Origin of the sequence: Pseudomonas sp. UW4, from assembly GCF_000316175.1 — a bacterium.
Classification (GTDB): domain Bacteria; phylum Pseudomonadota; class Gammaproteobacteria; order Pseudomonadales; family Pseudomonadaceae; genus Aquipseudomonas; species Aquipseudomonas laurylsulfatiphila.
This window is the reverse complement of record NC_019670.1, coordinates 1,371,721-1,484,174: the sequence shown is the minus strand read 5'-3', so window position 1 is coordinate 1,484,174 and position 112,454 is coordinate 1,371,721. Positions and strand designations below refer to the sequence as shown.

108 protein-coding genes, 1 tRNA gene, 3 pseudogenes and 1 riboswitch (2 of these 113 only partly in view) are annotated in these 112,454 nt (G+C 60.3%); of the genes and pseudogenes, 51 read left to right on the top strand and 61 right to left on the bottom strand.

The window, feature by feature from the left end:
* Both PPUTUW4_RS06485 and PPUTUW4_RS06480 read left to right on the top strand, forming a co-directional pair.
* Positions 1-847 carry the 3' portion of a tripartite tricarboxylate transporter permease gene (locus tag PPUTUW4_RS06485; RefSeq protein WP_008050724.1) on the top strand. The gene continues 668 nt to the left of window position 1, outside the view, so the window shows 847 of its 1,515 coding nt (coding positions 669-1,515); its start codon lies beyond the left edge, outside the window; it ends in the stop codon at positions 845-847.
* A complete protein-coding gene (locus tag PPUTUW4_RS06480) occupies positions 840-1,874 on the top strand; it encodes an AbrB family transcriptional regulator (protein ID WP_015093904.1) in 1,035 nt (344 codons plus the stop codon). The genes PPUTUW4_RS06485 and PPUTUW4_RS06480 overlap by 8 nt, the downstream gene beginning before the upstream one ends.
* Positions 1,875-1,974: 100 nt before the next feature.
* Here PPUTUW4_RS06480 and ung read toward each other — a convergent pair whose 3' ends face one another.
* Complete coding sequence (gene ung / locus PPUTUW4_RS06475) at positions 1,975-2,667, bottom strand: uracil-DNA glycosylase (protein ID WP_008050720.1); 693 nt, start codon at positions 2,665-2,667, stop codon at positions 1,975-1,977.
* Positions 2,668-2,799: 132 nt separating this feature from the next.
* Here ung and PPUTUW4_RS06470 point away from each other — a divergent pair, with 132 nt between their 5' ends.
* Positions 2,800-3,912 carry an enoyl-CoA hydratase/isomerase family protein gene (locus PPUTUW4_RS06470; RefSeq protein ID WP_015093903.1) on the top strand — a complete coding sequence of 371 codons (1,113 nt, stop codon included), beginning with the start codon at positions 2,800-2,802 and terminating at the stop codon, positions 3,910-3,912.
* A gap of 99 nt (positions 3,913-4,011) precedes the next feature.
* On the opposite strand, the gene PPUTUW4_RS06465 is transcribed toward PPUTUW4_RS06470, so the two are convergent.
* Both PPUTUW4_RS06465 and PPUTUW4_RS27820 read right to left on the bottom strand, forming a co-directional pair.
* The gene (locus tag PPUTUW4_RS06465; RefSeq protein WP_015093902.1) at positions 4,012-4,479 is read right to left on the bottom strand and encodes a hypothetical protein; all 468 of its coding nucleotides are present in this window, start codon (positions 4,477-4,479) and stop codon (positions 4,012-4,014) included.
* 167 nt (positions 4,480-4,646) lie between these two features.
* Complete coding sequence (locus tag PPUTUW4_RS27820) at positions 4,647-4,910, bottom strand: hypothetical protein (protein ID WP_083884538.1); 264 nt, start codon at positions 4,908-4,910, stop codon at positions 4,647-4,649.
* 283 nt (positions 4,911-5,193) lie between these two features.
* Positions 5,194-5,294: riboswitch (guanidine-I (ykkC/yxkD leader) on the top strand.
* A gap of 60 nt (positions 5,295-5,354) precedes the next feature.
* Here PPUTUW4_RS27820 and PPUTUW4_RS06460 point away from each other — a divergent pair.
* The 14 genes from PPUTUW4_RS06460 to PPUTUW4_RS06395 all read left to right on the top strand — a co-directional run bounded on the left by PPUTUW4_RS06460 (position 5,355) and on the right by PPUTUW4_RS06395 (position 22,524).
* Positions 5,355-6,422: a putative urea ABC transporter substrate-binding protein gene (locus PPUTUW4_RS06460; RefSeq protein WP_015093900.1), complete on the top strand. Its 1,068-nt coding sequence runs from the start codon at positions 5,355-5,357 to the stop codon at positions 6,420-6,422.
* Positions 6,423-6,437: 15 nt separating this feature from the next.
* Positions 6,438-7,253: an ABC transporter permease gene (locus tag PPUTUW4_RS06455; protein WP_015093899.1), complete on the top strand. Its 816-nt coding sequence runs from the start codon at positions 6,438-6,440 to the stop codon at positions 7,251-7,253.
* On the top strand, positions 7,250-8,038 hold the full coding sequence (locus PPUTUW4_RS06450; RefSeq protein WP_015093898.1) for an ABC transporter ATP-binding protein: 789 nt from the start codon (positions 7,250-7,252) through the stop codon (positions 8,036-8,038). The genes PPUTUW4_RS06455 and PPUTUW4_RS06450 overlap by 4 nt, the downstream gene beginning before the upstream one ends.
* Positions 8,039-8,051: 13 nt before the next feature.
* Positions 8,052-8,777 (top strand): urea amidolyase associated protein UAAP1, encoded by a 726-nt coding sequence (locus PPUTUW4_RS06445; protein ID WP_015093897.1) that lies wholly within the window; start codon positions 8,052-8,054, stop codon positions 8,775-8,777.
* Positions 8,778-8,788: 11 nt separating this feature from the next.
* The gene (locus tag PPUTUW4_RS06440; RefSeq protein ID WP_015093896.1) at positions 8,789-9,442 is read left to right on the top strand and encodes an urea amidolyase associated protein UAAP2; all 654 of its coding nucleotides are present in this window, start codon (positions 8,789-8,791) and stop codon (positions 9,440-9,442) included.
* Between the two features lie 316 nt (positions 9,443-9,758).
* The gene (gene uca, locus PPUTUW4_RS06435) at positions 9,759-13,391 is read left to right on the top strand and encodes an urea carboxylase (protein WP_015093895.1); all 3,633 of its coding nucleotides are present in this window, start codon (positions 9,759-9,761) and stop codon (positions 13,389-13,391) included.
* A gap of 25 nt (positions 13,392-13,416) precedes the next feature.
* Positions 13,417-15,195 carry an allophanate hydrolase gene (gene atzF / locus PPUTUW4_RS06430; RefSeq protein ID WP_015093894.1) on the top strand — a complete coding sequence of 593 codons (1,779 nt, stop codon included), beginning with the start codon at positions 13,417-13,419 and terminating at the stop codon, positions 15,193-15,195.
* A gap of 211 nt (positions 15,196-15,406) precedes the next feature.
* Positions 15,407-16,900, top strand: coding sequence for a sensor domain-containing diguanylate cyclase (locus tag PPUTUW4_RS06425; RefSeq protein ID WP_015093893.1), 1,494 nt, complete (start codon positions 15,407-15,409; stop codon positions 16,898-16,900).
* Complete coding sequence (locus PPUTUW4_RS06420; RefSeq protein WP_015093892.1) at positions 16,887-17,105, top strand: cysteine-rich CWC family protein; 219 nt, start codon at positions 16,887-16,889, stop codon at positions 17,103-17,105. The genes PPUTUW4_RS06425 and PPUTUW4_RS06420 overlap by 14 nt, the downstream gene beginning before the upstream one ends.
* A 34-nt stretch (positions 17,106-17,139) precedes the next feature.
* A complete protein-coding gene (locus PPUTUW4_RS06415; protein WP_015093891.1) occupies positions 17,140-17,832 on the top strand; it encodes a pseudouridine synthase in 693 nt (230 codons plus the stop codon).
* A gap of 312 nt (positions 17,833-18,144) precedes the next feature.
* A complete protein-coding gene (locus tag PPUTUW4_RS06410) occupies positions 18,145-19,029 on the top strand; it encodes an alpha/beta hydrolase (protein WP_007979844.1) in 885 nt (294 codons plus the stop codon).
* Positions 19,030-19,209: 180 nt separating this feature from the next.
* Positions 19,210-19,283, top strand: a tRNA-Gly gene (locus tag PPUTUW4_RS06405).
* Positions 19,284-19,441: 158 nt separating this feature from the next.
* Complete coding sequence (locus PPUTUW4_RS06400; protein ID WP_015093890.1) at positions 19,442-20,464, top strand: IS110 family transposase; 1,023 nt, start codon at positions 19,442-19,444, stop codon at positions 20,462-20,464.
* Positions 20,465-21,003: 539 nt separating this feature from the next.
* A complete protein-coding gene (locus PPUTUW4_RS06395) occupies positions 21,004-22,524 on the top strand; it encodes a Fic family protein (protein ID WP_015093889.1) in 1,521 nt (506 codons plus the stop codon).
* A 373-nt stretch (positions 22,525-22,897) separates the two neighbouring features.
* Here PPUTUW4_RS06395 and PPUTUW4_RS30475 read toward each other — a convergent pair whose 3' ends face one another.
* Positions 22,898-23,071 (bottom strand): hypothetical protein, encoded by a 174-nt coding sequence (locus tag PPUTUW4_RS30475; RefSeq protein ID WP_265102324.1) that lies wholly within the window; start codon positions 23,069-23,071, stop codon positions 22,898-22,900.
* A gap of 36 nt (positions 23,072-23,107) precedes the next feature.
* Positions 23,108-23,191 (bottom strand): annotated as a pseudogene (locus PPUTUW4_RS30470) (zeta toxin family protein); the annotation flags it as partial.
* On the opposite strand from PPUTUW4_RS30470, the pseudogene PPUTUW4_RS06385 reads away from it, so the two are divergent.
* A pseudogene (locus PPUTUW4_RS06385) lies at positions 23,191-23,799 on the top strand (class I SAM-dependent methyltransferase); the annotation flags it as partial. The pseudogenes PPUTUW4_RS30470 and PPUTUW4_RS06385 overlap by 1 nt on opposite strands.
* 408 nt (positions 23,800-24,207) lie before the next feature.
* Here the strand turns inward: PPUTUW4_RS06385 and tam are convergent.
* From tam to PPUTUW4_RS28940, 6 genes are all read right to left on the bottom strand, one after another.
* Positions 24,208-24,978, bottom strand: a complete 771-nt coding sequence (gene tam, locus PPUTUW4_RS06380) for a trans-aconitate 2-methyltransferase (protein ID WP_015093888.1) — start codon at positions 24,976-24,978, stop codon at positions 24,208-24,210.
* Positions 24,979-25,182: 204 nt separating this feature from the next.
* Positions 25,183-25,686, bottom strand: a complete 504-nt coding sequence (locus tag PPUTUW4_RS06375) for a DUF4142 domain-containing protein (RefSeq protein WP_015093887.1) — start codon at positions 25,684-25,686, stop codon at positions 25,183-25,185.
* A gap of 73 nt (positions 25,687-25,759) precedes the next feature.
* Positions 25,760-25,918 (bottom strand): KGG domain-containing protein, encoded by a 159-nt coding sequence (locus PPUTUW4_RS27810; RefSeq protein WP_007976786.1) that lies wholly within the window; start codon positions 25,916-25,918, stop codon positions 25,760-25,762.
* A 118-nt stretch (positions 25,919-26,036) separates the two neighbouring features.
* A complete protein-coding gene (locus PPUTUW4_RS06370; RefSeq protein WP_015093886.1) occupies positions 26,037-27,383 on the bottom strand; it encodes a GGDEF domain-containing protein in 1,347 nt (448 codons plus the stop codon).
* Positions 27,384-27,454: 71 nt separating this feature from the next.
* A complete protein-coding gene (locus tag PPUTUW4_RS06365) occupies positions 27,455-28,093 on the bottom strand; it encodes a LysE family translocator (RefSeq protein WP_015093885.1) in 639 nt (212 codons plus the stop codon).
* 64 nt (positions 28,094-28,157) lie between these two features.
* Positions 28,158-28,337, bottom strand: a complete 180-nt coding sequence (locus tag PPUTUW4_RS28940) for a hypothetical protein (protein ID WP_144443068.1) — start codon at positions 28,335-28,337, stop codon at positions 28,158-28,160.
* Between PPUTUW4_RS28940 and PPUTUW4_RS06360 the strand changes: the two genes are divergently transcribed.
* Positions 28,337-29,356, top strand: a complete 1,020-nt coding sequence (locus tag PPUTUW4_RS06360) for a DUF4917 family protein (RefSeq protein WP_015093884.1) — start codon at positions 28,337-28,339, stop codon at positions 29,354-29,356. The genes PPUTUW4_RS28940 and PPUTUW4_RS06360 overlap by 1 nt on opposite strands.
* Before the next feature lie 95 nt (positions 29,357-29,451).
* Here PPUTUW4_RS06360 and PPUTUW4_RS06355 read toward each other — a convergent pair whose 3' ends face one another.
* A complete protein-coding gene (locus PPUTUW4_RS06355; protein WP_015093883.1) occupies positions 29,452-29,994 on the bottom strand; it encodes an XRE family transcriptional regulator in 543 nt (180 codons plus the stop codon).
* Between the two features lie 159 nt (positions 29,995-30,153).
* On the opposite strand from PPUTUW4_RS06355, the gene PPUTUW4_RS06350 reads away from it, so the two are divergent.
* Together PPUTUW4_RS06350 and PPUTUW4_RS06345 are read left to right on the top strand one after the other, a co-directional pair.
* Positions 30,154-30,936: an aldolase gene (locus PPUTUW4_RS06350; RefSeq protein ID WP_015093882.1), complete on the top strand. Its 783-nt coding sequence runs from the start codon at positions 30,154-30,156 to the stop codon at positions 30,934-30,936.
* A gap of 29 nt (positions 30,937-30,965) precedes the next feature.
* Positions 30,966-31,853, top strand: coding sequence for a dihydrodipicolinate synthase family protein (locus PPUTUW4_RS06345; RefSeq protein WP_015093881.1), 888 nt, complete (start codon positions 30,966-30,968; stop codon positions 31,851-31,853).
* Between the two features lie 139 nt (positions 31,854-31,992).
* On the opposite strand, the gene PPUTUW4_RS06340 is transcribed toward PPUTUW4_RS06345, so the two are convergent.
* The 3 genes from PPUTUW4_RS06340 to PPUTUW4_RS06330 all read right to left on the bottom strand — a co-directional run bounded on the left by PPUTUW4_RS06340 (position 31,993) and on the right by PPUTUW4_RS06330 (position 33,403).
* Positions 31,993-32,337, bottom strand: coding sequence for a YegP family protein (locus tag PPUTUW4_RS06340; protein WP_015093880.1), 345 nt, complete (start codon positions 32,335-32,337; stop codon positions 31,993-31,995).
* Positions 32,338-32,501: 164 nt separating this feature from the next.
* The gene (locus tag PPUTUW4_RS06335) at positions 32,502-32,807 is read right to left on the bottom strand and encodes a ribbon-helix-helix domain-containing protein (protein WP_015093879.1); all 306 of its coding nucleotides are present in this window, start codon (positions 32,805-32,807) and stop codon (positions 32,502-32,504) included.
* Positions 32,808-32,821: 14 nt separating this feature from the next.
* Complete coding sequence (locus PPUTUW4_RS06330; protein ID WP_015093878.1) at positions 32,822-33,403, bottom strand: DJ-1/PfpI family protein; 582 nt, start codon at positions 33,401-33,403, stop codon at positions 32,822-32,824.
* 295 nt (positions 33,404-33,698) lie between these two features.
* Here PPUTUW4_RS06330 and PPUTUW4_RS06325 point away from each other — a divergent pair, with 295 nt between their 5' ends.
* Positions 33,699-34,673 (top strand): DMT family transporter, encoded by a 975-nt coding sequence (locus PPUTUW4_RS06325; protein WP_015093877.1) that lies wholly within the window; start codon positions 33,699-33,701, stop codon positions 34,671-34,673.
* On the opposite strand, the gene PPUTUW4_RS06320 is transcribed toward PPUTUW4_RS06325, so the two are convergent.
* The 3 genes from PPUTUW4_RS06320 to PPUTUW4_RS06310 all read right to left on the bottom strand — a co-directional run bounded on the left by PPUTUW4_RS06320 (position 34,664) and on the right by PPUTUW4_RS06310 (position 36,653).
* A complete protein-coding gene (locus PPUTUW4_RS06320) occupies positions 34,664-35,878 on the bottom strand; it encodes an SAM-dependent methyltransferase (protein ID WP_015093876.1) in 1,215 nt (404 codons plus the stop codon). The genes PPUTUW4_RS06325 and PPUTUW4_RS06320 overlap by 10 nt on opposite strands.
* Before the next feature lie 131 nt (positions 35,879-36,009).
* Positions 36,010-36,372: a hypothetical protein gene (locus PPUTUW4_RS06315; RefSeq protein ID WP_015093875.1), complete on the bottom strand. Its 363-nt coding sequence runs from the start codon at positions 36,370-36,372 to the stop codon at positions 36,010-36,012.
* A gap of 2 nt (positions 36,373-36,374) precedes the next feature.
* Positions 36,375-36,653, bottom strand: coding sequence for an ogr/Delta-like zinc finger family protein (locus PPUTUW4_RS06310; RefSeq protein ID WP_015093874.1), 279 nt, complete (start codon positions 36,651-36,653; stop codon positions 36,375-36,377).
* Between the two features lie 299 nt (positions 36,654-36,952).
* Between PPUTUW4_RS06310 and PPUTUW4_RS27805 the strand changes: the two genes are divergently transcribed.
* Complete coding sequence (locus PPUTUW4_RS27805; RefSeq protein WP_144443067.1) at positions 36,953-37,378, top strand: helix-turn-helix domain-containing protein; 426 nt, start codon at positions 36,953-36,955, stop codon at positions 37,376-37,378.
* 68 nt (positions 37,379-37,446) lie between these two features.
* Here the strand turns inward: PPUTUW4_RS27805 and PPUTUW4_RS06300 are convergent, their stop codons facing one another.
* The 5 genes from PPUTUW4_RS06300 to PPUTUW4_RS06280 form a co-directional block, all read right to left on the bottom strand.
* Complete coding sequence (locus PPUTUW4_RS06300; RefSeq protein WP_015093872.1) at positions 37,447-37,803, bottom strand: putative holin; 357 nt, start codon at positions 37,801-37,803, stop codon at positions 37,447-37,449.
* Positions 37,790-38,092, bottom strand: coding sequence for a helix-turn-helix domain-containing protein (locus tag PPUTUW4_RS06295; protein WP_015093871.1), 303 nt, complete (start codon positions 38,090-38,092; stop codon positions 37,790-37,792). Before PPUTUW4_RS06295 ends, PPUTUW4_RS06300 begins: the two co-directional genes overlap by 14 nt.
* A gap of 129 nt (positions 38,093-38,221) precedes the next feature.
* Entirely contained in the window at positions 38,222-38,839 is a 618-nt protein-coding gene (locus tag PPUTUW4_RS06290; protein ID WP_015093870.1) for a TPM domain-containing protein, read from the bottom strand.
* A 28-nt stretch (positions 38,840-38,867) separates the two neighbouring features.
* A complete protein-coding gene (locus tag PPUTUW4_RS06285) occupies positions 38,868-39,623 on the bottom strand; it encodes a TPM domain-containing protein (RefSeq protein WP_015093869.1) in 756 nt (251 codons plus the stop codon).
* Between the two features lie 35 nt (positions 39,624-39,658).
* Entirely contained in the window at positions 39,659-40,264 is a 606-nt protein-coding gene (locus PPUTUW4_RS06280) for a LemA family protein (RefSeq protein ID WP_007976733.1), read from the bottom strand.
* Positions 40,265-40,526: 262 nt separating this feature from the next.
* On the opposite strand from PPUTUW4_RS06280, the gene bglX reads away from it, so the two are divergent.
* Positions 40,527-42,818 (top strand): beta-glucosidase BglX, encoded by a 2,292-nt coding sequence (gene bglX, locus PPUTUW4_RS06275; protein ID WP_015093868.1) that lies wholly within the window; start codon positions 40,527-40,529, stop codon positions 42,816-42,818.
* Between the two features lie 140 nt (positions 42,819-42,958).
* On the opposite strand, the gene PPUTUW4_RS06270 is transcribed toward bglX, so the two are convergent.
* The 5 genes from PPUTUW4_RS06270 to PPUTUW4_RS06250 all read right to left on the bottom strand — a co-directional run bounded on the left by PPUTUW4_RS06270 (position 42,959) and on the right by PPUTUW4_RS06250 (position 47,420).
* Positions 42,959-44,116 carry a phosphatidylserine/phosphatidylglycerophosphate/cardiolipin synthase family protein gene (locus PPUTUW4_RS06270; protein WP_015093867.1) on the bottom strand — a complete coding sequence of 386 codons (1,158 nt, stop codon included), beginning with the start codon at positions 44,114-44,116 and terminating at the stop codon, positions 42,959-42,961.
* 1 nt (position 44,117) lies between these two features.
* A complete protein-coding gene (locus PPUTUW4_RS06265; RefSeq protein WP_015093866.1) occupies positions 44,118-44,708 on the bottom strand; it encodes a YceI family protein in 591 nt (196 codons plus the stop codon).
* Between the two features lie 254 nt (positions 44,709-44,962).
* A complete protein-coding gene (locus PPUTUW4_RS06260) occupies positions 44,963-45,286 on the bottom strand; it encodes a hypothetical protein (RefSeq protein ID WP_015093865.1) in 324 nt (107 codons plus the stop codon).
* Positions 45,283-46,377, bottom strand: coding sequence for a serine hydrolase (locus PPUTUW4_RS06255; RefSeq protein WP_015093864.1), 1,095 nt, complete (start codon positions 46,375-46,377; stop codon positions 45,283-45,285). The genes PPUTUW4_RS06260 and PPUTUW4_RS06255 overlap by 4 nt, the downstream gene beginning before the upstream one ends.
* A 155-nt stretch (positions 46,378-46,532) precedes the next feature.
* Positions 46,533-47,420 (bottom strand): acyl-CoA dehydrogenase family protein, encoded by an 888-nt coding sequence (locus tag PPUTUW4_RS06250; protein WP_015093863.1) that lies wholly within the window; start codon positions 47,418-47,420, stop codon positions 46,533-46,535.
* A gap of 155 nt (positions 47,421-47,575) precedes the next feature.
* On the opposite strand from PPUTUW4_RS06250, the gene olsB reads away from it, so the two are divergent.
* Entirely contained in the window at positions 47,576-48,331 is a 756-nt protein-coding gene (gene olsB / locus PPUTUW4_RS06245) for an L-ornithine N(alpha)-acyltransferase (RefSeq protein WP_015093862.1), read from the top strand.
* On the top strand, positions 48,331-49,122 hold the full coding sequence (locus PPUTUW4_RS06240) for a lysophospholipid acyltransferase family protein (protein WP_015093861.1): 792 nt from the start codon (positions 48,331-48,333) through the stop codon (positions 49,120-49,122). The genes olsB and PPUTUW4_RS06240 overlap by 1 nt, the downstream gene beginning before the upstream one ends.
* Positions 49,123-49,245: 123 nt before the next feature.
* Here PPUTUW4_RS06240 and PPUTUW4_RS06235 read toward each other — a convergent pair whose 3' ends face one another.
* Positions 49,246-49,824 (bottom strand): ACP phosphodiesterase, encoded by a 579-nt coding sequence (locus PPUTUW4_RS06235; protein WP_015093860.1) that lies wholly within the window; start codon positions 49,822-49,824, stop codon positions 49,246-49,248.
* A gap of 170 nt (positions 49,825-49,994) precedes the next feature.
* On the opposite strand from PPUTUW4_RS06235, the gene PPUTUW4_RS06230 reads away from it, so the two are divergent.
* The 4 genes from PPUTUW4_RS06230 (at position 49,995) to PPUTUW4_RS06215 (ending at position 53,434) form a co-directional block, all read left to right on the top strand.
* Positions 49,995-50,297 carry a metalloregulator ArsR/SmtB family transcription factor gene (locus PPUTUW4_RS06230; RefSeq protein ID WP_007983055.1) on the top strand — a complete coding sequence of 101 codons (303 nt, stop codon included), beginning with the start codon at positions 49,995-49,997 and terminating at the stop codon, positions 50,295-50,297.
* A gap of 94 nt (positions 50,298-50,391) precedes the next feature.
* Positions 50,392-51,558 carry an MFS transporter gene (locus PPUTUW4_RS06225; RefSeq protein ID WP_007976713.1) on the top strand — a complete coding sequence of 389 codons (1,167 nt, stop codon included), beginning with the start codon at positions 50,392-50,394 and terminating at the stop codon, positions 51,556-51,558.
* A gap of 30 nt (positions 51,559-51,588) precedes the next feature.
* Positions 51,589-52,638 (top strand): alkene reductase, encoded by a 1,050-nt coding sequence (locus PPUTUW4_RS06220; RefSeq protein ID WP_015093859.1) that lies wholly within the window; start codon positions 51,589-51,591, stop codon positions 52,636-52,638.
* A 265-nt stretch (positions 52,639-52,903) separates the two neighbouring features.
* Positions 52,904-53,434, top strand: a complete 531-nt coding sequence (locus PPUTUW4_RS06215; RefSeq protein WP_015093858.1) for a hypothetical protein — start codon at positions 52,904-52,906, stop codon at positions 53,432-53,434.
* 309 nt (positions 53,435-53,743) lie between these two features.
* Here the strand turns inward: PPUTUW4_RS06215 and emhR are convergent, their stop codons facing one another.
* A complete protein-coding gene (gene emhR, locus PPUTUW4_RS06210; RefSeq protein WP_015093857.1) occupies positions 53,744-54,376 on the bottom strand; it encodes an efflux system transcriptional repressor EmhR in 633 nt (210 codons plus the stop codon).
* 277 nt (positions 54,377-54,653) lie between these two features.
* Between emhR and emhA the strand changes: the two genes are divergently transcribed.
* From emhA to emhC, 3 genes are read left to right on the top strand one after another with little or no spacing between them, the layout of a single operon-like run.
* Complete coding sequence (gene emhA, locus PPUTUW4_RS06205; protein ID WP_015093856.1) at positions 54,654-55,811, top strand: efflux RND transporter periplasmic adaptor subunit EmhA; 1,158 nt, start codon at positions 54,654-54,656, stop codon at positions 55,809-55,811.
* Positions 55,812-55,814: 3 nt separating this feature from the next.
* Positions 55,815-58,976, top strand: a complete 3,162-nt coding sequence (gene emhB / locus PPUTUW4_RS06200) for an efflux RND transporter permease subunit EmhB (protein WP_015093855.1) — start codon at positions 55,815-55,817, stop codon at positions 58,974-58,976.
* Positions 58,976-60,436, top strand: a complete 1,461-nt coding sequence (gene emhC, locus PPUTUW4_RS06195) for an efflux RND transporter outer membrane subunit EmhC (RefSeq protein ID WP_015093854.1) — start codon at positions 58,976-58,978, stop codon at positions 60,434-60,436. Before emhB ends, emhC begins: the two co-directional genes overlap by 1 nt.
* 147 nt (positions 60,437-60,583) lie before the next feature.
* Here the strand turns inward: emhC and PPUTUW4_RS06190 are convergent, their stop codons facing one another.
* Positions 60,584-61,069 (bottom strand): hypothetical protein, encoded by a 486-nt coding sequence (locus PPUTUW4_RS06190; protein WP_015093853.1) that lies wholly within the window; start codon positions 61,067-61,069, stop codon positions 60,584-60,586.
* A 390-nt stretch (positions 61,070-61,459) separates the two neighbouring features.
* On the opposite strand from PPUTUW4_RS06190, the gene PPUTUW4_RS06185 reads away from it, so the two are divergent.
* Positions 61,460-62,719 carry an OprD family porin gene (locus tag PPUTUW4_RS06185; protein ID WP_015093852.1) on the top strand — a complete coding sequence of 420 codons (1,260 nt, stop codon included), beginning with the start codon at positions 61,460-61,462 and terminating at the stop codon, positions 62,717-62,719.
* A 123-nt stretch (positions 62,720-62,842) separates the two neighbouring features.
* On the opposite strand, the gene pcaC is transcribed toward PPUTUW4_RS06185, so the two are convergent.
* The 11 genes and pseudogenes from pcaC to pcaR all read right to left on the bottom strand — a co-directional run bounded on the left by pcaC (position 62,843) and on the right by pcaR (position 72,446).
* Entirely contained in the window at positions 62,843-63,235 is a 393-nt protein-coding gene (gene pcaC / locus PPUTUW4_RS06180; RefSeq protein ID WP_007976697.1) for a 4-carboxymuconolactone decarboxylase, read from the bottom strand.
* 10 nt (positions 63,236-63,245) lie between these two features.
* On the bottom strand, positions 63,246-64,037 hold the full coding sequence (gene pcaD / locus PPUTUW4_RS06175; RefSeq protein WP_015093851.1) for a 3-oxoadipate enol-lactonase: 792 nt from the start codon (positions 64,035-64,037) through the stop codon (positions 63,246-63,248).
* A 12-nt stretch (positions 64,038-64,049) separates the two neighbouring features.
* Positions 64,050-65,414, bottom strand: a complete 1,365-nt coding sequence (locus PPUTUW4_RS06170) for a 3-carboxy-cis,cis-muconate cycloisomerase (RefSeq protein WP_015093850.1) — start codon at positions 65,412-65,414, stop codon at positions 64,050-64,052.
* An 84-nt stretch (positions 65,415-65,498) separates the two neighbouring features.
* Positions 65,499-65,585: pseudogene (locus tag PPUTUW4_RS30120) on the bottom strand (hypothetical protein); the annotation flags it as partial.
* Positions 65,586-65,714: 129 nt separating this feature from the next.
* A complete protein-coding gene (pcaG, locus tag PPUTUW4_RS06165) occupies positions 65,715-66,281 on the bottom strand; it encodes a protocatechuate 3,4-dioxygenase subunit alpha (RefSeq protein WP_015093849.1) in 567 nt (188 codons plus the stop codon).
* Position 66,282: 1 nt separating this feature from the next.
* Positions 66,283-66,987 carry a protocatechuate 3,4-dioxygenase subunit beta gene (gene pcaH / locus PPUTUW4_RS06160; protein WP_007976686.1) on the bottom strand — a complete coding sequence of 235 codons (705 nt, stop codon included), beginning with the start codon at positions 66,985-66,987 and terminating at the stop codon, positions 66,283-66,285.
* Between the two features lie 37 nt (positions 66,988-67,024).
* Positions 67,025-68,230 (bottom strand): 3-oxoadipyl-CoA thiolase, encoded by a 1,206-nt coding sequence (pcaF, locus tag PPUTUW4_RS06155; RefSeq protein ID WP_177325094.1) that lies wholly within the window; start codon positions 68,228-68,230, stop codon positions 67,025-67,027.
* Positions 68,227-69,006 carry a CoA-transferase subunit beta gene (locus PPUTUW4_RS06150; RefSeq protein WP_015093847.1) on the bottom strand — a complete coding sequence of 260 codons (780 nt, stop codon included), beginning with the start codon at positions 69,004-69,006 and terminating at the stop codon, positions 68,227-68,229. The genes pcaF and PPUTUW4_RS06150 overlap by 4 nt, the downstream gene beginning before the upstream one ends.
* Positions 69,006-69,863 (bottom strand): CoA transferase subunit A, encoded by an 858-nt coding sequence (locus tag PPUTUW4_RS06145; RefSeq protein ID WP_007976681.1) that lies wholly within the window; start codon positions 69,861-69,863, stop codon positions 69,006-69,008. The genes PPUTUW4_RS06150 and PPUTUW4_RS06145 overlap by 1 nt, the downstream gene beginning before the upstream one ends.
* A gap of 269 nt (positions 69,864-70,132) precedes the next feature.
* On the bottom strand, positions 70,133-71,479 hold the full coding sequence (locus tag PPUTUW4_RS06140; RefSeq protein WP_015093846.1) for an MFS transporter: 1,347 nt from the start codon (positions 71,477-71,479) through the stop codon (positions 70,133-70,135).
* A gap of 124 nt (positions 71,480-71,603) precedes the next feature.
* The gene (gene pcaR / locus PPUTUW4_RS06135) at positions 71,604-72,446 is read right to left on the bottom strand and encodes a pca regulon transcriptional regulator PcaR (protein ID WP_007986334.1); all 843 of its coding nucleotides are present in this window, start codon (positions 72,444-72,446) and stop codon (positions 71,604-71,606) included.
* Between the two features lie 688 nt (positions 72,447-73,134).
* Between pcaR and PPUTUW4_RS06130 the strand changes: the two genes are divergently transcribed.
* On the top strand, positions 73,135-73,335 hold the full coding sequence (locus PPUTUW4_RS06130) for a hypothetical protein (protein ID WP_007976673.1): 201 nt from the start codon (positions 73,135-73,137) through the stop codon (positions 73,333-73,335).
* A 378-nt stretch (positions 73,336-73,713) separates the two neighbouring features.
* Positions 73,714-75,189: an inorganic phosphate transporter gene (locus tag PPUTUW4_RS06125; protein ID WP_015093845.1), complete on the top strand. Its 1,476-nt coding sequence runs from the start codon at positions 73,714-73,716 to the stop codon at positions 75,187-75,189.
* 269 nt (positions 75,190-75,458) lie between these two features.
* Here PPUTUW4_RS06125 and ccoM read toward each other — a convergent pair whose 3' ends face one another.
* The 3 genes from ccoM to PPUTUW4_RS06115 all read right to left on the bottom strand — a co-directional run bounded on the left by ccoM (position 75,459) and on the right by PPUTUW4_RS06115 (position 76,331).
* Positions 75,459-75,569: a cytochrome c oxidase subunit CcoM gene (ccoM, locus tag PPUTUW4_RS30595; RefSeq protein WP_007976669.1), complete on the bottom strand. Its 111-nt coding sequence runs from the start codon at positions 75,567-75,569 to the stop codon at positions 75,459-75,461.
* Between the two features lie 146 nt (positions 75,570-75,715).
* Entirely contained in the window at positions 75,716-75,889 is a 174-nt protein-coding gene (locus PPUTUW4_RS30010) for a hypothetical protein (RefSeq protein WP_015093844.1), read from the bottom strand.
* Positions 75,890-75,989: 100 nt separating this feature from the next.
* Positions 75,990-76,331 carry a hypothetical protein gene (locus tag PPUTUW4_RS06115; RefSeq protein WP_008054180.1) on the bottom strand — a complete coding sequence of 114 codons (342 nt, stop codon included), beginning with the start codon at positions 76,329-76,331 and terminating at the stop codon, positions 75,990-75,992.
* Between the two features lie 218 nt (positions 76,332-76,549).
* On the opposite strand from PPUTUW4_RS06115, the gene rapA reads away from it, so the two are divergent.
* Complete coding sequence (gene rapA / locus PPUTUW4_RS06110) at positions 76,550-79,396, top strand: RNA polymerase-associated protein RapA (RefSeq protein WP_015093843.1); 2,847 nt, start codon at positions 76,550-76,552, stop codon at positions 79,394-79,396.
* Positions 79,397-79,565: 169 nt separating this feature from the next.
* Here the strand turns inward: rapA and PPUTUW4_RS06105 are convergent, their stop codons facing one another.
* The gene (locus tag PPUTUW4_RS06105; protein ID WP_015093842.1) at positions 79,566-80,915 is read right to left on the bottom strand and encodes an MFS transporter; all 1,350 of its coding nucleotides are present in this window, start codon (positions 80,913-80,915) and stop codon (positions 79,566-79,568) included.
* 268 nt (positions 80,916-81,183) lie between these two features.
* Between PPUTUW4_RS06105 and PPUTUW4_RS06100 the strand changes: the two genes are divergently transcribed.
* Positions 81,184-81,549: a YkgJ family cysteine cluster protein gene (locus PPUTUW4_RS06100; RefSeq protein ID WP_015093841.1), complete on the top strand. Its 366-nt coding sequence runs from the start codon at positions 81,184-81,186 to the stop codon at positions 81,547-81,549.
* Positions 81,550-81,695: 146 nt separating this feature from the next.
* Positions 81,696-83,912 carry a bifunctional diguanylate cyclase/phosphodiesterase gene (locus PPUTUW4_RS06095; RefSeq protein ID WP_015093840.1) on the top strand — a complete coding sequence of 739 codons (2,217 nt, stop codon included), beginning with the start codon at positions 81,696-81,698 and terminating at the stop codon, positions 83,910-83,912.
* On the opposite strand, the gene PPUTUW4_RS06090 is transcribed toward PPUTUW4_RS06095, so the two are convergent.
* Complete coding sequence (locus tag PPUTUW4_RS06090; RefSeq protein WP_015093839.1) at positions 83,869-84,765, bottom strand: NAD(P)-dependent oxidoreductase; 897 nt, start codon at positions 84,763-84,765, stop codon at positions 83,869-83,871. The two genes, PPUTUW4_RS06095 and PPUTUW4_RS06090, sit on opposite strands and share 44 nt — an antisense overlap.
* Before the next feature lie 196 nt (positions 84,766-84,961).
* Between PPUTUW4_RS06090 and PPUTUW4_RS06085 the strand changes: the two genes are divergently transcribed.
* On the top strand, positions 84,962-87,160 hold the full coding sequence (locus tag PPUTUW4_RS06085) for a hypothetical protein (RefSeq protein WP_015093838.1): 2,199 nt from the start codon (positions 84,962-84,964) through the stop codon (positions 87,158-87,160).
* A 274-nt stretch (positions 87,161-87,434) separates the two neighbouring features.
* On the opposite strand, the gene PPUTUW4_RS06080 is transcribed toward PPUTUW4_RS06085, so the two are convergent.
* Entirely contained in the window at positions 87,435-87,740 is a 306-nt protein-coding gene (locus PPUTUW4_RS06080) for a DUF2288 domain-containing protein (protein WP_015093837.1), read from the bottom strand.
* 350 nt (positions 87,741-88,090) lie between these two features.
* Here PPUTUW4_RS06080 and PPUTUW4_RS06075 point away from each other — a divergent pair, with 350 nt between their 5' ends.
* From PPUTUW4_RS06075 to PPUTUW4_RS06055, 5 genes are all read left to right on the top strand, one after another.
* On the top strand, positions 88,091-89,218 hold the full coding sequence (locus PPUTUW4_RS06075) for a branched-chain amino acid ABC transporter substrate-binding protein (protein WP_015093836.1): 1,128 nt from the start codon (positions 88,091-88,093) through the stop codon (positions 89,216-89,218).
* 233 nt (positions 89,219-89,451) lie between these two features.
* Positions 89,452-90,375, top strand: coding sequence for a high-affinity branched-chain amino acid ABC transporter permease LivH (gene livH, locus PPUTUW4_RS06070; RefSeq protein WP_007976647.1), 924 nt, complete (start codon positions 89,452-89,454; stop codon positions 90,373-90,375).
* The gene (locus tag PPUTUW4_RS06065; RefSeq protein WP_015093835.1) at positions 90,372-91,628 is read left to right on the top strand and encodes a high-affinity branched-chain amino acid ABC transporter permease LivM; all 1,257 of its coding nucleotides are present in this window, start codon (positions 90,372-90,374) and stop codon (positions 91,626-91,628) included. The genes livH and PPUTUW4_RS06065 overlap by 4 nt, the downstream gene beginning before the upstream one ends.
* Positions 91,625-92,392 (top strand): high-affinity branched-chain amino acid ABC transporter ATP-binding protein LivG, encoded by a 768-nt coding sequence (livG, locus tag PPUTUW4_RS06060; protein ID WP_007976644.1) that lies wholly within the window; start codon positions 91,625-91,627, stop codon positions 92,390-92,392. The genes PPUTUW4_RS06065 and livG overlap by 4 nt, the downstream gene beginning before the upstream one ends.
* On the top strand, positions 92,393-93,094 hold the full coding sequence (locus PPUTUW4_RS06055; protein ID WP_015093834.1) for an ABC transporter ATP-binding protein: 702 nt from the start codon (positions 92,393-92,395) through the stop codon (positions 93,092-93,094).
* Positions 93,095-93,287: 193 nt separating this feature from the next.
* On the opposite strand, the gene PPUTUW4_RS06050 is transcribed toward PPUTUW4_RS06055, so the two are convergent.
* Positions 93,288-94,196 (bottom strand): LysR family transcriptional regulator, encoded by a 909-nt coding sequence (locus PPUTUW4_RS06050; protein ID WP_015093833.1) that lies wholly within the window; start codon positions 94,194-94,196, stop codon positions 93,288-93,290.
* Positions 94,197-94,301: 105 nt separating this feature from the next.
* On the opposite strand from PPUTUW4_RS06050, the gene PPUTUW4_RS06045 reads away from it, so the two are divergent.
* On the top strand, positions 94,302-94,901 hold the full coding sequence (locus PPUTUW4_RS06045; RefSeq protein WP_015093832.1) for a short chain dehydrogenase: 600 nt from the start codon (positions 94,302-94,304) through the stop codon (positions 94,899-94,901).
* Between the two features lie 12 nt (positions 94,902-94,913).
* Here PPUTUW4_RS06045 and PPUTUW4_RS06040 read toward each other — a convergent pair whose 3' ends face one another.
* Entirely contained in the window at positions 94,914-95,270 is a 357-nt protein-coding gene (locus PPUTUW4_RS06040; RefSeq protein ID WP_015093831.1) for a hypothetical protein, read from the bottom strand.
* A gap of 173 nt (positions 95,271-95,443) precedes the next feature.
* On the opposite strand from PPUTUW4_RS06040, the gene PPUTUW4_RS06035 reads away from it, so the two are divergent.
* Positions 95,444-96,112: a lipoprotein gene (locus tag PPUTUW4_RS06035; RefSeq protein WP_015093830.1), complete on the top strand. Its 669-nt coding sequence runs from the start codon at positions 95,444-95,446 to the stop codon at positions 96,110-96,112.
* Between the two features lie 95 nt (positions 96,113-96,207).
* Positions 96,208-97,821, top strand: coding sequence for an NAD(P)/FAD-dependent oxidoreductase (locus PPUTUW4_RS06030; protein ID WP_015093829.1), 1,614 nt, complete (start codon positions 96,208-96,210; stop codon positions 97,819-97,821).
* 117 nt (positions 97,822-97,938) lie between these two features.
* Here the strand turns inward: PPUTUW4_RS06030 and PPUTUW4_RS06025 are convergent, their stop codons facing one another.
* Complete coding sequence (locus PPUTUW4_RS06025) at positions 97,939-99,036, bottom strand: PLP-dependent cysteine synthase family protein (protein ID WP_177325110.1); 1,098 nt, start codon at positions 99,034-99,036, stop codon at positions 97,939-97,941.
* 246 nt (positions 99,037-99,282) lie between these two features.
* On the opposite strand from PPUTUW4_RS06025, the gene nhaA reads away from it, so the two are divergent.
* The gene (gene nhaA / locus PPUTUW4_RS06020; RefSeq protein WP_015093827.1) at positions 99,283-100,470 is read left to right on the top strand and encodes a Na+/H+ antiporter NhaA; all 1,188 of its coding nucleotides are present in this window, start codon (positions 99,283-99,285) and stop codon (positions 100,468-100,470) included.
* Between the two features lie 66 nt (positions 100,471-100,536).
* On the opposite strand, the gene PPUTUW4_RS06015 is transcribed toward nhaA, so the two are convergent.
* Positions 100,537-101,001: a glycine zipper 2TM domain-containing protein gene (locus PPUTUW4_RS06015; protein WP_007971612.1), complete on the bottom strand. Its 465-nt coding sequence runs from the start codon at positions 100,999-101,001 to the stop codon at positions 100,537-100,539.
* 164 nt (positions 101,002-101,165) lie between these two features.
* On the opposite strand from PPUTUW4_RS06015, the gene PPUTUW4_RS06010 reads away from it, so the two are divergent.
* Positions 101,166-101,402 carry a hypothetical protein gene (locus PPUTUW4_RS06010; RefSeq protein ID WP_015093826.1) on the top strand — a complete coding sequence of 79 codons (237 nt, stop codon included), beginning with the start codon at positions 101,166-101,168 and terminating at the stop codon, positions 101,400-101,402.
* Between the two features lie 5 nt (positions 101,403-101,407).
* Here PPUTUW4_RS06010 and pdxH read toward each other — a convergent pair whose 3' ends face one another.
* The 5 genes from pdxH to dinG all read right to left on the bottom strand — a co-directional run bounded on the left by pdxH (position 101,408) and on the right by dinG (position 109,298).
* Positions 101,408-102,055, bottom strand: coding sequence for a pyridoxamine 5'-phosphate oxidase (gene pdxH / locus PPUTUW4_RS06005; protein ID WP_015093825.1), 648 nt, complete (start codon positions 102,053-102,055; stop codon positions 101,408-101,410).
* A 24-nt stretch (positions 102,056-102,079) separates the two neighbouring features.
* Positions 102,080-103,087 carry an OmpA family protein gene (locus PPUTUW4_RS06000; protein WP_015093824.1) on the bottom strand — a complete coding sequence of 336 codons (1,008 nt, stop codon included), beginning with the start codon at positions 103,085-103,087 and terminating at the stop codon, positions 102,080-102,082.
* A gap of 113 nt (positions 103,088-103,200) precedes the next feature.
* Positions 103,201-104,346 (bottom strand): serine hydrolase domain-containing protein, encoded by a 1,146-nt coding sequence (locus PPUTUW4_RS05995; protein WP_015093823.1) that lies wholly within the window; start codon positions 104,344-104,346, stop codon positions 103,201-103,203.
* Between the two features lie 219 nt (positions 104,347-104,565).
* Positions 104,566-107,058 (bottom strand): beta-galactosidase, encoded by a 2,493-nt coding sequence (locus tag PPUTUW4_RS05990; protein WP_015093822.1) that lies wholly within the window; start codon positions 107,056-107,058, stop codon positions 104,566-104,568.
* A 95-nt stretch (positions 107,059-107,153) separates the two neighbouring features.
* The gene (dinG, locus tag PPUTUW4_RS05985; protein WP_007971623.1) at positions 107,154-109,298 is read right to left on the bottom strand and encodes an ATP-dependent DNA helicase DinG; all 2,145 of its coding nucleotides are present in this window, start codon (positions 109,296-109,298) and stop codon (positions 107,154-107,156) included.
* Positions 109,299-109,397: 99 nt separating this feature from the next.
* Between dinG and PPUTUW4_RS05980 the strand changes: the two genes are divergently transcribed.
* Positions 109,398-109,862, top strand: coding sequence for a CopD family protein (locus tag PPUTUW4_RS05980; protein WP_015093821.1), 465 nt, complete (start codon positions 109,398-109,400; stop codon positions 109,860-109,862).
* Positions 109,863-110,096: 234 nt separating this feature from the next.
* Here the strand turns inward: PPUTUW4_RS05980 and PPUTUW4_RS05975 are convergent, their stop codons facing one another.
* The 4 genes from PPUTUW4_RS05975 to PPUTUW4_RS05960 form a co-directional block, all read right to left on the bottom strand.
* The gene (locus PPUTUW4_RS05975; RefSeq protein WP_015093820.1) at positions 110,097-110,855 is read right to left on the bottom strand and encodes a collagen-like protein; all 759 of its coding nucleotides are present in this window, start codon (positions 110,853-110,855) and stop codon (positions 110,097-110,099) included.
* Entirely contained in the window at positions 110,848-111,126 is a 279-nt protein-coding gene (locus PPUTUW4_RS05970) for a DUF1145 domain-containing protein (protein WP_015093819.1), read from the bottom strand. The genes PPUTUW4_RS05975 and PPUTUW4_RS05970 overlap by 8 nt, the downstream gene beginning before the upstream one ends.
* 148 nt (positions 111,127-111,274) lie before the next feature.
* A complete protein-coding gene (locus PPUTUW4_RS05965; RefSeq protein ID WP_015093818.1) occupies positions 111,275-111,982 on the bottom strand; it encodes an OmpA family protein in 708 nt (235 codons plus the stop codon).
* Positions 111,983-112,073: 91 nt separating this feature from the next.
* A protein-coding gene (locus PPUTUW4_RS05960) for an OmpA family protein (RefSeq protein ID WP_015093817.1) crosses the window boundary here: on the bottom strand, positions 112,074-112,454 show its 3' portion. It continues 309 nt past the right edge of the window; only the last 381 of its 690 coding nucleotides appear in the window; its start codon lies off the right edge, out of view; its stop codon occupies positions 112,074-112,076.

Below are 112,454 nucleotides of genomic sequence, written 5' to 3'. Positions count from 1 at the left end.
GCTGCTGGAAAAAACCCACCGTGGCCAGGAAGCCTTCCAGGCCACCGGCCGGATGCTGTTCAACTTCAAGGAAGCCGCTTCGGTGTTCTGGGTGAACATGCGTTGCGGTGTGCTCGGTTTCATCATGGGCGTGTTGCCGGGTGCGGGCGCAACACTGGCCAGCGCCGTGGCCTACATGACCGAGAAACGTATCGCTGGCCCAAGCGGAAAATTCGGACAAGGCGACAAGCGTGGCCTGGCTGCACCGGAAACCGCCATTGGCGCAGAAGCGTGCGGTGCACTGGTGCCGATGCTGACCCTTGGCGTTCCCGGCTCGGGCACCACGGCCGTGATGATCGGCGCGTTGTCGCTGTACAACATCACGCCAGGCCCACTGCTGTTTCAACAGCAACCGGACATCGTCTGGGGCCTGATCGCTTCGTTGTTCATCGCCAACATCATGCTGGTGATCCTCAACATTCCGATGATCCGGATCTTCACCAAAATCCTTGCCGTACCGAACTGGGCGCTGGTGCCGATGATCGCAATCATCACCGCCATTGGCGTGTACGCCGTGCATGCCACGACCTTCGACCTGTTCCTGATGATCGGCATCGGCATCTTCGGTTACATCCTGCGCAAGCTGGACTTCCCGTTGTCCCCGGTTTTGCTGGGTTTCATCCTCGGTGGCTTGATGGAACAGAACCTGCGTCGGGCGCTGTCGATTTCCAACGGTTCGCTGGATATTCTCTGGTCGAGCGGTATCACCGTCGGTGTCTGGGGGTTGATCGTGGTCATGTTGCTGGTGCCCATTGTGCGTATCTGGCGTAAACGTTCGGTTACCCGGCGCGTTATCGCCGATGTCTGATCGAACACCTTTCAAAGCCTGGTGGGGAACCCCGCTGGTCGGCCTGCTGGGCGGTTACCTCGCCAGCCAGGTCGGCTGGCCTTTGCCGTGGATGGTCGGCTCGTTGCTGGCGATCATCCTCGTGCGCTGCCTGACCCCCTGGCAACTGGCCGAAATCCCTGGCGGTCGCAAGTGCGGCCAGTGGATCGTCGGCATCGGTATCGGTCTGCACTTCACCCCGCTGGTGATGGAGCAGGTGCTCAGTCATTTCGGTCTGATCTTCTTCGGTGCGTTGGTCACCAGCCTGTCCGCAGTGGTCGCCGTGTGGCTGATGCGCCGCACCGGTGAAGATCGCGCCACCGCGTTCTTTTCCAGCATGCCCGGCGGTTCCGGGGAGATGGTCAACCTCGGCGCGCGCAATGGTGCGGTGCTCAGCCGTGTCGCGGCGGGGCAAAGTTTGCGGGTGTTGGTGGTGGTGCTGTGCGTACCGGCGGCCTTCAAGTATTTGCTGGGTGACGGTGCGCCGATTTCCCACGCGGGCAGTATCGATTGGCGCTGGCTGGCGGTGCTGTTTCCTGCTGGCGCATTGGCGGCGTGGATCTGGGAACGCCTGCGTCAACCCAACCCCTGGCTGTTCGGGCCTTTGCTGGTCAGTGCGGCGGTCAGCATCGGCTGGGATCTGCACATCGGCTTGCCCAACGGCGGCAGCCAGATCGGCCAGTGGTTGATCGGCAGCGGTCTGGGCTGTCACTTCAACCGGCAGTTTTTCCGGCGTGCGCCATCGTTCATGGGCCGCACCTTGATCGGCACGGTGCTGTCCATGCTGATTGCGACTGCCGCAGCACTGGGCTTGAGTGCGCTGACCCACCTGGATCTGCGCTCACTGACATTGGGCATGATGCCGGGCGGTATTGCCGAGATGAGCCTGACGGCGGAGACCCTGCAATTGTCGGTGCCGCTGGTGACGGCGATGCAGGTGATGAGGTTGTTGTTTGTATTGTTTCTGGCGGAGCCGTTGTTCAAGTACTGGAATCGCAATCTGGAGTAAGACCGAGTCGACTTCATCGCGAGCAGGCTCGCTCCCACAGGGTTCGCGTGATCCCTGTGGGAGCGAGCCTGCTCGCGAAGGGGCCAGCCCCGTCAACACATCAAACCGGCGGCAACCGCCACTCGATCGGCGTCTCGCCATTCTGCTCCAGAAACTTGTTGGTCCGGCTGAAATGCCCGCAACCGAGGAAGCCGCGATAGGCGGACAGCGGTGACGGGTGCACCGAGGTCAGCACCAGGTGCTTGGTCGCATCGATCAGCTTCTGCTTGCTCTGGGCATGGGCGCCCCACAGCATGAACACCAGGTGCGGCTGCTGCTGGCTGACCACTTCAATGACCCGATCGGTGAAAAACTGCCAGCCCTTGTCCTTGTGGGCATTGGCGTTGGCGCGTTCGACGGTCATGGTGGTGTTGAGCATCAGCACGCCCTGATCGGCCCAGCTCTGCAGGTAGCCATGGTTGGGGATGTCGATGTTCAGGTCGCGCTTGAGCTCTTTATAGATGTTCACCAGCGACGGTGGCGCCGGTACGCCAGGTTGCACCGAGAAGCACAAACCGTGGGCCTGGCCCGGGCCGTGATAGGGATCCTGACCGAGGATCACCACCTTGACCTTGTCCAGCGGCGTGGAATTGAGCGCGTTGAAAATCATCGGCCCCGGCGGATAGATCTCCTTGCCGGCCGCCCGTTCCTGTTGCAGGAAGTTTCGCAACTCTGCCATGTAAGGCTGGTCGAATTCGGCACGCAGTGCCTCCTTCCAGCCCGGTTCGAGTTTGATACGGTCGTCAGCAGTCATGGTTACATCCGGCAAAAACAATGGGGCGAACCCTAGGAAAGCTCACCACGCTTGTCAATTGATCTGATACAGATCCGGCACTTTCCCACACAGCGATCATACTTAACCCTCAAATTCCCGATCGAGGTCACGATGAATCTGCACTTCGAAGAACTCACCGGCACCGACGGCGCACGCATCGGCATCGCCAGTCTGGATGCCGAAAAGTCCCTGAACGCCCTGTCCCTGCCCATGATCAACGCCCTGCGCGACCGCATGGAAGCCTGGGCCAAGGACCCGCAGATCGTCTGCGTCCTGTTGCGCGGCAATGGCGCCAAGGCCTTTTGCGCCGGCGGTGAAGTGCGCAGCCTGGTGCAAGCCTGTCGCGTCCATACGGGTGAAGTACCGCCACTGGCTGCGCAGTTTTTTGCGGCGGAGTATCGCCTGGACTTCAAACTGCACACCTACCCCAAGCCGTTGATCTGCTGGGGGCACGGCTATGTGCTTGGCGGCGGCATGGGACTGTTGCAAGGAGCGAGCACCCGTATCGTCACGCCGAGCAGCCGCCTGGCCATGCCGGAGATCAGCATCGGCCTGTACCCGGATGTTGGCGCCAGCTGGTTCCTGTCGCGCCTGCCCGGCAAGCTCGGGTTGTTCCTGGGCCTGACCGGCGCGCACATGAACGGCCGCGATGCCATCGATCTGGACCTGGCGGATCGTTTTATGCTCGATGAGCAGCAGCCGAAGTTGATCGAAGGCCTGCTGCAACTGAACTGGCAGGAACAGACACCCATGCAGCTCAACAGCCTGCTCAAGGCCTTGCAGCAGGAAGCCGTGGCGCAGATGCCCGAAGCCCAGTGGCTGCCACGTCGTCGTCAGATCGACGAGCTACTGGATGTCAGCGATGTGCGTTGCGCCTGGAAGGCCATCAGCGCCCTGCGCGACCACAGCGACCTGTTGCTCAGCCGTGCGGCCAGGACCCTGAGTGAAGGCGCGCCGCTGACCGCGCATCTGGTATGGGAACAGATCATCCGGGCCCGGCACCTGTCGCTGGCCGAAGTCTTCCAGATGGAATACACCCTGAGCCTCAACTGCTGCCGTCATCCGGAATTCAGTGAAGGCGTGCGTGCGCGGTTGATCGACAAGGACCAGAAGCCGCACTGGCACTGGCCGGACATCAACAACGTGCCGGATGCGGTGGTCGAGGCGCATTTTCACAAGGCCTGGGAAGGTCGGCATCCGCTGGCGGATTTGTCCGAATACTGAACAAACTGTGGGAGCGAGCCTGCTCGCGAAGACGGAGTGCCTGACACACCGCCATCGCGAGCAGGCTCGCTCCCACAGGTTTGACATTTGACTGACAGATTAGCGGTGGCCGCCCCGCCCGTTGCGATAGCCGCGACCGTTACCGCGATAGTCGTTGTTCCAGTTCCCGCGGTTACGGCCGTCCCAGCCATGGTTCTGATGCGTGCGGTAGTCGCCCCGCGACGGCTGATAATAACGAGTGGCCGACTGGGAATGGCGCGACGATTGATGCATCCGCGGCTGCGAGTAATAGCGCGACGGTTGATATATCCGCGGCTGTGAGTAATAGCGCGGTGTCGGCTGGTAATACCGCGCTGGAGGCACGTAGTACCGGGGCGGCGGTGTGTAGTAACCGCCACCATTGGAGTAGTAGGAACTCCCTGCGGCGTAATAGGTTGGCGATGGCGAGGTATAGACCTCGGAACTGTAGTAACTGCCTCCTTCATCGTAGTAAGGCACGCACCCACCAAGGGACAATCCCAACACTGCTAGCAGTAGAATTCGGCGCAGCTTTTTTTGACAGAGCATGGCGGCCTCCTGGACCGCGGATGAGCCACACCAGCGACGCTGGCAGGCGACAGTCAAATGTTCGGTGACTGTCGAAAGATCAGACACCGGATTCGGAATCTGGTGCGTCACTGAAACAAGTAGAAACATCTGCCCGATGAAAGGTTTTTCATCCATTCACGCCCTGATCAACGGTGTCCACCACGATGTCCACCGCCATGGTATCCACCGCCATGATGTCCACCACCGTGACCACGGTAGTAACCATTCCCGCCGTAGTAATAGGCGCGATAACCACCGTAATAGCGCGGACCGTAGTAACCGTAGTAATAGGGCGAGTAATAGCCGGGGTAGTAATAAGATCCCCCGTAGTAATCGGCAGGACCGTCGTAGTAGTAGCAGCCAGACAATCCGAGACCGAGCACTGCTCCCAACAACAATCGACGTAACATGGCGGCCTCCGTAAAGACCTGTGACAGCAGTCGGCACACACCGGCTGACACCTGTTTGGACTGGCAATCCCCTGCCAAGTGCGATGTCGCACCCACCTTCTGATCAGCGGCGGACAGGTTCCAATGCGGTGCACCCGCGCACCATCACAAGGCAGTACGCCTTTCCAATCAACACCGTCGACCTCCCCGTCGCCCGAGCTAGAGCGCTCGGGCCAACTTGGCACGCCTCTCGCTTTAACAACCCCGTGCAGGAGTCACTACAGGTTCGCGGCACCACAATTTGCAAATGGCTGACTAGGGTTCCGGCTCGCAATCGCGAGTGACTGGTCCGAGAGTTGGCGACCTCCAGTTGAGGTTACACGGCGGGACAAAAGCCCGGGAGACAAGCCACCGTTAGCGGTGCCGCTGCCGTCCTGTCCGTCCTTGATCAACTGGAGAACCACCATGTCCCAGCTTCGTTTACCCGCCCTGCTCGCCGCTGCGTTCGCAGCCCTCGTGAGCTTCTCGTCCCAGGCTGCCCAGAAAGACCACTTCAGCGTGTGCTGGACCATCTACGCCGGCTGGATGCCGTGGGAGTACGCCGGCAGCCAGGGCATCGTCGACAAATGGGCGAAGAAGTACGGCATCCAGATCGATGTGGTGCAGCTCAATGACTATGTCGAATCGATCAACCAGTACACCGCCGGCCAGTTCGACGGCTGCACCATGACCAACATGGACGCGCTGACCATTCCGGCCGCCGGCGGCGTCGACAGCACCGCGCTGATCGTCAGCGATTTCTCCAACGGCAACGACGGCATCGTGCTCAAGGGCGAAGGCAAGACAGTCGCCGACCTCAAGGGCATGGACGTCAACCTGGTGGAGCTCTCGGTCTCCCATTACCTGCTGGCCCGCGCGCTGGATTCGGTGGACCTCACCGAGAAAGACCTGAAAGTGGTCAATACCTCCGACGCCGATATCTCGGCCGCCTTCAACACCGAACAGGTCAACGCCGTCACCACCTGGAACCCGATGCTCTCGGACATCAAGGCCAAGCCCGCGGTGACCGAAGTGTTCAATTCGAGCCAGATCCCCGGCGAAATCATGGACATGATGGTGGTCAACAGCGCCACCCTCAAAGACAACCCGGCCCTGGGCAAGGCACTGACCGGTGCCTGGTTTGAAGTGGTCGAGTTGATGAACGCGAAAAACGCCGCCGGCAAAGCCGCGCTGGAACACATGGCCAAGGCCTCGGGCACTGACCTGGCGGGTTTCCAGGCGCAACTGGACACCACCCGATTGTTCGCCACGCCCAAGGAAGCCCTGGCGTTCAGCACCAGCAAGCAACTGCCGGAAACCATGCGCAAAGTCGCCGAGTTCTCCTTCCAGCACGGCTTGCTGGGTGAGGGCGCCAAGGACACCAGCGCTGTCGGCATGGCCTTCGCCAACGGCGTGACCAGCGGCGACAAAGGCAACCTCAAGCTGCGTTTCGACCCGAGCTACGTGCAGATGGCCGCCGACGCCAAGCTGTAATCAGGAGAACCGGCCATGCGCCTGATCAACCGTCACCCGGACCGCCCGAGTCGCCTGTTGTTGGTGATCCTGCCGTTCGCCCTGGTGCTGTTCGCCTATTTCATGGGCTCGGCCGAGCGACTGCTGGACAACCCCAACGACAAGCTGCTGCCCAGCGCCGTGCAGATGACCGATGCAGTGAAACGCCTGGCCTTCGTAGCCGACACCCGCACCGGCGAATACCTGCTCTGGCAGGACACGGCCTCAAGCCTGCAACGCCTGGCCATCGGCCTGGGCATCAGCGCCCTGGCCGGGCTGTGCCTGGGCATCGCCGCCGGCACCCTGCCGCTGTTCGGTGCGCCGTTGTCCCCCCTGCTGACGGTGCTGTCGATGGTGCCACCGCTGGCGATCCTGCCGATCCTGTTCATCGTCTTCGGCCTGGGGGAATTGTCGAAAGTGATGCTGATCGTCATCGGCATCACCCCGGCGCTGGCCCGGGACCTGGAACAGCGTGCCCGGGAAATTCCCGTGGAACTGCTGATCAAGGCCCAGACCCTCGGCGCCTCCACCTGGACCCTGATGTTGCGGGTGGTGTTGCCGCAACTGTTGCCACGGCTGTTGATCTCGCTGCGCTTGATGCTCGGCTCGGCATGGCTGTTCCTGATCGCCGCCGAAGCCATTGCCTCCACTGATGGCCTTGGCTACCGGATCTTCCTGGTGCGCCGCTACCTGGCGATGGACGTGATCTTGCCCTACGTGGTGTGGATCACCCTGCTCGCCTGGCTGATGGATTGGGGCCTTAAACGCCTGACCCGGCGTGCGTTCCCCTGGTATGAGGGGGCCGCCAAATGAGCTTCATCACCGTTAAAAACGTCTGGCAGCAATACGCCGATCAAGTGGTGCTCGAAGGCCTCAACCTGAACGTCAACGAGGGTGAGTTCTGCACACTGGTGGGGGCGTCCGGTTGCGGCAAATCGACCTTCCTGCGCCTGCTGCTCGGCCAGGAACGCGCCAGTCGCGGCGAGATCCTGCTCGACGGCCAGCCCTTGGCCGGTGAACCGGATGCCAGCCGTGGCGTGGTGTTCCAGCGCTACTCGGTGTTCCCGCACCTGAGCGTGCTGGACAACGTCGCCCTCGGCCTCGAACTGCCGCGTTCGCCCTTGCTCGGGCGCCTGTTCGGCAGTGCGAAAAAAGAGGCCCGCGAACAGGCCTCGGTGCTGCTGCACAAGGTCGGCCTCGGCCATTCGCTGGACAAGTACCCGGCGCAGCTCTCCGGCGGCATGCAACAACGGCTGGCCATCGCCCAGGCGCTGATCATGAAACCGCGGGTGTTGCTGCTCGACGAACCCTTCGGCGCCCTCGATCCGGGCATCCGCAAAGACATGCACGCCTTGCTCCTGGAGCTGTGGCGCGAGACCCGGCTGACGGTGTTCATGGTCACCCATGACCTGTCCGAAGGCTTCAGCCTCGGCACGCGCCTGCTGGTGTTCGACAAGGTCCGTCTCGACCCGCACGCCCCCGGCGCCTATGGCGCACGCATCACCTACGACATCCCTTTGAACAGCGACCGCCGCGCCCAGTGCAAAGCCGTCGACGCCCTGCCGCTGCCGGTGGCGGGCACGTTTCGTATCGCTTAGAGGATTTTTCACAATGACTGATTCGACTCAACTGTTCCCGCCCTTCGCCGAAGAAATGCTCCCCGGCGGCGGCCATCGTTCCTTCGTGCTCAAGCGCGGCCAATTGCTGCGCCTGACCGACCTGCGCGGCGGCGCCAACGTCAGCCTGACACTGCTCAACGCCAACGAAAAAACCGAGCGCCTGAACCTGCCCGACAGCCTCAAATGCCAACACACCGCCAAGCTCACCGCCGGCCATTGCCTGTACTCGGACATGGGCCGCGTGCTGGCCGCCATCACCGCCGACACCTGCGGCTGGAGCGACAGCCTGGGCGGCGTGCTCTGCGCCGAAGAGGTCGCAGAAAAATACGGCGCGGGACGCTATCAGGAACTGCGTAACGGCTTCTTCCGCAACGGCACCGACAACCTGCTGGTGGAACTGGGCAAGTGGGGGTTGGGCCTGTCCGATCTGCTGATGACGCTCAACCTGTTCAGTCGTGTGAACGTTGATGACGCCGGACGCTTCCATTTCGTCGAGGGCAATTCCAAGGCTGGCGACTACATCGAGTTGTACGCACCGATGGACACCCTGGTGGTGCTCACCGCTCTGCAGCACCCGATGGATCCATCGCCGGAATATGCACCGAAACCGCTGAAGCTCAGCTGGATGAACGCCGACGCCAGCGTCGCCGAACACTGCCGCACCTCGCGCCCGGAAAACGAGCGCGGCTTCATCAACACCGACCGTCTGTTCGCCTGAGGATCGCTGCCATGTCACTCGCAATCGCTACCGCTGCCGTTCACACAAGCAGGCAACCAGACACCGCGATCTACCGCGCCACCATCCCCGCCGGCGAACCCTGGCTGATGGAGGTCAAGGCCGGCCAGACCCTGCGCATCCTCGACCTTGAAGGCAATCAGGCCGTCGACACCTTGTTCTACAGCGTCGCCAATCCCAAGGAACGCTACGACGTGCAGCGCACGTTGCGTCGGCAGAACAGCGTGTACCTGAGCACCGGCTGCGTGCTGTATTCCAACCTCGGCAAACCGATGCTGACCATCGTCGCCGACACTTGCGGGCGTCACGACACCCTCGGCGGCGCCTGTGCGCAAGAGAGCAACACCGTGCGCTACGCCCTGGAGAAGCGCTACATGCACAGCTGCCGCGACAACTACCTGCGCGCCTGTGTCCACGACGGACGCCTGGGCAAGGGCGACATCGGGCCGAACATCAACTTCTTCATGAACGTGCCGGTCACCGCCGACGGCGGCTTGACGTTCGAAGACGGGATTTCCGCGCCGGGCAAGTACGTCGACCTGCGCGCCGAGATGGACGTGATCGTGCTGATCTCCAACTGCCCGCAACTGAACAACCCGTGCAACGCCTACAACCCGACACCAGCGGAGCTACTGGTATGGAACTGAAACTCGCGCGCTTGCGCCGCTGGCTGTTCACCCTGTGCCAGGCCCGTTCAGGGCAGTGCCTCAAACAGTAAAAGCCACCACCGCCCCCTGTAGGAGCGAGCTTGCTCGCGAAAAACCCAAGAGCGCCGCTGGGCATCTGGTTTTACGCGTAATCGTTCACGACCATCGCGAGCAAGCTCGCTCCTACAAGGGGCCAATGGTGTTTTGGAACGAATTGATTCTGCCGCCGGGGACGACCCTGGTGACTGTCGAAAAACTGCGGGACGGCCCGCATCCCAGTCGAGGCTGATGCGCAATCGCCTCCGGGGGTTATGCCATGTTCGAAAAAGTCCTGATTGCCAACCGTGGCGCCATTGCCTGCCGCATCCTGCGGACCTTGCGTGAACTGCACGTGCGGGGTGTCGCCGTTTACTCCGAAGCCGACGCGGCCAGCCTGCACATCCTGCACGCCGACGATGCGCACAGCCTCGGTGAAGGCGCAGCCGCCGGCACGTACCTGGCGGTCGATAAAATCCTCGCCATCGCCAAAGCCAGCGGCGCCACCGCGATCCATCCCGGTTACGGCTTCCTCTCGGAAAACGCCACATTCGCCGAAGCCTGCGAAGCCGCCGACATCGCCTTCATCGGCCCGACACCGGAACAACTGCGGGTGTTCGGCCTCAAGCACACCGCCCGCGCCCTGGCCCGGCAACAGGGTGTGCCCATGCTTGAAGGCACCGAGTTGCTCGAGAGCCTCGACGCAGCACTGATCGCCGGTGAGCAGGTCGGCTACCCGGTGATGCTCAAGAGCACCGCCGGCGGTGGCGGCATCGGCATGCGCGTATGCCGCAGCGCAGCCGAGTTGAGCGAATCCTTCGAAGCGGTCAAGCGCCTGGGCCAGAACAATTTCAGCGACGCCGGGGTGTTCATCGAGAAGTACATCCAGCGTGCCCGTCACCTGGAAGTGCAGGTATTCGGCGACGGCCACGGCGAAGTGATCGCCCTTGGCGTACGCGACTGTTCGGTGCAGCGTCGCAACCAGAAAGTCCTCGAAGAAACCCCGGCACCGAACCTGCCCGAGGGCATGGCCGATGAACTGTGCGCCGCGGCAATCAAACTGGCCAAAGCGGTGAACTACCGCAGCGCCGGCACCGTGGAGTTCGTCTTCGACAGCGATGCCCGGCGTTTCTATTTCCTGGAAGTGAACACCCGTTTGCAGGTGGAACACGGCGTCACCGAACAGGTGTGGGGCGTCGACCTCGTGCGCTGGATGGTGCAACTGGCGGCCGGTGAGCTGCCGCCGCTGAGCGGTCTGGTACAGGGTTTGAAGCCGCAGGGTCATGCAATTCAGGCGCGGTTGTATGCCGAGGATCCGGGGCGCGATTTCCAGCCAAGCCCCGGGTTGCTCACGGCGGTGAATTTCCCTGACGCCGACGGCAAACGACTGCGCATCGACACCTGGGTCGAAGCGGGCTGCGAGATCCCGCCGTATTTCGACCCAATGATCGCCAAAGTCATCAGTTGGGCGCCGACGCGCGAAGAGGCTGCTGCGGATCTGCATCAAGCGCTGGGTGCCAGCCTGCTCTACGGCGTGGAAACCAACCGCGATTACCTGCGCCAGATACTGCTCGATACGCCTTTCGCCAGCGGCCAGCCGTGGACCCGTTGCCTGGAAGGCCTGGTGTATCAGGCCAACACGTTCGAGGTACTCAGCGCCGGTACGCAAACCAGTGTGCAGGATTATCCGGGGCGCCTCGGTTACTGGGCGGTCGGCGTGCCGCCTTCAGGGCCGATGGACAGTCGGGCGCTGCGCCTGGGTAACCGTTTGCTGGGCAACGACGAAGGCGCGGCGGCGCTGGAAATCACCATGAGCGGGCCGTTGCTGCGCTTCAATTGCGAGGCGGTGGTAGCGGTGACCGGCGCGGTGATTCCATTGCTGCTCGACGGCCAAAGCGTGCCGATGAACACTGCGCTGGTGATTCCGGCAGGCGCCAGCTTGAGCCTCGGCACCATTGCCGGCGCAGGCGCGCGCAGTTATCTGTGTCTGCGTGGCGGCCTGCAGGTGCCGGACTATCTGGGCAGCAAAAGCACCTTCACCCTGGGGCAATTTGGCGGGCACGGTGGCCGCGCCTTGCGGGCCGGTGACGTATTGCACCTGCCAGCGCTGAATGACCGCAGCACCGGTCAACAACTGGCTGAAGATCAGGTCACCGAGTTGCCGGCGGTTCGGCAGATTCGCGTGATCTACGGCCCCCACGGTGCGCCGGAATACTTCACCGAAAACTACATCGGTACCTTCTTCGCCACCCAGTGGGAAGTGCATTTCAACTCCAGCCGCACCGGTGTGCGCCTGATCGGGCCGAAGCCTGAATGGGTGCGTGCCGACGGTGGGGAGGCGGGTTTGCATCCGTCGAACATTCACGACAATCCGTATGCGATTGGCGCGGTGGATTTCACCGGGGACATGCCGGTCATCCTCGGCCCGGATGGCCCAAGTCTTGGCGGGTTCGTGTGCCCGGTGACGGTGATCGAGGCGGATCTTTGGCAGCTTGGTCAACTGAAGGCGGGGGACAAGGTGCAGTTCTCCCCCATCGACATCAAGACCGCCCGCGATCTCGCCCGCAAATGGGATACCTGTGGGAGCTGGCTTGCCAGCGATGGGGCCCGATCAGACACCGCATCAACTTCATCGCTGGCAAGCCAGCTCCTACAGGGGGTTGTGTCGCCTGTGGTGCTGGATATCGGTCAGGGAGATACGCGGCTGGTTGCACGGCTGTCGGGTGACACACATCTGCTCCTTGAAATCGGCGCCCCCGAACTCGACCTGGTCCTGCGCTTCCGCGCCCACGCCCTGATGCAAGCCCTGGAAAGCCAACACCTGCACGGCGTGATCGACCTGACGCCAGGCATCCGCTCACTGCAAGTCCACTATCAACCCGAACAACTGCCACTGACCGACCTGCTCGGCATCGTCGCCGGCGAATGGGACGCCGTGTGCGCCGCCAAAGACCTGCAAGTGCCCTCGCGCATCGTCCATCTGCCACTGTCCTGGGACGACCCGGCGTGCCAGTTGGCCATCGAGAAGTACATGACCACAGTGCGCAAGGACGCGCCCTGGTGCCCGAGCAACCTGGAGTTCATCCGCCGCATCAACGACCTGCCAAACCTCGATGAAGTGCAACGCACGGTGTTCGACGCCAGTTACCTGGTGATGGGGCTGGGCGACGTTTACCTCGGCGCGCCGGTCGCCACCCCGCTCGATCCGCGCCATCGCCTGGTCACGACCAAGTACAACCCGGCGCGCACCTGGACCGCGGAAAACTCGGTGGGCATCGGTGGCGCGTACATGTGCGTCTACGGCATGGAAGGCCCCGGCGGTTATCAGTTTGTCGGGCGCACGCTACAGATGTGGAACCGCTACCGCGAAGTCGCTGCGTTCGATGGCAAGCCATGGTTGCTGCGGTTTTTCGACCAGATCCGTTTCTACCCGGTCAGCGCCGATGAACTGCTGCGCATTCGCCAGGATTTCCCCCTCGGGCGCTTCAACCTGAACATCGAACACAGTCAGTTGAACCTGGCGGATTACCAGGCGTTTCTGACGCAGGAAGCCCAGACCATCGGCGCGTTTCGCGAACAGCAAAAAAGCGCGTTCAATGCCGAGCGTGAGCGCTGGATCGCCAGCGGCCAGGCGCATTTCGACAGCGAAGAGCCGGCCCCGGAGACGACCGAGGAGGCACCGCTGGCCAGCGGTCAACAGAGTGTCGACAGCCACATCGCCGGCAACCTCTGGCAGGTTCAGGTCGAGGCCGGCAAGCGCGTCGCGGCCGGTGATGTGCTGGTGATCCTGGAGTCGATGAAGATGGAAATCCCCCTGCTCGCCCCCATGGCCGGAGTGGTGCGCGAGGTGCGCGTGCAACCGGGTTCGGCGGTGCGCGCCGGACAGCGCGTCGTGGTGCTGGAACTTGACTGAACCCATTTTGAAAAGGACGCATGCCATGAATATCAATCTGCAACTCGACGCCCTGCGCAGCGCCTACCGCGACGGCAGCCTTAACCCCCGTCAATTGCTGACGAACCTGCGGGACAAAGCCGCCGCGCTGAATCCGGACTATCACCTGTTCATCCACCTGCTAAGCGCCGAGGAACTGGAGCCGTACCTCGCCGCCCTCGACGGCCGCGACCTCGACAGCCTGCCGCTCTACGGCGTGCCATTTGCGATCAAGGACAACATCGACCTGGCGGGCATTCCGACCACGGCAGCGTGCCCGGCATTTGCCTACGTGCCGCAGCGTTCGGCGACCATCGTCGAACAACTGCTGGCCCTGGGTGCGATTCCGTTGGGCAAGACCAATCTCGACCAGTTCGCCACCGGGCTCAATGGCAGCCGATCACCCTATGGCGTGTGCCCCAACAGCGTGTTGCCGGAGTATCCGTCGGGCGGCTCCAGCGCCGGATCGTCGCTGGCGGTAGCGCTCGGAGTCGCGAGCTTTTCCCTGGGTACCGACACCGCCGGCTCCGGGCGCGTGCCGGCGGCGTTGAACAACCTGGTCGGCATGAAAGCCACCAAGGGCCTGATCTCGACGGCCGGCGTGGTGCCGGCCTGTCGTACCCTCGATTGCGTCACTACGTTCACCGCCACGGCGCGGGAGGCCAGTCAGTTGCTGGCGCTCACCGCACGCCTCGACCCGCGGGACGAATACAGCCGCAGCAACCCGCTGTGGAATGACTGCTCGGCGTTCGGCACACCACGGCCGTTCCGGTTCGGCGTGCCACGTGCACAGGACCTGCAATTCTTTGGATGCCCTGAAGGCCCGCTGTTGTTCGGTGATGCCATCGACCGTCTCAAGGCCTTGGGCGGCGAAGCGGTGGAGCTTGATCTGTCACCGTTTCTGGAGGCCGCACGTTTGCTCTATGAAGGCCCGTGGGTGGCCGAGCGCTACAGCGTGGCCGGGGAGTTGATGGCACAAAACCCCGAGGCCGTGTTGCCGGTGATTCGCGCTGTATTGGCCAAGGCAACCGCCGTCGACGGCGTGCAGACCTTCCGCGCCCAATACCGGCTGCAAGCGCTCAAGACCCTGTGCGACGCAGCGCTGGAAGGTCTCGATTGTGTCGTCACGCCCACCATCGGCCGCCCGGTGTCGCTGGCGGAACTCAAGGCCGAACCGGTGCTGCGCAATTCGGACCTCGGCTACTACACCAACTTCATGAACCTGCTCGACTACGCCGCCGTCGCCGTGCCCAGCGCCTTCATGGACAACGGCCTGCCATGGGGCGTGACATTGTTTGGCCGGGCCTTCACCGATCAGTACCTGTTGAGCGTGGCCGATGCCTTGCAGCGCCAGCAAGGCCTGGCCGCTCCCGCACCGGCGCCGGTTGCCCGCCATGATCGAGCGCGGCTGGTGGTCTGCGGCGCGCATCTGGACGGGCTGGCGTTGAACTGGCAGCTCAGGCAGCGTGGCGCCCGGTTGCTGGAAACAACCTTCAGCTCGCCGGATTATCAACTCCATGCCCTGGCCGGCGGCCCGCCGTTGCGTCCGGGCATGGTCCGCGTGAAGGATGGCGGCGTGGCGATTGCCGTGGAAGTCTGGGAGTTGCCCAGCCGAGAACTGGGTTCATTCCTGACCGGGATACCGGCACCGCTGGGACTGGGCAAGGTGCAACTGGCGGACGGCCGCTGGGAGAGCGGGTTTATCTGCGAGGCGTATGGACTGGAGGGCGCGGTGAACATCAGCCATTTCGGCGGCTGGCGGATGTACCTGAAATCACTGGGCTAAACACCAGACTCATAACCCTGTGGGAGCGAGCTTGCTCGCGATAGCGGTGTGACATTCAGCCTTGATGTGGCAGACACGCCGCCATCGCGAGCAAGCTCGCTCCCACAAGGTCCGTGCAAGATTTACGACCATTCGCAGCGCACATGGAGCAGTTATTTCCCGGCAGTACCCTTAGAATGCCTGCCATCGGATGACTGCCAATGGAACTGCCATGCCGCTTCGCTCGCCGCTGTATTCTCAACGCTCGTTGGTGCTCACGCTGGTCGCATTGCTGGGCGCAGGCTTCCTCGCCACCTCCTTTCTCAGTTACTACGCCTCCCGGGCCTCGATCCGCAACAACATCGTCAACACCGAACTGCCGCTGACATCGGACACGGTCTACTCGGAAATCCAGAAAGACCTGGTCAGGCCGATCCTGATTTCCTCGATGATGGCCCGCGACACCTTCATGCGCGACTGGGTGGTCAATGGTGAAAAGGATTCCGACCAGATGACCCGATACCTCAACGAGGTCATGACCCACTACGGCGCCTACACCGCGTTCTTCGTCTCCAACACCAGCCTGACTTACTACCACGCCAAGGGTGTGCTCAAGCAGGTCAAGGCCACCGAGCCCCGCGACGCCTGGTATTTCCGCGTGCGGGACATGAAGGATCCGTACGAGATCAACGTCGACCCGGACCTCGCCAACAAGGACAACCTGACCTTTTTCATCAACTACAAGGTTCACGACTACAACGACCGGTTCATCGGCGCGGCCGGGGTTGGCCTGACCGTCGACGCCGTGATCAAGCTGATCGACAAGTACCAGCAGCGTTATCAGCGCAGCGTATATTTCGTCGACAACTTCGGACGCCTCGTGCTGACAGGCGCCGAAGGCGGTCCGCAGGGTGCGCGCATCGGGCAGAAACTCGGTGAACTGGACGGCATGAAGGACCTGGTCAGTCGGCTGCCCAAACCCCACAGCGGCAGCTACGAATATTCCGTGCAGGGCCAGGGGCATTTCCTCAATGTGCGGTTCATCCCGGAACTGAACTGGTACCTGTTCGTCGACAAACGCGAGGACAGCGCCCTGGGTGAAATCCGCCAGTCGCTGTACCTCAACCTGCTGATCTGCCTGCTGGTCACGCTGATCGTGCTGGTCCTGCTCAACCAGGTCATCAAGCGCCTTCAGGACAAGATCCAGGCCCAGGCCACCCTCGACAGCCTGACCGAACTGCCCAACCGTCGCGGCTTCGACCTGCTGGCCATACAGGCCATGCACGAAGCCCGGCGCGAGCCCAAACCGCTGACTGCCTTGCTGCTGGACCTCGACCGCTTCAAGGTGTTGAACGACACCTATGGCCACCTGGCCGGCGATCAGGTATTGAATGGTTTTGCCCAGGATCTGAAGAGCTGCCTGCGGCACGCCGACATCGTCTGCCGCTGGGGCGGTGAAGAGTTCATCGTGCTGCTCAAGGACACCGACGGCAAGACCGGCCTGATGATTGCCGAGAAAATTCGTCAATACGTGGAGCAACAGAGCTACACCTACAACGGCCAGATCTTGCGAGTGACCGTCAGCATCGGCCTGACCACCCTGCAGCCCGATGACACCTTGCACACCCTGCTGTCACGGGCTGATCATGCGATGTACCGGGCCAAGCAAAGTGGCCGTAACCGAACCTGCGTGGAAATGGCTCACTCCATCCATGAACCAGCCTGACCTCTGCCCCGCCTGCGGCGCACCCAACGACTGCACCCTGGCCGACCCGCGAACCGCCGACCGCGCCTGCTGGTGCTACGGCGTCAGCATCGACCCGACCGTGCTCCAGGCGCTGCCGGCGCAACTGCGCAACGCCTCGTGCCTGTGCCCGCGCTGCGCCGAGGTCGAGGCGCAGTTGCAAGCAGCGTCCGAATCGATCAAGTAAGATGCGCGGCCCTTTCTTCACTGATCCCTAAGTCATGCGTGTCGACCGATTCCTCAGCAACCTGCCGTGCTTCAACCGTAAGCAGGTGCGCCTGTTGCTGGTGGAAAAACGCGTCAGGATTGATGGAAAAGTCGTCAGCGACCCACACAGTGAAGTCCGCGAGTTCAGCCGCGTCGAAGTCGACAACGACGTGCTGCAAGTCGGTAAACCCCTGCGCCATTTCATGCTGCACAAACCCGCCGGATGCGTCAGCGCCACCCGGGATCCGCAGCACCCGACCGTGCTCGACTTGATCCACGAGCCGGACAAGGACGAGTTGCACATCGCCGGGCGCCTGGACTTCAACACCACCGGCCTGATGCTGATCACCAACGACGGCAGCTGGTCGCGGCGCCTGACCCAACCGCAGACCAAACTGCCCAAGGTGTATTACGTCGAAACCGAACAGGAGATCGGCCCTGAATACGCGATCAAGTTCAGCCAGGGGCTGTACTTCGCCTTCGAAGACCTCACCACGCAACCCGCCGGGCTGGAGCTGCTCGGGCCGAAATGCGCGCGCCTGAGCATCGTCGAAGGCCGCTATCACCAGGTCAAGCGCATGTTCGGCCACTTCAACAACAAGGTGATGCGCCTGCACCGCGAGCGCATGGGCCCGCTGGTGCTCGACGACAGGTTGAAACCGGGCGAATACCGCCCACTGAGCGATGAAGAGATCGGATTGATCTAAGCAGGCGACCGTCGAGCAGAAGTTGTCGAACAATTTACCAATGGCACTTGCGCGATGACGTGACCCCTGCTTGAATCAGGACGTCGGCCGAAATGTGACCGATGAGTCACCCCATACTTCTAAGAAACTTTTTGCCGGTAGGAACCCAAGGGTTCCGGCCTCATCCGGCAGACTGCCCGCCAATAACAATACCCGTCGACCGGACTGCAATGGATCGACATGGGCCTCTCAAATTCCAGGCGTATGCCTACCTGTCATAAAGCTCGTGCAATCTCTATTGCGCGCATACCCGCTTGCCAGGAGTCTAATGACATGAGGCCAGAAATCGCTGTGCTGGATATACAGGGTCAGTATCGGGTTTACACGGAGTTCTATCGCGCAGACGCCGCAGAGAAGACCATTATCCTGGTCAACGGCTCGATGGCCACGACTGCGTCGTTTGCACAAACCGTGAAAAACCTCCATCCGCAGTTCAACGTCGTCTGCTACGACCAGCCCTACGCGGGCCGGTCAAAGGCCCACAATCTGCATGAGAAATTGCTGACCAAGGAAGTCGAAGGGCAGATCCTTCTGGAGCTGATCGACCACTTCGCCGCCGAACACGTGCTGTCGTTTTCCTGGGGTGGCGCCGCGACCCTGGTCGCCTTGGCCCAACGGCCACGACGCATCGAAAAAGCCGTGATCAGCTCGTTCTCCCCGGAGATCAACGCGCACATGCTCGACTACCTCGAGCGCGGCGTCGATTACCTCGGCAGCCGGGATGGCGACCGGGTCGGCAACCTGGTGAACAGCACCATCGGCAAACACCTGCCGACCCTGTTCAAGCGCTTCAACTATCGGCACGTCAGCAGCCTGGCCGATCATGAATACGGGCAGATGCACTTCCACATCAGCGACCTGCTGCACAGCGATCGCCAATGCTTTTTCAAAGCGGCGGAAAAAATCAACGTGCCGGTGCTGTTCATGAACGGCGAATGGGACGAATACACCGCCGCCGATGGCGCACGGTTGTTCGCCAACCACGTGCAGCACGCCACCTTCACGACCCTTCAGGCCACCGGCCACTTTCTCGACATGGAACACAAAGCCGCCTGCCGAGACAGCCGCAACGCACTGATGGGGTTCCTGAAACCGGCCCAGCACGATAGCCGACCGCGTTACCACTACGTCCAGGACCACCATGCATTGGCACTTTGAAACAGAGTCATCGCGAGCAAGCCCCGCCCTGCTGAATCAAACGTATTCTGCAGGCGCGAGGCTTGCCCGCGATCGACCGCCATGCGCCCCAGGCCTTGTCGGTACATCGCGTTAAACCCGCCCCACGTAAAGAAAAACTTCAAATCGCCGGCCGTATCTGGTACAAAGTCAGCGCTCTGAGCGGGTGTCGTATAATGGCATTACTCCAGCTTCCCAAGCTGATAACGAGGGTTCGATTCCCTTCACCCGCTCCAATCGAATTTTGATCTCACGTCAGGGTGGTTTTGACGGGGGATGCAGAGACAGAAAAACCGGTCTTGATGGCCGGTTTAATGAGATGGTCAGCCTGACCGAGAAGCCCTGCAGGTTTACGCTTGCAGGGCTTTTCTCGTTTTCGGCCGGAGGATCTCTCATGAACACGATGACGCTTCTCGGTATCGACATCGGCAAACACAGTTTCCACTTGCATGGCCAGGACTCTAAAGGCCACCAGGTCTTGCGCAAAAAAACCAACCGCGGCCAATTGCTCAGTACATTGGCCCAGCTACCGGCCTGCACGGTGGTGATGGAGTCGTGCGGCGGCGCCCACTGGCTGGCTCGACAGATCGGTGCGTTGGGCCACGAGGTGAAGCTGATCGCCCCGCAGTACGTCAAACCATTCGTCAAAGGCAACAAAAACGACTTCATTGATGCCGAAGCGATTTGCGAGGCGGCGAGCCGCCCCGCCATGCGCTTCTGCTCGATCAAAACCGCAGAGCAGCAAACGCTTTCAGCCCTGCATCGGGTCCGTGAATCATTGATTGGCCATCGCACAGTGGCGACCAACCAGATTCATGGCTTTCTGCTGGAGTTCGGGATCAGCCTGCCTATTGGAGTCACTGCGTTGCACCGCGTGCCAGCGCTGCTGGACGATCCACAACACCCCGTTCCAGTACGCCTGAAGGGTGTGGTGATGCGTCTTCATCGTCAAATTCAACAGCTCAATGATGAAATCAAGGACATCGAGTCCGACCTGAAACAGCAGTTGAAAGAAGATGATGCCGGGAGTCGTCTGCAGAGTATTCCAGGTATTGGTCCCATCACCGCCAGCGCGGTATTGGCCGATGTGGGCGATGCGTCGAACTATCGAAGTGGTCGTGATTTTGCCGCTTCACTAGGGCTGGTGCCGAAACAGTACTCAACGGGTGGCAAGACGGTGCTGCAGGGGATCAGCAAACGTGGCGACAAGCACATACGCCAACTGCTGGTGCAGGGCGCGCGGGCACTCATGCAACATATCGATAAGCGGGAAGATGCCCTTGGGCCTTGGGTTCGAGAACTGCTAACGCGTCGACACGCCAATGTTGTCGCCTGCGCGCTGGCGAACAAACTGGCGCGAATCGTGTGGGCGGTACTGGCCAAAGGCGGCCAGTACGCCCCACATCCGAACGTTTGAACCTACAGCTTTACCACCGGCTTTTGCGACGTCACTGACTGATGACAGTAAACGGCATATGGCCCGACTGAGAACCTGGCACAAAAATCAGCTTTAGAGGCTGACGGTTTTTTCAGGACAGTCGGGAGCGGCTACTCATCGAGGGCCGAGCGTTGTTACAGCAACGCTCACAACGAGCCCGAATACATTAGCGCAAGCCAGCTTTACCGAAAACAGCCAAAGAGGTTGCAGGAGACGGGCTGACCATACATTTTTGTGCCCGCGATTTGGGGGAACTCGCTGGTATAGGGGTTCCTTCTCATCCGAACCTTGCGCAACTTTTTTCGTTTAGAAGGCTTGCCTCGCGCCCTCCCATACGCAAAGCGCTCCTGTGCAGAAGCGACTACTATAAAAGTCCCGTTAGCGTTTTTTTCACATGATGGGGATTTGTTAGCGAATTTCGGTGACCGTTAGCCTTTTCACTCTCCGTGAAATTAACGTTTTCGTGTAAAATCAGCTTTTCGTTAGCGTTTTTATCGCCCCAGTAAAGGATTTCGTTAATGCAGGTCGGTTTAAAGGCACTCGCAAACCAGTACGACATCGTTCTGGCACAGCCACTGCGCGTCGAATCGACGATTGGCACGACACGTGTCAGTCGCGAAAGTAGCGGGCATACGCAGAATCAGTATCCCCCGAGCTACCGGCCTGCCGACGATTTCTCAGGGCATTTCGAATTCGGCCTCAAATACGAAGAAATCCATCTCGAATTCTTTGCTCGCTTGTTTGCAAAGACCGGACCCGCCCCTGTCGAAGCCTGGTGCCGACGAGAGCCTTTTGGCCAATATGCTCGCCGCACGGGGTTTCTCTACGAATGGCTGACAGGGCAAAGTCTGGATGTGCCAGACGTAACCAACGGTGGCTATGTCGATGCACTTTCTGCGCAGGACTACCTCACCCGTAGTGAAGCACCACGAGTTCGACGTTGGCGAGTCAAAAACAACCTGCCCGGTACACCCGGTTTTTGCCCTTTGGTTCGTCGTACGACGGCAGTCAAAGAGGCTCTGCAATTCGATCTCGGCGCGGCGTTGAAGGAGTTGGATCGAACCTTTGGTGCCGATATCTTGATGCGTACGGCCAGTTGGTTGACGTTCAAGGAGTCACGAGCCAGCTTTCTCATCGAAAAAGAGGCCGACCAGGCTGATCGCATCCAGCGTTTTGCGCATGTCATTGCCCAGCACTGCGGCCATATCGAAGCCCCATTGAGCAATGACAGCCTGCGTTCCCTGCAAGCCGGCATTCTGGGGCGAGATGCCATTGGGCTCGGCTTGCGGCGCTCCCCGGTATTTGTAGGTCAGGCCACAATGCGCGAGGACATCGTGCATTACATTGCCCCGCACTTTGAAGAACTTGCCCCTCTACTGGAAGGCCTCAACGAGTTCGAGGTCGCAACGCGGGGTGCCGAGTCCGTGGCACGCGCCGCAGTGCTAGCATTCGGCTTCGTGTACATCCATCCCATGCGTGACGGCAACGGCCGGATTCACCGCTTCCTGATCAACGACACCTTGATCAGGGACAAGGCAGTGCCCGACGGCGTGATCCTGCCCGTGTCAGCCACTATCACCAGTTCGATCGATTTCAGGGCAGGCTACGACCGTACGCTCGAGGTGTTTTCACGACCGTTTATGCGCCGTTACGCGGCGGCTTATCGGTTTGGCGAACTCGTGACCTATGAGGACGGAACTCCCAGCAATTTCATCTTCGATGAATACAAAGACGCAGGCTTTGCCTGGCGCTACCCAGACCTGACCGAACACGTCTTGTACACCGCTCGCGTCGTCGAGCACACGATTCGTACGGAGATGGCGGATGAAGCACGAGTTTTAATGATCTTTCAGCGAGCGCAGGAACAACTCAAAGAAGTGCTCGAGATGCCGGATCAGGATGCCAACCGGATCATCCGTTCGATCAAGGAGAACGGCTGGGTGGTGTCCGGAAAGCTGAAGAAAGGCTATCCACCACTTGAAGATGACCGAATGGCGCAACGTGTTGTGGACGCGGTGCGTTCAGCGTTTGAGAGTTGAGTGACGGGAGATATGAATACACAAAAAGGCCGGTCCGATGTGACCGGTTTTTGTGGGCGGAATTTGGGTGATACAGACCGATGTACGACCTGGTAACGATCTGACTGAACGAAGGTGGATTTTCCAGGAAGTAATATGCAAAAAAGCCCAGCATTGAGCTGGACTTTGAATTGGCGTTGTGATGAAAGATCAGCCCGTCGGGGCAGCGGCCTTAGCTGCTTTTATAGCTTCTGCTTTCTGAACGACATCACGTTGAGAGGCGTTAGCCTTGCTAATCACGCCCATCAAGATTTCTCGCCTTGCTTCGGCTGAAGTGTTAGAAAAAAATCAGTCAACGCACTGGTTTTTTTGGCCTTGGCTGTACTCATTGATTTCATGCCTCTGTTAACAGCTCAACGAGCTGAACCTGATCATAGGTCTGAGGGACCAGAGCGTCAATCGTATCGCCACTGGCGTCGAGCTCTACCCATTGACTGCCTCCATCAAAGTTTTTAATCAATAAATCGATATGGATTTGATCACCGTACAAACGTTTGAGCTCAATCACGTTCCTCCTCGCTGCGATAAACTGTCTCGCAAACTCCTGCAACGGAATATTCCTGCCCTCCGTAAGCTCTCTTGCCTGAACGAACTGCCAAGCAAGTTCTGGTCTCTGGTAAACGTACAATGCAGGGCTTGAAGGTGGTGGATCTCGGTTGCGGTTACGGCTGGTTTTGTCGTTGGGCCAGTGATCAAGGCGCTGACAGCGTGCTCGGTCTGGATGTTTCGCAAAAGATGCTGGAGCAGGCGCGCAAAACCACCGCGGCAGCAAACATCCGTTATGAGCGCGCCGACCTGGAAGCCCTCGATCTGCCCGCCGGCGGTTTCGACCAGGCCTACAGCTCCCTGGCGTTGCACTACATCAAGGACTTGCCGGGGTTGTTCGCCAATGTGCACGCGGCGCTCAAGCCCGGTTCGCAGTTCGTGTTTTCCATCGAGCACCCGATCTTCATGGCACCGCGTAATCCTGGCTGGATCATCGATGCCGAGGGCTGCAAGCGTTGGCCGGTGGACGGTTATCAGCGTGAAGGCGAGCGCGTGACCAACTGGCTGGCCGAGGGTGTGATCAAGCAGCATCGCACCATTGGCACCTTGCTCAACCTGCTGATTGCAGCGGGTTTCAGCATTCGCCATGTCAACGAATGGGGGCCGAGCGATGCCGAGGTGGCGGCGCAACCGGCGCTGGCCGAAGAGCGGGAGCGGCCGATGATGATGCTGGTCGGCGTTCAGCGCTGAGCCACGCTCGTATCTTTTGCGTATAGATCCCGGCACGCGAATAAAGAAACCGTAGCGCGGCGTTGAGCCCGGAAATAGATCCCTTATTCTCCCGGCTCACCCTTCGCCACGAGATCGACATGCACAATTCAGAGTTGGGAATCATGATCATTTCATTGATCGGGTTGTTCGGCTTTGCCTCGTTTGCTTTTGAATACTTAAGCGCCAGACGCTCGAAAAAAAAGTAGGAGCCAGCCTGCTGGCGATGGTCGTTAACGATCACGCGTGTGAACTGGATAAACGCGGCGCACTCGAGTCCATCGCCGGCAAGCCGGCTCCTACAGGTATTGCGCTATCCATGTTTCCCGGGATTACATGAAGAGCCTGAAAAAGGGACGGAAGACACTGATCAACCGTCCCTTCTGTGCATCAGCGAGTCGCGACGATAAACAGTCGCGGGAACGGCAGCAGCACCGACCCATCGGCCAAGGCCGGATACGCCCGCTCGATAGCAGTTTGATATTGCTTCAGATACTGCGCCCGTTCCGCTTCGTCCAGCGGTTCGAGAAACGGCCGCAAGCCACTGCCCTTGAACCACTCCACCACGCCAGACGCGCCACCCGCCAGCGGATGGTGGTAAGTGGTGCGCCACACATCGACGCGCGAGCAACAGGCCTTGAGTATCGAGTAATAACCACTGGCATCGGCCATCTCGGTCCGCTGCCCGGCGGCGCCTGCCAGTTTGCCGGCCCAAGGACCGTCAGCGGCGACTTCACGCATCAAGCGGTGAGAAGGTTCATTGAGGTTGTCGGGCATCTGGATCGCCAGGCTGCCACCCGGTGCCAATTTACTCACCAGTGAAGGAAACAGCGCCGCGTGATCGGGCAGCCACTGCAACACGGCGTTGGCGAAAATCACATCGAAGGGGCCTGTGTCGTTCCAGGTGTCGATGTCGGCGATGTCGAACTGCACCTGCGGCAAGCGCTTGCGTGCGGCCTCGATCATGTCGGACGAACTGTCCAGGCCGCGGACCGTGGCGTTGGCAAAGCGCTCGACCAGCAACTCGGTGGAGTTACCGGGGCCACAACCGATATCGATGGCCGAACGCACATCCCCGGCGGGGATGGCCGCCAGCAGGTCTCGGGCGGGACGGGTGCGTTCATCTTCAAAAGCGACGTACTGTTTGGCGGACCAACTCATTGCGTTCTCCTGTCGGTGCGTTGTCCTCGGGTCGCTACGATACCGCGGCGAGCGCCGCCAAAGGTTTCAGAAAACTACCTTTTCACGTTTGAGCTGGAGAAACTGAGAAAGCACTACCGCAGCCTTGGCGAAGGCCTGACCATTGACCTGGACGGCACCGTCGTCCAGGAAAAAGGTCAGCAAAATCTGAACAATTGCTGATGATCAGCTTCTGGCTTGCAGGGCCTTGGCCATTTGCAGATGATTTTGCAATTTTGGCAGAGTTTCTTCGGCGAACGCCTTGATTTGCGGCACGTCGGTGGTCTGCGCTTCCTGCTGCAACCGTTCGATGGCTTGCTGCGTGGTCTTCACCTGGCTGGCCGTATAGGCCTCATCGAAGGTTGCCCCGTTCATGACTTGTGGCATCAGGGCTTTGGCCTTTTCGACGATTTCTTCGCGCGGCGCTACCGGCAAATCCAGTTGTCTGGCGATTTTCGCCAGGTGCTGGTTCGCCGTGGTGCGGTCGTTGATGACGACGATGGTGTAGTCCTTGACCTCTTTGGACTCGGACTTCTGGTGTGCCAGGCGACTGGCCTCGATGTCGGCCATGCCCTGGGCCGACGCATCGTCGATGAATTCGGCGGGGGACTGGGCGAAGACGTTGCTGGCAAACAGGCCCAGTAATGTGGCAATACTGGCATTACATAATCGGGTGGCCATCCGTTTCATGGTCGCGCCCTCCTTTTTCAAATTCAAACGGGAGCTTGCGCCCCCGCTTCTCAATCAAAACCACCTGCATCCATTACTTGGATTTCTGTCCGGGTTTGCGGCCCATGTCGGGTTTCGCAGGTTCTTTATCGACAGTCGTCGTGGTGGTTTTCCCACCCTTGCGACCGGCTTCAGACGCCTTCGTTCGATCGTTGGCGAAATTTCCCGAGTTCGAGTTTCTTGAATTAGGCATGATTCTCTTCCTCTTGGTGATAGTCGCGGCGAGCTGGCGCCCGCATAGAATCTGAATTTGCGCGTCGCAAAAGGTTTAGAAAAATGCGGGGATAGCACGACGAACGGTGTACGGACTATCAGACCATTCGCAGGTGATGCTCACGTTTGGCGCAGTACATCGCCTCGTCGGCATACCGGAATAACTGCTTCTCTTCAGTGCCGTGTTCGGGGTATCGGGCGACGCCGATGCTTGGATGGATGCTCAGGTTGTGCCCGTCCAGACGCAGGGGCCGGGCCAGGACCTGACGGATTTTTCCGACCACGATGTCGGTATCGTCTGCGGCATGAATGCGGTGCAGCAACACCACGAATTCATCGCCGCCAATGCGGGCCACGGTGTCGGTTTCCCGCACGCAGCCCTTGAGCCGGTTGGCCACCGCTTGCAGCAGCATGTCACCGACCGCATGGCCATGGGTGTCATTGACTTGCTTGAAGCGGTCGAGGTCGACGTACAACAGGGCCATGCGCCCGCCGTCCATACGGGCCAATTGCAGTGACGCCTTGAGGCGGTCGCGCAACAGTTCACGGTTGGGTAACTGGGTCAGTTGGTCGTACTGGGCCAAGTGTTGCAGGCGGGCATGCAACTGTTTGCGCTCGATGGCCGTCGCGACCTGGGCGCAGACGTACTGCAGCAATTCCTTGTCCTGCTCGGTGTAGCGCTCGCCGCCCGGAACGCTTTTGACGATCAACGCGCCGATGGTGCCGTTCTGCGAGTTCAGCGGCACACCCAGCCAGCAGGGTGCGTTCTGCCCGGTCATCAGCGCTTCGAAGCCGGCAGGCGGCGTGCACGGGTTCGGGGTCAAAAGGATCGGCTGTCCCGTGCGGATCACTTCGGTGCACACCCGCCCGGTCATGGTCCCGGGCACTTCGGGTTGTGGCTCCTGGTCATCGACGTGATAAGGGAAATTCAGCTGCGCACAGTGCTCGTCGTACAGCGCCACGGAAAAATTCAGCGCCGGCAGCCACTCGCCGATGATCATGTGGATGCGCCTGAACAACGCCAGCAGATCCTCCGCCGCGTGGGCCGCTTCGGATATCGCATACAACGCGGCCTGCCGGGATTCGGCCTGCTTGCGTTCGGTGATGTCGCGCGCCACGGCAATGCGCAACTGGTCAACTTCGGACCAACGTGCCGACCAGAGGATGTGCACCACACGGCCATCCTTGCGCAGGTAGCGGTTTTCGAAGTTGAGCTTGGGCTCGCCGCCCATGATTTCCCGGGCGGCATCGAGGGTACGCAAGCGATCTGCGGGGTGCACCATGTCGATCATCATTTGACCGATCATTTCATCGGCGCTGTAGCCGAAAATGCGCTCGCACGCCGCACTGACAAAGACGAAGCGGCCCTGCTTGTCCACCGCACAAACGGCGTCCAGCAACAAATCGATATAGCTCGCCAGTGGCGCGGAATTACGGTTTTCCATGGTTCAGCGTGGGTGTCCCGATAATGCAGCGCTCATCAATCATCCCTGCCCGGTCGTCCTTGTCATCACATTCAAGCCTTGTTCGGCATCAGCCCCGGCAACGCATGGACCAGCGCGTTGATGGCAAAGCCGATGAACATTACCCCGCACAACCGGGTGATCGCCAGTTCATGACGTTGATACAAAGTGCGCACCCGCCGAGCCCCAACGATGCCGATGAGGATAGCGTAGGCGAGCAATCCACCGACAAAGCTCAGGCCGATCAGTGCTGGCAGCATTGACCAGTTGAGCAGTTCCGCGCGGCTCGACAACAGCGCCGTGAATGTCGCCACCGCCACCGGATAAGCCTTGGGATTGGTCAGGCCGAACAGAATGCCATGCCAGAACGGCTGCCGCGCCGGACCCTGTGGCGCATCGCCATTGCTGCGCCGGGCGCGCACCGCACGCCAGCCGAGCCAGAACAGGTACAGGCCGCTGAGCACACCCAGCACGTCGAACGCGGTACTGCCGATCTCCCGCGCACCGACAATCGCGATCAACGCCGTGCTGCACCAGATCACATCGCCGAGCAAATGCCCGCACAGAAACCCCGCCCCGGCCCGTCGCCCATGGGCTGCGCCAATGCCGAACACTGCCAGCACGCCCGGTCCCGGGGTGATGCCGTAGATAAATCCCGAGGCAAGCACGGCCATTAGTAGCGATGGGGTCATGGGGCGTCCTTTTGTACTGCTGGGTAAATGGTGGCCAGTCTATATCAGGTCCCGCAACATCGACTTACAGATCGTCGAAGAACTTCATCCCCGCATCGAGACGGCGGATCAGGCTTTTTTGCAGCAACGGGTACTCGGCGAAGTCGCAGCATAACGCTCTTCGCCCGCGTCGTGCCGTGGTCGGGCAGCCGGTCGTGATAAAGTCGCCGCCCGAAGACCTTTTGCCGTGAGACGAAGACCGCAATGACCGATTTCCAGGATGTCGACGCCCAACTTGAAGACTGGAACGCCTTGCGCAGCACCGCTTCGTTCAGTGGTTTGCTGGTGGGCAACGGTGCCAGTCGCGCGGTATGGGACGATTTCGGCTACGAGTCGCTGTTCGAAAATGCCCGCACCGTTGAAGAAAAACCCCTGAGCCCGTCCGAGCTGAGCGTGTTCGACGCGATGCAGACCCGCAGTTTCGAGCAGGTACTGAGCGCGTTAAAAACCACCAGCCGGGTCAACAAGGCGCTTGCCGTCAGCTCCGCCGCCCCGCGCAATCGCTATTACGCGATCAAGGAAGCGCTGATCAACACCGTGCATGCGGTGCATATCCCGTGGCGGTTGGTGGTGCCTTCGACGCTGGCGACCATTAATCAGGAACTGGCCAGCTACCGCACGGTGTTCACCACCAATTACGACCTGATCAACTACTGGGCGGTGCAACACCGGCCCGAGGCGATCACCGATCTGTTCCAGGGTGCCGAACCCGCTTTCGACCTGAGCGACACGGCCACCGACAAAACCCGTTTGCTGTACCTGCACGGCGGTCTGCACCTGGTGCGCAACCAGGACGGCACGGCGCGCAAGCTGATGTCGACCGAGGGCACGTTGCTGGGCAACTTCGCCATCAACAACACGATCAAGACCCTCGACGACGTGCCGCTGTTCGTCAACGAAGGGCCGAGTGCGGACAAGCTCAAGACCATTCGCAGTTCGGATTATCTGTCGTTCTGCTACGAGCAATTGCTCGGTCACGGCCAGGCGCTGTGCATCTTCGGCCATGCGCTGGGGGAGCAGGACAGCCATATCATCCACGCCTTGCGCCTGGCGAAACCGCAGGTGCTGGCGATCTCGATTTACCCGCGCAGCAAGGCCTTCATCCAGCACCAGAAGCGGCATTACGCGAAGGTGTTTGAGGGGACGGGGGTTGAGTTGCGGTTTTTTGATTCCAAGAGCCATGCGTTGGGTGGCCCGAAGCTGACCGTTCCAGTCGAGGTTTAGCGGCGACTGATCTGACGCATTCGCGAGCAGGCTCGCTCCCACAGTAAAGTACATGACCCCTGTGGGAGCCTGCTCGCGAAGCTTTTAAGGTTGACTCATTCCTCGGTGCTGTGCACCACCACCAGCAACTGCGCCTGTACCTCACCCACCGAACGAATCCGGTGCGGTTTTTGCGCATTGAAGTGCAGCGCATCCCCACGATCGAGCAGCACGCGCTCGCTCATGAAGTCCACTTCCACCCGCCCCTCGTGGACGAACAGAAACTCCTCGCCCAGATGCTCCTTGAAGGTTTTGTCGGTGAACTCCGCCGGCGGGTAAATGATGAACGGCAGCAGGCTGCGTTCACTGACCTGATGGGCCAGCACCGCGTAACCCGGATTGTTGCCGCTGGCCCCCAAAGGTTGCCGCTCGTGGCTGCGCACCAGGCTGTAGCTGTCGAGGCCGGCGTTGTCTTCAGAGAACAATTCCTCGACCTTCACGTTCAGCGCCTTGGCCAGTTTCAACGCCGCCGCAATCGATGGCGTGTTCAACCCGCGCTCGACTTTCGACAGGTAACTCTTGGTCATGCCGGATTGTTCGGCCAGCGCTTCCAACGTCACGCCAAGTTTTTTTCTTAGTAATTTCAAACGGATAGACATGTGGAGCGATTTATCCATCAAGGAGGCAACGATTTGTCCTTGCCAATGACACATTGTGTCATTTAGGCTCTTTAGTGTCATTTGCGCTCACCGACGACTTTGCGAGGAACCGGTGAGCGGCAAACCCGACGTCCATTGAATCACCCAAAGGACACCGATATGGCCAAGACATTAGCACTGCCCAAAGAGCAACTGGTCAAGCACGCGCTGAGCCAAATGCAAAATACCCTGGCGGATAATACGTGGACCGCCCGGCAAAAGCTGGCCCTGACCTGCCGCATTCTGTTCGAGCACGGTCACGATTCCGGTCTTGCCGGGCAAATCACCGCCCGTGGCCCGCAGCCCGGCACTTACTACACTCAACAACTGGGCCTGGGTTTCGACGAAATCACCGCAGGCAACCTGCTGCTGGTCAACGAAGACCTGGAGGTGCTGGAAGGCCACGGCATGCCCAACCCGGCCAATCGTTTTCACAGTTGGGTATACCGCGCCCGTCCGGATGTGAACTGCATCATCCACACCCATCCGACCCACGTTGCAGCCTTGTCGATGCTGGAAGTACCGTTGCAGATTTCCCACATGGACCTCTGCCCGCTCTATGAAGACTGTGCGTTTCTCGAAGGCTGGCCAGGTGTGCCGGTGGGCAACGAGGAAGGCGAGTTGATTGCCGGGGCGTTGGGCGACAAGCGGGCGATCCTGCTTTCGCACCACGGCCAATTGTCCACCGGCAATACCATCGAGGAAGCCTGTGTCATCGCGCAACTGATCGAACGTGCCGCGAAGCTGCAATTGCTGGCGATGAGCGCCGGGACCATTAAGCCGATCATCCCCGCGCTGGGCCGTGAAGCCCATGACTGGATTGCCCGGCCGAAACGTCACGCCGCCGCTTTCAACTACTACGCCCGGCAGAGCCTGCGCCAACACGCCGATTGCCTGAACTGACCCCAGACCTTTTTGAACGGAGATACACCATGTCCACCGCCAACATTCACGGCATCATCGGCTACACCATCACCCCTTTCACCGCCCATGGCGAAGGCGTTGACCTGGACGCCCTCGGGCGCTCCATCGACCGCCTGATCGAGGGCGGCGTGCACGCTATCGCACCGCTGGGCAGCACCGGTGAAGGTGCCTACCTGAGCGACGCGGAGTGGGATCAGGTCAGCGAATTCAGTATCAAGCACGTGGCCAAACGCGTGCCGACCGTCGTCAGCGTGTCCGACCTGACCACCGCCAAAGCGGTGCGTCGCGCGCGCTTCGCCGAAGCCCATGGCGCCGATGTGGTGATGGTGCTGCCCGCGTCCTACTGGAAACTCAGTGAAGCGGAAATCCTTGCTCATTACCGCGCCATCGGCGACAGCATCGGCGTGCCGATCATGCTCTACAACAACCCGGCCACCAGCGGCACCGACATGTCGGTGGACCTGATCCTGCGCATCGTCAAGGCCGTGGAAAACGTGACCATGGTCAAGGAGAGCACCGGCGACATCCAGCGCATGCATCAACTGCAACGTCTCGGCGACGGCCAGGTGCCGTTCTACAACGGCTGCAATCCGCTGGCCCTGGAGGCCTTTGCCGCTGGCGCGAAAGGCTGGTGCACCGCTGCGCCGAACCTGATCCCGCAACTCAACCTTGATTTGTATGATGCAGTGCTGGCCAACGATTTGGTCAAGGCGCGGGAGCTGTTCTACCGCCAGTTGCCGCTGCTGGACTTCATTCTCAAGGGTGGCTTGCCGGCGACGATCAAGGCGGGTTTGCGGGCGACGGGTCTGGAGGTAGGGGATCCGCGGTTGCCGGTGTTTCCGTTGGGTGAGGCGGGGGTTAGTCAGCTTCAAGGCCTACTCGAAGCCTTACGCTGAATTCAGGTTAAACACCCCCCTGTGGGAGCGAGCTTGCTCGCGATGAGGCCATTACATTCAACACAGATGTTGACTGTCAGACCGCCATCGCGAGCAAGCTCGCTCCCACAGGGATTTGTACTGGATTTGAAAGTAGTGATCAAAGCACCGGCAGGGTCTTGTCCTTGACCACCTTGCTCGGGCCATTGGCTTTCACACTGGCGATGCCTTTCTCCATGGCGACATCGGAGGAATAGGTCTCGCTGCTGCCGATGATTTCGTGATTACCGGCCTTTAGGTTGAAATACGGATGGCCATCCTTGGTGGTTTTCTTCTCGTAGCGCTCATCCAGCGGGCTGTTGGCCTGGACCGAGGCGATGCCTTTGTCGGCGGCGGCGTGGGTGGTGTACAGCTCGCTGGTCAGAATGGTCTCGGCGTTGGCCGCCTTGAGGACGAACCTGAACTGGCCATTGCTGCTTTTGCTCACTTCATACCATCCGGACATGCTGTTTCTCCTTGGCGATTGAGAGGTTGTGCGCTTCACAGTAAAGAACAGCCAAATGTTTCTGTCGCCTGTACCGGCCCCTTCGCGAGCAAGCCCGCTCCCACAGGATCAGCGTAATCCCTGTGGGAGCGGGCTTGCCCGCGAAGGGGTCGACGCAGTTTTGACTACTTCGCCACTGCCCGCACCACCGACAACTCCGGCGCCTGCGTCCGCCGCTGGCTCAGATACCGCGTACAACTCACCCGCAGGAACGAAGCGAAATTGACCACCTCGCCGCGATAGTCCATCACCTCTTCATACAGCTTGGCGATCAACTGATTGGTGGTCATGCCGTCGACCTCGGCGATTTCGCTGAGGATGTCCCAAAACTGATTTTCCAGCCGCAGGGTGGTGACCACCCCGCAGATGCGCAGCGAGCGGGAGCGCGATTCGTAAAGAATCGGGTCGGCTTTGACGTACAGCTCGCACATGGACATGTCCCTCGTTACAGCGTGATTTTGGTACCCAGCAACCCCAGGAAACCGGCCAGCCAGTTCGGGTGCGCAGGCCAGGCCGGCGCCGTGGCCAGATTGCCCTGAACATGGCCGTCCGTCACCGGGATGTCGATATACGTACCGCCCGCCAGGCGCACTTCCGGAGCGCAGGCCGGATAAGCGCTGCATTCACGGCCTTCGAGAATACCCGCTGCCGCCAGCAACTGCGCGCCATGGCACACGGCGGCGATCGGCTTGCCGGCCTTGTCGAATGCGCGCACCAGCTCCAGGACCTTTTCGTTCAGGCGCAGATACTCCGGCGCGCGGCCGCCCGGAATCAGCACGGCGTCATAATCGGCGGCGTTGACCTTGGCGAAATCGAAGTTGAGGGCAAACAGGTGACCGGGCTTTTCACTGTAGGTCTGGTCGCCTTCAAAGTCATGGATCGCCGTGCGCACGGTCTGGCCCGCAGACTTGTCCGGGCAAACGGCGTGCACCGTGTGACCGACCATCAGCAGCGCCTGGAACGGCACCATCACCTCATAGTCTTCGACGTAATCACCAACCAGCATCAGAATTTTTTTCGCAGCCATGGGGAGGACTCCTCTGGAAGTGGGCGTGCAGGAGTATTCAAGGTAGTCCTTATCCGGCGGGCCGGGTAACAACCGGCTACTACCTGATGGACCGCGTTATCGTTCTTCGCGAGCAAGCCCGCTCCCACAGGGGGAACGCATTCCAATGTGGGAGCGGCGGTGCGGCGATCCGACTTGCTCGCGAAGAGGCCCGCAAACTGTACGGATAAGTCTGTGCCTAGCTGTAACAGCGGACAACCCATGGTTTATGGCTATATGGAGCCTTACCTCATCACCCAAAATTCTGGTTGCCATCATGTCCTCGCGCGAAAACACCGGCATGGCCCTGGGCCTGCTCGGCGTTGTGATCTTCAGCCTCACCCTGCCCTTCACGCGGATCGTCGTGCAGGAACTCCACCCGCTGCTCAACGGCCTGGGCCGGGCACTGTTTGCGGCGGTTCCGGCGGCGTTGCTGTTGCTGTGGCACCGGGAAAAGTGGCCGACCTGGAAACAGGTCAAAGGCCTGACGCTGGTGATGGCCGGGGTGATTCTCGGTTTCCCGGTGTTGTCGGCCTGGGCCATGCAAACCTTGCCGGCGTCCCACGGCGCTCTGGTCAATGGTTTGCAGCCGCTGTGCGTGGCGCTGTACGCCGCGTGGCTATCACATGAACGGCCTTCGAAAGCGTTCTGGGCCTGCGCCGCATTGGGCAGTGCGCTGGTACTCGGTTATGCGCTGATCAGCGGTGCCGGCAGCATTCAGGCCGGTGACCTGCTGATGCTTGGCGCCATTGCCGTGGGCGGACTGGGCTACGCCGAGGGAGGCCGACTAGCCAGGGAGATGGGTGGCTGGCAGGTGATCTGCTGGGCGCTGGTACTGTCGACGCCGCTGCTGATCGGCCCGGTGGTGTATCTGGCGCTGCAACACCAGGGCGGGATTTCCGCCAGGACCTGGTGGGCCTTCGGTTATGTCTCGCTGTTTTCGCAGTTCATCGGCTTCTTCGCCTGGTACGCCGGGCTGGCCATGGGCGGCATTGCCCGGGTCAGCCAGATTCAGTTGTTGCAGATATTCTTCACCATCGCCTTCTCGGCGCTGTTCTTCGGTGAACATGTGGAGCCGATCACCTGGCTGTTTGCCGGTGGGGTCATTGTGACGGTGATGCTGGGGCGCAAGACCGCAATCAAACCCAGTGTGGGAGCGGGCTTGCTCGCGAATACCGCTCCACATTCAACACCAATATCGACTGACCCAACGCCTTCGCGAGCAAGCCCGCTCCCACAGAATCAGAGGTAGCCGTCAGCGCGCAGCAACGTTTCCAGACAATGCTCGCTGATGTGGTAGAAATCCTTCAGCTCCTGAATCTTCGCCAATAGCTGGGCCGGTTCCACCGGTTCGGCGCGCTTGACCGCCAGGATCATCTTGTTCTTGTTGGTGTGGTCCAGCGAGATGAACTCGAACACCTTGGTCTCGTAGCCGCAGGCCTCAAGGAACAACGCGCGCAAACTGTCGGTGACCATCTCCGCCTGCTGGCCCAGGTGCAAGCCGTATTGCAGCATCGGCTTGAGCAGCGCCGGGCTCTGGATTTGCAGGCGGATCTGTTTGTGGCAGCAAGGCGAGCACATGATGATCGACGCGCCGGAACGGATACCGGTGTGGATCGCATAGTCGGTGGCGATATCGCAGGCATGCAGGGCGATCATCACGTCCAGCTCGCTCGGTGCCACGCTGCGTACGTCACCGCACTTGAACACCAGGCCGGGGTGCTCAAGCCTGGCGGCCGCGGTGTTGCACAGGGTGACCATGTCTTCACGCAGCTCGACACCGGTCACCTCGCCTTCGGCCTTCAAGGTGTTGCGCAGGTAATCGTGGATGGCGAAGGTCAGGTAACCCTTGCCCGAACCGAAGTCCGCCACACGCACCGGTTTGTCCAGGGCCAGGGGTGACGAGGTCAGTGCATGGCTGAACACTTCGATGAACTTGTTGATCTGCTTCCACTTGCGCGACATCGCCGGGATCAGTTCATGCTGCTTGTTGGTCACCCCCAGGTCGGCGAGAAACGGCCGGCTCAGGTCAAGAAAACGGTTTTTTTCACGGTTGTGCTCGGCCGATGGCACTTCGCGCAATTGTTGAGGTTTGCTCTTGAACAGCGATGACTTGCCCTTTTTGCTGTATTCGAGCTGGGCTTCGTCGGTCAACGACAACAAATGCGCATTTTTGAACGACGCCGGCAGCAACCCGGCAATGCTCGCCACGCCTTCGGCCAGCGGCAGGTTCTTGGTGATATCGCGGGTCTTGTAGCGATAGACGAAAGACAGGCAAGGCTGCGCCTTGACCGTCACCGGCTTGATGATGATCCGCTGCAGGTCCGTTTCATCGCCCGCGTACTTGGCCAGCACCAGTTTGATGAACGCATTGTGCTCGAGGCTGGCTTGCAGCAGTTCGATGAACTGGGCGTGATGATCCGGCGCGAGGCTGGCGGGAGTGGCAGTGACGGACATGGAAAAACGGCCTCAGGCGATGCAAATCGGAGAATGCCGGTATTTTAAGGGGGACGAGGACTTTGGGCACGGGGTTATTTTGTGGCAGGTCCCAGTCACGCAGCCCAGGACCTCGATACAAGCGTTGAACCTCAGGGTTCCACCAGACGAAGCTTGCGATTGTTCGGTGAATTAATGATGTGTTTGACGATCAGTCCCACTGGCACTGCCCAGGTCAGGCCATTGGCAGGGTCGGTCACCACGGCGACCGTTTCGGAACTTGCATCGATGTCCAGGCGCCGACGATCATTGCACGACTTGAGTAAGCCATAGGCACGGCTTACCAGCCTTTCGGCCAGGAACATCGGTACATCCATACTCTGCAGATGCTTCACCGCGCGACAGAACAGGACTTGATCATCGATCCCCCCTTCACTTTCATGACGCCCCAGAAACGCCTGGGCAATAGCCAATAACTCCTCATTCAGACCTGCATTTTCATCGGTAACCTTCATGCTCAAGTCTCCTGTGGCGCTTCTGACGTGTCAGGACCGACGGCAACAGGCCGGGAGGCACGACGCAAATCGGGTCCGGCGCAAGGCAGGCGTACGGCCGGATTGGGCATGCCACTGGGCGAAAGCTCATGGGTCATTTCAAATTCGGCACGCACGGACCAACCGCAAGCTTCCGACGTGCATTGCAGATACGCCACCCGCAGGAAAATATGCCGGCCTTCGCTGGTGCGGATGCGCATCCGGCTCAAGCAGTGCGGGCACACCATTTTATAAGTACTCATGCTTGAATCCCGAGGGTCATTGGGTGGCAATCAACCTGATCAAACGCAATACTGCTTGAGGCGTTCATCGCGGCACTCCGGGCTTGCGAACAGTGTCTGCCAGGCATAAGGAACTGCATCGGGCAGACGCGTAATGGGGTCGAGCCATGCTCGTAGGAAATCCCCCTGATACCATTAGGAAGTTTCGACATCGTATTCTTCTGACTCATCTTTGATGATTGATTACTTACAAGAAAAAAGTACTCATTACGCATAAATTAGGCACTCAAAAAGCATATGTCAAAAGGAAGCGGCTCAAATTGCGTAGCAAAAAATCACAAGCTGTTCTGGCTCGTCTAAAGCAAGTTACCGGTACAAAAACCGATGCTTCTTTATCTTCCGCGCTACAGATCAGCCCGCAAACCCTTAGTAGCTGGCGAGGCCGTGACAGCACACCTTACTCATTATGCGTAGAAATCGCGCAAACCCGGGGAATATCCCTTGACTGGCTGTTGCTGGGCGAAGGGCCGATTTTGAGACAAACAATTACTGATTCTTCGGAGAGTGGTCAGGAAAACACCACACGGGAAAACACCATTCTCGCGCTCTGGCGGTTGCTCGACGAAAACGATCGCTGCGCCATACAAAACGCACTCGAGGAAAAGCAACGACTGCGTGATATGGAACTCAGGCTTTCCGAAATGGCCACCATCCTGGCAACACTCAAACCTTCGAATGAAACCTGATGAACTGTGTCATCCGAAGTTGCATGGCTTCCCGTTCCGGATATCAAGACAACCCCATTCACGGACCATCATCTTCGTCCTCTCAGGTGTCGAATGATTTCGCCGATACCGGCACCATCGACCCATTGCATGAGCTTGATGCTGATGGGAATAACGATCAGCGCACAAAGAAAGGCCGTTACACCTTCTGTCAGAAATGGCGCCAGCGGATGTGCGACAGGCGTAAAGAGGTAACCGACACCCGCAGACAGCAACCAGGAACCGATGCGCTGCCAGGCCTTGAAGCTGGTGCGAGTGGTGGTGACCAGCCACGCGCCGAGCATCGCACCGAACAGTACCTCGCCATTGACCACTGGCAGCGTTGCAATCCCCATTCCCAACATGAGCCCATTGATGCCGTTGTATGCCGAATCAGTCAGGCTCATGCGCACCTCGCGCAACGACCGAATCCACCTGGATCGCTCCCGACTCGATCGCCCTGAGCAATGCGCAAGTGCGGGAGCTGACGTCGAACTTTCGGCGAATATTGGCGAAGTGAAAATTGACGGTAGATTCCGTGCAATTCTCGATCCTGGCGATTTCCCAGGAAGTTTTGCCCTTGAAACACCACATCAGGACTTGCGTTTCTTTCGCCGTCAGTTTCGCCTTGGGCTTGTTTTCCCCAGCGCCATTGGCTGCACGTGCCAAAGAGTCAATCGATTGTCGGGTTGCCATAAGAATCCCTCTTCGCGGGAACGCCCGTCGCTGGGCGTCCACTGTTGGAGAGAAATACTGACGACAAGGCTGAACCCGGACAATTGACGGGAGTTGTAGCGGCAAGCGCTACACAACGCCAGGGAGGACTTAGCCGAGTACCACCAAGCGGTTCGGCAGCTCATTGCGCACGTGGGTCACGGGCACATGCACCTTGAGCAGCTCGCCGCAGGCTTCGACGCAGCTGACAAAACCTTGCAACGTCTGCCCCTGCTTCACCTGTTGGGTGAAGGTGGCGACGATGGCATCCCAGTTCTTGTTGTCCAGCCGACTGGAAATGCCTTCATCCACCAGAATCTCCACATAACGCTCGGCTTCGGAGACGAAAATCAGAACACCGGTGCTGCCTTCGGTGTGGTGCAGGTTCTGCTCCAGGAACTGCCGGCGCGCCAGGTTCGAGGCGCGCCAGTGGCGCACCGAGCGCGGGACCAGATGGGTAGTGACTTTCGGCAGACGGAACACCAGGCACAGGACGATGAAGATGGCCCATTGCACCAGCAGCAGGCTGTGCAGGGTCAGCCAACCGCTGAGGTAATGCACGATGCCCGGCACCAGCAGCGCCAGCAGGCTGGCCCACAGCAACGGGATGTACGCATAGTCGTCGGCGCGGGCCGCGAGCACGGTCACCAGTTCTGCGTCGGTGTCGCGCTCGACCCGGGCGATTGCCTCGGCGACTTTGCGTTGTTCGTGTTCAGTCAGTAATGCCATGTCGTGAATTGCCTGCTCATTTTTATTATCACCAGCCGCCGGACGAACCGCCGCCGCCGAAACTGCCTCCGCCGCCGCTGAAGCCTCCGCCTCCACCGCCGCCGCCAAATCCACCACCGCCAAAACCGCCCCCGGATCCTCCGGAGCCGCCCCGGCCGGCGGGAAGGATACCGAGCATCTGACACACAAAAACAGTCAGGATGAACAGCATCACCAAAAACACCAACAAGCCGGGATGTCGCGAGACGAAATCGTCCCCTGGATCGCCTCTGGACTCATACGCCGTGGAGGGTTCGTCCAAGGGGTTGCCGCCCAGCACCACCAGCATCGCCGCCACTCCGTCGCTGATGCCTTTACTGAAGTTGCCGGTCTTGAACGCCGGGGTGATGACCTGGTTGATGATCACTGAACTCTGGGCGTCGGTCAGGCGATCCTCCAGGCCATATCCGACTTCGATACGCAACCTGCGCTCGTTTCGGGCGATGATCAGCAGGGCGCCGTTGTTCTTGTCCTTCTGCCCGATCCCCCAGTGGCGGCCGAGCTGGTAACCGAAATCGGCGATGTCGGTGCCCTGCAAGTCCGGCAACGTCACGACCACAAGCTGCTCGCCGGTGGCCTGTTCATGGGCCTGAAGCTGTTGGCTGAGCTGCTCGCGCACCGCTGGTTCGATCATCTGCGCGTTGTCGACCACCCGCCCGGTCAGCGCCGGAAAACTCAGTTCGGCCCGAGCCGTGATCGCCACCATCCACAACAACAGCATCAGGCCCGTTTTCAACACGCGCATTGGCTACCTCTTCCGTAGTGACGCACAAGCTGTACTCAGAACTTGACCTCAGGGGCCTTTTCCGAACCCGGCGTGGCTTCGAAGGTTTCACGCACCGGCAGGTCGCTGTACATCACCGTGTGCCACAGGCGACCAGGGAAGGTGCGGATCTCGGTGTTGTATTTCTGCACCGCGAGGATGAAATCGCGCCGGGCCACGCTGATGCGGTTCTCGGTGCCTTCGAGCTGCGATTGCAGGGCGAGGAAGTTCTGGTTGGCCTTGAGGTCCGGATAACGCTCGGAGACCACCATCAAACGACTCAAGGCACCACTGAGCTGATCCTGGGCCTGTTGGTACTGCTTGAGCTTTTCCGGGTTGTCGAGGGTCGAGGCATCCACCTGGATCGACGTGGCCTTGGCCCGCGCCTCAATCACCGCGGTCAGTGTCTCTTCTTCATGTTTTGCGTAGCCCTTGACCGTTTCCACCAGGTTGGGAATCAGATCGGCGCGCCGCTGATACTGGTTCTGCACCTGGCCCCAGGCGGCCTTGGCCTGTTCGTCGAGGGTCGGGATATTGTTGATGCCGCAGGCGGTCAGCAACGTGGCCAGCATCAGCAGCGTGACTACCTGCAAACGCGAGCGGTAGGTTGGACTTGCATTCATCAGGATGTCGCTCCCTTGTACATTCATGAAAAAACCGACCGTGAAACCTTCTAGGCCGGCTCTTGGGGCATAATCGCCCGCGCCTCTGGATTGCAACGGGCTGATGGGCTAAAAAGAGGCCCTGCGTGAAAACGCATCCGCCACCTGGCTGTCGTTTTTTGGCTCTGTTTTTTTGAGCCAGCACCCGAACAACAATAGACGCTCCCTAAATTTTGGCTGGCCGGCGTGCATATCGCCGTTTGGGCCCTTGAGAAAACTATTCATGAAGAAGCTGTGTTTGCTGGGCCTGTTCGTCAGCCTGGCCAGTCATAACGTATTGGCCGCCACGACGCCCGCACCCCTGGAGAACAAGGAAGCCTTCGTCAGCAACCTGATGAAGCAAATGACCCTCGATGAAAAAATCGGCCAGTTGCGCCTGATCAGCATCGGCCCGGAAATGCCTCGCGAAATGATCCGCAAGGAAATCGCGGCGGGCAACATCGGCGGTACGTTCAACTCGATCACCCGTCCGGAAAACCGGCCGATGCAGGACGCGGCCATGCGCAGCCGCCTGAAGATCCCGATGTTCTTCGCCTACGACGTGATCCACGGCCACCGCACCATTTTCCCGATCCCGCTGGCCCTGGCCTCGAGTTGGGACATGGATGCCATCGGTCTGTCCGGGCGCATCGCCGCCAAGGAAGCCGCGGCTGACAGCCTCGACATCACCTTCGCGCCGATGGTCGATATCTCCCGCGACCCGCGCTGGGGCCGCACCTCCGAAGGCTTCGGCGAAGACACCTACCTGGTGTCGCGCATTGCCGGCGTGATGGTCAAGGCGTTCCAGGGTACTGGCGCGAACGCGGCCGACAGCATCATGGCCAGCGTCAAGCACTTCGCCCTGTACGGCGCGGTCGAGGGTGGCCGCGACTACAACATAGTCGACATGAGCCCGGTCAAGATGTACCAGGACTACCTGCCACCGTACCGCGCCGCCATCGATGCCGGCGCTGGCGGGGTCATGGTCGCGCTGAACTCGGTCAACGGCGTGCCGGCCACCGCCAACACCTGGCTGATGAACGACCTGCTGCGCAAGGAGTGGGGTTTCAAGGGCCTGGCCGTCAGCGACCACGGGGCGATTTTCGAGCTGATCAAGCACGGCGTTGCCGCCGACGGTCGCGAAGCGGCGAAGCTGGCGATCAAGGCCGGCATCCACATGAGCATGAACGACACCCTGTACGGCAAAGAGCTGCCTGGGCTGCTGAAGTCTGGCGAGATCCAGCAGAGCGACATCGACAACGCCGTGCGTGCAGTGCTCGACGCCAAGTACGACATGGGCCTGTTCAAGGACCCGTACCTGCGCATCGGCAAGGCCGAGGACGATCCAGTCGACACCTACGCCGACAGCCGCCTGCACCGCGCCGAGGCCCGTGATGTGGCGCGCCGCAGCCAGGTGCTGTTGAAGAACCGGAACGAGACCCTGCCGCTGAAGAAGACCGCGAAAATCGCCCTGGTCGGTCCGCTGGCCAAGGCGCCCATCGACATGATGGGCAGTTGGGCCGCCGCGGGCAGGCCTGCGCAGTCCGTCACCCTGTTCGACGGCATGACCAACGCCCTGGGCGATAAATCGACGCTGATCTACGCCCGTGGCGCCAACATCACCAGCGACCCGAAAATCCTCGGTTACCTGAACTTCCTCAACTTCGACGCCCCGGAAGTGGTGGATGATCCGCGTCCGGCAAACGTGCTGATCGACGAAGCGGTGAAAGCGGCCAAGGATGCGGATGTCGTCGTTGCCGCCGTTGGCGAGTCCCGTGGCATGTCCCACGAATCGTCGAGCCGCACCGACCTGAACATCCCGGAAAACCAGCGCGAGCTGATCCGTGCCCTGAAAGCCACCGGCAAACCGCTGGTGCTGGTGTTGATGAACGGCCGCCCGCTGACGATCCTCGAGGAGAAAGAACAGGCCGACGCGATCCTCGAAACCTGGTTCACCGGCACCGAAGGCGGCAACGCCATCGCCGACGTGCTGTTCGGCGACTACAACCCGTCGGGCAAACTGCCGATCAGCATCCCGCGTTCGGTCGGCCAGATTCCGACCTACTACAACCACCTGACCATTGGCCGGCCGTTCACCCCGGGCAAGCCGGGCAACTACACCTCGCAGTACTTCGATGACACCACAGGCCCGCTGTACCCGTTCGGTTACGGCCTGAGCTACACCGAGTTCAGCCTGAGCGACATGGCGCTGTCGTCGACCACGTTGAACAAGACCGGCAAGCTCGACGCCAGTGTCACGGTGAAAAACACCGGCAAGCGCGACGGCGAAACCGTGGTGCAGTTGTACATCCAGGACGTGGCAGGCTCGATGATCCGCCCGATCAAGGAACTGAAGAACTTCCAGAAGGTGATGATCAAGGCCGGCGAACAGAAGGTCGTGCACTTCACCATCACCGAGGACGACCTGAAGTTCTACAACACCCAGCTCAAGTACGCTGCGGAGCCGGGCAAGTTCAACGTGCAGATCGGCCTGGATTCAGAGGACGTGACGCAGCAGAGTTTTGAGTTGCTCTAACCCCGTTACACCGCATTAACCCTGTGGGAGCGAGCCTGCTCGCGAAGACGGTGTGTCAGTCAACGATGATGTCGACTGGCAGACCGCATTCGCGAGCAGGCTCGCTCCCACAGTGGTTTGTGGTGTTCAGAAACCCGAGATCAGCCCCTCCGATCCAGCAGATTCACCACCACCCGATCCACCCATCCCCACACCCGCTGCTTGATCCGCCGCCACAGCGGTCGACGCTTCCATTCTTCCTGGCTGACTTGCTGGCTCAGGGCGAAGTCGTGCTCGAAGCTCGCCGCTACCGCTCGGGTCAATCCGGGGTCCAGTGCTTCCAGGTTGGCTTCCAGGTTGAAGCGCAGGTTCCAGTGATCGAAGTTGCACGAACCGATGCTCACCCAGTCGTCGATCAGGACCATTTTCAGGTGCAGGAAACACGGCTGGTATTCGTAGATCTCCACCCCGGCCTTGAGCAGTCGCGGATAGTAGCGATGGCCGGCATAGCGCACGGAGGGGTGATCGGTACGCGGGCCGGTCAGCAGCAGGCGCACATCCACGCCGCGGGCAGCCGCCCGGCGCAGGGAACGGCGCACTTTCCAGGTCGGCAGAAAGTACGGCGTGGCCAGCCAGATCCGTCGGTGACCGCTGTTCAGGGCGCGCACCAGCGATTGCAGAATGTCCCGGTGTTGACGGGCATCGGCATAGGCCACCCGGCCCATACCATCGCCACTGGCCGGTACACGGGGTAAGCGCGGCAAGCCGAAATGCGAGGCCGGTCGCCAGGCGCGACGATGGCGGTTGGCGATCCACTGACGATCGAACAGCAGCTGCCAATCGAGCACCAGCGGGCCGGTGATTTCCACCATCACTTCGTGCCATTCGCTGACGTCTTCGCCCGGCGTCCAGAACTCATCGGTGACGCCCGTGCCCCCGACCACGGCCAGGCTCTGGTCCACCAGCAACAATTTACGGTGGTCACGGTAGAAGTTGCCGACCCAGCGGCGCCAGCTCAGACGATTGTAGAAACGCAGCTCCACCCCGGCGGCCATCAGCCGCTGGCGCAAGGCCAGGGTGAAGGCGAGGCTGCCGTAATCATCGAACAGGCAGCGCACCCGCACACCGCGCTCGGCGGCCTGAACCAATGCCTGGACCATGGCTTCGGCACAGGCACCCGCCTCCACCAGATACAGCTCCAGCTCCACCTGTTCTTCAGCCCGGGCAATCGCCACCAGCATGCGCGGGAAAAACTGCGGGCCATCGATCAGCAGTTCGAAGTGGTTGCCTTCGCGCCAGGGAAAAATCGCTCCGGCCATGTCAACGCGCCGTGAAAATCAGCACCGCACCCACCGGCACCGAAAGACTGATGGCCGAGAGGCCGGCCATTTTGCGCAACGTTTCCAGACCCGGTGCCAGATCGAAATCCTCGGCGTTGATCACCAGCGGTTCGAGGGTCACCACCTGGAAGCGCCGGTCATCGAGACGGGTGGCCAGCAGTTCGGCCTGGTATTGGTGTTGTTTGCCGTGCAGGTCGACCATCAGCGGCAGGCGCAACTCCAGCTGTGCACCGGGAGCGAGGTCGTTGATCGGGCGCAGATCGATTTTCGTGGAGATCAAGGCGTCGGGGAACCGCTCGATCTGGAACAGCTCCTTGCGCATGCGCTCATCGCGCAACGGGATGCCGCTGTTGATCGACTCCAGCTCGACTTCCACCTGCGCCAGCCCCTGGGGATCGACTTTGCCGTGCAGCACCAGAAAGCGCTGCACTTCGGAAACATTGGCGTTTTTGGTGCTGACAAACGACAGGCGTGAAGACTCGCCATCCAGGTACCAATCGGCACGGGCCGACAACGCGGCACCGGTCAGCAGCAGGAAAGCGAGGGTTTGAAGGGTGGAGCGCTTGAACATAAAGACTCGTGGGGGCAGATAAACCTGTGCTGAACCTTAACCGGCCCTCAGCGCATTGCAAGCCGTCTACTGCACCAAACCCGCTTTTGTGGCGAGGGGGCTTGCCCCCGTTCGGCTGCGAAGCAGTCGTAAACTCGGTGATCGCGGTTTTTCTGGTTCGCCGAAGTTGCAGGTTTTGGGGCCGCTTCGCGACCCAACGGGGGCAAGCCCCCTCGCCACAAGAGCCCTCGCCAGATCTCACCATTTCAGCGTGATCAAGGCTCCAAGCGACAACCCTGGCGCTCGCCGATCCACACGGCGCTGTTGCTGCGCCCCATGCCGCTGACCGTTACGCGTCTGGCGCTCGGGTCATCGATAAAGCCACTGGTGGGCAGCCATTGCTTCACATAGCCGTGGCAGTACTGGGTATCGTTACCCATCACGTAGCGGCACGAACAATATTCCTTGGCGGTGTAGGCGCTGATGATGTCGGGGAACGCCCACAGCGCCTCACGCTCGTGCCAGATCCAGCCGAGCAAGGCAATCAGTGCAATCAGCAATAGCGAACTGACCGGTCGACGACGGATGAACCCGGTCATGGCTGCACCTTCCCGGCAAAGGCCTTGAGCGCGAGCCTGAGCAATTCGTTGTGCCGGTAACTGCCGTCGCGGTCATCGCCGTAGCGGACGATCACCAGCTGTTCACTGGGGATCACATACATCGCCTGCCCCCAATGCCCCAGCGCCGCGAAGGTATCGGCGGGGGCATCGGGCCAGGGTTGTGGCGCGCCCTCAACCGCTCGATTGAGCCACCACTGGCCGCCGGGGACGGCATCGTCTTGCCGGGCATGATAATGAGCGAACGGCTCGCGGTTGAACGCCACCCAGTCCTTGGGCAGCAGTTGCCTGTCTCCCCAGCGCCCCTCGCGGGCCATCAACAGACCGACCCGGGCCAGATCCCGTGCCGTCAGGTAGGCATAGGACGACGCGACGAACGTGCCGGTGGCATCGGTTTCCCAAACGGCGTGGCGAATGCCCAGCGGTTCGAACACCGCAGTCCATGGATAGTCGGGATAGCGGTCGGGGCCGACGATGGTTTTCAGCGCGGCGGACAACAGGTTGCTGTCACCGCTGGAGTAACGAAAGGCCTGACCCGGCGCGGCGTACGCAGCATGCGCCGCAGTGAACCCGGCCATGTCGTGGCGCCCGCGGGTGTAGAGCATGGCCACCACCGAAGATTTCAGCGGTGCATATTCGTAGTCCTCCTGCCAGTCCAGGCCTGAAGCCCAGTGCAGCAAGTCGACCATGGTCATATCGGGATGTTTTTGCAGGGGCGGATAAAACTTCGCCACCGGATCACCGAGTTTGAACAAACCTTCGCCATAGGCCACACCAAGGACGGCGGCCATCAGGCTCTTGCTGATCGACCAGGTCAGGTGCGGCGTCTCGGCCGTCGTCGGGCCGGCGTAGCGCTCGTAGAGCAACTGGCCGTCGCGAATCACCAGCAAGGCATCGGTGCGAATGCCCTGGCGAGTGCCGTCATCGCGGGACGGGAAGGCGTAGGCCTCCAGGGCTTGAAGCGCCGGGCCGGTCGGCGTCGGGGCAGTCGGCCATTGCTCGGCGGGCCAGTACTCGGCCTGGGCCGTGAAGCTGAGCAACATCAGGAAAATCAGGGACAAGCCTTTGGGCATGGCGGGGGCTCGGAGATTGAACTTGCCGAGCCTAGTCGAGGTTGATGACAGTTCCTGGATTTGTGTTGCTGTTGAGGCTGTCTTCGCGAGCAGGCTCGCTCCCACAGGGGAATGCATTTCCAATGTGGGAGCAAGCCTGCTCGCGAAGGGGCCGGTCAATCCAGTGAATATCCGGAAAGTGCCTTGGCCAACCTCTTCCCCCGGGCCCCCGCCGCCAGATCCATCACCGCTTGATCGCGCTGCCACATCGCCGCCCACTCCGGCGGCCCATCGGCCAGGGCCTCATTCACCTCAGTCTTGAGCGCATCAAACTGCGCGAACAACCCGCCAAGCACCACATGCCCGGCCAGACTGGTCGGTGGCTGGCGGCTGGCCTCCGCGCACCCTGCCAACAGCCCCAGCAGACGCAATTGCAAGGATGGCGGCCAGGCACAGTCCTGACCGACCCCATACAGCCACGCCGTCATGGCGCTCAGTACATAGATGTCTTCCAGCGTGCGAAACGGTTTGACGTATGCATCCCAGCCGTCCCCGGCGAGCAATTCGCACAAGGCATTATCCAGAAACAACCGGCCGTGGCTGATGTCCGGCATCAACGGGATCGGCGCCAGTTTTTCCAGCCGCACGCCCGGCTCATCGCGATAGATCACCGCCAGGCTCAAGCGCGGGTCGGCGCCGGGCTCCTCGCAGCGTGCAGCCACCAGCAACCAGTCGGCGGCATCGCCGGCAGTGACGAAATCCTTGCGTCCGCTCAGACGCAAACCGCTCAGGCGGGTTTGCATGTCGGCCGGTCGCAGGCTGCGCTGTTCCGTGGCGCACAAGGCGCCGAGGCTCAGTGGCGCGCTCGGCCAGAGCATGCGCAATGCCGCTTGATACCCCACCAGAAACGCCAGCCCCGGCGTTGCCATCAGCCGCCCGCCCAGCACGGCCAATTCAAACGGCGCGACCGTGCCCAGCTGCTGCAACAAAGTCGCGAAACCTTCGGCCAGGTCCGGGTTGGCGGGCAAGCGATCACGGCGGTTCAACAGGGTTTGCCAGGGCATAAGAGGCTCCTCGTGGGCTGTCATATAAGCATCACCAAAGCTTAATGGCGATGACACCGGGGCTACATAGCCTGACTTTGCACAACACGGCTAGACAAAGAAAGTCGATTCGCTGTAGCCCAAAGACGGGTGAGCAGCCCGCACGGAGATTCGCCATGACTCAGATCGCCCGCATCAGCGACACCGCCAACGAACGCCGCCTGCAAGCCGAGCGCCTGGTGGGCGCAGAGGCACTGCAGGAAGCCCAGGCCTTGCGTTTCAACGTGTTCAGCGGTGAATTCAACGCCAAGCTCAAGGGCGCTGAACGGGGTCTGGACATGGATGACTACGACGTTCACTGCGCCCACATCGGCGTGCGTGACCTGAACACCGGGCGTCTGGTGGCGACCACCCGTTTGCTCGACCACACGGCTGCCAGCAGCCTGGGCAAGTTCTACAGCGAAGAAGAATTCAGCCTCCACGGCCTGGTACACCTGCAAGGCCCGATCCTGGAAATCGGTCGCACCTGCGTCGACCCGGCCTACCGCAACGGCGGCACCATCGCCGTGCTCTGGGGTGAACTGGCCGAAGTCCTGAACCAGGGCGGCTACAGCTACCTGATGGGTTGCGCGAGCATTCCGATGCAGGATGGCGGCGTGCAGGCCCACGCGATCATGCAGCGTCTGCGCGAACGCTACCTGTGCACCGAACACCTGCGCGCCGAGCCGAAAAACCCGCTGCCAAGCCTGGACATCCCGTCCAACGTAATTGCCGAAATGCCACCACTGCTCAAGGCCTACATGCGCCTGGGCGCGAAGATCTGCGGCGAGCCTTGCTGGGACGAAGACTTCCAGGTCGCCGACGTATTCATCCTGCTCAAGCGCGACGAACTCTGCCCGCGCTACGCCAAACACTTCAAGGCGGCTGTGTAATGAGCCGGTTGCGGGTGTACGCGCGAATCGCGCGAGTGCTGATGGTGGTGACGCTGGGCCTGGGCATGGCCAGTGTGTTCGGCGTGTTCGAACGCCTGGGCCTGGCCCATTCGATGGCGCGTCGTCAGCGCTGGTCGCGATTTTTCATGGCCCGCCTGGGCAACGCCCTGCCCTTTGACGTGACCGTCCACGGCGAGCTGCCGAAGACACCGATGCTCTGGGTCAGCAACCATGTGTCCTGGACCGACATTCCGCTGCTGGGCATGCTCACGCCGCTGTCGTTCCTGTCCAAGGCCGAAGTGCGCACCTGGCCGGTGGCCGGCTGGTTGGCGGCCAAGGCCGGCAGCCTGTTCATCCGTCGTGGCGCGGGTGACAGCCAGTTGATCCGCAAGCAAATGACCCGCCATCTGGAACAAGCCTACCCACTGCTGATGTTCCCGGAAGGCACCACCACCGATGGCCGTTCGCTGCGCACCTTCCATGGTCGCCTGCTGTCCGCCGCCATCGACTCCGAAGTGGCGCTGCAGCCGGTGGCGATCCGTTATGTGCGTGACGGCCAGCCTTGCGCGCTGGCGCCGTTCATTGGCGACGATGATCTGCTCTCGCACCTGATGCGTCTGTTCGCCAATGACCGTGGCGGCGTGGAGATTCATCTGCTCAAGCCAATCGCCTGTGAAGGCCGGGAGCGCGCGGCACTGGCGTTCGAGGCGCAGCAGGCGGTGCAGAAGGCGTTGTTTGGGACTGTCGTTGAACCTCAGCGAGCACCGATGCGCCCTGCCATTGCGGCGTGACGCGATCCTTGATTCACTGAAATACCCTGTGGGAGCGAGCTTGCTCGCGATAGCGGTGGGTCATTCAGCATCATCGTTGAATGTTGATCCGCTATCGCGGGCAAGCCCGCTCCCACAGTGGTTTTAAGTTGCTGGATAGTTCCGGGCGAAATCCTGCAACTGCGGATAGAACAACCGAAAGTCCTCGCTCAACGGTTCATACAACCGTCGCAACTCCTGCATCGCCGCCGCCAGTTCCTCCGGCCGGGTCAGGCGCCGCGAGATCCCGCGCAACACCTGCTCCAGTACTTCAAATTCCTGATACGAGCCCAACCAGTCATTGGCCACCATGTGCGGCGCAATTTTCGCCAGCCGCTCCGGCAGTTGCCGCTCGCTGGACAGCACGCGATAAACGTCCGAGGTGAACAGCTCCAGCGGCCGGTCGGCATACAGCCTCCAGTCCCGGGCCAGGCAATGGTCGAAAAACACGTCGAGCACGATCCCCGCATAGCGGCGACGGGTCTGGGAAAAACGCGACAACGCGACATCCACAAGAGGATGGCGATCGGTGAACACGTCGATGCTGCGGTGCAACTGGATAGCCCCCTCGATGTCCGGTGCGAACTGCCCTTGCAGTCGCCCCTTGACGAAATCGCCATACAGGCTGCCGAGCAATTGGCCGGGACGCTGGCCACCGAGGTGAAGATGTGCGAGATAGTTCATGGGCGCAGCTTAGCACTGCCCCCTTGTCTTGTTACACTCAATGTATCGTTATAACTCGATATACCGAAATGTGAGCTGGTCAGAGCCAAATCATATTTGTGTATCGCGAAATACCGATTTAAAGTTCGCCTCATCGCGATATAGCGTTTTATACATCACGAGCCCACATCATGACCATCAATCTCGACGAAATAATAAAAGCCCTGGCACACCCAGTACGGCGAGAAATCCTGCACTGGCTCAAGGACCCGACCGTCGAATTTCCCGACCAGTCCCACAGCAACGAGCACGGCGTTTGCGCCGGGCAGATCGATCAACGTTGCGGCCTGTCGCAGTCCACGGTGTCGGCACACCTGGCGACCCTGCAACGCGCCGGCCTGATCAGCAGCCGCAAAGTCGGCCAGTGGCATTTTTTCAAACGCAATGAGGAAACCATTCAGGAGTTCCTCAAAACCTTCAGTAAAGAGCTCTGATCCTGTGGGGGCGTTCTCAATTGGTTTTCACATAACGCCGGGAAAACCAATTGAGAACGCCCCCCCACGTCAGTCAGCCAAAAGGAATTAAACAATGCCCCTCTCGCTACTCATCCTGGCCTTGAGCGCTTTCGCCATCGGCACCACCGAGTTCGTCATCATGGGCCTGCTGCCCAACGTGGCGGCCGACCTCGGTGTATCGATTCCCGGTGCCGGCTGGCTGGTGACCGGTTACGCCCTGGGCGTGGCCATCGGTGCGCCGTTCATGGCGCTGGCCACCGCCAGGCTGCCGCGCAAGGCCGCCCTGGTGGCGTTGATGGGCATCTTCATTATCGGCAACCTGCTCTGCGCAGTAGCGGGCGACTACAACGTGCTGATGTTTGCCCGTGTGGTCACCGCGCTGTGCCACGGCGCCTTCTTCGGCATCGGTTCGGTGGTGGCTGCCGGCCTGGTGCCTGCGAACAAACGTGCCTCGGCCGTGGCCCTGATGTTCACCGGCCTGACCCTGGCCAACGTCCTCGGCGTACCGCTGGGCACCGCCCTCGGCCAGGAAGCCGGCTGGCGTTCGACCTTTTGGGCCGTGACCGTGATCGGTGTGATTGCACTGATCGGTCTGATCCGCTTCCTGCCGGCCAAGCGCGATGAAGAAAAACTCGACATGCGCGCCGAACTGGCCGCACTCAAGGGCGCTGGCATCTGGCTGTCCCTGAGCATGACCGCGTTGTTCGCCGCCTCGGTGTTCACCCTGTTCACCTACGTCGCGCCGCTGTTGGGCGAAGTCACTGGGGTCTCGCCCCGTGGCGTGACCTGGACCCTGATGCTCATCGGTCTGGGCCTGACGGTAGGCAACATCATCGGCGGCAAGCTGGCCGACAAAGGCATGGCCGCGACCCTGATCGGTGTGTTCGTGACCATGGCCGTGGTGTCCACCGTGCTGACCTGGACCAGCGTCGCCCTGATCCCGACCGAAATCACCCTGTTCCTCTGGGCCACCGCGTGCTTCGCCGCCGTACCGGCGCTGCAAGTGAACGTGGTGACCTTCGGCAAAGCCGCACCGAACCTGGTGTCGACCCTGAACATCGGCGCTTTCAACATCGGCAACGCCCTGGGTGCCTGGGTCGGCGGCAGTGTGATCGCCCACGGCTTCGGCCTGACCAGCGTGCCGCTCGCGGCAGCCGTACTGGCGGTACTCGCCCTGCTGGTGACCCTAATTACTTTCCGCCAGAGCGGCAACCCCGATCTGGCTCCTGCTACCCACTAATCACCTGAAACCTCACGAGGGTTGTACTTCATGACGACTATTTTCGATCCAATCAAACTGGGCGACCTCGAGTTGGCCAACCGCATCATCATGGCACCGCTGACCCGCTGCCGCGCCGACGAAGGCCGCGTACCCAATGCGCTGATGGCCGAGTACTACGTGCAGCGTGCGTCCGCCGGGCTGATCCTCAGCGAGGCGACTTCGGTGACACCGATGGGCGTCGGCTACCCGGACACCCCGGGCATCTGGTCCAACGATCAGGTACGTGGCTGGTCCAACGTGACCAAGGCCATCCATGGCGCGGGCGGCAAGATCTTCCTGCAGTTGTGGCACGTGGGTCGCATTTCCCACGGTTTGTACCTGAACGATGAAGCACCGGTCGCCCCGAGTGCCATCCAGCCCAAAGGCCACGTCAGCCTGGTTCGTCCGCTGGCCGACTTCCCGGTGCCGCGCGCCCTGGAAACCGCTGAAATCGCCGACATCGTCGACGCTTACCGCGTCGGTGCCGAGAACGCCAAGGCCGCCGGCTTCGACGGTGTGGAAATCCACGCCGCCAACGGTTACCTGCTCGACCAGTTCCTGCAAAGCAGCACCAACCAGCGCACCGACAACTATGGCGGCTCCCTGGAAAACCGTGCCCGCCTGCTGCTGGAAGTGACTGACGCCGCCATCGAAATCTGGGGCGCCGGCCGTGTAGGTGTGCACCTTTCACCACGCGCCGACCTGCATGACATGGGCGACGACAACCTGGCTGAAACTTTCACCTACGTCGCTCGCGAACTGGGCAAGCGTGGCATCGCCTTCATCTGCTCGCGCGAGAAAGAAGGTGCCGACAGCCTCGGCCCACAACTCAAGGAAGCCTTCGGCGGCCCCTACATTGCCAACGAGCGTTTCACCAAGGACAGCGCTAATGCGTTGCTCGCCAGCGGCAAGGCCGATGCAGTTGCCTTCGGCGTACCTTTCATTGCCAACCCTGACCTGCCGGCACGCTTGCAGGCCGACGCGCCGCTGAACGAAGCGCGCCCGGAACTGTTCTATGCCAAGGGCCCGGTTGGTTACATCGACTATCCAACATTGTAAGACTGCGCAAACTCAAAAAGCCCGGCGTTTCGGACGCCGGGCTTTTTTTGCTTTAAATAAGCTAAAACCCGCTTGCCAGACTTAAACCCCTGACTACTTACCTGCCATTCAAACCAGTATCACACCCACACCCACACCCACTTGCATACAAACTTACAACTAAAACCCAGACAAACTCAAAAAACAACTTAATACTTCACAACGCCTCGTCACAACATATCGAGCGCTATGGAAAGCCCCTGAAAAACTTTAAAGGATTAACAGCATGGATAACAACGGCCCGATACATGCGCCCCAAATCATTGCACAAACAGAATATGAAGCTGGAGACTTCAGCTTTTCTGCCTCAGCCAGCAAATTCCCTGATAAGTACACCGTGATGACCATCAACATCGCCAACAACACTAATGGCACGATCCGGCTCTTGAAAGCAGGCTGGGATTTGACCGGAACGTCGCTGTCAGACTTCGAAATCGAAATGAACGATGAGCAAACTCTCGAACTTCCATACTTTCGGGACTTCTCCAGTAATGGAATTCATTACAAAAAAAGGAAGTTCCCTCCGATCCTGCAAGAGTTCTCTTACATCACCGAAGATGGATTAATTTGCACGTTAGCTATTCAGCTGACAGTTTCAGTGGGTTACGGATTCCTGCATCCAACCCTGAATCCAATCTGGACAAAAAAAATAACGCGATCCGGAAACAGCAGCAGCTCATATAAAGTCACTGCCAACATCGTGAAAAAGAATGAAGAGGCGCCCTTCAGTTTTAGCGTCGACCTGATAATCGGTTAATATCAATCAGACAAAAAATACGCCGATGAAAAAACGTATCAGACCAGCTTACTGATGTCTTTTTTCGCCACATTCCAGACCCCGACTCGCAAAGCCGGGGTTCTTTATCACGAGCGGTGGTATCCGTTCGAAGTTCATGCCCCATGCAAGCTCGATACAAAATCCCTACAAATTATGTAGCTTGATAGCTATCAACCCGACACGAGCCCATATATAAAAGCACCCCATTACAAAAAGGCGCATGAAGCAAAATGATCCTCGGGGGGATTTCAACGGTTGACTTGCCGGGAGCCAGTTTTTCATTTTGTTTCATTTGCGCAGGCTGGGGCTCAAGCGCAGCATGTCCAGCCCGGTATCGACCCATCGTTCGGCTTCGGTGTGCAATTCAAAACTGTCGGGGGCCAGCAACCACTGGTACAGGATGCCGTCAATATAAGCATGCAAGCTGATCGCGGCGCGGGCGGTGTCGAGATTTTCCGGCAACTGCCCTCGATTGACGGCATTGCTCAGGGCCAGACCGATTCGCACGTTGCATTCGAGGCTGGCTGACACACGCTGTTGGCGCAGGTCGCACATTTCATCGGTGAATTCGCACTTATGAAAAAGAATCTCATTGATGCGTCGGGTTTTCGGGTCCAGCGCAATTTGATGAAACAAATGAATCAGCAGCTTGCGCATGCAGCCCAAGGGATCGAGTTCGTCTTCACTCTCGCTGGCCTTGGCCATTTCTTCCAGCGGTTCATGCAAGGTGTCGAGCATGGCCTGCACCAGATCGGCCTTGTTGCTGAAATGCCAGTAAATGGCCCCACGAGTGACACCGGCCAGGGTGGCGATATCCGCCAGGGTCGTACGCGCCACGCCTCGCTCGTAAAAGGCCTTTTCGGCCGCCACGAGAATTTGCGCGCGGGTTTCCTGAGCTTCCTCTTTGGTACGACGGACCATGGCAGTACAACCTCAATCAGGGTGCTTCAGCGATGTCTGAATATCAGCTGAATAAAAGTGGGGCGAACGTTCTGGGGGTTCGTCCCCGGCCTACAATTCCAACCTTTCAACGGCTTGTGTAACGGGCTTTGTAACGACCTTGATACACAGCCTGGGTATTTACAAACAACCATGTACGTAAGTATATTACTTAGCAAGCTACTTATCCACTCGGCAACCATATTTCAACCTTCCACCTTTCTAGTGCGCACGTTGCGCGCCTGACCCGAGGATTTTCATGCAATTCAAGCCAGCTGTTACCGCTCTGGTCGCCGCCGTCGCCCTGGCATCGCTGCTCAGCGGATGCAAAAAGGAAGAGGCAGCGCCGGCCGCCCCACCGCCTCAGGTCGGCGTCGTGACTCTGCAACCGCAAGCGTTCACCCTGACATCCGATCTGCCCGGCCGTACCAGTGCGTTCCGCATTGCCGAAGTCCGTCCTCAGGTCAACGGCATCATTCTCAAGCGCCTGTTCAAGGAAGGCAGCGACGTCAAGGCCGGCCAGCAGCTCTATCAGATCGATCCGTCGGTCTATGAAGCGACATTGAAAAGCGCCGAAGCCAACCTGCGCTCGACCAAGTCGATTTCCGACCGCTACAAGCAACTGGTCGACGAGCAGGCTGTAAGCCGTCAGGAATACGACACCGCCGTGGCCAACCGTCTGCAATCGGAAGCCGCACTGCAAACGGCACAGATCAACGTGCGCTACACCAAGGTCTATGCCCCGCTGACCGGCCGCATCGGCCGCTCCTCGGTGACCGAAGGCGCGCTGGTCAGCAATGCCCAGGTCGATGCGATGGCGGTGATTCAGCAAATCGACCCGATCTACGTCGACGTGACGCAGTCTTCGGTCGAGCTGTTGCAACTGCGCCGCGAGCTGGAAAGCGGTCGCCTGCAAAAAGCCGGCGACAACGCGGCCTCGGTCAAGCTGACCCTGGAAGACGGCAGCGAGTACAAGCTGGACGGCAAGCTGGAGTTCTCCGAAATCTCGGTTGACCAGACCACCGGTTCCGTCACCCTGCGCGCCATTTTCCCGAACCCTGACCACACCCTTCTGCCGGGCATGTTCGTGCACGCCAAGTTGCTGGCCGGTGTGAACAGCGCGGCGATTCTGGCCCCGCAACAAGGCGTGACCCGCGACCTCAAGGGTACCCCGACCGCTCTGGTTGTCGGCCCGGACAACAAGGTCGAACTGCGTCAACTCAAGGCCAACCGCACCGTCGGCAACCAGTGGCTGATCGAAGATGGCCTGAAGGCCGGCGATCGCCTGATCACCGAAGGTCTGCAATTCGTCAAACCCGGCATCGAAGTCAAGGCCAGTGAAGCGACCAACGTAGCCGTAAAGAACCCGGCCCCCGCTCAGACAGCTGATAAAGCCTCTGGCGGAAAAGGGGAGTAAACCATGTCGAGATTTTTTATCGACCGTCCGATTTTCGCCTGGGTAATTGCCCTGGTGATCATGTTGGTCGGGGCACTATCGATCCTGCGCTTGCCGATCAACCAGTACCCGAGCATTGCGCCTCCGGCGATCGCCATTTCCGTGACTTACCCGGGTGCTTCGGCACAAACGGTTCAGGACACCGTGGTTCAGGTGATCGAGCAACAGCTCAACGGTATCGACAACCTGCGTTATGTCTCGTCGGAAAGTAACTCCGACGGCACCATGACCATTACCGCGACCTTCGAGCAAGGCACCAACTCCGACACCGCACAGGTTCAGGTGCAGAACAAGCTGAACCTGGCCACCCCGCTGCTGCCGCAGGAAGTGCAACAGCAAGGTATCCGCGTCACCAAGGCGGTGAAGAACTTCCTGCTGGTGATCGGCGTGGTGTCGCGTGACGGCAGCATGACCAAGGACGATCTGTCCAACTACATCGTGTCGAACATGCAAGACCCGATCTCGCGGACCGCCGGTGTCGGTGACTTCCAGGTGTTCGGTTCGCAATACGCCATGCGTATCTGGCTCGACCCGGCCAAGTTGAACAACTACAACCTGACCCCGATCGACGTCAAGACCGCCATCGCGGCGCAAAACGTCCAGGTGTCGTCCGGTCAGCTCGGCGGCCTGCCTGCCCTGCCCGGCACCCAGTTGAACGCGACGATCATCGGCAAGACCCGCCTGCAGACCGCGGAGCAATTCGACAAGATCCTGCTCAAGGTCAACAAGGACGGCTCCCAGGTTCGCCTCAAAGATGTTGCCGAAGTCGGCCTGGGTGGCGAGAACTACAGCATCAACGCCCAGTTCAACGGCGCCCCGGCTTCCGGCCTGGCGGTGAAACTGGCCACCGGTGCCAACGCGCTCGATACCGCCAAGGCCCTGCGCGCGACCATCGACAACCTCAAGCCGTTCTTCCCGCAAGGGATGGAAGTGGTGTTCCCGTACGACACCACGCCGGTGGTGACCGAGTCGATCAAAGGTGTGGTGCACACCCTGGTCGAAGCGATCGCGCTGGTGTTCCTGGTGATGTTCCTGTTCCTGCAAAACTTCCGCGCCACCGTGATCACCACGATGACCGTGCCGGTGGTATTGCTCGGTACATTCGGGATCCTCGCGGCCGCCGGTTTCAGCATCAACACCCTGACCATGTTCGGTATGGTGCTGGCCATCGGCTTGCTGGTGGACGACGCCATCGTCGTGGTGGAAAACGTCGAACGGGTGATGAGCGAAGAAGGCCTGTCACCGAAGGAAGCCACCAAGAAGTCCATGGGCCAGATCCAGGGCGCACTGGTCGGTATCGCCCTGGTGTTGTCGGCGGTTCTGCTGCCAATGGCGTTCTTCAGCGGCTCCACCGGTGTGATCTACAAGCAGTTCTCGATCACCATCGTTTCGGCCATGGCCCTGTCGGTACTGGTTGCGCTGATCTTCACCCCGGCGCTCTGCGCCACCATGCTCAAGCCGATTCCGAAAGGCGAGCACGGCGTACCCAAGCGTGGTTTCTTTGGCTGGTTCAACCGCAATTTCGACCGCGGCGTGCGCGGCTACGAACGCGGTGTAGGCAATATCCTGCAGCGCAAGATCCCGTACCTGCTGGCGTACCTGCTGATCGTGGTGGGCATGATCTGGCTGTTCACCCGCATTCCAACGGCGTTCCTGCCGGAAGAAGACCAGGGTGTACTGTTCGCCCAGGTGCAAACCCCGGCCGGCTCCACAGCCCAGCGTACCCAGGTGGTCGTGGATGAAATGCGTGAATTCCTGCTGCGCCCGGGCAAGGATGGCGGCGAAGGCGATGCGGTGAACTCGGTGTTTACCGTGACCGGTTTCAACTTCGCCGGCCGTGGCCAGAGTTCGGGTATGGCGTTCATCATGCTGCGTCCGTGGGACGAACGTAACGCCGACAACAACGTGTTCAAGGTGGCGGCCCGTGCCCAGCAGCACTTCTTCACCTTCCGCGATGCCATGGTGTTCGCCTTTGCACCGCCGGCGGTACTGGAGTTGGGTAACGCCACCGGTTTCGACGTGTTCCTGCAGGACCGCGCCGGTATCGGCCACGAAAAACTGATGGAAGCGCGCAACCAGTTCCTTGGCATGGCCGCACAAAGCAAGATCCTGTCTCAGGTGCGTCCGAACGGCCTGAACGACGAACCGCAATACCAACTGGAAATCGATGACGAGAAGGCCAGTGCCCTGGGCATTACCATCGCCGACATCAACAACACCCTGTCGATTGCCCTGGGCAGTAGCTACGTCAACGACTTCATCGACCGTGGTCGGGTGAAGAAGGTTTACGTGCAAGGCCAGCCAGGCTCTCGAATGGGCCCGGAAGACTTGCAGAAGTGGTACGTGCGCAACGCCCAGGGAACCATGGTGCCGTTCTCGGCATTCGCCAAGGGCGAGTGGATCTACGGTTCGCCGAAACTGGCCCGTTACAACGGCGTGGAAGCGATGGAAATCCTCGGCGCCCCGGCACCGGGTTACTCCACCGGTGAAGCCATGCTCGAAGTCGAAGCCATTGCCAGGAAGCTGCCGGCCGGTGTCGGTATTTCCTGGACCGGCCTGTCGTACGAGGAACGTCTGTCCGGTTCGCAAGCGCCGGCGCTGTACGCCCTGTCGCTGCTGATGGTGTTCCTGTGCCTGGCGGCGTTGTATGAAAGCTGGTCGATTCCGATCGCGGTGATGTTGGTGGTACCGCTTGGGATCATCGGTGCACTGATGGCCACCAGCCTGCGCGGCTTGTCCAACGACGTGTACTTCCAGGTAGGCCTGTTGACGACTATCGGTCTGGCGGCGAAAAACGCCATTCTGATTGTCGAATTTGCCAAGGAACTGCACGAACAGGGGCGTAGCCTGCGCGACGCGGCAATCGAAGCCTGCCGCATGCGTCTGCGACCGATCATCATGACCTCCCTCGCCTTCGTTCTGGGCGTGGTACCACTGGCGATATCCACGGGCGCAGGTTCGGGTAGCCAGCATGCGATCGGTACCGGCGTGATCGGCGGTATGATCACGGCCACTGTGCTGGCGATCTTCTGGGTCCCGCTGTTCTTCGTCACCGTGTCGTCCATTGGCCAGCGTAAGATTGCCGACCAGGATGACGCTACTGAAACTCCTAAAGAGGCTGGCTAATGAGCAAGTCGCTACTCTCCCTGGCAGTCGCCGCCTTCGTGCTCGGTGGCTGCTCGCTGATACCTGATTATCAGCAGCCTGAAGCACCGGTGGCGGGGCAATACCCGCAGGGCCCGGCGTATTCGCCGGCCCAGGCACCGGCGCAAGCGGCGGCCGAGCAGGGCTGGAAGCAGTTTTTCCATGACCCGGCGCTGCAACAGCTGATCCAGGTCGCCCTGGAAAACAACCGTGACCTGCGTGTCGCAGCCCTGAACATCGACGCCTTTGCGGCTCAGTACCGCATCTCCCGCGCCGACCTGTTCCCGGCCGTTTCGGCCAACGGCACCGGCAGCCGTCAGCGCCTTCCGGCTAACGCTTCGCAGACCGGCGAAGCCGGCATCACCAGTTCCTACTCGGCAACGGTTGGCGTCAACGCCTACGAACTCGACCTGTTCGGTCGGGTTCGCAGCCTGAACGAGGAAGCGTTGCAGAAGTACTTCGCCACCGAAGAAGGCCGGCGCAGCACGCAACTCAGCCTGGTGGCCAGCGTCGCCAACGCCTACCTGACCTGGCAGGCCGACAAGGAACTGCTGAAAGTCACCCAGGACACCCTCGCCGCGTTCGAGGAGAGCTACAAGCTCACCGCGCGCAGCAACGAAGTGGGAGTCGCCTCGGCACTGGACCTGGCGCAGTCGCGGACCTCGGTGGAAAACGCCCGTGCGCAACTGGCCCGTTACACCCGCCAGGTCGCCCAGGATGAAAACAGCCTGGTACTGCTGTTGGGTACCGGCGTCCCGGCCAACCTGCCAGCGGCCAAACCGTTGAACGACGATCTGTTGGCCGAAGTACCGGCCGGCCTGCCGTCGGACTTGCTGCAACGTCGTCCGGACATCCTCCAGGCCGAGCACAACCTCAAGGCGGCCAACGCCAACATCGGCGCGGCACGGGCAGCGTTCTTCCCGAGCATCAGCCTGACCGCCAACGCCGGGACCCTGAGCCCGGACCTGTCCGGCCTGTTCAAGGGCGGTTCGGGTACCTGGCTGTTCCAGCCGCAGATCAACCTGCCGATCTTCAACGCCGGCAGCCTGCGCGCCAGCCTGGATTACTCGAAGATCCAGAAAGACATTGGTGTGGCGAACTACGAGAAGTCCATTCAAACGGCCTTCCAGGAAGTCGCCGACGGCCTGGCCGCACGCGGGACCTATACCGACCAGGTACAGGCACAGCGTAATCTGGTCAGCGCCAACCAGGACTACTACCGCCTGGCCGAGCGTCGTTATCGCATCGGTGTCGACAGCAACCTGACGTTCCTCGATGCCCAACGTCAGCTGTTCAACTCCGAACAGAATCTGATCACCGATCGCCTGGCGCAGCTGATCAGTCAGGTCAACCTGTACAAGGCACTGGGTGGTGGCTGGAACGAACAGACGGCGAAGAACGAGCCGCTGAAGGAAGAAGCACCGAAGATGAAGATGTTCTGATCTGGCAATACCAAAAAACCCACGCCATTGAGCTATATGTGCTCCATGGCGCGGGTATTTATTGGCACTCGCCTTGAGCAGCCAACACACTTACCCATATCAACTTCACAACTTCAACATACCGAACAAATCAAAAAACCCGCACTTTCACGACATTAATTTCGGCACTTTGATCGAAAAACTCTGACAGAAAAATTCTACTTTCCGCTCAAATCCAACACCCATCTCTGTATATTCAAATTCAAAATACCCGTCGATTTCATCAAAATCATCTCCTGGAGTAATGAGCGTGACATTTAGCGTCCCGACCTTGTCCGATTGAGAATGTCCCTTAGAACCATCCCAAAGGAACGTCGCCTCCACATCACTAGGGTTCTTCATATCAATAACGTATGTTTTTCCTTGCTCGAGCTTGTCACCTCTGAGAGTCAACTCCATATCGATTCTGCTGTCCTCTACGAGCAGAAAAAAATAGGCGGGGTCCTTGATCCAATAAAAATATAAATCCGTCGCTCCAACACCAATAGTTCCTTCGTCTTGAACCCTGAGAATTCCATTCAACCTTCCCGATATAGGCGGTACATCTCCCCTATCAGTAACTGGCCATCCTTTCTCCGACCTTGAAATCTTCATGGCAATCTCCTGTTTAAAGCGTTAGTTAATCACCCTTGGGCAACACGATAAAAACCTAACTCATGAAATTCCTCACGACAACTATCAGGTCTAATGGTTGACAACAGCCCACACACATGAAACTTGAAAAATCGAAACAAATACTAATTCGCACGAACACACTTTCGTTCGATAATCGCCCAAAACCTGCTTTCGCTGATTGAACCATTCAGTACATTCCACGCACCATCCGAACCACAAAACCAATAACAACAGGTTCGACGCCATGCCCCCGCGCCCTGCCCTCCCCGGCTGATTCGCTTCGCTTTTCATGATTTCGACTGTTCGTCTGCAACCCGCGGGTTGCGGCATCACCGCGTTTCATCCCCAAGAATTAGAGAGACCCGACCCATGACGCCTACTCCCGCGCCGTACTTCGTTCCCAGCCTGATTGCCATTGCCCTCGCCTGCGCGGCCCTGCCCGCCAGCGCCGAGGAATCGGGTTTTGTCGAGGGCGCCAAGGTCAACCTGAACCTGCGCAACTTCTACATCAATCGCAACTTCACCAACCCGACCAAGGCCCAGGGCAAGGCTGAGGAGTGGACGCAGAGTTTCATCCTCGATGCCAAATCCGGGTTCACCCAGGGCACTGTCGGCTTCGGCATGGATGTGCTGGGTTTGTATTCGGTGAAGCTCGACGGCGGCAAAGGCACCGGCGGTACGCAACTGCTGCCGCTGGACCATGACGGCCGCCCGGCGGACAACTTCGGCCGCACCAACGTGGCGTTCAAAGCGAAGCTGTCCCAGACAGAAGTGAAGGTTGGCGAATGGATGCCGGTGCTGCCGATCCTGCGTTCGGACGATGGTCGTTCGCTGCCGCAAACCTTCCGTGGCGGTCAGATCACCTCGAAAGAAATCAACGGACTAACGTTGTACGGCGGCCAGTTCCGCGCCAACAGCCCGCGCGATGACAGCAGCATGAGCGACATGTCGATGACCGGCAAAGCTGCGTTCACCTCCGACCGCTTTAACTTCCAGGGCGGTGAGTACGTGTTCAATGACAAGCGCACCCAGATTGGTCTGTGGAACGCCGAGCTCAAGGACATCTACAGCCAGCAATTCGTCAACCTGATCCACAGCCAACCGCTTGGCGACTGGACCCTGGGCGCCAACCTGGGTTTCTTCTACGGCAAGGATGACGGCAGCGCCCAGGCCGGCGAGCTGGACAACAAAACCCTGTACGGTTTGTTCTCGGCCAAGTACGGCGGCAACACCTTCTACGTCGGCCTGCAGAAACTCACCGGCGACAGCGCCTGGATGCGGGTCAACGGCACCAGCGGCGGCACTCTGGCCAACGACAGCTACAACTCCAGCTACGACAATGCCCGGGAGAAATCCTGGCAAGTACGCCACGACTACAACTTCGCCGCCCTTGGCGTACCGGGCCTGACCCTGATGAACCGCTATATCAGCGGCGACAATGTGCACACCGGCAACATCACCGACGGCAAGGAATGGGGACGTGAATCGGAACTGGGCTACACCGTGCAGAGCGGCGTGCTGAAAGACTTGAATCTGAAATGGCGCAACTCGACCATGCGCCGGGATTACAGCAATAACGAGTTCGATGAGAACCGGTTGATCATCAGCTATCCGATCAGTTTGCTGTAAACACAAAACAAATGTGGGAGCGAGCTTGCTCGCGATGGCGGTGTATCAGGCGACATCAATAGTGAATGTGCCGACGCCATCGCGAGCAAGCTCGCTCCCACAGGTTGTTCACCGTTTTACCGCTTACTCCCGCGACTCGACCCCCAACTCATCCCACACCGACTCGGCCAGGTGGAAAGTCGCATTGGCCGCCGGAATGCCGCAGTAGATAGCGCTCTGCATGATCACTTCCTTGATCTCGCCACGACTCACGCCGTTGTTGGCGGCGGCGCGCAGGTGCAGTTTGAGCTCGCCCTCGCGGTTCATACCGATCAGCATGGCGATGGTGATCAGGCTGCGGGTATGGCGCGGCAGGCCCGGGCGGGTCCAGATGTCGCCCCAGGCGTGGCGGGTGATCATCTCCTGAAACTCCGAGTTGAACTCGGTCAGGGTCGTCAGGCTGCGATCGACATGCGCGTCTCCAAGGACCGCGCGACGGACCTTCATGCCCTCGTCATAACGTTGTTTTTCGTCCACGAGAATCCCCTCAATCAGCCAACAGAAACGCCAGCACACGCTCGCTGAACGCATTGCCTGCCTGGACGTTGGACAAATGCGCGGCGTAGAACTCGGCGTACTCGGCCCCGCGCACATGCTCCTGAATGAAATGCCCACCGGATGGCGGCGTCACCGCGTCTTCGGTCCCGGCAATCACCAGCAACGGCGCCTTGATCGAGGACAACCGATCGCGGAAATCGGCATCACGCACCGCCGCGCAATTGGCCGCATAGCCTTCGGGCGAAGTGGCCGCGAGCATGTCGGTAATCTGCTTGGCCGCCGCCGGGTTGGCGGCAGAGAAGTCCGGAGTGAACCAGCGGGCAATCGAGGCATCGCGCAAGGCAACCATGGCCGCCTGGCCATCACGCAGGACCATTTCGATACGCGGGTTCCACACTGTCGGATCGCCGATTTTCGCTGCAGTGTTGCACACGATCAGCTTGTTCAGGCGCTCGCTGGCATTGATCCCCAGCCACTGGCCAATCAGCCCGCCCATGGACAAGCCACAGAAATGTGCGCATTCGATGTGCAAGGCATCCAGCAAGGCGAGCACGTCGTGGCCCAGTTGCTCGATGCTGTAAGGCCCCGGTGTCACCAATGACTGGCCATGGCCGCGAGTGTCAAAACGCAACACGCGAAAATGCTTGGAGAACGCCGGGATTTGCGCGTCCCACATGTGCAGGTCGGTGCCCAAAGAGTTGGACAGCACCAGCACCGGCGCATCGACCGGTCCATCCAGTTGATAATGCAGTTCGCCCTCGGCGAGTTGTACAAAAGCCACAGCAATTCTCCTTCAGGCAGTCAATGCAGAATGTTCGGCCACCGCCCGCTCGACCCAGGTTTGGGCCTGGCCGAGGTAATGGGCAGGGTCCAGCAGACGATCGAGTTCAGCCGCCGACAGCTCGGCGGTCACATGCGGTTCGTCGCCGAGCACCGCACGCAGGTGACGCTGTTCGGCCACCGCGCGTTTGCAGCAGCGTTCGAGCAGATGGTGTGCGGTATCGCGGCCGACCCGTTGGGCGAGGACGATGCTCACCGCTTCGGCGAGCACCAGGCCCTGGGTCAGATCGAGGTTGTGCGCCATGCGCCCGGCATCCACTTCCAGTCCCTGGGCGATCAGCAAAGCTTGCTGCAGGCTGCCCGACACCAGGCAGCAAATCTCCGGCAGGGTTTCCCACTCGGCATGCCACAGTCCGAGACTGCGCTCGTGTTCCTGGGGCATGGCGCTGAACAGTGTCGAGAGCAAACCGGGTACACGCGTCGCCGCGCCGATCAACACCGCCGCGCCCACCGGATTGCGCTTGTGCGGCATGGTTGAGGAACCGCCCTTGCCCGGCGCCGAAGGTTCGAACACTTCGGCGGCTTCGGTTTGCATCAGCAGGCTGACGTCGCGACCGAGTTTGCCGAGACTGCCGGCGATCAACCCGAGCACCGCGCCGAACTCCACCACGCGATCGCGCTGGGTGTGCCACGGTTGCTCGGGCAAGGTCAGTTTCAGCTCTTCGGCCAGTGCCTGGGCAATCGGCATGGCCTGCTCGCCAAGTGCCGCGAGGGTGCCGGACGCACCGCCGAATTGCAGCACCAGCAAACGCGGTTTCAATTCGGCCAGGCGTTGGCGACTGCGGGTCACGGCGCCCAGCCAACCGGCGATTTTCATGCCGAGGGTCACCGGCGTTGCATGTTGCAACCAGGTGCGCCCGGCCAATGGTGTGGTCGCGTATTGCCGGGCCTGGGACGCGAGGACATGTCCCAGCTGCGCCAGATCACTTTCGATCAGCTCCAGCGCACGACGCAATTGCAGCACCAGGCCGCTGTCCATCACATCCTGGCTGGTCGCGCCCAGATGCACGTAACGCTCGGCCTCGGCATTCTGCGCAGCGATCTGCTTGCCCAGCGCCTTGACCAACGGAATCGCCGAGTTACCCGCCGTGGCAATCGCCTCACCCAACGCCGCAAAGTCGTAGAGCCCGGCGCTGCAAGCCGCCTCAATCGGCGCGACTGCACTCGATGGTATCAAGCCGACTCGCGCTTGTGCCCGGGACAGTGCCGCTTCGAAATCGAGCATGGCCTGGACCCGCCCCTGATCGCAGAACACTTCACGCATATCGCGGGTAGTGAAATAGGCATCGAATAATTGATTGCCCGGTCGCTGGTTCATAAGCAGTTCCTGAAGGCGCGGGCCTTTGCGACCCGCGCATGAAGATCAAAGATCGTGATGCAGATACTTCGCCTGTTTCGGCAAGAAGTCGAACCATTCGACCAGATTGCCGGACGAGGCACCGACGATGGCGAAGATCCGCTTGCTGAGCTCCTCACCGGTGTATAGCGGTGGTCGTTGTCATTGTTTTTCACTCAACGGAGACAGTCAGAGTCTAGACACGCCTTGCAACAGCCCCGTTCCACAGATAGATCGGCAACACAAATCCACCGCCGCTCCCACAGGTTTTGCGGTGTTCATTCAATAATCGAAGAACACCGTCTCCGCATCAGTGCCTTGCAGAATCACATTCCACTGATAGACACCCGACGCATCCTTCCTGGCCAGCAAGGTACCGCGACGCTCGGCCGGCACGCATTCCAGCAGCGGATCGTTCACGTTGGCCGCCTCACCCTCAAAGTAGATCCGTGTCAGCAGGTGCTTAACCAGACCACGGGCAAACACCAGCACCACCAGGTGCGGTGCCTGAGTCGTGCCTTTGAGCCCCTCGACCGTTCCCGGCTTGATGGTAGTGAAACGAAAACGCCCTTCGGCATCCACCGGCACCCGGCCAAAGCCTTCGAAATTCGGGTCCAGGGGTTTTTCCTGGTCGTCCTCCGGATGGTCATACTTGCCCGCGGCGTTGGCCTGCCAGACTTCCAGCATCGCGTCGTTGACGATGTCGCCATTGCCGTCGAGCACTTGCCCGGTGATCGCCACGCGCTCGCCCAGGGTTTGTTCGACGGTCAGGTCTTCGCGGTTCAGCCAGGTCAGGCCGATGTGGTAGTACGGCCCGACGGTGTGGGACGTGGTCGCAGTCAGCGTCATCTTATTTCTCCATCGGCGTGGCGTCGCGGCCGCGCAAAACGATGTCCCAGCGATAACCGAGGGCATAGGACGGGATGGTTTTTTCCAGATCGAACGAGGCAATCAAGCGCTCTTTGGCGCGGGTATCAGGCACGCAGTTGTAGATCGGGTCGTACGCCAGCAGCGGGTCGCCCGGGAAATACATTTGCGTCACCAGGCGCGTCAGGATGCTCGGCCCGAACAGCGAGAAGTGGATGTGCGCCGGACGCCAGGCGTTGTGGTGGTTGCCCCACGGATACGCACCGGGCTTGATGGTCTGGAACTGGTACCAGCCATCGGCGTCGGTCACGGTACGGCCGGTGCCGGTGAAGTTCGGGTCCAGGGGCGCATCGTGCAGGTCGCGGGCATGGGCATAGCGACCGGCGGCGTTGGCCTGCCAGATCTCCACCAGAATCCCCGGAACCGGCAGACCGTTTTCGTCCAGCACGCGGCCGTGAATGATGATGCGCTCGCCCTGTGGCTGACCTTCGTGCTGAGCGGTGAGGTCATTGTCCTTCTCGTTGACGCGCTCGGCGCCGACGGTTGGCCCGGTGATTTCCGACAACGAATGGGGCAGAAACACCAACGGCTTGGACGGCGAGCGCAGGTTGGTGGATTGATAGGTCGGATGCAGGTACTCCGGCTGAGTACCCTCCTGCGGGCGACGGTAACCAGGCTTGTCAGTCATTACTCTTTCCTCAGTTCTTATTAGCCGACAGGGTGTGTCAGACCCGTTCGATTGCCAAAGCCAGACCCTGGCCGACACCGACGCACATGGTCGCCAGTCCTTTCTTGCCGCCGGTCTTTTCCAGCTGATGCAACGCCGTCAGTACCAGACGCGCACCACTCATGCCCAACGGATGGCCCAAGGCAATAGCGCCACCGTTCGGGTTGACCTGGGCGGCATCGTCGGCGATCCCCAGTTCACGCAGAACCGCCAAGCCCTGGCTGGCGAAGGCTTCGTTGAGTTCGATCACATCGAAATCGCTGACTGCCACGCCGAGGCGCTCGGTCAGTTTGCGCACCGCGGGCACCGGACCGATGCCCATCACCCGCGGTGCAACTCCGGCGCTGGCCATGCCCAGCACTTTGGCGCGGGCGGTCAGGCCGTGTTTCTTCACGGCTTCGGCCGAGGCCAGGATCAATGCGGCGGCACCGTCGTTCACACCCGAGGCGTTGCCGGCGGTGACGGTTTTGTCGGGGCCGTTGACCGGTTTCAGTTTGGTCAGGGCTTCCAGGGTGGTGTCGGCGCGAGGGTGTTCGTCCTGGCTGACCACGGTTTCACCCTTCTTGTGGGCAATCCGCACCTCGACGATTTCTTCGGCGAAGTACCCGGCAGCTTGCGCGACGGCGGTGCGCTGCTGGCTGCGCAGGGCAAAGGCGTCCTGGTCTTCGCGGGAGACGTTGTAATCGTCGGCCACGTTGTCAGCGGTCTGCGGCATCGCGTCCACGCCGTACTGGGCTTTCATCAGCGGGTTGATGAAGCGCCAGCCGATGGTGGTGTCTTCGAGTTTCATGTTGCGCGAGAACGCCGCGTCAGCCTTGCCCATCACGAACGGTGCGCGGGACATCGACTCGACGCCGCCGGCAATCGCCAGCTCCATCTCGCCGCTGGCGATCGCGCGGAACGCGGTGCCGATGGCATCCATGCCCGAAGCGCAGAGGCGGTTGAGGGTCACGCCGGGAATGCTTTGCGGCAGCCCCGCCAACAGCAGCGCCATGCGCGCGACGTTGCGGTTGTCTTCGCCGGCCTGGTTAGCGCAGCCGAGGAACACCTCGTCCACGGCGCTCCAGTCCACCGACGGGTTGCGCTCCATCAAGGCCTTGATCGGCACGGCGGCCAGGTCATCGGCACGCACCGTCGACAGACCGCCGCCGAAACGGCCGATGGGGGTACGAATCGCGTCGCAGATATAAACGTCACGCATCACGCTTCTCCGGGGGCTTGGCCGTGGGCCGCTGCGGTACGGGCTTCGAGATCGCGCAGAGCGGTCAGTTCGACGTCGGTCGGCTCGGCGGTTTGCTCAACGTTGTCGGCAAAACGGATTGCCCAACCGGTGGCGGCGACTACTTGCTCGCGGGTCACACCCGGGTGCAGTGCAGTGACCACGAACTCATGGGTGCCGGCTTCCGGCTCCATGATGCACAGGTCAGTAATGATGCCGACCGGACCGGCACCTGGCAGGCCGAGACGCTTGCGCGAATCGCCGCCCTCGCCGTGGCCGACCGAGGTAATGAAGTCGAGCTTGTCGACAAAGGAGCGCGCCGACTGCTTGAGGATAATCAACACGCTCTTGGCGGAACCGGCAATCTCCGGCGCGCCACCGGCGCCTGGCAGACGCACTTTCGGCGCGTGGTAATCGCCGACCACGGTGGTGTTGATGTTGCCGAAACGGTCAACCTGCGCCGCGCCGAGAAAGCCGACGTCGATGCGCCCGCCCTGCAGCCAGTAGCGGAAAATCTCGCCGGTCGGGACCACGGTGTCGGCGGTTTCCGCCAATTCACCGTCACCGATCGACAGCGGCAATACGCTCGGCTTGGCACCGATCGGACCCGATTCGTAGATCAATACCACATCAGGCGAAGACGTCAGGCGCGCCAGGTTGGCCGCTTTCGACGGCAGGCCGATGCCAACGAAGCACACAGAACCGTTCTTCAAGCGGCGAGCGGCGGCGACGGTCATCATTTCATTGGTGGTGTAAGTCATTACTTCGCCTCCGAAGCGGCGGCCAGTTTGGCCTGGAACTCGCTGAAGTCAGCGCTGCCGTGGATGTATTCGTTGATCCACGCGGTGAAGGTTTCACGGTCGCGGGCAATCGGGTCCCAGGCCTGGTAGAAACGGTTGTCGCGTTCGGTGTAACCGTGGGCGTAGGACGGATGCGCACCGCCAGGTACGTGGCAAACCGCGCTCAAGGCCCAGGTCGGCAGCACGCAGGCGTTCATCGGTGCATTGAGGTCGTCGACGATCTCTTCAACGGTGACAATGCAACGCTTGGCTGCCAGTGCGGCTTCTTTCTGCACCCCGAGAATGCCCCAGAGCAGCACGTTGCCTTTGCGGTCGGCTTTCTGTGCATGGATCACGGTGATGTCCGGGCGCACCGAAGGCACGGCGGCGAGCACTTCGCCGGTGAACGGGCAGGTGACGGACTTGATCAGCGGGTTGACCTTCGGCAGGTCGGAACCGGCGTAGGCTCGCAGCACCGCGAACGGCAGGCCGGAAGCACCGGCGACGTAGGCATTGGCCAGGTCGGCATGGCTGTGCTCTTCGATTTCCAGCGGGTGCGGCCACTGTTTCTCGACGGCGTCACGCAGTCGATGCAGGGAACCGACACCCGGGTTGCCGCCCCAGGAGAAAATCAGCTTGCGGGCACAACCGGCACCGATCAACTGGTCGTAGATCAGGTCAGGGGTCATCCGCACCAGGGTCAGGTCTTTCTTGCCCTGGCGAATGATTTCGTGACCCGCGGCAGTCGGGATCAGATGGGTAAAGCCTTCGAGTGCGACCGTATCGCCGTCGTTCACGAATTGCTTCACCGCGTCGTGCAGCGAAAGAATTTCAGCCATTGGGGCAGGCTCCCGTTTGTTGTTAACCGACAGTGGAAGAAGGCGCCGATGCGCAGCGCCGGAATGACTGAAGGTTAAGCCTGTGCAAAACACCAAACAATCCGATAATCGACTAACCGTTCGATAATCGAACATATTGTTACTCGACTACCGATCCCCCAAAACTTCGCGAGCAAGGCTCGCTCTCACAGTTGATTGCAATCCCCTGTGGGAGCGAGCCCTGCTCGCGAAGAGGCCATCAACTTCACTCGAGATTCCAGATCAGGCGGTCATGTCGCATCCGCATGACTGACCATGCCCTTGATCACAACGGCCGCAGTCGCCAGCGCCGCCGGAATCACCAGCGCCGTCAGCACTTGTTCGAAGTTCCAGCCCAACCCCAGCAGCGTCGCGCCCATCCACGCCCCGAGAATGGCGCCGAAGCGGCCGATCCCGAGCATCCACGACACTCCGGTGGCCCGCCCCTGAGTCGGGTAAAACCGTGCCGCCAGCGATGGCATTGCCGATTGCGCACCGTTGACACACATCCCCGCCACCAGCACCAGCGTCGCCAGTATTGTGATGTTGCCCAGGCTCTGCCCCACCGCGTAGGCAAACACCCCGGCCAGCAGGTAGAAAGTACCGATGACCTTGTGCGGATTGAACCGGTCCATCGCCCAGCCCACGCCCACTGCGCTCAGCACGCCACCGAACTGGAACAGCGCGCCGATGAAGGCAGCCTGCTCCATGCTCGCGCCACTGTCACGCATCAGCGTCGGCAGCCAGCTGGTCAGCAGGTAGACGATCACCAGGCCCATGAAGTAGGTCAGCCACAGCAGCAAGGTGCCGACGCTGTAGGTACCGGAGAAGATCACCGCAAACACATTGCGCGCCTTCACGGTTTTCTGTTCCGGCACGCTGAAACTGGACGCCTGGGCCACCACCGTCGGGTCAATCGGCGCCAGTGCCCTGCGCACTTTGTCCGTACCGCGGTTACGCACCACCAGGTAACGCGCCGACTCCGGCAGCCAGAACAGCAAAACGACGGCGAGGATCAGCGGCAGGACTCCACCGATCAGCAGCAAGCTGTGCCAGCCAAAGGCCGGAATGAGCTTGGCCGAGATAAAGCCACCGCCAGCCATGCCAAGATTGAAACCGCAGAACATGCTGGTCACCAGCAGGGACTTCTTGCGCTCCGGGGTGTACTCCGACAGCAGAGTCGTGGCGTTCGGCATGCCGGCGCCCAGGCCCAACCCGGTTAAAAAGCGCAACACCAGCAATTGCTCGACGTTGGTGCTGTAGGCCGAAGCCAGGCTGAAGGCACCGAACAACAACACCGCCCCGACCAGTACGACTTTTCGCCCAAAGCGGTCAGCCAATGGCCCGGAGCCCAGTGCACCAAAGACCATGCCGATCAGAGCCGCGCTCATCACCGGGCCGAGGCTGGCGCGATCGATTCCCCAATCCTGCGAAAGAGCCGGCGCAATGAACCCCATGGCCGCAGTATCGAGGCCATCGAGAAAGACAATCAGGAAACACAGGATGACTACACGCCACTGGTAGCGCGAAATGGGTTGAGCATTGATGAAGGACTGCACGTCAAGGCAGTTTCCTACAGCAGACTGGGGCTGGTTCATTATTTTTATTCCGTGGATCACAGTCGAAAAGGGGCCAGCGGAGGCTGACGCAGACGCGACAGTAATGATCCACAGGAAACAGCGTCAATTCGCCAAACGCAACTCTGTGCGTTTATCGAACAGCTTAGGTGAACAGTTGGGTACTGAGGTCGCGGCTGGCACTCAGCAGGCCGGGCAGGAAGCGTTGTTCCAGCTCGTTACGACTGACTCGCCCGGCGTGGGTGCTGACATTGAGGGCCGCGACCACCTGGCCGGAGGCGTCGTACACCGGGACGGCAATCGAGCGCAGCCCCTGCTCAAGCTCCTGGTCGACGATGCACCAGCCTTGCTGTCGCACCTCTTGCAGGCATTCGAGCAATGCCTCGGGGGTGTGAATCGTGCGACTCGTCTTGGCCTGCAGTTCGGCGTGGTCCAGGTATTCGCCCAGCGACGTGTCATCCAGTGCGGCCAGCAGGATCCGTCCCATCGACGTGCAATAGGCCGGCAGGCGCCCACCCACCGACAGGTCCACCGAAATCAGGCGCTGGGTGGTCGCGGAGCGGGCGATGTACAGAATGTCATCACCTTCCAGCGTGGCCATGTTGCAGGCCTCGTGCAGCTGTTCGCTCATGCGGTCCAGATAAGGCTGGGCGGACACCGCCAGCGGCGTTGATGACACATAGGCATGGCCGAGGGTCAGTACTTTGGGCAGCAGCGAATAGGTGCGGCCGTCGGTGGTGGCGTAGCCGAGTTTGATCAGGGTGTGCAGGCAACGGCGCACGGCAGCGCGGGGAATTTCCGTGCGGTGGCTGATCTGGGCGATGGTCAGGTGCCGTTTGCGCTCCTGGAACGCCTGCACCACAGCCAGGCCACGGGCCAGGGACGTCATGAAATCCGGGTCGCCGGTCAGTGCCTGGATCCGTTTGGCCGGTGAGGCAACGATGGGGGGAGCCACTGAAGCGAAGGAATTGCGCATTTGATCGTTCATACAAGGTCCTTTTACCCACTCGGATCAGCGACTATTACAAAGGGCTACCGCCTGACGCTCAAGCCCGGCCCGCCAACTCCGGGCGATTATCGAACGCTCGACCGATAATCGCAATCCACCGTATCAATCACCGGGTGCGCTGATATCCGTTTTTCGCTGAATCACGAACTCGTTTACAGCCGATCGCCCCTGGGCCTTAATGAGGCATTCTAAATACCGTAACTTGTTCGACTTAATGGCGTCAGAAAGGCATCGCAGCAATCAGGGATCAGTCGACGTTCCAGTGGAATGTAAAGTTTCGAACAACAAAACTGCCCACCCCAAGACCCGCTTTTAACTCTTTGGATATAGTGTTCTTCAAATAGGCCGCTATAATACAACTCAGTAGCACTCCGGTTTTTTTACTTGCCGGACCTGCTGCCCGGCAATGCGATGTTCCATCGCCGTTGCCCGTTGCAAGCGCCAGATCTGCATTGCACCGCCTTGCCCGTGCGCTTGCTGAAACAGGAAACTGAAGCTACGTCAGCTATTTATCTCTGGTGCCGTGGCCGCCTGTGACATGGAAGTATTGATCCCGGTTGTTGCCAAAACGATGCCTTGACGGGCATTGCCATTCGACGGACGTGATCAATCGATTTGATGCAGCGCGTTTTCACCAGAATTTATCCCAACTCAATCAGGTAGCACTGTGACGAAAGACGAACTGCGCGCGGAACTAGAGCGCCAGGAACAACGCTACAAGGAAGTTTACGGCGGAGAAGTCACCACTTACGCCGCTCAACCCGAACCGGAACGCAAACCCTGGCGTAAACGCGCCACCGTTCAGGATCAGGTTTTCCAGCAAGAACTTGAAAAAATGGAAAAGGAACTCAAAGCCGAAGAGCCATGACTGCTTCGGCCTGATCCTTACAAGGAACTGCCTCTGCACCTGTTAAAAGCGGGATGTATGGAGGTCGCCTTGCGCGCCCGCTACGAGCGGGCAGCGGCCACTGCCCACCCCCGGATGAAGGCAGATTTTGATATCTGATGTATTTCTCAGATATTTCGTACAGGCATTCGTACCCCATCCTTCAGAGGGGCGAATCCCTTGCTGCGGCGATCTTTTCAAGAAAAATCAATACGTTAAAAAACACAGCAAAACCCTTGGGCTTTGGGTGCCGCGGCAAAAAAATTCGTTGAAGAATGTTACCGATGAGCAGCTAGTGCATTGATTAGCAGTCTTTTCTGGCATAATCGCGCCCCCTTATGACCGGGTCAGAAAACCTTCATGATCGATTTATTCAGCGGACTGGATGCTTGGGTGCTTGTGAGCCTCTTGCTCGCCCTGGCCTTTGTCCTCGCCTTCGAGTTCATCAACGGCTTTCATGACACCGCTAACGCGGTGGCCACCGTTATCTACACCAAAGCCATGCCGCCTCATCTGGCGGTGTTTTTCTCCGGGGTGTTCAACTTCCTCGGCGTGCTGCTGGGCGGGGTCGGCGTGGCGTATGCCATCGTCCACCTGCTGCCGGTAGAACTGCTGATCAATGTGAACACCGGTCACGGACTGGCCATGGTGTTCTCATTGCTCGCCGCCGCCATTACCTGGAACCTGGGCACCTGGTACTTCGGTATTCCCGCTTCCAGCTCCCACACGCTGATCGGTTCGATCCTCGGTGTCGGCCTGGCCAACGCCCTGATCACCGATATTCCGCTGGCCGACGGGGTGAACTGGCAAAAGGCGATCGATATCGGCATGTCACTAGTGTTCTCGCCAATGGCCGGTTTCCTGATCGCCGCGCTGATCCTGATCGGCCTTAAATGGTGGCGCCCGCTGTCGAAGATGCACAAGACGCCGGAACAGCGCCGCAAGATCGACGACAAGAAACACCCGCCGTTCTGGAATCGCCTGGTACTGGTGATCTCGGCCATGGCCGTGAGTTTCGTGCACGGTTCCAACGATGGCCAGAAAGGTATCGGCCTGATCATGCTGGTCCTGATCGGTATCGTGCCGGCCCAGTTCGTCCTCGACCTGAACAGCACGACCTATCAGATCGAGCGGACTCGCGACGCGACCCTGCACCTGAGCCAGTTCTACCAGCGCAATTCCGAAACCCTGGGCGAATTCCTGGCACTGGGCAAGAGCCAGAACGGCGACTTGCCGGAGAAATTCCGTTGCAACCCGCAACAGACCGAACCGACCATTACCGCCCTGCTCGGCACCCTCAAGGGTGTAGCCGACTACCACTCGCTGTCGGCGGAAAGCCGCATCGAAGTCCGTCGCTACCTGCTCTGCCTGGACGATACAGCGAAGAAAGTCAGCAAGTTGCCAACTCTCGGGGCCCGTGAAAAGGCTGACCTGGACAAGTTGCGCAAAGACCTGACCACTACCACCGAATACGCTCCGTTCTGGGTGATTCTGGCGGTTGCACTGGCCCTGGGCCTGGGCACCATGGTCGGCTGGAAACGCGTGGTACTGACCATTGGCGAGAAGATCGGCAAGCAAGGCATGACTTACTCTCAAGGTATGTCGGCGCAGATCACCACCGCCAGCCTGATCGGCATGGCGAACATCTTCAGCCTGCCGGTTTCCACCACCCACGTGCTGTCTTCGGGCGTGGCGGGCACCATGGTCGCCAACAAAAGCGGCCTGCAAGGCGGCACCGTCAGAACCATCCTGTTGGCCTGGGTATTGACCCTGCCAGCCACCGTGGCCCTGTCGGCCGGGTTGTTCTGGCTCGCTTCGAAGGCGCTTGGCAGCTGACAGGCAGCCAAACCAAAAAAGGCGCGCTCCGCAAGGAACGCGCCTTTTTTATTGCCATTTTCGCCACACCACAAGTCATTGTGGGAGCGAGCTTGCTCGCGATAGCGGCCTTGCAGTCAATATAGATGCCGAATGTTATGGCCTCATCGCGAGCAAGCTCGCTCCCACAGGGTTTGCGTGTATCGATAGAGTTTTACAGGCAAAAAAAAAGGGCAACCGAAGTTGCCCAAAATGCCTTGCGTGCTCATTACATCCAGAAAGAACCACGGTTATTTCCGCTTGTGCGAATCCTTCCAGATAAAAAGTCCGAAACCTGCAAAAAATACAAACATGAGGCTGACAGTCAGCACTCCGGCGATCACCACGTTGTCGAAAAACATGACGCGTCTCCTGCACTTGCCCTGTTGCGATAGGGCTAAGTTAACCAAACGGGCAGGAGAGAATATTGACCGGGATCAATGTCACCCGAGACTGGGCAAGAGGAAGGGAAAAGTTTGACCCGTATCAATGAATGCGGGGAGGAGGGTCAGCGTTTTTTCGGTTTGTTTTTCGGTTTGTTTTTCGGCTTTTTCTTCACCTTGCCCAACGGCATGGCTTGTTCGAACGCCTGGCGAACTTCATTGAGTCGTTTGTCATTGAGGTCATGAACACGCTTGGCGCGTTCCGCGTTGAGGTCAATCAGTTTGTCGTCTTGGCTCATGGCAGTCAGTGCATCGCTTGAAATGAGTTTCAGCCACCGTAGCGTTCGGCAACCCTGCGCCAATAATGCGGCCTGACGGCCGCGCTGACCAGCCGTGTGCTCAAATCTCGATGTCGACCCACAACCCCTGCCGCGGCTGATCTTCCATCAGCGGCGCCACCGGCACGGTGTTGTCGGCATTGAGTTCATCACCGGGAATCGCCAGGTGAGCCTCGGGATCATTATCAGCCTCATGGCGACGCCGTTCCTGCTCCTGCCTGCGGCGCTGCTCCTCGCGCAGCACCAGCCCGTCCTCTTCAGGATTGCGCTTTTGCAGGTCGATGGTGCTTTCACTGGAGCTTTCCTGCACCGGCACCACCGGTGGAATATCCGGGCGCTGGCGGATCGGATCAGTCTGTGAAGTGATCGGCACGGCACTCAAGGGAAGCATCGGTGGCAGCATGGTTTTCAGTCTCCTGTCAGCAGGCTGTCGGCTGCGCGGATGGCGACTTGAGCCATCGGTCGCAAACTGTGACCCAATTGGCACTCATTAGTGCACTGAGCGGCGCGTCATGCACAGGTGGGCTAACGTTTGACTGTGAGTTTTTCTGAGAGTCCTTTGGCCCTGAAGCCCTCATTCCGTTAAGATAGCCGGCTTTTTCAAGGTGGGAGTCAGGCAGCATGGCGCAGCAGTATCAACCGGGGCAACGCTGGATCAGTGACAGCGAAGCCGAGCTGGGTTTAGGCACCGTTCTGGCACAGGACGGCCGCTTGTTGACCGTGCTCTACCCGGCCACTGGCGACACCCGCCAGTACGCGCTACGGAATGCGCCTCTGACCCGCGTGCGGTTTTCGCCGGGTGACTCCATCACTCACTTCGAAGGCTGGAAGCTGACCGTCCGCGAGGTCGATGACATTGATGGCCTGCTGGTTTACCACGGCCTCAACGGGCAGAACGAAGTGGTCACCCTGCCGGAAACCCAGCTGTCGAACTTCATCCAGTTCCGCCTGGCCAGCGATCGTCTGTTCGCCGGCCAGATCGACCCGCTGCCCTGGTTCTCCCTGCGTTATCACACTCTGGAACACACCAGCCGTCAGTTGCAGTCCTCCCTTTGGGGCCTGGGCGGCGTGCGTGCGCAACCGATCGCGCACCAGTTGCACATTGCCCGCGAAGTCGCCGACCGTATCGCGCCGCGGGTTCTGCTGGCCGACGAAGTGGGCCTGGGTAAAACCATCGAAGCCGGCCTGGTGATCCATCGCCAGTTGCTCTCGGGCCGCGCCAGCCGTGTGCTGATCCTGGTTCCGGAGAACCTGCAGCACCAGTGGCTGGTCGAGATGCGTCGTCGTTTCAACCTGCAGGTCGCGCTGTTCGACGAAGAGCGTTTCATCGAAAGCGATGCCAGCAACCCGTTCGAAGACACCCAACTCGCGCTGGTCGCGCTTGAGTGGCTGGTGGACGACGAGAAAGCCCAGGACGCGCTGTTCGCGGCAGGCTGGGACTTGCTGGTGGTCGACGAGGCTCACCACCTGGTGTGGCACGAAGATCAGGTCAGCCCTGAATATTCGCTGGTCGAGCAACTCGCCGAAACCATTCCTGGCGTACTGCTGTTGACCGCCACCCCGGAACAACTGGGCCAGGACAGCCACTTCGCCCGTCTGCGCCTGCTCGACCCGAACCGTTTCCATGACCTGCAAGCCTTCCGCGCCGAGAGCGAAAACTATCGCCCGGTGGCCGAAGCCGTTCAGGAGTTGCTGGATCAGGGACGCCTGTCGCCACAAGCCCACAAGACCATCCACGGTTTCCTCGGTAACGAAGGCGAAGCCCTGCTGGCCGCCGTCAACGATGGCGACACCGAAGCCAGCGCGCGCCTGGTGCGCGAATTGCTCGACCGTCACGGCACCGGCCGCGTACTGTTCCGCAACACCCGCGCCGCCGTGCAAGGCTTCCCGGAACGCAAGCTGCATCCGTACCCGCTGCCGTGCCCGGACGAATACCTCGAACTGCCGCTGGGCGATCACGCCGAGCTGTACCCGGAAGTCAGCTTCCAGGCCCAGCCGGACGCCAGCGAAGAAGAGCGCTGGTGGAAATTCGACCCGCGCGTCGAGTGGCTGATCGACCAGTTGAAGATGCTCAAGCGCACCAAAGTGCTGGTGATCTGCGCCCACGCCGAAACCGCCATGGACCTGGAAGACGCCCTGCGCGTGCGTTCCGGCATCCCGGCCACGGTGTTCCACGAAGGCATGAACATCCTCGAGCGTGACCGCGCCGCCGCCTACTTCGCCGACGAAGAGTTTGGCGCGCAAGTGCTGATCTGCTCGGAAATCGGCAGTGAAGGCCGCAACTTCCAGTTCTCCCATCACCTGGTGCTGTTCGACCTGCCGTCCCACCCGGACTTGCTGGAGCAACGCATCGGTCGTCTGGACCGGATCGGCCAGAAGCACATCATCGAATTGCACGTGCCATACCTGGAAACCAGCCCGCAAGAGCGCCTGTTCCAGTGGTACCACGAAGCGCTGAACGCATTCCTCAACACCTGCCCGACCGGCAACGCCTTGCAGCACCAGTTCGGCCCGCGCCTGCTGCCGCTGCTCGAAGAAGCCGACGATGGCGAGTGGCAAGCGCTGATCGACGAAGCCCGTACCGAGCGTGAACGCCTGGAAGCCGAGCTGCACACCGGCCGTGACCGTTTGCTGGAGCTGAACTCCGGTGGCGCGGGCGAAGGCGATGCACTGGTGGAAGATATCCTTGAGCAGGACGACCAGTTCGCGCTGCCGATCTACATGGAAACCCTGTTTGACGCCTTCGGCATCGACAGCGAAGACCATTCGGAAAACGCCCTGATCCTCAAGCCGAGCGAAAAAATGCTCGACGCCAGCTTCCCGCTGGGCGACGACGAAGGCGTGACCATCACTTACGACCGCAACCAGGCGCTGTCTCGCGAAGACATGCAATTCATTACCTGGGAGCACCCGATGGTGCAGGGCGGCATGGATCTGGTGCTGTCCGGTTCCATGGGCAACACCGCCGTGGCGCTGATCAAGAACAAGGCGCTGAAGCCGGGCACCGTGTTGCTGGAACTGTTGTATGTCAGCGAAGTGGTTGCCCCGCGCTCGCTGCAATTGGGCCGCTACCTGCCGCCGGCCGCCCTGCGCTGCCTGCTCGATACCAACGGCAACGACCTGTCGGCCCGCGTGTCGTTCGAAACCTTGAACGACCAGCTCGAAAGCGTGCCACGTGCCAGCGCCAACAAGTTCATCCAGGCCCAGCGTGACCAACTGGCGCCGCGTATCAACGCCGGTGAGGCGAAGATCCTGCCGCGCCACACTGAACGTGTTGCCGAGGCGCAGCGTCGCCTGGCCGCCGATACCGACGAAGAACTGGCGCGCCTGACCGCGTTGCAAGCGGTCAACCCGACCGTGCGCGACAGCGAACTGGTGGCCCTGCGCAAACAACGCGAGCAAGGCCTGGCCATGCTCGACAAGGCTGCACTGCGACTGGAAGCGATTCGGGTGTTGGTGGCGGGTTAACAACTCTCCTCCACCGCTATAAAAAGAAGGCCCGCAGCGATGCGGGCCTTTTTTGTTTATCTGTTTTTTGTTGTGATGCTCATGGCCCCTTCGCGAGCAGGCTCGCTCCCACAGGGATCCCATGCGCACTGAAGATCCCATGTGGGAGCGAGCCTGCTCGCGAAGGCGGTTAAGCAGTCACCACAGAACCTTCAGGCTCACCCACCGCCACCAACCCTTCCTTCATCCGCTTGGCATCGCGCACAAAACACCGCGAAGCCAGGAACAGAAACACCACGGTAAGCAACAGCGCCACCGGAATCAGGTACATCGCGTCATGCAGGCCAACCGCCTTGAACGCTTCGGTCATCTGCTCGGCGCCGGCGGCAAGCATCGCCGTGTGGGCAAAGTGATCCGACAAGGCCCCGACCACAACCGGCCCCAGGCCACCGCCCAACAGGTACAAGCCGGCAAAGAACAGCGCCATGGCCGTCGCCCGCAAGCGCGGTTCGACCACGTCCTGAATCGCCGTGTACACGCAGGTGTAGAAGTTGTAGGCGAACAGCCAGCCAACACTGAATACGACGACGAACACACCGATCTCGATTCGCCCGGAATGCAGCGCCCACGCGGTGCAGACCGTCGAAATCACCAGGCTGAAGGCGGCAAACAATAGCCGCCCGTTAGCGACCCGCTGGTGAATCTTGTCCGCGATCCAGCCACCGAGGGTCAGGCCGACCAAGCCGGTCACACCGACAATAACCCCGGTCGCCACTGCGGCTTCCTGCAACGGCATGAGGAAGTAGCGTTGCAGCATCGGCACCAGAAACGAATTACAGGCATAGGTGGCGAAGTTGAAACACAGGCCCGCCATCACCAGCCACAGGAAGGTTGGTACGGCCAGGACCCGACGGATCGGTCGATCGATCTTTTCCTGCGACACCTGAACGCTCTCGGCGGCGCCGCGTTTCGGTTCCCTGATGAAAAACATGAAAATCGCCAGGACCAGCCCGGGCACCGCCGCGATAAAGAATGGCGCGCGCCAGCTATCGAAGGCCTTGACCATCGCGCCGATGGTGAAGAATGCCAGCAACAGCCCCAACGGCAGCCCCAGCATGAAGATGCCCATGGCCCGTGCCCGGCGGTGAGCCGGAAACAAATCGCCGATCAACGAGTTGGCGGCTGGCGCGTAACTGGCCTCGCCGATGCCGACGCCCATGCGCACGATCAGGAAGCTCCAGAAACTGCCCACCATGCCGTTGACGGCTGTCAACCCGCTCCACACCGCGAGTCCCCAGCCCATCAGCTTGCTGCGCGAGCCTGTATCGGCCATGCGCCCCAGCGGCAAGCCGGCAATGGCGTAGACGATGGTGAATGCCGTACCGATGATCCCCAACTGGAAATCACTGAGGTGCCACTCCATGCGAATGGGCTCGATGATGATGGCCGGGATGGTGCGGTCGAAAAAATTGAACAGGTTGGCCAGGAACAACAGGAACAGGATGCGCCAGGCATTGGCCGCTTGGGTCGAGTTCTGCATGGGTCCGTCTCTTTTATTGTTTTTGGGGCGTCACTGCCCCCGGACTTTGTAATCTAGACAGGCCGGCCACAACTGTCTTTCATTATTCGCCAGACTGATACCTGCCCATGGGACGCAACCCGTAGGAGCTTTCGCAGGGTGGGTGTTTCGCAGCTCGTCCGGTCGATGAAAAATACCTCTCGTCCCCCCTTCCCAAGCCGTTGCCGAAGCCTAGAATAGCGGCCTTGATTCCCCCCTGTGTCTCCACTCCTTCTCACGATAATCGCCCATGTCCGAAGCCAGTCCGTGTCTGAATTGCGGTGCCTGCTGTTCTCATTTTCGCGTGTCATTTTTCTGGGGTGAGTGCGCCTCCTCCGGGGGGACGGTACCCGATGAGCTTGTCGAGCAGATCAGCCCCAGCCGGGTCGCGATGATCGGCACCGGCTGCAAACCCGTGCGCTGCACCAGCCTGGTCGGAGAGGTGGGCAGTACGGTGCAGTGCTCGATTTACGAAAAACGCTCCAGCACCTGCCGCGAGTTCGACGCTTCATGGGTCGATGGTCAGGCCAATCCCGATTGCGACGCGGCCCGTGCCGCATTCGGCTTGCCGGCCCTGCAACCGGTGTTCGAGACGCCTCAGAAGCAAATGGCCTGAGTAATAGCACCAATCGCTATCAGGTTAATGTCAAAATATTTGATACCAATGTGCCACCATCGCTTGCGTTCCATCCATGCCCTCTATACTCCATGACATTCGCTGGCGCTCTTGCTCCGGCCTGAGTAATAACGATGGGGCGTGCTATGGAGTGGCTTGGTCTGCATTTCATTACCGAGCTACCAGAGAGTGGGCAGGTCATACTCAATTGCACACATGACCCTTTTCTGGTGCTGCTGGCTTATCTGGTCGCCTGTGTCGGCTGTTTCGCGACACTGGACATGGCAGAGCGGGTGGCCCACGCGGAAAAAACCGCGTCCCAAACGCGCTGGCGCTGGGTGGGCAGCGGCTGCCTGGCGGGCGGTATCTGGGCCATGCATTTCGTCGGGATGCTGGCATTCCAGGCGCCTGTCGACCTTCACTACCAACTGCCCGTCACGGTGTTCTCGCTAACCATCGCGCTGCTCGCCGCGTGGCTGGCCATGCATACCCTAAGCCTTCCCGAGCTGAGTTTTCGACAGTGCCTCAAGGCATCGATCGGGATCGGCCTGGGTATCGCGACCATGCATTACGTGGGCATGACGGCCATGCACTCCAGCGCCGCAGTCTATTACCATCCAGGTCTGTTCGTCCTTTCCATCGCGATCGCGATCGGTGCCGCGCTGGCAGCCTTGTTGCTGGCATGGTATCTGCGCAACGGCGCCGGGATGCTGCATCAGCTCTTCAAATACGGCGCCAGCCTGCTGCTTGGGGCAGGCATCCTGAGCATGCACCTCACGGCCATGGCCGCCTTCAATCTGGTGTTGCCCAGCGACAGCCTGCCAGCGCAAACCGGCGAACACAGCCACCTGCAACTGGCGCTGACCGTGACAGTCATCGCCTTGCTGATCATCGGGAGCAGCATCAGCGCGGCACTGGCGGACAAGAAACTGCAACACAAGGACCACGACCTGCAGCGGGTCAACTCCCTGCTCAGCCAACTGGACCAGGCGCGCATGTCGCTGCAACAGGTGGCGCACTACGACGCGTTGACCAACCTGATCAACCGTCGCGGGTTCAACCAGATCTTCGCCGAAAAACTCATCGAGAAAACCAACGAGGGCGGGATGCTGGCAGTCCTGTTCCTGGACATCGACCATTTCAAGCGGATCAACGACAGCCTTGGCCACGATGCCGGAGACGAACTGCTCAAAGTGCTTGCCGCGCACATCAAGAGCTCGGTTCGCAGTCACGAGGATGTGGTCGCACGCTTTGGCGGCGACGAGTTCTGCCTGCTCATCGACCTGCATGATCGTGACGAAGCGCTAAAGTTGGCCCAACGCATCATGCTGAAAATGAAGGAGCCCATCGAACTGGCCGGCAGGCGCATGGTGATGACCACCAGCATCGGTATCAGCCTGTTTCCGGAGGACGGCAAGACGTGTGAGGAACTGTTGAAGAACGCCGACCTCGCGCTGTATCAGTCCAAGGGCAGCGGCCGCAACGGGTTGAGTTTTTTCAGTGCCAACCTGAAAACCCGCGCAACGCTTGAGCTGCAACTGGAAGAGGAGTTGCGCCACGCGTTGCGTGAAGACACCGGCCTGATTCTCTATTACCAGCCGATCTATGACCTCAAGACCGGTCAGGTCAGCAAGCTCGAAGCCTTGATCCGCTGGCAACACCCGGTCCACGGTTTCCTCGTGCCGGATCGTTTTATCGCCATCGCCGAGGCCAACGGCCTGATCGCCGAGCTGGATAACTGGGTGCTGCGCAAAGCCTGCGAGGATCTGGGCGAGCTGTCGCGCCAAGGCTGTGAAGACCTCAAGATCGCCGTGAATTGTTCGCCCCTGAACCTGGCGCGCGAAGAACTGGCCGATGAGATCGAGTACGCGTTGCGGGCCGCCGGTGTTGAGCCCCACCAACTGGAGCTGGAAGTCACAGAAAACGCCTTGATGGGCAATATCGCCAACACACTGGTATTGCTGCGGCAGATACGCGCCCTCGGCGTATCGCTATCTATTGATGACTTCGGCACCGGCTATTCATCCCTGGCCTACCTCAAGCGCTTGCCGCTCAACACCCTGAAAATCGACCGCTCGTTCATCCAGGACATTCCCAAGGCGACCCAGGACATGGAAATTGTCCAGGCCATTATCGTCATGGCTCATACCCTGCAACTGCAAGTGGTCACCGAAGGGGTCGAAACCTTCGAGCAATACCAGTTCCTGGAAGACCATGGCTGTGACTTCGTTCAGGGCTATTTGCTCAGTCGGCCGGTACCGCTGACCGAGTTACTCCCGGTGCTGAACGAAATCAACCAGCGCAAGCACGCCTACACGGTCACGGCGCTGGGTCTGGCTCACGGTACATCTGCACTAATGTAGACGGATCTTTTTCAAGGAAACCCTGACTCCCGTGCAGGCGCATCAACTGCGCGGCCAGACCGCTGATCGGTGTCGCCGAGCCCTGCTCACGGGAAAACTTCACCGCGGCATCCAGATCCTTGAGCAAGGTGCGCACGTGCCACTTGACCGGTTCGAAACGGTTTTCAGCCATCTGCGGGGCCAGGAACTGCAAGGGTTTTGAATCGGCAAAGCCGCCGGCCAGCGCTTCGGCGATCAGGCTTGCATCAACCCCGGAACGTTCCGCCAGCGCGACCACTTCGGCGATCACCAATGCATTGCAGGCGACGATCATCTGATTGCATGCCTTGGTCACCTGTCCTGCCCCGACACCGCCCATGTGTGTCACACGTTGCCCCAGGTTCAACAGGACAGGCCGGACCCGTTCCAGATCCTGTGCGTCACCGCCGACCATGATCGCCAGGCTTGCGGCTTCTGCACCGACCACGCCACCGGACACCGGCGTATCGAGCCAGCCCATGCCGGCTCTACCGGCGAGGTCTGCGGCCATCTCCCGCGTGGCGTTAGGCTCCAGACTGGAAAAGTCCACCAGCAGCTGGCCTTTTTTTGCCCCCTCGACAATGCCTGCCGGGCCAAACACTACCTCGCGAACGACCGCCGTATCCGCCAGGCACATCATCACCACGTCAGCGTGCTGACACAGTTCGGCCGGGCTGGCGACCTGGCGTGCGCCAGCCTCGACCAGTGGTTTGCACTTGTCCGGATTACGATTCCATACCGCCAGCGGATAACCCGCGGCCAGCAGTCGCCGGCACATCGGCAACCCCATCAGGCCGATCCCGGCAAACCCCAGCGAAGGTAGCGTTGACATCATTTAGCCTCCTTTTGATTAAAGATCGCCAAATACTGGCCGATTCATCATGACTTGGGAAAGGATTCCCCCAGAGCAATGCTCAAGCCAATGACCAAGGCATGGTCCAGGTACGCGCTGAAAAAAGACGCGATTCTATTCCGTGACGGTTCGACGACAGTCAGTCGGCCAACCAATCAGCCCAGGTAGATGGCGAACAATGACTTCTAAAAACAACCCGGCCACTGCGATAACCGATCTGACGCTGAGCCCCGCGGCCAACAGCCCGTCATCACCGAAGCCATTGATTCAATCCCGCCCGTTGGCGACCCAGCAATACCTCTACTTCACCGAAACCAACACCGACCGCATCCTCGACAACCTCGACGGCCTGCGTGACATGGTGTTCCCGCGCCCACCGCATCTGGAAGGCGACAGCGAGCAGCACAGCGAGCAGGAATTCCCCTCGGTGTGCCTGATCGGCCTGGGCCGCTGCGGCTCGAACATTGCGCTGGACGTGGCAGAACTGGTGTACAACGCCCGCAAGTTCTACCTCAACGAATTCAACAACGAAGATCGCCTGTCACCGGACAAGCGTTTTGCCGAAAAGGGCTACAGCCCGGCCCAGTGGATCCGCAACAACCTGCGCCTGGGTCAGAACAAGAACACCAAACCGGTGTTTCTGGTCGAGCCGTTGGTGATGCTTGGCGACCTGGACAAAGACATCGCCGGACGCATCCGCTTCTCGCGCAAGGGCGAGAAAAGCGGCTTCCTGCGCGACTACAGCAAGATGAAAATCATGGACCTGTCGGAAGTCCACGCCGGTGGCGCCGGTAACGCGCCGATCCTCGGCCAGTACCTGGCCAAGATCATCCTGAACAAGGACACCCAGCGTTTCTCCAGCCCTGACTGGAAAATGATTCACTCGTACCTGATCGACAGCTGCGGCATCAAGGCCAACCAGTCGCGCCTGTATTTCTCGATCTTCAGTGCCGGTGGCGGTACCGGCTCCGGCATGGCCTCGGAATTCGGCCTGGCCCAGCAGCACTCGTACATGAACAAGACGTTCGACACCAAACCGATGGACGAGCACGACAGCAAGAGCGGCCACTCCTTCGTCTTCGAACCGATCTTCACCAGCGGCATCTGTGTACTGCCGAACATCTCCGACCACCGCAGTGAAATGTCCGAGGCACTGCACATCAACGCCGGGCGCCTGCTGTGTAAATACCTGTCGGAAGAGTGGGACTTCTCCTACAACTTCGCCAACGAAGACAGCAGCGAAGCCAGCGTCATGGGTCGCATCCGCCCATGGAACGCGATGATGCTGATTTCCAACGACATCATGCGTTACGCCGAAGAGAACGATGACGGCAATATCCAGAACATTGATGTCAATGCCATGGAAAAGCACGCCAACCAGTACATCTCGCAGCAGATATTCAACATTCTGACGGCGCAGGCAGTCACCACCGACTACGACCAGAACTATTTCCGTCGGGCTGGCATCGACATCGGCGAAACCATTCGCCTGGACGCCAACGACCTGTTCATGAGCCTGGCCGGACCGGTGGCGATTGCCTATGCCGAGTCCGTGGTACCGGAAACCCCGCCGCCAAGCAGCGACAAGTTCAAGGTGTTCGAGAAAGAGCCGCAGCGCCTGAACATCGACGACCTGTTCTTCCGTTCAATCGACCTGCCGCACTTCAACAAGGTCACCCAGGCCATCGAAGGCATCAGCCTGTTGCCGATCGAGTCCAAGCGCTATCGCGCGTCGCTGGAGCAGTACAAGAACTCGGGTTACGACGCGGCGGCCCTGCATGACTTGCACTTCTTCAAGAATTGCTCGTCGGTAGTGTCGATCGTTTCCTTGCCGAAGGACTACAAGCTGTCCTACATGGACCTGAACCGGTTGAAGACCCACCTCAACAGCCTGTTCCCCAACACCACGCTCAAGCGCTACGCGCTGGTGATCGGTGCCTCGGCCAACCTGTCCCTGACCACCCTGATCGCCAAGAGCCCGTGCCTGTCGGACGATTTCCTGACGTTGATCGTGGCCTTCATCAAGCGCTGCTTTGCGAAGAATCCGTACCGCTTCGACGAGACTCTGGATAACTCGATCCTGGACTTCATCATCAACGAACAGTTCGATGAAGACCGGATCGACGAGTTGCTCAACGAATTCGAGAATCCGGCGAAGATCCTCGATACCAACTGGTACGCCATCAAGCCGATGTACGAGAAGAAGTACCGTGAACTGATCAACGACAAGGACAAGTTCGTTTCGATCAACGACATCCGCCTGTCCCGGGACTGCGTGAAGAAATCGATCAAGTACCTGCGCGAGATCTATCGTCACCGCATCGGCAAGACCAAGGTTATTTCGCTGAATAACCATACGGGCAAGACTGCTTACTAAGGCGCAAAACCGCGTCGCCCGCATCGCGAGCAGGCTCGCTCCCACAGTTGACCGCGATCTCTGTGGGAGCGAGCCTGCTCGCGAAGGCGGCCTCAAAATCACCGCACTTCAACATCCAGAAACAATTGAGCAGCCGTTCAACTGCTCTCCCAACTGTTCCCGTTACGTTTACGTCACCGTTAGGCTGTGGCCTTTCTCTACGGCAACCTGCCATCACGCTACTCGGCTACACACTTTCCTGCCTGAAAGGAGCGCACCAGGCCAGTGCAATTTTTTAAACCTGCGCCCTTTCCTGGATCAGAATCCACGGCGAAACAACCACGGCCCACAACTGCGGATCACGTTCAAAAAGATCCAGCGCCCGCGTTTCAGACAGCTTGGCGAGCTTGTCTTCGGCCAGCCAGGCAGCCACTTTCTCGCCTTCATCACTCGCTACGGCCTCTGCTGCGGCGATCAAATCCAGGCTCGGGTCGACCCACAATAGGGCACCCTTGGCAAAGAACGGCTCCAGTTCCTTCCAGGTAATAGATGCGGTTTCACCAAGCAGCTTGGCATAGAGGGTGCTAGGTTCTTCAGTCATGGGTCCGGTCCGGAAAAGAAATCGACGCAATGATAACGTCGGTGGTCTGGCAGAAAAACCCAGATGCAATTTGTGTCACTGAACGAAAAGAGCAGGAAAGCCAAGGAATGCACGGAATCTGGCTATAAGCCCTTCAAATCTCCGCCGCAATTCTGTCTTTTTCTTTCAAAATAGCGACACCCCCAAGTTTTGCCCCCTGGCGCCAGCTTCCCAGGCTGACAATCGGCGCTCTACACTGTACCGGTACAGTTGCCGGGGGGCATTTCCGGGGGATGTCTTAGATATCTGACCCGGTTCTGCTGCCAACGGCGCCAGGACTATAAAAACTACAACAGTAAGAGTGGAGCACTATGACTAAGGCTACTAAGCAGATTTCCAAACTGTTTGCCGCTATGGTTCTGGCCGGAGTTGCCAGCCATTCGTTCGCAGCTGACACCATCAAGATCGGCATCGCCGGCCCTAAAACCGGTCCTGTAGCCCAATACGGCGACATGCAGTTCAGTGGCGCCAAAATGGCCATCGAGCAGATCAACGCCAAAGGCGGCGTAGACGGCAAGAAACTCGAAGCCGTTGAATACGATGACGCCTGTGATCCAAAACAAGCCGTGGCGGTCGCGAACAAAGTCGTCAACGACGGCGTCAAGTTCGTGGTTGGTCACCTGTGCTCCAGCTCCACTCAACCGGCTTCGGACATCTACGAAGACGAAGGCGTGATCATGATCACCCCGGCTGCCACCAGCCCGGACATCACCGCCCGTGGTTACAAAATGGTCTTCCGTACCATCGGTCTGGACAGCGCCCAGGGCCCTGCCGCCGGTAACTACATCGCCGACTTCGTCAAACCGAAAATCGTTGCGGTCCTGCACGACAAACAGCAGTACGGTGAAGGCATCGCCAGCGCCGTGAAGAAAACCCTGGAAGGCAAAGGCGTCAAGGTTGCCGTGTTCGAAGGCGTCAACGCCGGCGACAAAGACTTCTCCTCGATGATCGCCAAGCTCAAGCAAGCCAACGTCGACTTCGTCTACTACGGCGGCTACCACCCTGAGCTGGGTCTGATCCTGCGTCAATCTCAGGAAAAAGGCCTGAAAGCCAAGTTCATGGGTCCGGAAGGCGTGGGTAACGACTCCATTTCGCAGATCGCCAAAGACGCTTCCGAAGGCCTGCTGGTAACCCTGCCGAAATCCTTCGACCAGGATCCGGCCAACGTTGCCCTGGCTGATGCGTTCAAAGCCAAGAAAGAAGACCCGAGCGGTCCATTCGTGTTCCCGGCCTACTCGGCTGTGACCGTGATTGCCGATGGTATCAAGGCTGCCAAGTCCGAAGACTCCGCCAAAGTGGCTGAAGCCATCCACGCCGGCACCTTCAAGACCCCTACCGGCGACCTGAGCTTCGACGAGAAAGGTGACCTGAAGGACTTCAAATTTGTGGTTTACGAGTGGCACTTCGGCAAACCAAAAACTGAAGCCAAGCCTCAGTAAGGCGTTGCCTGACTGACTGCCAATAAAGCCCACGGCGTGCCGTGGGCTTTGTTTTACGAACGTACTTGGGCCGCGCTGGCGTGATCCGCCAGTCTCCCCACCTGAAAATCTCAAAACCGTCATCAGCGGTTCGCTGGCAAACCCCGAATTCGAAGTGGATGCAGATCCACGGGGCTCGGGCGGGAAAATGACTCCACCAGTGAAATGCGTATCAGGTTTTTAGGAGCGCTGTAATGCCTGACATCTATCACTTTTTCCAACAGCTGGTTAATGGCATGACCATTGGCAGCACGTATGCCCTGATCGCCATCGGCTATACGATGGTCTACGGCATCATTGGAATGATCAACTTCGCCCACGGCGAGGTGTACATGATCGGCTCCTACGTGGCGTTCATCGCCATCGCCGGGCTGGCCATGCTGGGACTCGACAGCGTTCCGCTGTTGATGACCGCCGCTTTCCTTGCAACCATCGTTGTCACCAGTGCCTATGGCTACAGCATCGAACGGATCGCCTACCGCCCCTTGCGCGGCAGCAACCGTCTGATCCCGCTGATCTCCGCCATCGGCATGTCGATCTTCCTGCAGAACACCGTTCTGCTGGCGCAAGACTCCAAGGACAAATCCATTCCCAACCTGATTCCGGGCAATATTGCCTTTGGCCCAGGTGGCGCACACGAAGTGCTGATTTCCTACATGCAAATCGTGGTGTTCGTGGTGACCCTGGTCGCCATGCTCGGCCTGACGCTGTTCATCTCCCGCTCTCGCCTGGGCCGCGCCTGCCGTGCCTGCGCCGAAGACATCAAGATGGCCAACCTGCTGGGTATCAACACCAACAACATCATCGCCCTGACCTTCGTCATCGGTGCCGCGCTGGCGGCCATCGCGGCCGTGCTGCTGAGCATGCAATACGGCGTGATCAACCCGAACGCCGGTTTCCTGGTCGGCCTCAAGGCCTTCACCGCAGCGGTACTGGGCGGTATCGGCAGCATTCCGGGCGCCATGCTCGGCGGGCTCGTTTTGGGTGTGGCGGAAGCCTTTGGTGCCGATATCTTCGGCGACCAGTACAAGGACGTCGTGGCGTTCGGCCTGCTGGTTCTGGTGCTGTTGTTCCGGCCAACCGGCCTGCTGGGCCGTCCGGAGGTTGAGAAGGTATGACTAGGAATCTTAAACAGGCGCTGTTCAGCGCCTTGCTGGTGTGGGCCGTGGCCTACCCGGTACTCGGTCTGAAGCTGACCATCGTCGGCATCAACCTCGAAGTTCATGGCACCAGCGACGCCACCCTGATCACCATCGCCGTGTGTTCGGTGCTGATGTTCCTGCGTGTGCTGTTCGACCAGCAGATCAGCTCGGCCTGGCGTTCGTCGCCAGGCATGCCGCTGATTCCGGCCAAGGCCAGCAACTTCCTGACCCTGCCGGCCACGCAACGCTGGATCATCATCGCGCTGATCGCCGGTGCCCTGGTCTGGCCGTTCTTCGGTTCCCGCGGTGCGGTGGATATCGCGACCCTGGTGCTGATCTACGTGATGCTCGGCCTCGGCCTGAACATCGTGGTCGGCCTGGCCGGCCTGCTCGACCTCGGTTACGTCGGTTTCTATGCCGTCGGCGCCTACAGCTACGCGCTGTTGTCGCACTACTACGGTCTGAGCTTCTGGATCTGCCTGCCGATTGCCGGCCTGATGGCGGCCACTTTCGGCTTCCTGCTGGGCTTCCCGGTGTTGCGTCTGCGCGGTGACTATCTGGCGATCGTGACCCTGGGCTTCGGTGAAATCATCCGTCTGTTCCTGCGCAACCTGACCGACATCACTGGCGGTCCTAACGGCATCAGCAACATCGAGAAACCGACGTTCTTCGGCCTGACCTTCGAACGTAAGGCCGCGGAAGGCCTGCAAACCTTCCATGAGTACTTCGGCCTGGAATACAACTCGATCAACAAGGTGATTTTCCTTTACCTCGTTGCCCTGTTCCTGGCACTGGCTGCGCTGTTTGTCATCAACCGTTTGCTGCGCATGCCGCTGGGCCGTGCCTGGGAAGCGTTGCGTGAAGACGAAATCGCCTGCCGTGCGCTGGGCCTGAACCCGACCATCATCAAGTTGTCGGCCTTCACCCTGGGTGCGAGCTTCGCCGGTTTCGCCGGCAGCTTCTTCGCCGCTCGCCAGGGCCTGGTGACGCCTGAGTCCTTCACCTTCATCGAGTCGGCGATCATCCTCGCCATCGTGGTGCTCGGTGGCATGGGCTCGCAGTTGGGCGTGATCCTGGCTGCCGTGGTGATGATCCTGCTGCCGGAAATGATGCGTGAGTTCAGTGAGTACCGCATGTTGATGTTCGGTGCCTTGATGGTACTGATGATGATCTGGCGCCCTCAGGGTCTGCTGCCCATGCAACGTCCTCACATGGAGCTGCGCAAATGAGCCGCGAGATCCTTAAAGTAGAAAACCTGAGCATGCGCTTCGGCGGCTTGCTGGCGGTCAATGGCGTGGCCTTGAGCGTGAAAGAGAAACAAGTGGTGGCATTGATCGGCCCTAACGGCGCCGGCAAGACCACTGTGTTCAACTGCCTGACCGGCTTCTACAAGCCAAGCGGCGGCAGCATCCTGCTGGACGGCGAGCCGATCGAAGGCCTGCCGGGTCACAAGATCGCCCTCAAAGGCGTAGTGCGGACCTTCCAGAACGTACGGTTGTTCAAGGACATGACCGCGGTCGAGAACCTCTTGATCGCCCAGCATCGCCACCTGAACACCAACTTTCTGTCCGGCCTGTTCAAGACCCCGTCGTTCCGCAAGAGCGAGCGCGAGGCCATGGAGTACGCCGAATACTGGCTGGACAAGGTCAATCTGCGTGAGTTCGCCAACCGTCCGGCCGGTACCCTGGCCTACGGTCAGCAACGTCGCCTGGAAATCGCCCGCTGCATGATGACCCGTCCTCGGATCCTCATGCTCGACGAACCGGCCGCAGGCCTGAACCCGAAGGAAACCGAAGACCTCAAGGCGCTGATCAGTGTGCTGCGTGAAGAGCACAACGTGACCGTCCTGCTGATCGAACACGACATGAAACTGGTCATGAGCATTTCCGACCACATCGTCGTGATCAACCAGGGTACGCCCCTGGCCAACGGCACGCCGGAACAGATCCGCGACAATCCTGAAGTGATCAAAGCCTACCTGGGGGAAGCGTAAATGCTGCAGTTCGAAAACGTTTCCACCTTCTACGGCAAGATCCAGGCCCTGCACAGCGTCAACGTCGAAGTCCGCCAGGGCGAGATCGTGACCCTGATCGGCGCCAACGGTGCCGGCAAGTCCACGCTGCTGATGACGCTTTGCGGTTCGCCGCGGGCCCACAGTGGCAGCATCCGCTACATGGGTGAGGAACTGGTCGGCCAGGACTCCTCGCAGATCATGCGCAAGAGCATTGCCGTGGTGCCGGAAGGTCGTCGGGTGTTTTCCCGGCTGACCGTGGAAGAAAACCTGTCGATGGGCGGTTTCTTCACCGCCAAGGGCGACTATCAGGAACAGATGGACAAGGTCCTCGGACTTTTCCCACGCCTGAAAGAGCGTTTCAACCAGCGTGGCGGCACCATGTCCGGCGGCGAACAGCAAATGCTCGCCATCGGCCGTGCACTGATGAGCAAGCCCAAGCTGTTGCTGCTCGACGAGCCGTCGCTGGGTCTGGCGCCGATCATCATCCAGCAGATCTTCGACATCATCGAACAGCTGCGCAAGGACGGTGTGACGGTGTTCCTGGTCGAGCAAAACGCCAACCAGGCACTGAAAATCGCTGACCGCGCCTACGTTCTGGAGAACGGCCGGGTAGTGATGCAAGGCACTGGTGAAGCGCTGCTGACCGACCCGAAAGTGCGCGAAGCGTACCTCGGTGGTTGAGCCTTTGCGGTGAACAAAAACGGCCTTTGCGGGCCGTTTTTTTATGGTCACCACAACCCCAACAGCAATGGAAATCCAATGTGGGAGCGAGCCTGCTCGCGAAGAACTGGAGGGCGTCGCGTTCATTCAGTCAGCCCTCGTCATCGTTAACGTTCATCGCGAGCAGGCTCCCACAGGAGGTGCGTGTGAAGATTTATAGTCTGTCCAACGCCTCCCCACTGCGCTTGAACCAGCCAATCAAATAATCCGCCAGCACCTGCGTACGCTTGGGCAAACCACCCTGATACGGATGCACCAGGTACATCGGCATGCTGCGGGTCTGATAGTCGCGCAGCAGCCATCGCAAACGCCCGTCCGCCAGCTCCGCTGGCAAACAGTAGGAGGGCAGGCGCGCAATACCGGCGCCAACCAGTGCGGCTTTCTTCAACAGGTTGTAGTGGTTGCTGGCGAACGGCCCCGACACCCGCACCCGCAACAATTCATGCTGCTGGTGATACAGCCATTCTTCGCGGCCGCTGTAATGACTGTTGAGCAGGCAGCGATGTTCGGCCAGCGCCTGGGGTGTTTGTGGTTCACCGTATTGCTTCAGATAAGCCGGGCTGGCACAGGTCAGTTCCTGCCACGCCAGCAACGGGCGCGCCACCAGTCGCTGGTCAAGGGCCACCTCAGAGCGAATCGCCAGGTCGAAGCCGTCGCGGGACAGGTCGCGGTAGTTGTTGTTGAGCTCCAGCTCGATCTGCACCTGGGGATACTGGGTCGAGAACTCCAGCAACAGGCCATCGAAGAAGGTTTCCCCGAGCGACACCGGGACCGTCATCCGCACCGGTCCGGCCATGTCGTCCTTCAGTCGCGCCAGGGCCTGGCGTGCCCGCTCGACTTGCACCACCAACGCCTGGGCCTGGGGCAACAAAGCAGCACCAGCGGCGGTCAGGCTCAAGCGGCGAGTGGTACGTTGCAACAGCACCACGGAAAACTGCGCTTCCAGCTGGCTGATGCGCTTGGACAGCTGGCCTTTGCTGCAACCGAGCTGCTGCGCCGCCAGGGTGAAACTTCCCGCTTCGATCAATACGGCGAACGCGGCCAGGTCATCCATCTCGCTCATGGATTGTTTCCATTTGAAAACCAAAGGTTGCCTATTAGCTCGCTTATCTACGAAAAAAACCACCCTAAACTGATACCTCGTTCAACCCATACGAGGATCAGCCCCATGAAAATTCTTTTGATCGGCGCAAACGGCACCATCGGTTCGGCAGTTGACAAGGAACTGTCGCAACGCCACGAAATCATCCGGATTGGCCGCAACAGCGGCGATTTTCAGGTGGACATCAGTGACAGCGCCTCGATTCGCAAATTGTTCGAGCAGACCGGCAAGTTTGATGCGTTGATCTGCGCCGCCGGCAACGTGACCTTCGCACCGCTCAATGAGATGACCGAAGAAAGCTTTGCCCTGGGCCTGAAAGACAAGCTCATGGGCCAGGTCAATTTGCTGTTGATCGGTCGCGACTTCGCCAATGACGGTGCGTCGTTCACCTTCACTACCGGCGTACTCAGCCACGACCCGATTCGCAGTGGCGCCTCGGCGGCGCTGGTCAACGGTGCACTGGACAGCTTCGTTCGCGCCGCCGCCATCGAACTGCCGCGGGGCCTGCGGGTGAACTCGATCAGCCCCAACGTCCTCGTCGAAGCCATGGGCAAATACGCGCCGTACTTCCGTGGCTTCAAGCCGGTACCGGCAGTAGATGTGGCCTTGGCCTACGCCAAAAGCGTAGAAGGCCTGCAAACGGGTCAGACCTTTCACGTAGGCTGAGTCGGTTCAAGCTCAATCAACCAACGTGGGCAATAGGTCTTTGGCGATGGCTTTCGGGATGGACACCTGGAACTGCGAGCCCAAAGCCGATTGCACCGTCGCCGTAGAAATCTTCCAGCCATTGATCGACAGCGTCAATTTCTGGCCTATCGACTCACGGGTAATGCGGTGCATACGCTCAGTTGCCTCAGGACTGAGCGTGACATTCATCTCCAGCACCGAATGAAGCCTGTCGCTGTCCTTCAACAGCAATTCCATCCGGGTGAAATCGGTTGCCGAAGACAAATTGATCTCGGCAGCGTGACTGCTCGTGGCCCCCGTCATCACCAACAGAAACAACCCGATCTTCCAGCCCATTGCCTGTTTCATATCCGCTTCCTGCAAAAAAGCGGCAGCTTACCTTTGGCATCCTGATACTCGGCATCGGAATAATTCACAAGATATTGCCGCAATTCGCCCTTCACTGTGCCAGAGCCCCACTCCAGCCTTGTGATGAACGGTCAGCCTGAGTAACGTGGCAGCACTTGTCAGGAGACCCCAAGATGCGTGTTGCCCGTTCCTTAGTCCTCGTTGCCCTGCTTCCGCTGTTCGCCGCTTGCCAGTTGTTCGAGGGTGAGCGGCAGAACGCCTCCCACGTCGGCCAGACACGCATGCAAGGCCAGTTGACTGCGGCGGACGGCAAATTGCTGTTCCAGCCGTGCAACCAGACAACCCGCTACGTGGTCAACGACACCGGCGGTACCAGCGTCCTGCAGCAGGCCGCCAGCCTGGCGGACAAGCAAGGCAAACTGTTTGCCGACGTGCGTGGACGGGTTGTGGCCGGCAGCGGTGGTGACGGCCAACTCGATCTGGAGCAGTTGTACCGCGTCGAGCGCTCGAGCAACGCGTGCGACGATCCGAATTTCAAGCCGCTGATCCTGCGTGCCGCCGGCCACTCCCCGGAATGGAACGTAAAAGTCAGTGGCAAAGGCATGGTCATCGACCGGGCCGGCCAGCCACCCTTGGCCCTGCCTTACGTCGAAGAGCAACTGGGCGATGGCCGTTTCAACCTCAGCACCGAAGCCAACAACCAGCACATCGAACTGTGGGTTGCACCGCAACGCTGCGTCGACAGCAGCACCGGCAGCATCCAGCACATGAGCGCCGAGCTGCGCATCGACGGTCAGGTACAGCGCGGCTGCGGGTATTTCGGCGGATCGCGCGACGACTGATCGTTTAAGCCTCACGGGCCTGTGCCTTTGCGGCTTATAATCGCGGGTTTCAAACGCCCTGGCGCAGTTGTGCGCCCCGCGAACCGGATCCCGCCATGTTACGAATCACCGAACTCAAGTTGCCGATCGACCATCCCGATGAAGACCTGCGCCCTGCCATCGTGCAGCGCTTAGGGCTTGCCAACGATGACCTGCTCGACTTCACCTTGTTCAAGCGCAGCTACGATGCACGTAAAAAGTCCTCCGAGCTGTGCTTCATCTACACCATCGACCTTGAAGTTCGCGACGAGGCGGCGGTGCTGCACAGGTTCGCCGATGACCGTAACGTCAACGTGGCGCCGGATGTCAGCTATAAAATGGTTGGCCAGGCACCGGCCGACCTGAGTTCACGTCCGATCGTCGTCGGCTTCGGTCCGTGCGGGATTTTCGCCGGGCTGCTGCTGGCGCAAATGGGCTTCAAGCCGATCATCCTCGAACGCGGCACCGAAGTCCGCCAGCGCACCAAGGACACTTGGGGCCTGTGGCGCAAAAGCGTGCTCAACCCCGAATCCAACGTGCAATTCGGCGAAGGCGGCGCGGGGACATTCTCCGACGGCAAGCTCTACAGCCAGATCAAGGATCCGAAGTTCCTCGGTCGCAAGGTCCTGCACGAGTTCGTCAAGGCGGGCGCACCGGAAGAAATCCTCTACGTCAGCAAGCCGCACATCGGTACGTTCCGCCTGACCGGCGTGGTGGAAAACATGCGTGAGCAGATTCGCGCACTGGGTGGTGAAGTGCGCTTCCAGCAGCGTGTCACCGACGTGCTGATCGAAGACGGCCAGCTGGTCGGCGTCAAGCTTAATGGCGGCGAACAGATCCATTCGAAACATGTGATCCTGGCCCTCGGCCACAGTGCCCGCGATACCTTCCGCATGCTCCACGGCCGTGGCGTGTACATGGAGGCCAAGCCTTTCTCGGTGGGTTTCCGTATCGAGCACCCACAGTCGCTGATCGACCGCGCGCGGTTGGGCAAGTACGCCGGGCACCCGAAACTCGGCGCCGCCGACTACAAACTGGTGCACCACGCCAAGAACGGCCGTTCGGTCTACAGCTTCTGCATGTGCCCGGGTGGTACCGTGGTGGCAGCGACATCCGAGCCGAACCGCGTGGTCACCAATGGCATGAGCCAGTACTCGCGTAACGAGCGCAATGCCAACTCCGGGATCGTTGTCGGCATCACGCCGGAAGTCGATTATCCGGGCGGCCCGCTGGCCGGTATCGAGCTGCAGGAACGCCTGGAATCCCACGCCTTTGTGCTGGGCGGCAGCAACTACGAAGCCCCGGCGCAACTGGTCGGCGATTTCATCGCGGGCAAGCCGTCCACCGAACTGGGCAGTGTCGAGCCGTCCTACAAGCCAGGCGTTGCCCTGGGTGATCTGGCGTTGGCATTGCCGGCGTTCGCCATCGAAGCGATTCGCGAAGCCTTGCCGGCGTTCGAGAAGCAGATTCGTGGTTACTCGCTGCACGACGCGGTGTTGACCGGCATCGAGACCCGCACCTCCTCGCCGCTGCGTATTACCCGCAATGAGTCGATGCAGAGCCTGAACGTGAAAGGCTTGTTCCCGGCCGGTGAAGGTGCCGGTTATGCGGGCGGGATTCTGTCGGCGGGTGTGGACGGGATTCGGATTGCAGAAGCAGTGGCCCGGGATATCCTCGGTCTCGACGCCTGATACCAGCCTGATGTGGGAGCGGGCTTGCTCGCGAAGGCGGTTTCACATCCAACATATGTGTTGGCTGATCCACCGCTTTCGCGAGCAAGCCCGCTCCCACGTTTGATCTTCTGTGTGTCAGATATTGGCACGCAGAACCGAGTCCGGCAGCGGCTCACCCCGCTCCACCGTCGCCGCGACCGCAGCCATCAGACCACTCAACTCATACCCCTGGGCCTTGAGCCACTGCAGATCGTAATAGGTCGTGGCATAACGTTCGCCGCTGTCACACAGAATCGCCACCATCGACCCCGTCTCCCCTGCCGCTTTCATGTGCTGAGCGGCCATCAGGGCGCCGATCAGGTTGGTCCCGCTCGACCCGCCCACATGGCGTCCCAGGCGTTCCGCCAGGTAGTGCATGGCCGCCAGTGACAGGGCATCCGGCACCTTGACCATGGCGTCGATCACCTTGGGCAGAAACGACGCCTCCACACGCGGCCGGCCAATGCCCTCGATGCGCGAACCGTGGTCCAGTCGCAGGCTGGCATCGCCAGTCTGGTAGTAATCGAAGAACACCGAACGCTCGGCATCGGCACACAGCACGCGAGTGCAATGCTGGCGATAACGCACGTATCGGCCCAGTGTGGCCGTGGTGCCTCCGGTACCGGGGCTGGAAATCAGCCAGCTCGGCTCGGGATGCTGCTCGAATCGCATCTGCTGAAAAATCGACTCGGCAATATTGTTGTTCGCTCGCCAGTCGGTGGCGCGCTCAGCGTAGGTGAACTGATCGATGAAGTGCCCGTCGTGCTCACGAGCCAGACGCTCGGACTCGGCGTAGATCTGGGTCGGGTCGTCGACCAGATGACTTTGGCCACCGTAGAAGGCGATCTGCGCGATCTTTTCCTTTGAGGTTGTCGCCGGCATCACCGCAATGAACGGCAAGCCCAGCATGCGTGCAAAGTACGCTTCGGAAATCGCCGTGGAACCGCTGGAAGCCTCAATGACCGGCGCACCGGGTTTGAGCCAGCCGTTACACAGCGCATACAGGAACAGCGATCGGGCCAGGCGGTGCTTGAGGCTGCCCGTGGGATGGCTGGACTCATCCTTGAAATACAACTCGATGCCCGGAAAACCCGGGAGCGGCAAGGGGATCAAGTGGGTGTCGGCGCTGCGCTGATAATCAGCTTCGATGATCCGAATCGCCTCGCGGGACCACTGTCGGTTGTCGCTCATGATGGTTTTCTCGTTGAATCGGCAGGAGTTGGCCTTTGTACGAGGCCCATCCAACCAGCTTAGGAAAAATCCTGCATCCGGCACAGGTACAGCTGCGATCCAATACGTCCGGCAACTGCTAGGCTCAGCTCGGTGGCGACGGATCGCCCTGTAACGGGATATAACAAAAAAGAATATAACTTTTGTTTTAACAACTAACAGTACTTGTTAGGGTGTAACACCTTTTGAATTCACAGATGGAGAGCGACCTTGCCTCTGCGTAGCACTTTCACGCGTTTCTTTCAGTTGGAAGCTGCCAGCGGTCTGTTACTGATCGCCGCTGCCGTTCTGGCTCTGATCATCAACAACTCACCGCTGTCGTGGCTGTACAACGGCCTGCTGGACACTCCGGTGGTGGCCCAGGTCGGCGCACTGAAAATCGCCAAGCCGTTGCTGCTATGGATCAACGACGGCCTGATGGCGCTGTTCTTCCTGCTGATCGGCCTGGAAGTGAAGCGCGAAGTCCTCGACGGCCAGTTGTCCAAACCGTCGCAAATCGTCCTGCCTGGCGCGGCGGCCATTGGCGGCATGGTGGTGCCGGCGCTGATCTACTGGTACCTCAACCGCGACACGCCACCGGCCCTCAACGGCTGGGCGATCCCGACCGCGACCGACATTGCCTTCGCCCTTGGCGTGCTGGCGTTGCTTGGCAAACGGGTTCCGGTTTCGCTGAAACTGTTCCTGATGACCCTGGCGATCATCGACGACCTCGGCGCGATCATCATCATTGCGATCTTCTATTCCGGTGCCCTGTCGACCCTGTCCCTAGCGCTGGCCGCCGCCTCTATTGCTGCGCTGATCGGGATGAACCGGCTTGGTGTAGTCAAGCTCGGGCCGTACATGATCATTGGTCTGATCCTCTGGGTCTGCGTGCTCAAGAGCGGTGTCCACGCCACGCTGGCCGGCGTAACCCTGGCTTTCTGCATTCCGCTGCGCACAAAAAATGCCGAACCTTCGCCACTGCTGGCCCTGGAACACGCCCTGCACCCGTGGGTCGCCTACGGCATCCTGCCGCTGTTCGCCTTCGCCAACGCCGGCCTGTCCCTGAGCGGCGTCACCGTCGAAAGTTTCACCCATCACGTTCCCATGGGCATCGCCATCGGGCTGCTACTGGGCAAGACTGTCGGTGTCTTCGGCCTGACCTGGCTGGCCGTGAAAACCGGTATCGCCGCCCTGCCCCAAGGCGCCAATTGGGGCCAGATACTGGGCGTAGCGATTCTCTGCGGTATCGGTTTCACCATGAGTCTGTTTGTCGGCTCACTGGCCTTTGAACCGGGTGTAAGCGATTTCGCCGGAATGGATCGCATGGGAATCCTGACCGGTTCGATTCTCGCCGCACTAATCGGTTATGGGGTGACCGCGATGGCGAGTCGCAAGAGCTCCGGCCTGGCCTCCTGATAAACCGCGAAAACAAAAAACCCGATCAGTCACCTGATCGGGTTTTTGTTTATCCGGTGTTTGCGCTTAGTGCGAAACGCGGCTGGTGCCATTCACACTGGCGATGCGCACACGCTCGCCAACACGGAACACTTCGTTCGGCTGAACTTCCTGAACGTAGGCGCGCATGCTGCCATCGTCTTCGCGCACGGTGATTTCCACGCCCTGGGTGCGGGTCATGCCCTCTTCTGCGGCCGAACCGATCAGGCCGCCAGCGACTGCGCCGATGACCGCAGCAACGATACTGCCTTTGCCGCCACCGATGGCGCTGCCGCCAACGCCGCCAACCACTGCGCCTGCAGCGCCGCCGATCGGGGTTTTGGTGCCTTCGATTTTCACCGGACGCAATGCTTCGATGGTACCCATGCGAACGGTCTGCACGCGACGCGCCTCGTCACGGGAGTAGGAGTCACCGGTCAGGCTCGATTGGCAACCAGTGAGCAACATCGCCATCGTGGAAAAGGAAGCAACCAGCAGAACAGACTTACGCATAGCATCAACTCCAAAGAAACAGATGTTCATTAAACTCCGCAGCTTGACGCTTGTCACGGCACCGCCCGGGTAAAATTGCTTTGATTCAGGCTCCGTTAAGGTGCCTTCACGAACTCGCACAGTAGCGGCAAAATCGGAAACTGCCCCACCGGCCAAGGACTTTCATGGACTACTTTATCATTTTCGTTACTACCGTCGCTGGACTGTACTTCCACTGGTGGCTGTACGTGCGGATAAAGCGCTGGATGGACCGCGACCTGGCGCTAGCGCTGGCGGGCAAGGACGAGCAGAAAAAAGCCTTCATGCTCGAACAGTTGGCGAGTGCCCAGGCGCAGAAGATCAAGCGTCGAGACCTGCCGAAGTGGCTGGAGGCCGCTGCGGCAGGCTATCCCGATCGGTAGACTGCTCAGGGTGCCAGACGTTCAAGAATCCAGTCGGCGCCCTGCTGCCGGTAATTGAGGCGGTCGTGCAGGCGACTCGGGCGGCCCTGCCAGAACTCGATGCGCTCCGGCAACAGGCGATAACCGCCCCAGTGTTCCGGGCAATGCGGCTGGGTGTCGCTGAAACGTTGCTCGGTGTCCTTGAGCAGCGCTTCGAGCTTGCCACGATCGGCGATCACGCGGCTTTGCGGCGATGCCCAGGCTCCCAGGCGACTGCCCAGAGGACGGACCTGATAATAGGCGTCGGACTCCTCAGGCGTCACCTTCACCACCCGCCCTTCGATGCGCACCTGACGCTCCAGCGCCGGCCAGAAAAACGTCATGGCCGCGAACGGATTCGCGGCCAGATGCTGGCCCTTGGCGCTTTCGTAGTTGGTGAAAAAGGTGAAACCCAGTTCGTCCAGACCCTTGAGCAACAGAATGCGACAGTGCGGTCGACCGTCCTGGTCGACGGTGGCCAGAGTCATGGCGTTGGCCTCCACCGGCGCCTGTTCGGTTTTCACCGCGTCGGCGAACCACTGGTGGAACAACGCAAACGGCTCGGCCGGGGCTTGTGCCTCGGTCAGGCCATCACGGGTGTAGTCACGACGCATATCAGCCAGGCCCTGGGTCATGGCGCATTCCTTTTGGTTAACGAATCACTGCTTTGCAGTATCGGTGGCGGCGCCTTTCTTGTCAGCCGCGGAGGCTTTGGCTGGCGTGGTCTTTTTTGCCGGCGTTGCGGTTTTCGCAGGTGTTTTCTTGGCCGGTGCTTTTTTCGCGGGGGCTTTTTTCGCTGCTGGAACAGCAGCCTTTTTAGCCGCCGGGGCCGGTGCAACCGGTTTGGCGACCGGCTTGGCGTCAGCGGTAGTGACCTTGGTCACAGGGGCCGGTGCCGGCATGTTGTACTTGCTCAGCAGTGCGGCCATGGTGTTTTGCGGGGTCACCAGCAACTCCACGCGGCGGTTCAACGCACGACCTTCCACGCTGTCGTTGGCGGCACGCGGCGCATCACCGCCCAGGCCTCGCAGCATCAGGCGATCACGCTGCAAACCACTGAGACGGAAAATCGCCGCAACGGACTGGGCACGCTCCTGGCTCAGTTTGACGTTGGCAGGTGCCGCGCCGGACGTATCGCTGTGGCCGAGGATCAAGACAGCGGTCTTTGGATCGGCTTCAAGGATCTTGGCAACGCGGGTAAACGGACCGAGTGTGACCGGCAGCAGCATGGCCGGACGATCAGGGTTAAACGAGCCTTCGACCGGCGCAGTCACCACCAGCACGTTTTCGCGGCGCTCGAGTTGCAGGTTGCTGCCCTTGACCGCCTCGCGCAGGCGCGGTTCGTAGTCGTCAAGCCAGGCCTGGGTGACTTTCGGGTCTGGCATCGGCACAGCCTTGGCGGCGCTCTGCTTGCTGCCGCCGAACGGCCACCACCACTTGCTGCCGCTATCGGTTTCGGCCTTGGCCACCTCCACGGGTTTGACTTCAGGTTTCACCTCCGGCTTGGCCACGGGTTTGCCGGCGCTGTCGTCGGAACCGAACGGCCAGTACCAGTGGCTGCCGCTTTCAGTCTTGGCGACAGGTGCCGTCGCGTCTTTCTGTGGAGTCTGTGCGCAGCCGGTAATGACGAAGCACAGGGCCAAGGCGAGGGTTTTATTGGATGACATTGGATATCCACAAGAATGAAGTCAAAAAAATCAGGCCACGTCGGCCCGTACAAACTGACGCTTGGAAACTGAAAAGGCTATCGGGTTCCAGCCCTGGTGACCGATAGCCGCCCTTACAGACAAGTGGCCAGAACCCGCACCAGCTTTTGCGCACGCGGGTCCATCAAGACGTAGGGGCCCAGGGTATTTGTCACAAATCCGAAGGCTACATCGTGCTCCGGGTCGGCAAAGCCGATGGAGCCGCCGGCACCAGGATGACCAAACGCCCGCGGGCCAAGGCCGAAGGTGGCATTGGCAACGTCCGGTTGATCGAGCATGCAACCCAGGCCGAAACGGGTTCGGGTCAGTAAAGTCTTGTCCTCGCCGAGGCTGTGCTCACGAGTCAACTCATCGAGCATTTCGCTTTCCAGCAGGCTGCCGTCGAGCAGACCGGCGTAGAAACCGGCCAGGCTACGGGCATTGCCATGGCCATTGGCGGCCGGCTGCTGCATGCGTCGCCACTCGGGCTTGTTGGTGCTGGTCATGATCGACGGCGGGTTGGTGAACGCCCGAGTCGTCATGGCCGTTGGCTCACGCATGGTCACTTGCAGCAGGCGCTGGGCGGCGGCATCGCCGACATTGCCCTTGCCCCGCGCAATGTGGGCCACGCGATAGAACTCTTCGTCGGCCAGCCCCACATGGAAGTCCAGGCCCAACGGTTTCGCGACCCGCGCGACAATGGATTCCCCCGGCCCACGACCGTCGGCACGGCGCAGCAATTCGCCGATCAGCCAGCCATAAGTGATCGCCGCATACCCGTGGCCTTCGCCCGGCGTCCACCACGGCGTTTCGGCGGCCAGGGCGTCGACCATGGTTTGCCAGTCGTAGAGGGCTTCGGGGGCCAGCAGCTCGCGCAATGCCGGAAGGCCGGCTTGATGGCAGAGCAGTTGACGCAAGGTGACGGACGCTTTGCCGGCAGCGGCAAATTCTGGCCAGTAGCGCGCCACCGGCGCATCCAGTTGCAGCTTGCCTTCGGCGACCAGTTGCAGCGCGGTGACGGCGGTAAAGGTCTTGGTGCAGGAGAACAGGTTGGCGATGGTGTCGCTGTGCCACGCCTCGGCCCCGTCCTTGTCGGCGGTGCCGGCCCACAGATCAAGGACGGTTTCGCCACCAATCTGAATGCACAATGCTGCGCCACGCTCCTGAGGATCGTCGAACAGCGCTGCGAAAGCCTCTCGCACCGCTTCGAACTTAAGCTCGTAATGACCCTGAATCTGCACCCGCAACTCCCCGGATTAACGCTCTACAAAGTGGCGGGCATTGTTCCAGCCCTTGAGGGTTTTGGGAACAGGGTTGGGCTGGGCGGTCGCTCTGACATCAACTTGAAATGCGGTGGTGATGCTAATGACGCCTTCGCGAGCAGGCTCGCTCCCACAGGAGAATGCATTCCAAAGTGGGAGCGAGCCTGCTCGCGAAGAACGATGACGCGGTTTCAGCGATTAATGGCCTTGGCCGGAGTGCCCACCCGCGCCCTTCCCCGGCCCCTTGCCGGCCTCGGCCTTGCGACCGCCCTCGGCGTCGTGGCTGGCTTTGTCGGCGTCAACTGCAGCCTTCCCGACCTCTTTGCCCAATTGTTCAGCCGTCGCCAGATTGCTCTTGCGCACACTGTCGACAAAGCCCTGGAACGGCAGATCCGTGATGCCCACCAACCCGAAGTGACCGTTTTCACCGTCAAGCAGGCGCCCGGTGACCGGTTGATCGAGGTACTGGAACCAATGCACACCGACAATCGACGGCTCGCTCATTGCCTGCTTGAGGAAGTTGGCATACGCCGCACCACGGTCCTCCTCTTTCGCCAACGGCGTGACGCCGCCCCAGAACGGCCCACGATCAGCCGAGCCGAAATTGAACTCGGTGATCAGCACCGGTTTGTCGAGACTGCGCAGTTTGGCGAAGTCGTAACCATCCTGGGGTTGTAGGGTGTACATGTTGAAGCTCAGAACGTCGCAATACTGGGCGCAGGACTCCACGGCTTCCGGCGTGCTGATGGCGAAGCGGCCACCGAGCAGCAGCTGGTTTGGCGCGTGCCACTTGAGTGAGTCGGAAATGGTCTTGAAGTAAGTGTCGGCGAAGACCTTCTGGAAGTATTTGAAGTCGGCTTCGATTTCCGGGTGCTCGGGGCTCGGCAGCGGTGGCACGAATCCCGGATCTTCCATCAATTCCCAGGCGGGCAGATCAATGCCCCAGGCCTTCGACAGGCCCGCCTGATTGCGGTACTTGTCACGCAGTTGCTTGAGGAATGCACGTTTGGCCGGCACGTCGGTGGTCATTTTCAAGGTGCCGTAGGCCAGGGCATAACGGGCTTTGGGATCATCCCCGGGACCGGCCCAGGCCAGTTCGTTGTCGGCGTAGTAACCGATCAGCCACGGATCGTCACGATGGTCGCGAGCGGCAATCGCCACTGCACGCTCGGTGGCCATGGCAAAACGCGGGTCGAACGGATCGGGCATGCCGCCCCACCAGTCGGAACCGGTGCTGATGCTGGCGTAGTCGCCGACGATCGACAGCGGCAAGGTGTATGGCACGCGATCGGCGTTGCCCAGTACCGGGGCGCTCCAGTTGCCGATGGTGTTGAAGCCCCAGGCCTGCAGGCGATCAAGGGTGTGACTGGCCCAGCGCTGCTCGTCGAACAACGTTTTGCACGGTTCGACCGATGTTGGCTCTGCCGCTGTTGCTACCGTCGCTTCAGTCTTGGCCGCTTCGGCGACGCCGGACTCGGCGGTTGCAGGAGCGACGGGTTGCTCCGCAGCCTTGGTCGCTGTCGCTTCAACCGCATCCGCCTTGGCCGCTGCGGCGACTCCCGCTTTGGTTTCGCTGCCCAACGCGCAAGGATCACCATACAAACGTTGCAGATTGGCACCGTAGAAGTCGTACCAGCGCCCGGCATTGTAGCCGCGCCCTTGATCGGCACCATTGCCGCCGCGGTTGTCGCCTTCGCCGTAGTGGCTGGCCAGCGCCTCGTCAGCCTTGGGCAGGGACTCGAACATCCACTCGCGACCGGCCACATAGGTCTGGTTGACATCCGGGGCCAGGGTATTGACCCCAAGGGAATAGAACGGATGGCCTTCAGGTGTCACCAGATACCAGCGACCGTTGCGCTTCTCGGTGTGGAAAAAGCCGCTGGCCTTGAACGACGGGCCTTTGGTCAATCCGCCAAATTTGTCCAGCGAAGACTTCTGACGCTCAGCGAGCCAGGTTTTCAGTTGTTGCTGTTCCTTGGCGGCGGCGCTTTTCATCTGCTCGTCGCTGCTGACTTTTTCCGGCCATCTGGCCCGGGTCGACTGGCCATACGCATCCACCAACCCGCCATACACGACTTGGCTGACCGACTCGCCGTCCTGCACACCAAAGCGCTCCAACAGGATGCTTTGCGCGGCTTTGGGCTGGTCCATCGACAACGTCACGGACACCACCTGGCTGCGATCCAGTTCACCGGTGCTGCTGGCCAGCAACACACGCTGGCCCTCAACGGTCATCGGCATCGGCGGGCCGGCCTTCATGCCCTGGCTCAGCGGTGATGTCGCTTGCAGCGGCACCAACAGGGTTTGCGCAGGCCCGGCTGGCAAATCGACGCGACTGACCAGGGTCTTGCCGTCGTTGCTCTGGATGGTCACGTACAGGGTCAACGCCCAGTTCATCGCGCTCTGGATCCGCAGGCTCATCACACCCGACTGCGACCAGTCCCAGGCACCGGTTTGCGGGGTCAGGCGCAACGTCGGCCGGGCGACCGGGTTGAATGTCACCCGGCGCAACACTTCGCCTTCAGGGGTTTGCTCGGCGTTGGATTGCGGCAGGCTGGCGTCCTGTGTCGCCACCTGGACCACGTCGGCGGGGCGCACAAAGTTGAACAGCGTCTGCTGGCTGGCGGGGGCGGCCAACAGCGGTGTTGCGAACAACAGGGCAAATACGGCAGGCAACGAACGGCAAATCATGAGAACGAAATTCTCCCTAACGACCTCAATGGGCCAGTGAAAAAGCGGTGGCAGAGAGATAGACAACGCGGTGGGCAAAACTGCCCACCGGTGCTTCAGGAAATTTCTCGACGGAACGGCGGCAACGCGTTGAGGATGGCTTTGCCATAGCGCTGGGTCACCAGGCGCCGGTCGAGCAAGGTGATGGTGCCGCGGTCTTCTTCGGTGCGCAGCAAGCGACCGCAGGCCTGGACCAGTTTCAGCGAAGCGTCCGGTACGGAGATTTCCATGAACGGATTGCCGCCCCGTGCTTCGATCCATTCCGACAGCGCCGCTTCGACGGGATCATCGGGTACCGAGAATGGAATCTTGGCAATGACCACGTGCTCGCAATAGGCACCGGGCAAGTCGACCCCTTCGGCGAAGCTCGCCAGGCCGAACAGCACGCTGGAATCCCCGCCATCGACCCGCGCCTTGTGCTTGTTCAGGGTTTCCTGCTTCGACAGGTTGCCCTGAATGAACACTTGCTTGCGCCAGTCGCGGTCCAGGCCATCGAACACGTCCTGCATCTGTTTGCGCGAGGAAAACAGCACCAGCGTGCCCCGCGAGCCCTCGACCAGTTCCGGCAGATCACGAATGATCGCGGCGGTATGTGCCGCTGCATCACGGGGATCGGCGTTCAGGTTCGGCACCCGCAGCACACCGGCGTCGGCATGATGGAAGGGGCTCGGCACCACCGCCGTCACGGCTTTTTTCGGCAGTCCGGCGCGCATGCGGAAGCGATCGAAGGTACCAAGGGCGGTCAAGGTCGCCGACGTCACCAGGCAGCCATACGCCACGTTCCACAGGTTGCGCCGAAGCATTTCCGCCGCGAGGATGGGACTGGCGTTGACCTCGATATCGAACAGCGAACCGCTTTCGGCCAGGGTCAGCCAGCGAGCCATGGGCGGGTTGTCTTCCGGGTCTTCGACGGTGAAGGCGGTCCACAGCTCCCAGTTGCCGGAAGAGCGCGACAGCAGGCTGCCGAACAGCGGGTACCACTCCTCAGCCTGGTTGCTGGCGATGCCAATGTTGACCTCGCCGTCCATACCCTCCTTGAGCAGGTCGGTCAGGCGGGTGAACAAGTCGGTCAGCCGAGCGAAGCCTTTCTTCAGTTCGATGCCCATTTCACGCATGTGCTCGGGAATCACCCCGCCGACGAATCGGTGACGCGGGCGCTCGCGGCCTTCAACATCTTCGCCGGGTTTGAAGTCGGCAATCTGCTCGCACGCGGTGAACATGAATTGCTGCTGGGTCTTGATCTCCCGCGCCAGCTCCGGCACCTGCTCGATCAACTTGCCCAGGTCGCCCGGCAACGGGTGCTGGGCCAGCAATTTGGTGAGGTTCTTGGCGGTGGTTTCCAGCCAGTCGGCGGTGGAGCGCAGGCGCGTGTAATGGGCGAAGTGGCCGATGGCCTTGTCCGGCAGGTGATGGCCTTCGTCGAAGACGTAGATGGTGTCGCGCGGGTCCGGCAGTACGGCGCCGCCGCCCAGGGCCAGGTCGGCCAGGACCATGTCATGGTTGGTGACGATCACGTCGACCTTGCCCATGCCTTCGCGGGCCTTGTAGAAAGCGCACTGGCCGAAGTTCGGGCAATGACGGTTGGTGCACTGGCTGTGATCGGTGGTCAGGCGCGCCCAGTCGGCGTCTTCCAGGGCGGTGGACCAACTGTCGCGGTCGCCGTCCCACTTATTGCCGGCGAGCTTCTCGATCATGCTGGTGAACAGCTTCTGGCTGGCCTCATCGACCTCGATCTTGAATCCTTCTTCTTCGAACAGTTGCGCAGTGGCAGTCTGTGCGTGGCCTTCCTGGAGCAACATGTCGAGTTTGGACAGGCACATGTAGCGCCCGCGCCCCTTGGCCAGGGCGAAGCTGAAGTTCAGCCCGCTGTTGCGCATCAGGTCGGGCAAGTCCTTGTAGACGATCTGCTCCTGGAGGGCCACGGTGGCCGTGGCGATCACCAGGCGCTTGCCGGCGGCCTTGGCCGTGGGAATCGCCGCCAGGCTATAGGCCACGGTCTTGCCGGTACCGGTGCCGGCTTCCACCGCGACAATCGCGGGGTCGCCACTGCGCCGGCCTTCGTCGTCGGTGTCGATGTCACCCAGGACCTTGGCGATTTCGGCGATCATCAGGCGTTGGCCGTAGCGCGGCTTGAGGCTCTTGGCTTCGAGAAAACGCGAGTAGGCGCCCTGGATCGTGGTTTTGAGTTCGGTGCTGATCATGGATTGTCGGGCGCAAAAAACGCTGGATAAATTTTCAGTGGTTCGGTTCGACGGCTATCATACCCCGCTAATGAATCCCGCGCAGAACGGAGTACCCGAATGACACCTTTTAGCCTCATATATAGCCTGCATGTACTGGCTACCCTGGTCTGGGTCGGCGGCATGTTTTTCGCCTGGATGGTCCTGCGCCCCGCCGCAATCACGGCACTTGAAGGCCCTGCCCGGCTGAAGTTATGGGTAGAAGTGTTTCAAGGTTTTTTCCGCTGGGTCTGGGTGGCGGTGGTGCTGTTGCCGGTCAGCGGCGTGGGCATGCTGCATATGCACTTCAACGGCTTTGAAGCCGCACCGCGCTATGTGCAAGTGATGATGGGCCTGTATGTGGTAATGACCGCGCTGTTTATCCGCATTCAGGCGCTGATGCTGCCGGAGCTGCGCACCGCCGTGGCCGAACAGGATTGGCCGGCGGGTGCTGGCGTGCTGGGGCGGATTCGCCGGTTGGTGGGGATCAATCTGTTGGTGGGGTTGGCTGTGGTGGCGATTGCGGCGGCTCGACCGATGTTTTGAATCTAAAGCGCTTTTGTGGCGAGGGGGCTTGTCGGATCGCCGCACCGCCCCGTTCGGCTGCGAAGCAGTCGTAAAACCAGACACCGATAACCTTCAGCAGTATTGTGATTGCCGGAATTGGGGCCGCTTCGCGGCCCAACGGGGGCAAGCCCCCTCGCCACAGGCAAGCCCCCTCGCCACAGGCAAGCCCCCTCACCACAGGCAAGACCCCTCGCCACGGGTTCTTGGCGTTTCTTACAAACGCTGCACAGTCACCGAACCCGCCGCACCGTCAGACCCCGGCTGCCCGTCGGCGCCAGGTTTGCCGCTCTTGCCGCCATCGGCCTTGTAGACCAGGCAGCCCTTGGCCTTGCCGCCCGCCCCCGGTTTGCCGCCCGGGCCGGCCAGGCCACCGGCACCGCCAGCCACCTGCACCTTGATCCGGTCTGCCGGAAAGTCGTGGGGCACTGCCAGCCTGACCAACGCACCCGGTGCGCCCGGTTGACCATTGCTGCCATCACTGCCATCGGCACCGCGACCGGCCTGGCCCCAGGTGCAGCCAGGGTCCTGACCGTTGGCGCCATCCAGGCCGACAAATCCCGGTGCGCCTGCGCCGCCTCGTGCGTCCACCAACAATTGCGGTGCATTCAGTGTCCTGATCTGCAAATCAAGATTGCGCCCGGAGCGGGCGGCTTTCTGATAGGTCCCGGGCGCGCCACGCGCGGTGATCTGGCTGCCTTCGGACAAATCAGCGCGACGGACCTTCAGCGCCAGCGCCTGCTCTCCCGGCACAATGGCGATGCGCGCTTCACGTCCCAGATGCAACTCACCCACGGTGACTTCGGTGACGTTCGAAGGAATCAGCAAAGTGCCGTAATCGGCCACTTCCAGACGTTCCAGTTGCAGGGTGCTGGCGGTGTTGGGCAAGCGCATCAGCGAGTTGGGTTCGACACTCACCACCTGTGCGCTGGCCAATGGACTGATGAGTGCAGCGAGCAGACAGAGTTTACGCATGGGAAGCCTTCGAAGCGCCGGGGGCTGGAATGGTTTGCAGGTGGAATACACCGAAAATGACGATCTTCAGGCGGTCAAGCCAGGGATGGGCGCGACCTCGCAGGCTGCGATAGCACAACAGTGCTTCCAGAAGATGGATGAACCCCAACAGGCCGCCGGCCAGATTGACCAACAGGTGCAGCGGAAAGACAAATGGCGTGAGCTGATTGACCAGCACCACCAACCAGAACAGCAGGGTCAATAACCGCCCCAGCCCCCATAAGACTTTCATACGCTCCCCCGATGAGAATTATTGTTTGGGCGCACAGTAACGGCTTCCGCGCGGGATAAGCCAGAGGGCAACAAAAAATTCTTCATGAAGGCCGCCGAACGGCCGTCGCAGCGCAAACAGCTGTCGCTTGACGGCTCTATCTCTTGGCTCAACGGTTTATATGCAGTTCCACTCGACGGTTTTTCGCACGACCTTCGTCCGTTTCATTGTCGGCAATCGGCTGACTTTCGCCCCTGCCTTCGCTGGTGACTTTGTTCGGCGCCACACCCTGGCTGATCAAGTATTCCGCCACGCTGCTGGCGCGTCGCTCCGACAAGGCCTGGTTATAGGCATCCGAACCGACGCTGTCGGTATGGCCAACTACTTTGATGCTGACCACATCGGCATCCAGGAACTGGCTCATCAACGCATCCAGTTGACTCTTGGCCGTCGGGGTCAGGTCGGATTGATTGAAGACAAACAGTAGATCGCTCAGCGTAATGACTTGGGTTTGCGCAGGCTCGGTCTGGACGCGGTCCGGGTACTGCGGCACCGGGCAACCGCGATGGTCGGCCGAGGTATTGGCGGGAGTATCAGCGCAACGGTCGCGCCGGTCGAAAACGCCGTCGCCGTCTTCATCGCCATCCTGGGCATAGCAGATCAAGCCGCCGGACAAGATACCCAGCGCCGCCCCGCCCGCGGCCCAGGCACCACTCTCGATTGCGCCCAGACCACCGCCGACCAGGCCGCCGATAAGGCTGCAGATTGGCCAGGTTCGTTGATTGAGGGGGGCAGTGCCATCGCTGTGGGTCGCGCAGCCGGTCAAGAGGCTACCAAGTAGCAGAACCGGCAAGACGGTCCTTGTGAGAACGATCATATTGAAAGCTCCTGTGTCACCGGCCCATACCGGTTACACAGGAGTAAAGACCCGCATCCGCGACTGCACAAGGCGCGGATGCGAGGGGCGTTTAACGCTCGATTTTGATTTCCGTACGACGGTTCTGTGCACGACCGTCAGCGGTTTTGTTGTCCGCAACCGGCTGGCTTTCACCGGCACCTACCACCGACACGAAGTTGCTGCGAGGTACGCCTTGATCGATGAGGTATTCAACCACCGAGTGGGCGCGTTTATCCGACAGTTTCTGGTTGTAGGCGTCGCTGCCCACGCTGTCGGTATGACCGGTTACGGTCAGTTGAGCCGTCGGGGCTTCGGCTTTCAGGCGTGTGGCAATCTTGTCGAGGACCTGTTTGTCGGACGAGGTAAGCGTGGCTTTATCAAACTGGAAGTGAACATCGCGGATGACGATGGTTTCTTCCTTGACCACAACCACTTCTTCGACCACAGGCGC

Coding starts and splice junctions, on each gene's coding strand:
- PPUTUW4_RS06480 (WP_015093904.1), top strand. CDS start 840: ATGTCTGATCGAACACCTTTCAAAGCCTGGTGGGGAACCCCGCTGGTC.
- ung (WP_008050720.1), bottom strand. CDS start 2,667: ATGACTGCTGACGACCGTATCAAACTCGAACCGGGCTGGAAGGAGGCA.
- PPUTUW4_RS06470 (WP_015093903.1), top strand. CDS start 2,800: ATGAATCTGCACTTCGAAGAACTCACCGGCACCGACGGCGCACGCATC.
- PPUTUW4_RS06465 (WP_015093902.1), bottom strand. CDS start 4,479: ATGCTCTGTCAAAAAAAGCTGCGCCGAATTCTACTGCTAGCAGTGTTG.
- PPUTUW4_RS27820 (WP_083884538.1), bottom strand. CDS start 4,910: ATGTTACGTCGATTGTTGTTGGGAGCAGTGCTCGGTCTCGGATTGTCT.
- PPUTUW4_RS06460 (WP_015093900.1), top strand. CDS start 5,355: ATGTCCCAGCTTCGTTTACCCGCCCTGCTCGCCGCTGCGTTCGCAGCC.
- PPUTUW4_RS06455 (WP_015093899.1), top strand. CDS start 6,438: ATGCGCCTGATCAACCGTCACCCGGACCGCCCGAGTCGCCTGTTGTTG.
- PPUTUW4_RS06450 (WP_015093898.1), top strand. CDS start 7,250: ATGAGCTTCATCACCGTTAAAAACGTCTGGCAGCAATACGCCGATCAA.
- PPUTUW4_RS06445 (WP_015093897.1), top strand. CDS start 8,052: ATGACTGATTCGACTCAACTGTTCCCGCCCTTCGCCGAAGAAATGCTC.
- PPUTUW4_RS06440 (WP_015093896.1), top strand. CDS start 8,789: ATGTCACTCGCAATCGCTACCGCTGCCGTTCACACAAGCAGGCAACCA.
- uca (WP_015093895.1), top strand. CDS start 9,759: ATGTTCGAAAAAGTCCTGATTGCCAACCGTGGCGCCATTGCCTGCCGC.
- atzF (WP_015093894.1), top strand. CDS start 13,417: ATGAATATCAATCTGCAACTCGACGCCCTGCGCAGCGCCTACCGCGAC.
- PPUTUW4_RS06425 (WP_015093893.1), top strand. CDS start 15,407: ATGCCGCTTCGCTCGCCGCTGTATTCTCAACGCTCGTTGGTGCTCACG.
- PPUTUW4_RS06420 (WP_015093892.1), top strand. CDS start 16,887: ATGAACCAGCCTGACCTCTGCCCCGCCTGCGGCGCACCCAACGACTGC.
- PPUTUW4_RS06415 (WP_015093891.1), top strand. CDS start 17,140: ATGCGTGTCGACCGATTCCTCAGCAACCTGCCGTGCTTCAACCGTAAG.
- PPUTUW4_RS06410 (WP_007979844.1), top strand. CDS start 18,145: ATGAGGCCAGAAATCGCTGTGCTGGATATACAGGGTCAGTATCGGGTT.
- PPUTUW4_RS06400 (WP_015093890.1), top strand. CDS start 19,442: ATGAACACGATGACGCTTCTCGGTATCGACATCGGCAAACACAGTTTC.
- PPUTUW4_RS06395 (WP_015093889.1), top strand. CDS start 21,004: ATGCAGGTCGGTTTAAAGGCACTCGCAAACCAGTACGACATCGTTCTG.
- tam (WP_015093888.1), bottom strand. CDS start 24,978: ATGAGTTGGTCCGCCAAACAGTACGTCGCTTTTGAAGATGAACGCACC.
- PPUTUW4_RS06375 (WP_015093887.1), bottom strand. CDS start 25,686: ATGAAACGGATGGCCACCCGATTATGTAATGCCAGTATTGCCACATTA.
- PPUTUW4_RS27810 (WP_007976786.1), bottom strand. CDS start 25,918: ATGCCTAATTCAAGAAACTCGAACTCGGGAAATTTCGCCAACGATCGA.
- PPUTUW4_RS06370 (WP_015093886.1), bottom strand. CDS start 27,383: ATGGAAAACCGTAATTCCGCGCCACTGGCGAGCTATATCGATTTGTTG.
- PPUTUW4_RS06365 (WP_015093885.1), bottom strand. CDS start 28,093: ATGACCCCATCGCTACTAATGGCCGTGCTTGCCTCGGGATTTATCTAC.
- PPUTUW4_RS06360 (WP_015093884.1), top strand. CDS start 28,337: ATGACCGATTTCCAGGATGTCGACGCCCAACTTGAAGACTGGAACGCC.
- PPUTUW4_RS06355 (WP_015093883.1), bottom strand. CDS start 29,994: ATGTCTATCCGTTTGAAATTACTAAGAAAAAAACTTGGCGTGACGTTG.
- PPUTUW4_RS06350 (WP_015093882.1), top strand. CDS start 30,154: ATGGCCAAGACATTAGCACTGCCCAAAGAGCAACTGGTCAAGCACGCG.
- PPUTUW4_RS06345 (WP_015093881.1), top strand. CDS start 30,966: ATGTCCACCGCCAACATTCACGGCATCATCGGCTACACCATCACCCCT.
- PPUTUW4_RS06340 (WP_015093880.1), bottom strand. CDS start 32,337: ATGTCCGGATGGTATGAAGTGAGCAAAAGCAGCAATGGCCAGTTCAGG.
- PPUTUW4_RS06335 (WP_015093879.1), bottom strand. CDS start 32,807: ATGTGCGAGCTGTACGTCAAAGCCGACCCGATTCTTTACGAATCGCGC.
- PPUTUW4_RS06330 (WP_015093878.1), bottom strand. CDS start 33,403: ATGGCTGCGAAAAAAATTCTGATGCTGGTTGGTGATTACGTCGAAGAC.
- PPUTUW4_RS06325 (WP_015093877.1), top strand. CDS start 33,699: ATGTCCTCGCGCGAAAACACCGGCATGGCCCTGGGCCTGCTCGGCGTT.
- PPUTUW4_RS06320 (WP_015093876.1), bottom strand. CDS start 35,878: ATGTCCGTCACTGCCACTCCCGCCAGCCTCGCGCCGGATCATCACGCC.
- PPUTUW4_RS06315 (WP_015093875.1), bottom strand. CDS start 36,372: ATGAAGGTTACCGATGAAAATGCAGGTCTGAATGAGGAGTTATTGGCT.
- PPUTUW4_RS06310 (WP_015093874.1), bottom strand. CDS start 36,653: ATGAGTACTTATAAAATGGTGTGCCCGCACTGCTTGAGCCGGATGCGC.
- PPUTUW4_RS06300 (WP_015093872.1), bottom strand. CDS start 37,803: ATGAGCCTGACTGATTCGGCATACAACGGCATCAATGGGCTCATGTTG.
- PPUTUW4_RS06295 (WP_015093871.1), bottom strand. CDS start 38,092: ATGGCAACCCGACAATCGATTGACTCTTTGGCACGTGCAGCCAATGGC.
- PPUTUW4_RS06290 (WP_015093870.1), bottom strand. CDS start 38,839: ATGGCATTACTGACTGAACACGAACAACGCAAAGTCGCCGAGGCAATC.
- PPUTUW4_RS06285 (WP_015093869.1), bottom strand. CDS start 39,623: ATGCGCGTGTTGAAAACGGGCCTGATGCTGTTGTTGTGGATGGTGGCG.
- PPUTUW4_RS06280 (WP_007976733.1), bottom strand. CDS start 40,264: ATGAATGCAAGTCCAACCTACCGCTCGCGTTTGCAGGTAGTCACGCTG.
- bglX (WP_015093868.1), top strand. CDS start 40,527: ATGAAGAAGCTGTGTTTGCTGGGCCTGTTCGTCAGCCTGGCCAGTCAT.
- PPUTUW4_RS06270 (WP_015093867.1), bottom strand. CDS start 44,116: ATGGCCGGAGCGATTTTTCCCTGGCGCGAAGGCAACCACTTCGAACTG.
- PPUTUW4_RS06265 (WP_015093866.1), bottom strand. CDS start 44,708: ATGTTCAAGCGCTCCACCCTTCAAACCCTCGCTTTCCTGCTGCTGACC.
- PPUTUW4_RS06260 (WP_015093865.1), bottom strand. CDS start 45,286: ATGACCGGGTTCATCCGTCGTCGACCGGTCAGTTCGCTATTGCTGATT.
- PPUTUW4_RS06255 (WP_015093864.1), bottom strand. CDS start 46,377: ATGCCCAAAGGCTTGTCCCTGATTTTCCTGATGTTGCTCAGCTTCACG.
- PPUTUW4_RS06250 (WP_015093863.1), bottom strand. CDS start 47,420: ATGCCCTGGCAAACCCTGTTGAACCGCCGTGATCGCTTGCCCGCCAAC.
- olsB (WP_015093862.1), top strand. CDS start 47,576: ATGACTCAGATCGCCCGCATCAGCGACACCGCCAACGAACGCCGCCTG.
- PPUTUW4_RS06240 (WP_015093861.1), top strand. CDS start 48,331: ATGAGCCGGTTGCGGGTGTACGCGCGAATCGCGCGAGTGCTGATGGTG.
- PPUTUW4_RS06235 (WP_015093860.1), bottom strand. CDS start 49,824: ATGAACTATCTCGCACATCTTCACCTCGGTGGCCAGCGTCCCGGCCAA.
- PPUTUW4_RS06230 (WP_007983055.1), top strand. CDS start 49,995: ATGACCATCAATCTCGACGAAATAATAAAAGCCCTGGCACACCCAGTA.
- PPUTUW4_RS06225 (WP_007976713.1), top strand. CDS start 50,392: ATGCCCCTCTCGCTACTCATCCTGGCCTTGAGCGCTTTCGCCATCGGC.
- PPUTUW4_RS06220 (WP_015093859.1), top strand. CDS start 51,589: ATGACGACTATTTTCGATCCAATCAAACTGGGCGACCTCGAGTTGGCC.
- PPUTUW4_RS06215 (WP_015093858.1), top strand. CDS start 52,904: ATGGATAACAACGGCCCGATACATGCGCCCCAAATCATTGCACAAACA.
- emhR (WP_015093857.1), bottom strand. CDS start 54,376: ATGGTCCGTCGTACCAAAGAGGAAGCTCAGGAAACCCGCGCGCAAATT.
- emhA (WP_015093856.1), top strand. CDS start 54,654: ATGCAATTCAAGCCAGCTGTTACCGCTCTGGTCGCCGCCGTCGCCCTG.
- emhB (WP_015093855.1), top strand. CDS start 55,815: ATGTCGAGATTTTTTATCGACCGTCCGATTTTCGCCTGGGTAATTGCC.
- emhC (WP_015093854.1), top strand. CDS start 58,976: ATGAGCAAGTCGCTACTCTCCCTGGCAGTCGCCGCCTTCGTGCTCGGT.
- PPUTUW4_RS06190 (WP_015093853.1), bottom strand. CDS start 61,069: ATGAAGATTTCAAGGTCGGAGAAAGGATGGCCAGTTACTGATAGGGGA.
- PPUTUW4_RS06185 (WP_015093852.1), top strand. CDS start 61,460: ATGACGCCTACTCCCGCGCCGTACTTCGTTCCCAGCCTGATTGCCATT.
- PPUTUW4_RS06170 (WP_015093850.1), bottom strand. CDS start 65,414: ATGAACCAGCGACCGGGCAATCAATTATTCGATGCCTATTTCACTACC.
- pcaG (WP_015093849.1), bottom strand. CDS start 66,281: ATGACGCTGACTGCGACCACGTCCCACACCGTCGGGCCGTACTACCAC.
- pcaH (WP_007976686.1), bottom strand. CDS start 66,987: ATGACTGACAAGCCTGGTTACCGTCGCCCGCAGGAGGGTACTCAGCCG.
- PPUTUW4_RS06150 (WP_015093847.1), bottom strand. CDS start 69,006: ATGACTTACACCACCAATGAAATGATGACCGTCGCCGCCGCTCGCCGC.
- PPUTUW4_RS06145 (WP_007976681.1), bottom strand. CDS start 69,863: ATGGCTGAAATTCTTTCGCTGCACGACGCGGTGAAGCAATTCGTGAAC.
- PPUTUW4_RS06140 (WP_015093846.1), bottom strand. CDS start 71,479: ATGAACCAGCCCCAGTCTGCTGTAGGAAACTGCCTTGACGTGCAGTCC.
- pcaR (WP_007986334.1), bottom strand. CDS start 72,446: ATGAACGATCAAATGCGCAATTCCTTCGCTTCAGTGGCTCCCCCCATC.
- PPUTUW4_RS06125 (WP_015093845.1), top strand. CDS start 73,714: ATGATCGATTTATTCAGCGGACTGGATGCTTGGGTGCTTGTGAGCCTC.
- ccoM (WP_007976669.1), bottom strand. CDS start 75,569: ATGTTTTTCGACAACGTGGTGATCGCCGGAGTGCTGACTGTCAGCCTC.
- PPUTUW4_RS30010 (WP_015093844.1), bottom strand. CDS start 75,889: ATGAGCCAAGACGACAAACTGATTGACCTCAACGCGGAACGCGCCAAG.
- PPUTUW4_RS06115 (WP_008054180.1), bottom strand. CDS start 76,331: ATGCTGCCACCGATGCTTCCCTTGAGTGCCGTGCCGATCACTTCACAG.
- rapA (WP_015093843.1), top strand. CDS start 76,550: ATGGCGCAGCAGTATCAACCGGGGCAACGCTGGATCAGTGACAGCGAA.
- PPUTUW4_RS06105 (WP_015093842.1), bottom strand. CDS start 80,915: ATGCAGAACTCGACCCAAGCGGCCAATGCCTGGCGCATCCTGTTCCTG.
- PPUTUW4_RS06100 (WP_015093841.1), top strand. CDS start 81,184: ATGTCCGAAGCCAGTCCGTGTCTGAATTGCGGTGCCTGCTGTTCTCAT.
- PPUTUW4_RS06095 (WP_015093840.1), top strand. CDS start 81,696: ATGGAGTGGCTTGGTCTGCATTTCATTACCGAGCTACCAGAGAGTGGG.
- PPUTUW4_RS06090 (WP_015093839.1), bottom strand. CDS start 84,765: ATGATGTCAACGCTACCTTCGCTGGGGTTTGCCGGGATCGGCCTGATG.
- PPUTUW4_RS06085 (WP_015093838.1), top strand. CDS start 84,962: ATGACTTCTAAAAACAACCCGGCCACTGCGATAACCGATCTGACGCTG.
- PPUTUW4_RS06080 (WP_015093837.1), bottom strand. CDS start 87,740: ATGACTGAAGAACCTAGCACCCTCTATGCCAAGCTGCTTGGTGAAACC.
- PPUTUW4_RS06075 (WP_015093836.1), top strand. CDS start 88,091: ATGACTAAGGCTACTAAGCAGATTTCCAAACTGTTTGCCGCTATGGTT.
- livH (WP_007976647.1), top strand. CDS start 89,452: ATGCCTGACATCTATCACTTTTTCCAACAGCTGGTTAATGGCATGACC.
- PPUTUW4_RS06065 (WP_015093835.1), top strand. CDS start 90,372: ATGACTAGGAATCTTAAACAGGCGCTGTTCAGCGCCTTGCTGGTGTGG.
- livG (WP_007976644.1), top strand. CDS start 91,625: ATGAGCCGCGAGATCCTTAAAGTAGAAAACCTGAGCATGCGCTTCGGC.
- PPUTUW4_RS06055 (WP_015093834.1), top strand. CDS start 92,393: ATGCTGCAGTTCGAAAACGTTTCCACCTTCTACGGCAAGATCCAGGCC.
- PPUTUW4_RS06050 (WP_015093833.1), bottom strand. CDS start 94,196: ATGAGCGAGATGGATGACCTGGCCGCGTTCGCCGTATTGATCGAAGCG.
- PPUTUW4_RS06045 (WP_015093832.1), top strand. CDS start 94,302: ATGAAAATTCTTTTGATCGGCGCAAACGGCACCATCGGTTCGGCAGTT.
- PPUTUW4_RS06040 (WP_015093831.1), bottom strand. CDS start 95,270: ATGAAACAGGCAATGGGCTGGAAGATCGGGTTGTTTCTGTTGGTGATG.
- PPUTUW4_RS06035 (WP_015093830.1), top strand. CDS start 95,444: ATGCGTGTTGCCCGTTCCTTAGTCCTCGTTGCCCTGCTTCCGCTGTTC.
- PPUTUW4_RS06030 (WP_015093829.1), top strand. CDS start 96,208: ATGTTACGAATCACCGAACTCAAGTTGCCGATCGACCATCCCGATGAA.
- PPUTUW4_RS06015 (WP_007971612.1), bottom strand. CDS start 101,001: ATGCGTAAGTCTGTTCTGCTGGTTGCTTCCTTTTCCACGATGGCGATG.
- PPUTUW4_RS06010 (WP_015093826.1), top strand. CDS start 101,166: ATGGACTACTTTATCATTTTCGTTACTACCGTCGCTGGACTGTACTTC.
- pdxH (WP_015093825.1), bottom strand. CDS start 102,055: ATGACCCAGGGCCTGGCTGATATGCGTCGTGACTACACCCGTGATGGC.
- PPUTUW4_RS06000 (WP_015093824.1), bottom strand. CDS start 103,087: ATGTCATCCAATAAAACCCTCGCCTTGGCCCTGTGCTTCGTCATTACC.
- PPUTUW4_RS05990 (WP_015093822.1), bottom strand. CDS start 107,058: ATGATTTGCCGTTCGTTGCCTGCCGTATTTGCCCTGTTGTTCGCAACA.
- dinG (WP_007971623.1), bottom strand. CDS start 109,298: ATGATCAGCACCGAACTCAAAACCACGATCCAGGGCGCCTACTCGCGT.
- PPUTUW4_RS05980 (WP_015093821.1), top strand. CDS start 109,398: ATGACACCTTTTAGCCTCATATATAGCCTGCATGTACTGGCTACCCTG.
- PPUTUW4_RS05975 (WP_015093820.1), bottom strand. CDS start 110,855: ATGCGTAAACTCTGTCTGCTCGCTGCACTCATCAGTCCATTGGCCAGC.
- PPUTUW4_RS05970 (WP_015093819.1), bottom strand. CDS start 111,126: ATGAAAGTCTTATGGGGGCTGGGGCGGTTATTGACCCTGCTGTTCTGG.
- PPUTUW4_RS05965 (WP_015093818.1), bottom strand. CDS start 111,982: ATGATCGTTCTCACAAGGACCGTCTTGCCGGTTCTGCTACTTGGTAGC.